Here is a 115343-nt window from a genome sequence, read left to right as displayed (position 1 = left end):
TACCGCGATAACCGCCTGAACCCGATCCACGAAGGGACCCACGGCATTCAATCGCTGGACCTGCTGGGCCGCAAACTGGCGCAGAACGGTGGTGCGGGGCTCAAGCAATTGATCCGCCTGATTGCCGACACCGCCGAACGCGCTCAAGCGCATGAATCGTTAACCGCGCTGCGTGAGCCGCTGGAGAAACTGGTGGCGCGCCTGCAAACGGTGACCATTGGCCTGCTGACGGATTTGGGGCAAGGCAAGGTTAATAGCAGCCTGGCGAACTCGGCGCTGTACCTGAAAGTGTTCGGGCACACGGTGATTGGCTGGCGCTGGCTGGAGCAGGCGATTCGCGCTGAGGAAGGGTTGGCCAAAGGGAATGCGGCGGATGTGAGCTTCTATAAAGGCAAGCTACAGGCGGCGCGGTATTTTCTGACGTGGGAAGTGCCGGGTTGTCACCATGAACTGGCGATTCTTGAGGCGCGGGATGATGTGTGCCTGACGATGCAGGATGAATGGTTCTGACACCCTCTCACTGATCGTTCCCACGCGGAGCGTGGGAACGATCGGTCAGCTGAGTTTGAAGCTACCCATCTGCCGCGCCAGATCATCGGCCAAGCGCTGCAATGTCTGACAGTCCTCACGGCAAGCCCTGACCTCCCCGGCGGTGGCACGGGCCAGATCTGAAATCCCCTGCACGTTCCGGTTGATCTCTTCCGTTACCGCCGACTGCTCTTCCGTTGCCGCCGCCACTTGATGGTTCATGTCGCTGATGCGCTCCACCTGGCCGGTAATCGCCGTCAACGACACCCCGGTGCGCTGGCTCGACTCGACGCCCGTGCCGGTCGCCGCTTGCCCGGAATGCATCGACGACACCGCGTTCTCCGCGCCTTGCTTGAGGCTGCCAATCATCTGCTGAATCTCATCGGTCGACGACTGCGTACGCCGCGCCAACGTGCGCACTTCATCCGCGACCACCGCAAACCCGCGCCCCATGTCCCCGGCCCGCGCCGCTTCGATGGCCGCGTTGAGCGCGAGCAAATTGGTTTGCTCGGAAATCCCGCGAATCACTGCCAGCACCTGATCGATGGATGCCACCTGATTGGCCAACTCGCCCACCGCGCTGGCAGCGAGGCCGATTTCATCGGACATGCTTTCAATATGCCGGATCGACCCGCCCACCACTTCCCGCGCCTGCATCGCCTCATCCCGGGCAGTTTGTGAAGCCACCGCGGCGTTGCCGGCGTTCTGGGCGATTTCCTGCACGGTCAGGCCCATTTCGTGGACGGCGGTGGCGACCATGTCGGTCATTTCCTGTTGGCGGCCAGAGCGTTCGGCGGTGTTGTCCACCACCCGCGCCACTTGGCCGACGGCCGTGCGTAAACGCTCGCTGGTGGTCAGCACTTCGCCGATCATGTCGCGCTGGCTTTCCAGGAATCGATTGAAGCCGCGAGCCAGGTCACCCAGTTCATCGGCGCGGCTGGAATCTAACCGGTGGGTCAAATCTCCACCACCGCTACCAATGGCTACCAGCGCCGCTGTTACCTGACGAATCGGCCGCACCAAGCCACGGGCCAACAACACCACCAGCATCAGGCACACCAGCGCCACCGCCAGGCCGATGCCGCTGCTCATCCACATCGCGCGGCGGGCTTCAGCGTAGATCTGCGACTGCGGCACTTCGGCCACCAGGGTCCAGCCCAGGTCCCGCAACGGCAGGCTCAATGCCAGAAAATCTTCGCCCTCGCGTATAAAACTGCTACTGCTGGCGGCTTTTTGAGCCATGACCGCTTGCGCTGCCGGGGCGCCAATCTGTTCGGCCAACGTGCGTTTGCCGCTGAACTGAGCCTCGGGGTGAACCTGGATCAAACCGTCGGAACGTACGAGATAGACCTTGCCGCGCTCACCGAAGTTGAAGTTGTGGATCAGCTCCGACAGCTCTTTCATGCTCAGGCCAAGCCCGGCAACGCCCACGACTTTGCCGGCCTGCTCGACCTTGAGGTCGATGAACAGCGCCAACTCTCCGGTCGCGGTGTCATTGTCGATATTGAGGGTGCGCGGCTGGTTGCTGTCGAGAAACGAATAGAACCAGGCGTCTTTGGGGTTGGAACGGCTGAGGGTCCGGTCCAGGCCTTTTTCATTGAAGTAGTGGTTTGAAGCCGTGCCGACGATCAGCGCGGTAAAGGCTTTGTGCTCGGCGCGGATGCCTTCCAGATACTCCACGAAGGTATCGGTCTGGGCGCTGTTTTCGCCCCCGGCCAGCCAGTCGCGCACCATGCTGTTACTGGCGATGTCCTTGGCGGCGGTGAGGGGTTGAACGAGGATTCGCTCGATGTCGTTGCGCATCGCTTCGATGCTCGACGGCAGCGCTTGTTCGACCAGATAGCGCTCGGCGAGACGGTTGACCACGAGGGTATAAATGCCAACCACGATCAGGATACTGACCAGCAGGGCGGTGCCCATGCTTAGGATCAACTGCCATTGAATACTGCGTCGCCAGAACTGCATGGAGCACCCCCAAAGAATAAGAGGCTGAAACACTGCAACAGCCGTGCCGATTGTATACAACGCAAGCGACAATTTATTCTTTGGTTGTGCGCAAAGCCGATCAGGCCTGATTGATCGTCTTGGAAATCACTTCAACCGTGGCGCTGACTTGCTCTTGGTAACGGTCGAGTTCCTGCTTGTGCTGTTTCTGCATTTCGATCTGCTGGGAGCACAGATTCATCGCGGCCAATACCAGCAAGCGGTCACCGATCAGCGTCGGGTACTTCCTTTTGGTGTCAGCCAGGGCAGCCTTCAGCATTAACGCGGCGTCCAGCAGGGTTTGCTCTTCCCCGGCCGGCGCCTTGATCGAATAGTCCTCCCCCAGGATCGAGACGACTTTTACCCCTGCGGAGCCGTGATTCATGCGCTGACCGGGCCGGCGCTGACGCGCTCAACCAGGGCCTGGATGCGTGCAGCGGTGGCACCTTGTTTCTCTTCCTGTTCCATCAGGCTCAGTTGCAGGCTTTCGTTTTCATCCTTGGCCTGGGCCAATTCTGCGCTCAGGGTCTGGTTGCTGCCGAGCAGGGTCTGGTTCTGTTGCACCAGGTCGCTGACCAGCTGTTCTAATTGGCTTAGGGATGCTTCCAACATTTTGATTTTCCGAGCATTTTCAAAGGGCGCGTACGATAAAGAAAAGTCACCACGGATGCCAGGGGTATTGGGGCGCAAAGCCTTGATTTTCCTGGCGGGCGACCGTCCTCGCGAACTTTAAAGACTGTGATTGGCGGATCTGGTTCCTGCACTTCGTCGCCGAAGCGTTTGTGCGACAAAAACGCGCAGGGCCTCAAGACTTTAGTCGTATGACCGATAAGTCATCCATACGTCAGTCTCAGCGCCGCACGAATGCGCTCTTTTCGGTAAACACCATGTCCCTTCGTAATATGAATATCGCGCCACGGGCGTTCCTCGGTTTTGCCCTGATTGGCGGCCTGATGCTGATTCTGGGTGTGTTTGCCTTGAACCAGATGAGCAAGATTCGCGGTGCGGGTGAAGACATCGCCTCCATGAGCGTGCCGAGCATCAAGAGCCTCGACGAGTTCACTCAGTTGACCCTGCGCCTGCGAGTGCTGTCCTATCGTTTGCTGGTTAACCGCGAACCTGATGTGCAGCAGAAAACTTTCGAGCTGTTTGAACTGCGTAATCAGCAGATCCGCGACGCTCAACGAGTCTACGAACCGCTGATCGACGGCCCGCAGGAACGCGCTGCTTACGATCAATACGTGCAGTTGCTGGCGCAGTATCGCCAACTCGAAGACCGGATGAAGACGCTCTCGCGCAACAACCAGGTCGACGAACTGCGCGCCATGCTCAACAGCGAATTACTCTCCAACTCCGAAGCAGTCAACTCAGCCCTCGCGAAGTTGCTTGAGATCAACACCCAACAGATAGAAGTAACCGACACGCGTGCCGGTGAGCAGTATTCGACGTCCCTCAATCTGGTGATTACGTTGCTGGTCATCGCCAGTGGCCTGACCCTTCTTTTCGCCTGGTTGCTGACCAACAGCATCACCAAGCCGATCGCCAACGCCCTGAGCGCTGCCGAAGAAATTGCCGAGGGCAACCTGACCCGCCCGATCACCGTCGATGGTGAGGACGAAGCCGGCCGCTTGCTGCTGGCCATGTCGAAGATGCAGGACAAGCTGCGCGACACCCTGCAACGGATTTCCGGTTCCGCCACGCAACTGGCGTCCGCCGCTGAAGAGCTCAACAGCGTCACCGACGAAAGCGCTCGTGGCCTGACCCAGCAGAACAACGAAATCGAACAGGCTGCCACCGCGGTCAACGAAATGACCAGCGCCGTGGAAGAAGTCGCGCGCAATGCCGTCAGCACGTCCGAAGCCTCGAAAAATGCCACCACCTCTGCCGGTGATGGCCGTGACCTGGTGCAGGAAACCGTCAGCGCCATCGAACGCATGAGCGCCGACGTGCAGAGCACCGCCACCCTGATTGGCGAACTGGCCAACGAGTCCCGTGACATCGGTAAAGTGCTGGACGTGATTCGCGGCCTGGCTGATCAGACCAACCTGCTGGCATTGAACGCAGCCATCGAAGCGGCCCGCGCCGGTGAGGCCGGTCGTGGATTTGCCGTGGTCGCGGACGAGGTTCGTGCCTTGGCGCATCGCACCCAACAGTCGACCAGCGAAATCGAACGCATGATCGGCAGCATCCAGAGCGGTACCGAGCACGCGGTGGATTCGATGCGCAACAGCACCGAGCGCGCCGAGTCGACGTTGAACATCGCTCGTGGGGCTGGCATGTCGCTGGACACTATTAATAGTGCAATCGTCGAAATCAACGAACGCAACCTGGTGATCGCCAGCGCGGCCGAAGAGCAGGCGCAAGTGGCCCGTGAAGTGGACCGCAATCTGGTGAACATTCGCGATCTGTCGGTGCAGTCGGCGACCGGGGCCAACCAGACCAGTGCCGCGAGCAATGAGTTGTCGCGATTGGCGCTGGACCTGAACAACATGGTCGGGCGGTTTAGTCTCTAACCCTGTGGCGAGGGGGCTTGCCCCCGTTGGGTCGCGCAGCGGCCCCAGAATTTCGACTGCTACGCAGCCGAACGGGGGCAAGCCCCTTCGCCACAAGGTCAAAAGCTTTTTGACAGCATCACATTTCAACAGGTTAGAATCGCTGGCACGCAGACTGCATGGTCAGTTTGCGCCCGCCTTTAGCTTTCTGGAGTACTGCCTTTGAATGCGACGACCATCAACAGCCTGTTCTTGATCGGCGCGTTGCTGGTAGGTGCAAGCATTCTGGTGAGCTCACTTTCATCGCGCCTTGGCATCCCGATTCTGGTGATCATCCTCGCGGTGGGCATGTCGGCCGGCGTCGATGGCGCCGGCATTATCTTCGATAACTACCCAACGGCTTATCTGGTCGGTAACCTCGCACTGGCAGTCATCCTGCTCGACGGCGGCTTGCGCACCCGGGTTTCCAGCTTCCGCGTGGCGTTATGGCCGGCGCTGTCGCTGGCGACGGTCGGGGTGTTGATCACCACCGGGCTGACCGGTATGGCCGCCGCGTGGCTGTTCGACCTGAACCTGATTCAAGGCCTGCTGATCGGCGCTATCGTCGGCTCCACCGACGCCGCTGCGGTATTCTCGCTGCTTGGCGGCAAAGGCTTGAACGAACGGGTGACCGCCAGCCTCGAAATCGAGTCCGGCAGCAACGACCCGATGGCGGTGTTCCTCACCGTGACCCTGATCGACATGCTCGCCAGCGGCCAGTCCGGTCTGCACTGGAGCCTGCTCGGGCACTTTTTGCGTGAGTTCGGTATCGGCGCTGTCATCGGTCTGGGCGGCGGCTGGGTCATGTTGCAACTGGTCAACCGTATCCACTTGGCCACCGGCCTGTACCCGATCCTGGTCATTGCTGGCGGATTGGTCGTGTTTGCCCTGACCAACGCCTTGCACGGCAGCGGCTTCCTGGCGGTTTACCTGTGCGGCCTGGTCATCGGCAATCGCCCTGTGCGCAGCCGCCACGGCATTTTGCACATGCTCGATGGCATGGCGTGGCTGGCACAAATCGGCATGTTCCTGGTGCTGGGGTTGCTGGTAACACCCCACGACCTGTTGCCGATTGCCCTGCCCGCCCTGGGCCTGGCGCTGTGGATGATTCTGTTTGCGCGGCCGTTGTCGGTGATCGTCGGCCTGCTGCCGTTCAAGGCATTCCATGGGCGCGAGAAGGCGTTCATTTCCTGGGTCGGGCTACGCGGCGCGGTCCCGATCATTCTGGCGGTGTTCCCGCTGATGGCCGGCCTGCCCAACGCGCAGCTCTATTTCAACCTCGCCTTCTTTATCGTGCTGGTGTCGTTGCTGGTGCAGGGCACGAGCCTGCCATGGGTGGCGAAGCTTTTGAAAGTCACCGTTCCGCCGGAGCCGGCACCGATCTCCCGCGCCGCCCTGGAAGTCCACGTCACCAGTGAGTGGGAGCTGTTCGTTTATCGCCTCGGTGCTGAGAAATGGTGCATCGGCTCACCCCTTCGCGAACTGAAAATGCCCGAAGGCACCCGCATTGCAGCCCTGTTTCGGGGCCAGCAACTCCTCCATCCGTCGGGTAGTACGGTGCTCGAAGTCGACGATTTGCTGTGCGTAATCGGCCATGAACACAACCTTCCGGCCCTCGGAAAACTCTTCAGCCAGGCACCGCAACGGGGCCTCGATTTGCGCTTCTTCGGCGACTTCGTACTCGAAGGAGACGCCCAGTTGGCCGCGGTTGCGGCGCTGTACGGGTTGAAAGTGGAAGGCATCGATCCGGACATGTCGCTCGGCCACTTCATTGCCCAGAAAGTGGGCGGTGCTCCGGTAGTCGGTGACCAGGTGGAATGGAACAACACCATTTGGACCGTCGCTGTCATGGAAGGGAACAAGATCGGTAAAGTGGGCGTCAGATTCCCCGAAGGAAGTCGCCCCGGCCCGGGACTCTTCCTCTAAACTCCACACTTCGTCTCGTTTTCGATCGGTCTCTATGTCAACCCTGCGCACGTTCATCATTACGGCCCTGCTGGGCTTGAGTCTTTCTGTCGGTACATTGCAAGCGGCCGAACCGCCGTCCAGCGAAGCCGTGCAGGCGAACCTGAACAAGATCGCCGAGCGCAAATTGCCGGAAGCCGATCAGAAAGCCCTGCAGAGCATCCTGCAAAACACGCTGACACAGCTCAACAACAAGCGTGATTACGAGCAGAAGCTGGCCGATCTCAAGCAACAACTGGCCAACGCCCCAAAGCAGAACATCGAGAATCAGCGCGAACTGGCCAAGCTCAAAGCCAGCAAAGTGCTGCCGGTGCCGCAGCGCTATGCCAAAGAGCCTATTCAGCAGCTGGAGCAAATGCTCACCGAGCGCTCCACTCAGCAAAGCGATCTGCAGAAGGCCCTCTCGGAAGCCAACAGTCTGGTGATTACCGCCCAGACCCGCCCCGAACGCGCCCAGGCGGAAATCTCCACCAGCCAGACGCGCATCCAGCAGATCAACAACATCCTCAAGATCGGCAAGGACGCCGGCAAGACCTTGACCCCTGAGCAACGCGACCTGCTCAACGCCGAGCTCGCGGCGCTGAATGCCCTGATCCCGTTGCGTCGCCAGGAACTGGCCGGCAACAATCAACTGCAGGACCTGGGCAACAGCCAGCATGACTTGCTCTCGGAAAAATCCGATCGCCTGGATCAGGAAATCCAGGAGCTGCAAACCCTGATCAACCAGAAGCGCCTGGCCCAGTCCCAGGAGACAGTGACCCAGCAGTCCATCGAAGCGCAGAAATCCGGCGGCAGCGCCCTGTTGGCTACCGAAAGCGCAGCCAACCTCAAGCTTTCCGATTACCTGCTCAAAAGTACTGACCGACTAAACGAAGTCACCCAGCAAAACCTGCAGACCAAGCAGCAACTGGACAACGTGACCCAGAGCGACTCGGCGCTGGAAGAGCAGATCAACGTGCTCAAGGGCAGCCTGCTGCTCTCCAAGATTCTCTACAAACAGAAACAGGCCCTGCCACGCCTCAAGCTCGACCGTGACCTGGCCGACCAGATCGCCGACATTCGCCTCTATCAATTCGAAGTCAGCCAGCAACGGGAACTGCTCAGCAACCCGGCGACCTACGTCGACAACCTGCTGTCGACCCAGCCTCCCGAGCAAGTCACCCCGCAATTGCGCAAGAGCCTGCTGGACCTGGCCACGACCCGCGCCGACCTGCTGGAGCGGCTGAACCGCGAACTCAGCGCGGTGCTCAATGAATCCATCACGTTGCAACTCAACCAGAAGCAACTGCTCAGCACCGCGCAAAGCCTGCGGGCGACCCTCGATGAACAGATGTTCTGGATTCCCAGCAACAAGCCGCTGGACCTGGAATGGATGCGCGCCGTGCCGGAGCGCCTGGAACGTCAGGTCACCACGCTGCCGTGGGCTTCCAGCCTGAGCGAATTAAGTGATGGCCTGACCCAACGGCCGCTGCTGTTCCTGCCCCTGGCATTGTTGATCGGTGCCCTGCTGTGGCGGCGCAAAAGCCTGTATGCCCGACTGAGCAAGGTTCACCAGGACATCGGCCACTTCAAACGCGACAGCCAGTGGCACACGCCGCAGGCAATCCTGATCAACATTCTGCTGGCGATGCCAGTGTCCCTGGGCCTTGCCTTGTGTGGCCTGGCCTTGCAAATCGACGCCCGCGGACAAAACGCGAACATGGGCGCAGCGCTGCTGCAAATGGCCCAGGCCTGGCTAGTGTTCTACACCGCCTACCGGATACTCGCGCCGGGCGGCGTGGCCGAACTGCATTTCCGCTGGGAAAAACCGCAGGTCGAATTCCTGCAGGGCTGGGTCCGTCGACTCGGTCTGGTGGTCATGGCCCTGGTCGCGGTGGTGGCGGTCGCCGAGCTGCAACCCGCCACCCTGGCCGATGACGTACTCGGCATGCCGGTGGTGCTGACCTGCTACGCGCTGATGGCCTGGCTGCTCAGTCGCCTGCTGATCAGCAGCCCGACTCACCAGAACGCTTCGTTGTTCCGCAAGGCCGTGGGGGTCATATTCACCGTCCTGCCTGTGGCGCTGTTCGTGGCGGTGTGCTTCGGCTATTACTACACCGCGCTGAAGCTCAGTGACCGGTTGATCAACACCCTTTACCTGCTGATGTTCTGGCTGGTGATCGAGGCCACCTTCGTGCGCGGCCTCAGCGTTGCCGCACGCCGCCTGGCCTACCAGCGCGCCCTGGCCAAACGCCAGGCCGCGAAAGAGGCCGGCGACGGCGAAGCGGTGATCGAAGAGCCAACGCTGGATATCGAGAAGGTCAACGAACAGTCCCTGCGCCTGATCCGCCTGGCACTGCTGGGCGGTTTCATCGCGGCGCTGTACTGGGTCTGGTCGGACCTGATCTCGGTGTTCTCGTACCTGGACAACGTCACCCTCTACGAATACACCAGCGGCACCGGCGCCAATATGAGCATGGTGCCGATCAGCATTGGCGACATGCTCGGCGCGTTGATCATCATCGGCATCACCTTCGCCCTCGCGCGCAACTTGCCGGGGTTGCTGGAAGTGTTGGTGCTGTCGAAGCTGAACCTGGCTCAGGGCAGCGCCTACGCCACCACCACCCTGCTGTCCTATGTGATCGCCGGTATCGGTTTCGTCTCGACCCTGTCGACACTCGGCGTGAGTTGGGACAAGTTGCAATGGCTGGTGGCGGCGCTGTCGGTGGGTCTCGGCTTCGGGATGCAGGAAATCTTCGCGAACTTCATCTCCGGGATCATGATCCTGTTCGAACGTCCGGTACGGATCGGCGACACCATCACCATTGGTAACCTGTCCGGTACGGTGAGCAAGATCCGCATCCGTGCCACAACCATCACCGACTTCGACCGCAAGGACATCATCGTCCCGAACAAGACGTTCATTACAGGGCAACTGATCAACTGGTCCCTGACCGACACCATCACTCGAGTGACCCTCAAGCTCGGTGTCGATTACGGCTCCGACCTGGACCTGGTCAAGGAATTGCTGCTCAAGGCTGCGCGCGATAACCCGCGAGTGCTGAAAGATCCGGAACCCCACGTGTACTTCCTGAATTTCGGCGAAAGCACCCTCGACCACGAGCTGCGCATGCATGTGCGCGACCTCGGTGACCGTAACCCGGTGCTCGACGAGGTCAACCGCTTCATCAATCGCGAGTTCAAGAAACAGCACATCAACATCTCGTTCCGGCAGATGGAGGTTTACCTCAAGAACATCCAGGGCCAGGAATACAGAATGGTGCCCGTCGATCCGGAAGCCAAAACCATCGTGCCCAAACCCGATGGCCAACCGCTGCAAGAGCCGCCAGCCGCCAAGCTCGACTAAGCGGCTTATCCCTAGCAGAATGCTCGGACATTCTGCTGGAGATGGCCCTTGAAAGCCCTCGACGAACTGACCTTCGATAATCGTTTCGCTCGCCTGGGCGATACGTTTTCCACCCACGTGCTGCCCGAGCCGATCGACAACCCGCGCCTGGTGGTGGCCAGCCCTGCCGCCATGGCGCTGCTCGATCTCGACCCTGCGGAAGCCGAAACCCCTGAGTTCGCCGAACTGTTCAGCGGCCATAAGCTCTGGGCCGACGCGGTCCCCAGGGCAATGGTCTATTCAGGACATCAGTTCGGGTCCTACAACCCACAGTTGGGCGATGGTCGCGGTCTGTTGCTGGGCGAGGTCTACAACGAGGCCGGCGAGCATTGGGACCTGCACCTCAAGGGTGCCGGCCAGACGCCCTTTTCGCGCATGGGTGACGGGCGGGCGGTGCTGCGGTCCTCGATTCGCGAATTTCTTGCCTCCGAAGCGCTGTACGCCCTGAACATCCCGACCACCCGCGCCCTCTGCGTGATCGGCTCCGACACGCCGGTGTGGCGCGAGAAGCAGGAACGCGCGGCCATGGTCCTGCGCATGGCGCCGAGCCATGTGCGCTTCGGGCATTTCGAATATTTCTACTACACCAAACGTCCCGAGAAGCAGAAAGAACTCGGCGACCACGTGCTGGCCATGCATTTCCCGGAATGCCTGGAACAGCCGGAACCGTACTTGGCGATGTTCCGCGAAATCGTCGAGCGCAACGCCGAGCTCATCGCCAAATGGCAGGCCTATGGTTTCTGCCACGGCGTGATGAACACCGACAACATGTCGATCCTCGGTATTACCTTCGACTACGGCCCGTTCGCCTTCCTAGACGACTTCGACGCTCATTTCATCTGCAACCACTCCGATGACCAGGGCCGTTACTCCTACAGCAACCAGGTACCGATCGGCCAGTGGAACCTCAGCGCCCTCGCCCAGGCCCTGACGCCGTTCATCAGCGTCGAAGCCCTGCGCGAAACCCTCGGCCTGTATTTCCCGCTGTACCAGGCCCATTACCTGGACCTGATGCGCCGCCGTCTCGGTTTCACCACGGCCGAAGACGATGACCAGAAACTGCTGGAGCACCTGCTGCAACTGATGCAGAACAGTGGCGTCGACTACAGCCTGTTTTTCCGCCGTTTGGGAGACGAATCTCCTGAACTGGCCGTCGCCCGTTTGCGCGATGACTTCGTCGATATCAAAGGCTTCGATGCCTGGGGTGAGCTCTATGTGGCCCGCGTTGCCCGCGAAGGTGAGGTTGACCAAGAGCAGCGCCGCCCCCGGATGCATGCGGTGAATCCGCTCTACATCCTGCGCAACTATCTGGCGCAGAAAGCCATCAATGCGGCAGAAAGCGGCGACTATGCAGAAGTTCGCCGCCTGCACGCGGTGCTGAGCAATCCGTTCGAGGAGCAACCGGGGATGGAGAGCTACGCCGAGCGGCCGCCGGAATGGGGCAAGCATCTGGAGATCAGTTGCTCTTCCTGAACCCGATCAGATGAAGGTCTCCACCGACACCCCGAAGCGCTCGGCCAACCAGCGGATCTGTCGCAGGTTGAGCTGACGCTTGCCGCTCAAGATCTCGGATACCACCGATTGAGTGCCAACCCCGGGCAGGTCACTCTGAGTCAGGCCGTGTTCGCGCATCATGTAGCCGAGTGCTATGGAAGAGTTAAACACAGACGACGAATATCGCACGATGCGATATTCACGAGCAGACCAATGGTCCAACCGGCGCCACCTCAGCCTAGATAGGCCGTGTCCTTCTGCACGATTGAAAATGTGAGCAGACGTCTCCACATAGAGATGATCGGCTTCTTTACAGGATCATCCGCATGACCGACCCACTTCTCATCCCCTGCCCCCACTGCAACGGCCTCAACCGCATCCCCGCCGAACGCCTCAACGACCATCCAAAATGCGGCCGCTGCAAAGCCGAAGTCCTGCTGAACAAACCCTTTGAACTGAAGCAAAGCGATTGCGCCAGCCAGGTCAAAGGTGATCTGCCGTTGCTGGTGGACGTTTGGGCGGATTGGTGTGGGCCGTGCAAGTCGTTTGCGCCGGTGTTCGAGCAGGCGGCGGTGCAATTGGCGGGCAAGTGCCGATTGGCCAAGCTGGACAGCGAGGCTAACCAGCAGTTGTCGGCGCAACTGGGGATCCGTTCGATCCCGAGTCTGATCCTGTTCAAGAACGGCCGGGAAGTGGCGCGTCAAAGCGGGGCCTTCCCGTTACCGCAGTTGATGAGCTGGTTGCGTAGCCAGGGTATCTGAAAGCACTGCATATCCAATTGTGGCAGCGAGCAGGCTCACTCCCACAGTGATTGGGCGTCATCCACGCAATCAGGCATTTTCCAGCAAGTTGTGCAGATCGACGAATTGCTGCGTCAGCTTATGACGCGGATCGAGGTGAATCAGCGGCGTGTTGGCCTGGTGGGATTCACGCATGCGCACCGAACTGCCCAGGTACACCGGTAATACCGGCAAACCTTCGGCGATCAGTTCGTCGAGGATTTGCTGGGGCAGACTGGCGCGAGCCTGGAACTGGTTGACGACAATCCCTTCGACTTCCAGGCCTTCGTTGTGGTCATCCTTCAATTCTTCGATTTCCGCCAACAGGCCGTACAGCGCCTGACGCGAAAAGCTGTCGCAATCGAAGGGAATCAGTACGCGATCAGCGGCAATCAGTGCAGATACCGCGTAAAAATTCAACGCTGGCGGTGTATCGAGGTAGATCCGGTCGTAATCGCCGCTCAGCTCTTCGAGCAATTTGCGCAGCTTATTGATCTTGTGCTTGGCCTCAAGCTTGGGCTGCAAGTCAGCCAGCTCGGCGGTGGCCGTGATGACGTGGAGGTTGTCGAACGGGGTTTCGTAGATATCGACCTGGTTTTTCTTGGAGAACGGTCCGGATGACAGGGTCTGCTTGAAAAAATCGGCAATACCCATAGGAATGTCATTACCGGTGAGTCCCGTCAGGTACTGAGTGGAGTTGGCCTGGGCATCGAGATCCACCAATAGGGTGCGATAACCCTCGCTGGCACTGACCGCCGCCAGATTGCAGGCAATGCTGGATTTGCCTACGCCACCTTTCTGATTGAACACCACGCGCCGCATGTCAAAACCTCCGTGTATCAAAGAATGATCGAGTGTAGTAGTCCACGGCGCTGCTTAGCTACCTCGCTGGCATCGGGACTACACAGTCATCGGCAATCTCTCAGTAAAAAAGCCGCTGACTCTGTCGTTGATCTCCGATTAGAGCCGACAGACAGGCTCACTACGATGTGGATAATGGCCAAGTGACAGCCGCGCACGAACCAACCGGTACATTTCATTGAGCAAAATGTAACCATCATTTGCTACACGCCCGCTGCAACGGGATAATGCGCACCACTCAGCGCTCAGCGCTCCGTAAGGTAGTTCGCGTTTTTTGCGACTCGCCGCGTCAAGGAAGCCCGCAGGGGCGGGATGAATGTCTGTGATCAATTTCAACATCGCCCAATGGCGCGCGTGGGCCCCTGGGCTCGAAAGCGTGGACGATTGGCAAGCCTGGAGCCGACAACCGGTCGTGCTTGCGAGCAGCGATGCCGCACCCGACGTCTCGTTTCTGCCGGCCATGCAGCGCCGGCGACTCAGTCGTCTGGCGCGGATGGCGTTCAGCGTTGGCTGGCCATTGGCCGATGGCCACCAGGACCTACCGTTGGTCTTTATTTCGCGCCACGGCGAAACCCCGCGCACTTTCGAGATTCTCAGCGACCTGGCTACTGATCAGCCGCTGTCGCCGACTCAATTCAGCCTGTCCGTGCACAACGCGATCATCGGCCTGTGGTCGATCCTGCGCGGCGAAACCAGCGAAATGACGGCCCTCGCGGCAGCCGGCGATGGCCTTGAACACGGCATGCTAGAGGCCGCGGCCATGCTTGCCGAAGGCGCTCCCGCGGTACTGCTGATCGTCACCGAAGAGCAACCGCCCAAGGCCTACTCGACCTGGATCGACGACGTGCCGTTCCCTTATGCGGTCGGCCTGCTGATCACCCCCGGAAACGACTGGCAGTTGTCCCTGAACAGCGCCTCGGATGAGTTGTCCAAAGCCCAATGGCCCCATGCCTTGAACCTATTGCGTACCCTGCTCGGCCAGCAGACCACCTGCCAACATGCCTGGAAAAATCGTGTATGGACCTGGCAACGCAACCTGTAACCGAAAAAAACCGCGACGCCTATTACTGGCGCCTGCTGGCTACCGCCGCAAGCTTCGCCCTGTTCGGGTTGGGCGGCCTGTGCCTGCGGCTGGTGGTTTTCCCGCTGCTCAATTGCCTGCCCGGCGATGCCCGGACACACCGGCGGCGAGCACGGCACACCGTCGCCCGCCTGTTCTGGTTTTTTGTGCGGTTCATGGCGCGTAGCGGCGTGCTGACTTACGACATCCAGGGCGCCGAAAAACTTGGTCGGCCGGGGCAAATGATCATCGCCAATCACCCGTCGCTGATCGATGTGGTGTTCCTGATCGGCCTGGTGCGCCACGCCAACTGCGTGGTCAAGAAAAGCCTCTGGGAGAACCCTTTTACCCGCGGCCCGCTACGCTGCATCGAATACATCAGCAACGACGGCAGCATGGACATGCTCGATGCCGCTGCCGACGCGCTGAAAAGCGGCCAGACCCTGATCATCTTTCCCGAAGGCACCCGCACTCAGCCCGGCCAGGCACCCGCCTTTCATCGGGGTGCTGCGGCAATCGCTCTGCGCGGTGCGAAAATCCTCACCCCCGTGATCATCAAGGTCAACCCGACCACATTGACCAAGGCCGAGCCTTGGTATCGGATCCCCAAACGCCGTGTGCACTTCAGTTTCCGTGTCGGGGCCGATATAGATCCACAAGCCTTTGCCTCGCTGGGCCCTGCTCCTCAGGCCTCGCGCAAGCTCAATGACTATTTGCATCACTACTACATTAAGGAGCTCGCCGAAGATGAGCGATCTACACCGTGAAATCAAAGAACTGATCATCGACGCCCTGGGCCTTGAAGACATCAGCGCACAAGACATCGGCGACGACCAGACGCTGTTCGGCGAAGGCTTGGGCCTGGATTCGGTAGACGCTCTGGAACTCGGCCTGGCCATCCAGAAAAAATACGGCATCAAAATCGATGCCGACGCCAAGGACACTCGCAATCACTTCAGCAACGTGGCGAGCCTTGCGGCGTTCGTCACCGCAAAACAGGCAGCTTGAGACCGGACCATGCAAACTCGTGACGACATCTTCAACACCCTGCGCGATGCTCTGGTCGAACTCTTCGAGCTGGAGCCGGAGCGTGTAAGCCTCGAATCCAACCTGTATCAGGACCTGGAAATCGACAGCATTGACGCGGTCGACCTGATCGATCACATCAAGCGCCAGACTGGCAAGAAAATCGCTGCCGAAGAGTTCAAGTCGGTGCGTACCGTCAGCGACGTGGTCGAGGCGGTCTACCGTCTGGTTCAGCCGGCCGCATGAGCCGACTGATCGGCCTCGGCCTGCTGCTGGCGGGCCTGCTGTACCCCTTCGCGGTGTATTTCGGCATGGAACATTTCGCGCCGTGGCAGTTCGGCCTGCTGCTGGGCAGCCTGTGGCTGGCCCGGGCGCTGTTCGGTACGCGCAAGCCTGGCAGTCTGTGGATGGCGATCACCGCGATTGCCTTTTGCCTGTTGCTGGCGTTGTTCGACAGCCCGCTGTTGTTGCGCTGGTACCCGGTGCTGATCAGTGCGTTCATGCTCGGCCTGTTTGGCCTGAGCTTGATCGTTGGCCCGCCGATCATCGAACGCCTGGCGCGTTTGCGCGAGCCGCAACTGCCGGCCAAGGCGATTGTTTATACCCGCAAGGTGACGATCGTCTGGTGCGTGTTTTTCTTCTGTAACGGTTTGCTCGCTGCCGCCCTGACCCTTTGGGCGCCGCTAAGTTGGTGGATGTTGTACACCGGCCTGATTTCCTACGGATTGATGGGCCTGCTGTTTGCCATTGAATGGCTTATACGACAACGGGTACGAGGCCACCCATGAATTGGATAAAACTTGAGCACCTGTTGCTCAAGGCACAACCGGAACGTGCCGTGACGGCCGAACCGACCCTGAACCACGCTCAGCTGTCCGAACAGGCTTTAAGCCTCGCCGCGGGCCTGCAAGCCCAGGGTGTGCGGCGTATTGCCGTGCACCTTGAGGACGCTGCTGACCTGGCGATTGCCCTGCTCGGTGCCTGGCGCGCCGGGGTCAGCGTGCTGCTGCCCGCAGACCTGCAAGCCCAGACTCGCCAGCGCTGGTCGACCGAAGTCGATCTGTGGCTGACCGATCAGGCCGATGACGCACACCTGAGCGACTACCGGCACCCGCCGTTGATCGCGGCTGCACTGGATCTGGATCGCTGTTCGCTGAGCCTGTGCACGTCCGGCTCCAGCGGCGAGCCCAAGCGCATCGACAAAACCCTGCGCCAACTGGCCAATGAAGTCGAAGCGCTGGAACAGCTCTGGGGTGCCGATCTTGGCGCGGCTTGCATCATCGGCAGCGTCGCCACTCAACATATCTACGGATTATTGTTTCGAGTGCTGTGGCCGCTGTGCGCCGGGCGCTCGTTTGTGCGCAAGCAACTGGCATTCCCTGAAGACCTGCAGCGCGCCAGCCGCGGACACCCGGCGTTTGCCTGGGTCGCCAGCCCGGCGCTGCTCAAGCGCATGGGCGACAACCTCGACTGGCCTGCATTAAGTGCGGTCCGCCGAGTATTTTCCTCCGGCGGTGCCTTGCCGGCCGAGGCCGCACACAGCCTTCAGCAACGCCTGCAGCAATGGCCGACGGAGATCCTCGGCAGCTCGGAAACCGGCGGTATCGCCTGGCGTCAGGGCCACGAGCTCTGGCAGGCCTTTGCTGGAATCGAGTTGAGCCAGGACAGCGACGGCGCCCTGCTCATTGCTTCGCCGTACTTGCCGCCAGGGCATATCGAACACACTGCGGATGCCGCGCGAATCGCTGCCGACGGCCGTTTCGAACTGCTCGGACGGCTGGACCGGATCGTCAAACTGGAAGAAAAACGTATCTCGCTCCCGATGCTGGAACAGGCACTGATGGCCCACGACTGGGTCGCCGAAGCGCGTCTTGGCGTGGTTCAGGAAAACCGCGCCTCATTAGGTGCGCTGCTGGTGCTGACCGAATCAGGCCTGCATGCCTTGCGCAATCAGGGTCGACGCACCCTCACGCAAGAACTGCGTCAGCATCTGCACCAGCATTGCGAAGCCCTGGCCCTGCCACGACGCTGGCGCCTGCTGCGGCAACTGCCGCTGAACGCTCAGGGCAAACTGCCCCAAGCCACCGTTGAAACCCTGCTGCTGGCGCCGCGTCCAAAGGCGCCGGAAGTGCTGGATCAGCTCGAAATCGATGGCGAATGGAACCTGCAACTGGCGGTACCACCCGACCTCGCCTACTTCAGCGGCCACTTCCCCCAGACACCGGTATTGCCCGGCGTGGTGCAAGTGGAATGGGCGTTGACGCTGGGTCAACAACTGATGAACCTGCCGGCAAAATTCGCTGGCATGGAAGTGCTGAAATTCCAGCAACTGGTACGCCCCGGCGATGAAGTCCAACTGCACCTGCGCTTCGATCCGACGCGCAGCAAGTTGTATTTCACCTATCGCAACGAGACCGCGACCTGCTCCAGTGGGCGGATCTTGCTGGAGGCGGCAGGCGATGCATAACCTCAGTGAGTGCTGCGCACTCAATCGCGAGCAGGCTCACTCCCACACTGGATCTGCGCCCTGCACGAATCCCCTGTGGGAGCGAGCCTGCTCGCGATGCAGGCACCTCGGTCTTTCAGGTGTGAGCCAACATGCATAACCCCTGCGCAATCGTCCCGGTCTACAACCACGAAACCGCCATCACCACGGTGGTTGAAGCGCTGCTCGCCAGCAACCTGCCATGCATTCTGGTGGACGATGCGAGCGATAAACCTTGTGCAAAAGTGCTCGATCAACTGGCCCTGCGCGACAAAGTGTTCCTGATCCGGCTCGGCGCCAACCAGGGCAAGGGTGGCGCTGTCATGACCGGCATGCGCGAAGCCTCGCGCCTGGGCTTCAGCCACGCCCTGCAGGTGGACGCCGACGGCCAGCATGACTTGCAAGACGTCCAGACCTTTATCGAACTGTCACGCGCCCATCCCGACGCGGTGATCTGCGGCTATCCGCGGTACGACGCCAGCGTGCCGAAAGGTCGCCTGTACGCCCGCTACCTGACTCACGTCATGGTCTGGATCAACACCCTGTCGTTGCAGATTCGCGATTCCATGTGCGGCTTCCGCGTCTATCCGTTACCACCGACCCTGGCGCTGATCGATTCGGCGAAGATCGGCAAGCGCATGGACTTCGACTCGGACATTCTGGTACGACTGGCCTGGCGCAATGTGCCCATGCAATGGCTGCAAACCAACGTCCGTTACCCGCTGGATGGCGTCTCGCATTTCCGCCTGTTCTACGACAACGTTTTGATAACGAGCATGCACACCCGGTTGTTCTTCGGCATGTTGCTGCGGGCGCCAGTGATTCTCTGGCGACGGTGGCGAGCATGAGCACTGACGCCGATAAAAAGCACTGGGCTGATCGCCAGGAGCGCGGCAGTTTCTGGCTGATGAAATTCACTGCACTCTGCGCCAAAGTGCTCGGTCGTCGACTGCTGAGCCCGCTGCTGTACGGCATCGTCCTGTATTTTTTCCTGTTCGGGCGCAGCGCCCGTCACAGCGCCTGGCAATACCAGCAGCGGCTCGCCGACTGGAGTGGTCGCAACGAATTGCGCCCGAGCCATTGGCGAGTCTTCAGCCAATTCATGGCCTTCGCCGACTCAATGCTCGACAAGCTCGACGTCTGGAACGGCAAGTTGAGCATCGAACAGATCGAAATCATCGACCCGGCCTTGCTGCGCAATCAACTGCGCGGCACCCGCGGGCAGATGCTGGTAGGCGCGCATCTGGGCAATCTCGAGGTCTGCCGTGCGCTGGCCGAGATCGGCGAAAAAGTCACGATGAACGTGCTGGTGCACACCAAGCACGCCGAGCAATTCAACCGCTTGCTCGGTGAAGCCGGCGCGACCAATTTGCGCCTGATTCAGGTCAGCGAGCTGGACCCGCTGATCATGCTGCAACTCCATGAGCGCCTGGAACGCGGCGAATGGCTGGCGATTGCCGGCGATCGCGTGCCGCTGCACGGCGGGCGCAGCGTGACGGTGGATTTCCTCGGCCATCCAGCTGCGTTCCCGCAGGGGCCCTGGTTGATGGCCGGTCTGCTGAAATGCCCGATCAACCTGATGCTATGCCTGAAGAAGCCGACGGGCGACTATCGACTGACCCTCGAACCGTTCGCCGACGCCGTGGTGTGGAAGCGCAGCGACCGCGAGCAGGTCATTCATCAGTGGGCTTCCCGCTATGCCGAACGCTTGGGTCACTATTGCCTTGAAGCGCCCCGACAATGGTTCAACTTTTACCCTTTCTGGAAGACCGATGACGACGCCAACGCTTGAGCCGGTAACCTTCGGCGAACTCCCTTTGCGCATCGAAGACGTGCTGGCCCTGGCCAACCGTCAGGTGCCGACGCAGTTGCAAAGCGACCCTGCGTACCGCGAGCGTATAGCCAAGGGCGCGCGATTCCTGGACTCCCTGCTGGACAAGGAAGGCGTGATCTACGGCGTGACCACCGGTTACGGCGATTCCTGTGTGGTCGCGGTGCCGCTGCATCACGTCGAGGCATTGCCTCGTCATTTGTACACCTTCCACGGCTGCGGCCTGGGCAAACTGCTTGATGCGCAGGCCACTCGCGCGGTGCTGGCGGCGCGTTTGCAGTCGTTGTGCCACGGCGTGTCCGGGGTGCGTGTGGAACTGCTGGAACGCCTGCAAGCCTTCCTCGAACACGACATTCTGCCGCTGATTCCGGAAGAGGGCTCGGTGGGCGCCAGCGGTGATCTGACGCCGTTGTCCTATGTCGCCGCGACGTTGTCCGGCGAGCGTGAAGTGATGTTCCGGGGTGAGCGCCGGCAAGCGGCCGACGTACACCGCGAACTGGGTTGGGAGCCGCTGGTACTGCGCCCCAAAGAAGCCCTGGCGCTGATGAACGGCACCGCTGTCATGACCGGCCTCGCGTGCCTGGCCTATGCCCGTGCCGATTACCTGCTGCAACTGGCCACGCGCATTACCGCGTTGAACGTGGTCGCCCTGCAAGGCAACCCCGAGCACTTCGACGAACGCCTGTTCGCCACCAAACCGCATCCGGGGCAAATGCAAGTCGCCGCGTGGCTGCGCAAGGATCTGGCGATCGACGCGCCGACCGCGCCGCTGCATCGTCTGCAAGACCGCTATTCCCTGCGTTGCGCACCCCACGTCCTCGGCGTATTGGCCGACAGCCTGAACTGGCTGCGCTCGTTCATCGAGATCGAGCTCAACAGCGCCAACGACAACCCGATCATCGACGCCGAAGCCGAGCGCGTGCTGCACGGCGGGCACTTCTACGGCGGCCACATTGCGTTCGCCATGGACAGTCTGAAAAACCTGGTGGCCAATGTCGCCGACCTGCTTGATCGTCAACTCGCCCTGCTGGTGGACGAGCGTTACAACCACGGTTTGCCGAGCAACCTGTCCGGCGCCAGCGCGGATCGGGCGATGCTCAACCATGGCTTCAAAGCCGTGCAGATCGGCACCAGTGCCTGGACCGCCGAAGCGCTGAAAAACACCATGCCGGCCAGCGTCTTCTCGCGCTCCACCGAATGCCACAACCAGGACAAAGTGAGCATGGGCACCATCGCCGCCCGCGATGCGATCCGTGTGCTGGAGCTGACCGAACAGGTCGCCGCCGCCACCCTGCTGGCCGCCAACCAAGGCGTCTGGCTGCGCAGCAAGGCCGAGGATGCACGACCATTGCCGCCAGCCCTGGCCGCCATGCACGAAGAGTTGGCCAAGGACTTCCCGCCAGTCATCGAAGACCGCGCGCTGGAAGGTGAACTGCGCCTGTGTCTGCACCGCATCGCCGAGCAACACTGGAGGCTGCATGCGTAGCAAGGGAGTGCTTCACACCGATACGGAAATCCTCGTGCCGTTCTTTGATGTCGACACGATGAACGTCGTCTGGCACGGCCATTACGTCAAATACCTGGAAGTCGCCCGCTGCGCACTGCTGGACAAGATCGGCCACAACTACACGGCCATGGTCGAGTCGGGTTACGCCTGGCCGGTGATCGATCTGCAATTGCGTTATGTGCGCGGCGCCGTGTTCGGCCAAAAGCTCAACGTGCGGGCCAATCTGGTGGAATGGGAGAACCGTCTGAAGATCAGCTACCTGATCAGCGATCTGCAAACCGGCGAACGCTTGACCCGCGCCAGTTCCGTGCAGGTCGCCGTGGACATGAGCAGCCGCGAAATGCAGTTGGCCTCACCCAGGGTCTTCACCGACGCCGTTGAAAGGGTGCTCGCATGAACCTGCTGAAAACCCTTTGTAGCAGCTGCCGAGCCCGCGAGGCTGCGTTCGGCGGCGAAGCCGTCGCAAAACCTGCACATGCGGTCTATCAGAAGAAACCCAGGGCGACTGCTGCGCCCGAGCGCGGACCGGCCGACGCAGGCTTCGCCAGCTGCTACAGGTTCGTGGTGGCGCTGGTATTGGCGTTGGGTTTTTCTTCGTTGGCGCAGGCTTTTGATTTGCAGCAGTTGAGCGATCAATTGGCAAAACCTGACGTGATCCACGGCAGCTTCATCCAGGAAAAGCACCTGCGTGCCCTGCCCCAGCCGCTGACCAGCAAGGGCACTTTCGTCCTCGCTAAAAACCACGGTTTGCTCTGGCTGCTGAAAAGCCCCCTGCAACAGGATTACCGCATCAGCGACAAAGGCATTGCCCGACGTGACGCCAGCGGTTGGCAGATGCTGCCGAGCAAGAGTGCCGGCGCCGAGCAGAACCGTTTGTTCCTCGCCGTCCTGCAAGGCGACAGCAGCGGGCTGCAACGGGATTTCGAGCTTTCACTGAGCGGCGATGCACAGAACTGGAAGCTGACGCTGACCCCGCGCTCCATGCTGCTCAAACAGGTGTTCACGCAGATCAACATTGCCGGCGGCGAACTGGTGCACAGCATCGAGCTGCTCGAAACCCAAGGCGACAGCACCCTCTTGCGCATGCAGGACGTCACCAGCGCCCAACCGTTGAGCGACGCGGAGCAACATGACTTTGCCGAGTGAACGGAGGCTTCCATGGTTGTTTCTGATCCTGCTGCTGGCGGTGCTTGCGCTCGCCGGCTGGCAATGGCGTGACGGCGCCCCGCTGTCGGCCAACCTGATGGAACTGGTGCCGGGCACGGCGCCAGACCCGCTGGAACTGCGCGCCGAACAGCGCATGCAAGAACCACTGAACCGCGAAATGCTGGTGCTGGTCGGTCACACCGATCGCCAGCAAGCGGTCGCGATGGCGCAGAAACTGGGTGAGCAATGGCAGGCGAGCGGCTTGTTCGAGAAGGTCCAATGGAACCTGCAAGCCGACTTGCCGGCGCTGCGCACGCAGTTGCTCAATGGCCGACTCGCGATGTTGTCAGCGGCTGACCGACAGCAACTGATCGAGCATCCCGACGCCTTTATCCAGCAGCGAGTCCAAGCGCTGTTCGACCCCTTCACCGGTTTCAGTCTGGTGCCGAGCCAGGATGACTGGCTGGGCCTGACCGGACGCATCCAGAACAGCCAGCCGCAGCGCGGTTCGGTGCAATTGGACATCGGCAGCGGTGCGCTGGTGGCCGATGCCGACGGCAAGAGTTGGGTGCTGCTGCGCTCGCGCACCACGGGCAACGCCTTCGACATGAACCTGCCGCTGCAAGTGGCCGACCTGCTCCAGCACAGCCGTGAAGAAGCCGCCCACGCCAACGTCCAATTGCTTGCCGCCAGCGGTTTGCTCTATGCGGCCAGTGGGCAAAAGCAAGCCGCCCGGGAAATGACCTGGGTCGGTGGCGGCGCCACGGCGGGCATTCTGTTGCTGTTGTTGCTGGCCTTCCGGCGCTGGCGGGTGTTGCTGGCCTTCGTCCCGGTGCTGGTCGGCATGCTCTTCGGCGCGGTGGCCTGTGTGGCGCTGTTCGGCCGGATGCATGTGATGACACTGGTGCTCGGTTCGAGCCTGATCGGCGTAGCGGTCGATTACCCGCTGCATTACCTGTCCAAGAGCTGGAGCCTGAAACCCTGGCACAGTTGGCCGGCCCTGCGCCTGACGTTGCCGGGCCTGACGCTGAGCCTGATCACCAGTTGCATCGGTTACCTGGCCCTGGCCTGGACACCGTTCCCGGCGCTGACCCAAATCGCCGTGTTCTCTGCCGCGGGTCTGCTCGGCGCTTATTTGTCCGCGGTGTGCCTGCTGCCGGCGCTGCTCAAGGGCGCAGATTTGCGTCCAGCGCAGTGGCCGCTGCGGGTAGCCGAGTATTTGCTGGGGCGGCGTGAAGCGCTGCTCAAACTCGCGAGTACGCCGGTGCTGCTGGCGCTGCTGATCGCCTTTTGTGTGGCCGGCCTGTTGCAGCTCGAGACCAAAAACGACATTCGCCAATGGGTCGGTGCGCCGCAGCAACTGACTGACGAAGCACAAACCATTGCGCGCATCACCGGCTATCAACCCACCAGCCAGTTTTTCCTGGTGCGCGCGGCCAATCAGCAGCAACTGCTGGAACGCCAAACCGCGCTGAGCGAGCGGCTGGATCAGTTGGTCAACCTGGACAAACTCCAGGGTTATCTGTCGCTCAATCAATTGGTCAGCCAACCCACCGAACAGCGCAAAGTGCGTGAAGCGCTGAACAAGTTGCCGCAGTTCTGGCAACCGCTGCTCGATGTCGGCGTGCCCGCCGAGGCGCTGCAAGCTGAGCTTACGAAATTGCAGGCGCTGCCCACCGAAGACATCGACGCGGCGCTGGTCGGTCCGTTGGCCGAGCCCTATCGCCCGCTGTGGCTGGGACCGACCGAGGACGGCGTAGCGGCGATGGTCAGTCTGCAAGGCTTGAACAACCCCTCTCTGCTGCGCGTCCAGGCGCTGGATTTGCCGGGCGTGGAACTGGTGGATCGCCTCGGTGAGTTGAACAAGGTGTTCGCCGACACCCAGATCAGTGCCGCAGAGTTGAAACTCGCTTCCTGCGTGTTGATCGTGCTGGTGCTGATCCTGCCGTTCGGTTTCGGCGGCGCCCTGCGAATCGTCGCCCTGCCGCTGTTGGCCGCACTGTGCAGCCTGGCCAGTCTCGGCTGGATGGGCCAACCGCTGACGCTGTTCAGCCTGTTCGGCCTGCTGCTGGTGACGGCCATCAGCGTCGATTACGCGATCCTCATGCGTGAACAGGTCGGCGGCGCTGCCGTGAGCCTGCTGGGCACCTTGCTGGCGGCGCTGACCACCTGGCTGTCGTTCGGTTTGCTGGCGGTGTCCAGCACGCCGGCGGTGAGCAATTTCGGTCTGTCGGTGAGCCTGGGGCTGGCATTCAGCTTCATTCTTGCGCCGTGGGCCGGACGCCAGGTTCACGTTGCCCCGGTCACGGAGTCGGCGACATGATGATCGTCGTGTTCTGGATCATGGCCCTGGCGCTGTTCGCCGTGGCCACCCGTGTCGGGCGTCACTTCGGCGTGATCCCGATTGTCAGCCAGTTGCTGCTGGCGACCTTCGGCCTGCCGCTGCTGATGTACTTCTGGATCGAGCCCCAATGGCAATTGAGCGGCGCCGCGCTGGTCGCGCCGGTCTGGCTGAAAAACCTCTACAGCCTGGGTTTTGCCTTGTTGCTGGGGCACATTCTCAGTGACGTGATTGACCTGCGACTTGACCGTCAAAGCCTGAAAATCGCCCTGCCGAGTTTTTGCATTCCATTTGCCTGCGGTCTCGCGACAGCGGTCTGGCTATTGCCGCCGCAACCCTGGATCAGTTCCCTGGCGGTCGGCCTGCTGTTCGCCATCACCGCGATTCCGGTGTTGTATCTGTACCTGCGGCACATCAAGTACCCACCTGCCGCTACCCGGCGACTGGTGCAGACCGCGATCCTCATCGACCTCACTTGCTGGACCCTGTTTGCCATCGCCCAGGGCAGCCTGCACCTGAGCAGCCTGTTACTGCCGCTGGCCGGCGCCTGCCTGCCGTTGCTGCTGCGTCTGCTGCGCTTGCGCCAGCCATTGCTGCACAGCGTGTGCTTCTTCGCGCTGCTGGTCGTGGCGGAACACTTCAAGCTCAATGCGCTGATTTTCGGCATCGGTTACCTGCTGTGGATGGCCGCGCTCAAAGTGCCGCTGGTGTTGCCGCTGCCGGTGATCTGGATGAGTCACTTGCAGACGTATATCGCGATCCCGCTGATCCTCACGTTCGGCATCGTGCAAATCAATGTCCACGCGGCCATGGCCAGCCTCGGTTGGGTACAACTGGCGGCACTGCTGCTGTTCCCGATTGCCAGTAAGCTGCTGGGCAACTGGCTGGGCCTCGGCTGGGCCGGCGCCTCGTTTGAGGGCGCCAGCCGCTGGCGCGAAAGCGTCTTGCTGAATATTCGTGGCTTGAGCGAGATCGTCTTTCTCAACCTGCTGCTGCAACAACAGCTCATCAGCCCGGCGCTGTACTTCGCGCTGATGGTGATGGGCCTGATCGCGACACTGCTGCCGGCACTCGCCGGTATGCACCGAACCCCTCTGAACATCGCCGTCCCGGCAAGGAGCTCCCGTGCCAACAGTTGAAATGGAACATCGTCAGGTCGTGGTGATCGGTGCAGGTCCATCGGGCGCCATCGCCGCCGCGCTGCTCAAGCGCAAAGGCCATGACGTATTGATGATCGAACGCCAGCATTTCCCAAGGTTTTCCATCGGTGAAAGCCTGCTGTCCCACTGCCTGGATTTCGTCGAAGAAGCGGGCATGCTCGAGGCGGTGAATGCCGCCGGATTCCAGTTGAAAAACGGTGCGGCATTCGCTTGGGGCGAGCAATACAGCGCCTTTGATTTCGGCGAGACGTTCAGCAATGGCAAGCCGACCACCTTCCAGGTCCAGCGGGCCGATTTCGACAAGCTGCTGGCCGATCAGGCCGCGCTGCAAGGGGTGGACGTTCGTTACGGCGAAGCCATCGTCAGCGTCGATTTCACCCTGGCGAAACCGCAACTGGACGTGCTTCGCGAAGACGGCAGCCAGTACCGCGTCGAAGCCGATTTCGTGCTGGATGCCAGCGGCTACGGCCGTGTGCTGCCGCGTCTGCTCGATCTTGAAGCGCCGTCGAATTTCCCGGTGCGCCAGGCCGTGTTCACCCACGTCGAAGACCACATCGACAACCCGGCCTTCGAACGGGAAAAAATCCTCATCACCACCCATCCGATCCACCGCGACATTTGGTTCTGGACCATCCCGTTCAGCGACGGTCGTTGCTCGGTGGGCGTGGTCGCGGCAGCCGAACACTTCGAAGGCCGCATGGAGAACCTGGACGATTGCCTGCGTGGGTTCATCGCTGAAACCCCAAGCCTGGCCGGTGTGCTGAACAACGCTGTGTGGGACACGCCTGCCCGAACCATCGGCGGCTACTCGGCCAACGTCAAAACCCTCCACGGGCCAGGCTTTGCCCTGCTCGGCAACGCGGCGGAATTCCTCGACCCGGTGTTCTCCTCCGGCGTGACCATCGCCATGCGCTCGGCGAGCATGGCCGCCGCGGTGCTGCATCGCCAACTGCAAGGCGAAAGTGTCGACTGGCAGACCGAGTTCGCCATCCCGCTCAAGCGCGGCGTCGACACGTTCCGTTGCTACGTCGAAGGCTGGTACGCCGGGACGTTCCAGGATGTGATTTATTTCGAGGGCGGCTCGCCGGATATTCGCCGCATGATCAGTTCGATCCTTGCTGGTTATGCCTGGGACGAACGTAATCCGTTCGTCACCGAACCCAAGCGTCGGCTGCGGATGCTCTCGGAGCTCTGTGCAAAGGACGCCACATGAGCTACTTGAGCGACACCTACGTCGAAGAGACCCGCTTCGGTTTCTGGTTCCTGCGCAGCCACACCTGGCAGCACCATGTTCTGCGAGTGGCAATCACCGATTTGCGCAGCCTGTTCAGCGAAGCACCGCCGAGCAACCCGGTGCTGCTGGATGCCGGTTGCGGTCAGGGCAAGTCGTTTCAGTACTTGCGCCAGACCTTTGCGCCCCAGCGCCTGATCGGTCTGGACGCTGACCCGCACAGCCTGAACCTGGCCGGCGAAGAAGCCGTCCGCCAAGGCATGGCGGTGGAGTTGATCGGCAGCGACTGCGCGAGCATCAACGTCCCGGACGCCAGCGTCGATTTGCTGTTCTGCCACCAGACCTTCCATCATCTGGTGCAGCAACAACAGGCACTGGCCGAGTTCTACCGCGTGCTCAAACCCGGTGGCTATCTGCTGTTCGCCGAATCCACCGAGGCTTACATTGATACCTGGGTGATCCGCTGGTTGTTCCGTCATCCGATGCACGTGCAAAAGAGCGCCGCCGGGTACCTGGACATGATTCGCCAGCAGGGTTTCGAACTCGGCTCGCAGAATGTGTCTTATCCATACTTGTGGTGGAGCCGCGCCAAGGATTTCGGGCTGTTTGAACGCTTGGGTCTGCGCCGGCCAAAGCCCTTCGGCCAACGGGAAGAAACCCTGGTCAATGTGGTCGCGCGCAAACCTCTTGAGGGTGTTGTGTGATGTTCAGTGCAACTCAAACCTGTGGGAGCGAGCCTGCTCGCGATAGCGGTGGGTCAGCCAACATAACTGTTGAATGCAGTGCCCTCATCGCGAGCAGGCTCGCTCCCACAGGGATAGCGGGCATTCTGCGATTTCTGCTGCTTGGCGCGGTCCTGTTGCTGAGTGCCTGTGCCAGCCGGGCGCCTTTGCCCGAGCAAACCCCGAACCTGTCGTTGCCGCTGCAATTGCACATCCAGCGTCTGGTGGCCGACCAACGGCAGGACTGGGTGCTGGTGATCCAGCGTGAAGGCCCTGGCATTCGCTGGTCGATGATGGACTTGCTGGGCATTCCCCAGGCACGCCAGAAACTGGTCGATGGCAAATGGCAAGCTGACGGTCTGCTGCCGCCCAATCCAGAAGCGCGAGAGCTGTTCGCTGCGCTGCTGTTTGCGCTGACCCCTAAAGATGAACTGTCGGGCAACTATCCCGCCGCGTGGCAGCATGGCTCGCAACGGTCCTTGCCAGCGCACTGGGAAGTTCGCTACTCACAACCCATGAGCTTTGAATTGAACCTGCCCAAAGGCCCGAAATATCAAGTCACGCCGCTCAGCGGGGAGACGCCATGACGGCCTACCTGAATGCCCTCGGGGTGATCTGCGCCCTGGGCCGTGACAAGTCCGAAGTCGCCCGCAACCTGTTTGCCGGTGATTGTTCGGGCATGCGTGATGAGGCTGGCTGGGTGGCAGAACGGTCGCTGCCCGTGGCCGCGGTCCAAGGCGAACTGGCGCCGATCCCGGCCGAGCTTGCGCCGCAAAACACCCGCAATAATCAATTGCTGCTGGAAGCCGCGCTGCAAATTCGCGAAGACATCGACCAGGCGATCCAGACCTACGGCCGCGACCGCATCGGTATCGTCCTGGGCACCAGCACCTCGGGCATCGACGAAGCCAGTCGCGGCCTGGCCCATTACATCCGCGAGCATCAGTTCCCGGCCAGTTACGACTATCAGCAACAGGAACTCGGCGCCCCGGCGAACTTCCTCGCCGACTGGCTGCAATTGAGCGGCCCGGCCTATGTGATTTCCACGGCCTGCACCTCCAGCGCCCGAGCGCTGATGAGTGCGCAGCGACTGCTGGACCTGGGCATTTGCGACGCGGTGCTGTGCGGCGGTGTCGACAGCCTGTGCAAGTTGACCCTCAATGGGTTCTCGGCGCTGGAAGCGGTGTCCGGGCAACGCTGCAACCCGTTTTCGGTGAACCGTAACGGCATCAACATTGGCGAAGCGGCGGTGCTGTTTTTGATGAGCAAAAATGTCGGCGACAGCCAGCCGATTGCCCTGCTCGGCAGTGGCGCCAGCTCCGATGCCCACCACATTTCCGCACCGGAGCCGACCGGCCGCGGCGCCCTGCAAGCGATGCGCAAAGCCTTGAGCCGCGCCCAACTGCAACCGCAGCAGATCGATTACCTCAACCTGCACGGCACCGCCACCCAACACAACGACGCCATGGAAAGCCTGGCGGTGGCGACGTTGTTCCCGGCGGGGGTGCCGTGTTCGTCGACCAAACCCATGACCGGCCATACCCTCGGGGCGGCCGGCGCGCTGGAAGCGGCGTTCTGCTGGTTGAGCCTGAGTGCAGGCAACCGCGAGCACGCCCTGCCGCCCCACATCTGGGACGGCCAACCGGACCCCGATTTGCCAGCCCTGAAATGGGTGACCCCGGCCGATCGCCTGACGTCCATTGCACCTCGCTATCTGATGAGCAATTCCTTTGCCTTCGGTGGTAACAACGTCAGCCTGATTATCGGAGACGCCCCATGATTGACTGGCCGATCGCCGAGCTGCTGCCGCACGCTGGCGACATGATCTTCATCGAACAGATCCTGTCGTTCGATGACGAGCAGATTTACACCCGCCTCACGGTCAAGCCCGACGGCCTGTTCAACCGCCCGGACGGCAGCCTGCCGGCCTGGGTCGGCATCGAACTGATGGCCCAGAGCGTCGCCGCCTATGCCGGTTGCCACGCGCGCCAGCGAGGCGATGCGGTGGAGCTGGGGTTTCTGCTCGGCACCCGCAAATTCGAATGCAACGTCGAGCACTTCCCCGTGGGCACCGAGCTGACGATCCACGGCATCCGCTCGCTGGAAGACGACAACGGCATGGGCGTGTTCGAATGCCACATCACCGCCCCCGGCATTCACGCTACCGCTCGTCTGAACGTGTTCCGTCCGCCTCAGGCCGCCCAATACCTTCATGAAACCCAAGGAACCCAGCCATGACTGAATCCGTACTGATCACCGGTTCCAGCCGTGGCATCGGACGCGCTATCGCTTTGCGTCTGGCCCAGGCCGGGCACGACATCGTGCTGCATTGCCGCAGCGGCCTGGCGGACGCTGAAGCGGTGAAGGCGGAAATCGAAGCCTTGGGGCGCAACGTGCGCATAGTGCAATTCGACGTGTCCGATCGCGCCAACTGCAAAGCCATTCTCGAAGCCGACGTGGAAACCCACGGCGCCTATTACGGCGTGGTGCTGAACGCCGGCCTGACGCGCGACGGCGCTTTTCCAGCCCTTTCCGAGGATGATTGGGATGTGGTGATGCGCACCAACCTCGACGGTTTCTACAACGTGCTGCACCCGGTGATGATGCCGATGATTCGCCGTCGCGCGGCCGGACGGATTGTTTGCATCACCTCGGTGTCCGGGTTGATCGGCAACCGTGGCCAGGTCAACTACAGCGCCTCCAAGGCTGGCTTGATCGGCGCGGCAAAGGCGTTGGCGATTGAATTGGGCAAGCGCAAAATTACCGTTAACTGTGTCGCACCCGGCTTGATCGACACCGCGATGCTCGATGAAAACGTGCCGGTGGAAGAAATGATGAAAATGATCCCCGCACAACGCATGGGTACACCGGAAGAGGTGGCCAGCGCGGTGAATTTCCTGATGTCGGCGGAAGCGTCGTACATCACCCGGCAGGTTCTGGCCGTCAACGGAGGCCTGTGCTGATGAAGCGCGTCGTCGTCACCGGCATGGCCGGCATCACCTCACTGGGCAGCGATTGGGCCACCATCGTCGCCAACTTCGCGGCCAACCGCAGTGGCATTCGCCGGATGGACGAGTGGGATCGCTTCACCGAACTCAACACGCGCCTGGCGGGGCCGATCGACGACTTCAAAGTGCCGAGCCACTGGACCCGCAAGCAATTGCGCAGCATGGGCCGGGTCTCGCGCCTGGCGGTCGGTGCAGCGGAACAGGCATTGGCCGATGCCGGTCTGCTGGGTGACGAATCGATCAAGGACGGGCGCATGGGCGTTTCCTGCGGCTCCTCCACCGGCAGCACCGACGAGATCAAGGCGTTCGGCAACATGCTGCTCAACTCGGTGGCCGAGGGCCTGAACGCTAACTCCTACGTGCGCATGATGCCGCACACCACGGCGGCGAACATCAGCATCTTCTTCGGCCTCACCGGTCGACTGATCCCGACCTCCAGCGCTTGCACCAGCGGCAGTCAGGGCATCGGTTATGCCTACGAGTCGGTCAAGTTTGGCCGCCTGCCATTGATGCTCGCCGGCGGTGCCGAAGAACTGTGCCCCACCGAAGCGATGGTCTTCGATGCGCTCTACGCCACCAGCCTGAAAAACGATGCGCCGCAGACGTCCCCGCGCCCCTACGACAGTGGCCGCGATGGCCTGGTGATCGGTGAAGGCAGCGGCATGCTGGTGCTTGAAGAACTCGAACACGCCTTGGCTCGCGGTGCGCACATCCACGCCGAACTCGTCGGCTTCGGCAGCAACGCCGACGGCCAGCACGCCACCCGCCCAGAGCAGGTCACCATGCGCCGGGCCATGGAGCTGGCCCTGGAAGACGCCGGGCTGCAGCCTTCCGACATCGGCTATGTGAATGGTCACGGCACCGCCACTGAACAGGGCGACATTGCCGAAACACTGGCAACAAGCACGTTGTTCGGCGAGCACATGCCGATCAGCTCGCAAAAGAGTTTCCTCGGCCACACCCTCGGAGCCTGCGGTGCGCTGGAATCCTGGTTCAGCATCGAAATGATGAACCGCGACCTGTACGTCCACACCCTCAACCTCGACGACGTCGACCCGCACTGCGGCAAACTCGATTACCTGCGCGGCGAATTCCGGCAGATGAGCAACCAATACGTGATGAACAACAACTTTGCGTTTGGCGGGGTTAATACGTCGCTGATCTTTCGGCGCTGGTCGTAACGAGGCAATGCCCGGCAGATAAATAAACGCTGCGAGCAATGAATAACCTGTGGCGAGGGAGCTTGCTCCCGCTGGACTGCGTAGCAGTCCTTTCTTTTGGGGCCGCTTCGCGACCCAGCGGGAGCAAGCTCCCTCGCCACAATAGCGCCGTCTCAAACAGGTCGGTTCGACATAGCCCCGGCCCTGTCTGTCTCTGCGATGGCTGGTTACCCAGGATCCTCAGAGTCTCACAAGCCCCTCTCGGGAAAGCAGGCAGTGTTAGCGCCCTGACGCACTAGGATGGATCGAGGTTATCCAGCACCCGATTCACCGCCAGCTCCCCCAGCATGATCGACTGCTGAATCCCCAGCAGTGTGTTGCTTTGCGACCCTTGCAGAGACCTCGCGAAATCGCTCGCCATGACGTTGGCTGATGCCAGGGATTCACAGGCGTATGCCAGCAGGGTGTAATTGTCGATATTGGGGGCGATGAGGAAGATTTTGCTTGGTGTGCGTGTTTCGGAATCCGGCGGGTTCGGAGTTGGCTTGAACATTGGGAAGGTCTTCCTGTTAGTAGTGCCGCAACCTGTCTCGCTACTAAACGGAAGGGTGGCAGCTGCGCGCAAGTTAGTAGACCGGACACCGACCCAAATCCGGCGCACCCAAGGGCGCCATGCGCACAGCTACCATCAAGTGCAGACGTATGCCTGACTGAACGACACTTGTGCATTCGTTTGGGAGGGAAAACCGGGCTACTAAACCCGATCACTGGAAATCAGTGATGCGAACGAAATTACCGATAGCCCCCAAAGCGCACAAGCCGGCGGATTCTGGAGTAGTTGTAGGCAATGCCGCAAGGCGCTGTGGCCTGTTCAAGGTTGTTCGGAAATGTCTTACACCCTTAAGCGAAGCGTCCGATATGGCATCGGTAACTGCTCCTTTTTTGGTGAACTCGCGGACGCTTTCGCGGGCAAGCCCGCTCCCACAAAGTCCAGCAGCGTGCCGAAACAGGTGTTCACACCGCTGAACCCTGTGGGAGCGGGCTTGCCCGCGATTGACTGCGAAGCAGTCACGTCTTCAACGGCTCAACCTTACGCGTCAACAACTCCACAAACGCCTTGGCCATCGGCGACTTCTGATCCTTGCGCTGTACCAGCCACACGGCCGAAACCGCCTCAGGATCGAGCAACGGCCGATAGACCACCCCATCGATGCGCATCCGCTGATAAGACGCCGGCAGCACCGAAACACCCAACCCCGCCGCCACCAGACCAATGATCGTCATCGCTTCGCCCGCCTCTTGGGCAAAGTGCGGGCTGAAACCGGCATCCCGAGCCAGGCTGAGCAATTGTGCGTACAAACCACTGCCATAACTGCGTGGGAAAAATACGAAAGGCTCGAGGGCCAGGGCCGACAGAAACAAGCCCTCTTCGCTGTCGTTCACCAATGGATGCTTGGAGCTGAGCACCGCCACCAGTGGCTCACGCATCAGTTCCACCACGTTGAGCGAGTCCGGTAACCCAAGCGGTCGCATGATTCCTACTTCGATCGACTCCTCCACCAACGCATCGGCGACCTGGGTGCTGCTCATCTCCCGCAGGTTCAGGTGCACCGCCGGGAATCGCTGACGAAATGAAAAGATCGCCTGTGGAATAGTCGAGTTGAATGGCGCCGACGAGGTGAAGCCAATTTTCAGTTCGCCCAGCTCACCCAACTGCGCCCGCCGTGCAACATCCGCCGCTTTGTCGACCTGCGCCAGCACCAGCCGCGCCTCTTCCAGAAACAACCGGCCGGCTTCACTGAGCTCCACCCGACGATTGGTACGTTCGAACAACCGCGCTCCCACTTCTTGTTCCAGCGCCTGAATCTGCTGGCTCAGCGGTGGTTGCGAGATGCCCAGCACCTGGGCGGCGCGGCCGAAGTGCAGCTCTTCGGCGACGGCGATGAAGTAGCGCAGGTGACGCAGTTCCATGAAAACTCCATTAGGTCGTTAAACCTATCAAACAGGTCGAACAATATATTGGATTGAATCATTAGGCGGCTATATGCTTTTTTCATTGCCTGACCGGCTGCTTGTCCCGAGGTCTGAAGTGAAAACTGCTGTCGCCCCACTCGCTCATGAAGTTCCGCCCGCCGCGGTGGACGATGTTATCGCCGAATTAAAGGAGATCTACATCGAAAAAGGCACGCCAATGTTCATGCGTACCGTGCTGGCGCTGTTCTGTGGCGGCTTCGCGACCTTCGCCCTGCTTTATTGCGTGCAGCCAATGATGCCGCTGCTGTCCCATGAGTACGCCATCAACGCCGCCCAGAGCAGCCTGATCCTGTCGGTCGCCACCGGCATGCTCGCCATCGGCCTGCTGATCACCGGCCCGATCTCCGATCGCATCGGGCGCAAACCGGTGATGGTCGCCGCGCTGTTCGCCGCAGCGCTCTGCACCATCGCCAGTTCAATGATGCCGAGCTGGCACGGCGTGCTGGTGATGCGGGCGCTGATTGGGTTGTCATTGAGCGGCCTGGCAGCGGTCGCCATGACTTACCTGAGTGAAGAGATCCACCCGCAGCACATTGGCCTGGCCATGGGTTTGTACATCGCCGGCAACGCGATTGGCGGGATGTGCGGACGCTTGATCACTGGCGTGTTGATCGACTTTGTCAGCTGGCACACGGCGATGCTGGTAATCGGCGGCCTGGCCCTGATCGCGGCGGCGGTGTTCTGGAAAATCCTTCCCGAGTCGCGCAACTTCCGCGCCCGCTCTTTGCACCCGCGCAGCCTGATTGACGGGTTCACTCTGCACTTTCGTGACGCCGGCCTGCCGCTGCTATTCCTTGAAGCCTTCGTGCTGATGGGCGCGTTCGTCACCCTCTTCAACTACATCGGCTATCGCCTGCTGGCCGAGCCGTACCACATGGACCAGGCCTTCGTCGGGCTGCTCTCGGTGGTGTATCTGTCGGGTATCTACAGCTCAGCGAAAATCGGCTCGTTGGCCGACCAGCTCGGCCGTCGCAAAGTGCTCTGGGCGACGATCGTACTGATGATCGCCGGCCTTGCACTGACCATGTTGACGCCGCTGCCGGTGGTGATCATCGGTATGTTGATCTTTACCTTCGGTTTCTTCGGCGCCCATTCGGTGGCGAGTAGCTGGATTGGGCGTCGGGCGATCAAAGCCAAGGGGCAGGCGTCGTCGCTGTATCTGTTCAGCTATTACGCCGGGTCGAGCATTGCCGGGACGGCGGGCGGGGTGTTCTGGCACATGGGTGGCTGGAACGGGATCGGGTTGTTCATCGGCGGGTTGCTGGTGATTGCGCTGCTGGTGGCGTTGAAACTGGCGAAGTTGCCGCCGCTCGGCGGTGTAAAGGCTTAAACACAAATATCCAGTCAACCATAAACAACTGTGGGAGCGAGCAGGCTCACTCCCACAGAAAAGCAGGGTGTTGGTTAACCCGCGACGATCACTCGTGATACTGCGCCGACAGTTCATGCACCGCGCGCAGGAAGGCGCCGGCGTGTTCCGGGTCGACTTCGGGCGTGATGCCATGGCCAAGGTTGAACACGTGGCCGCTGCCCTTGCCGTAGCTGGCGAGGATGCGGCCGACTTCGGTGCGAATGGCTTCTGGCTTGGCGTACAGCACCGTCGGGTCCATGTTGCCTTGCAGGGCGACTTTGCTGCCAACGCGATCACGGGCGCTGCCAATGTCGCAGGTCCAGTCCAGGCCCAATGCGTCAGCGCCAGCGTCAGCAATGCTTTCGAGCCACAGGCCGCCGTTCTTGGTGAACAGGATGACCGGCACTTTGCGGCCTTCGTGTTCACGGATCAGGCCCCTGACGATTTTGCGCATGTAGGCCAGGGAGAATTCCTGGTACGCCGCCGCCGAAAGGCTGCCACCCCAACTGTCGAAGATCTGCACCGCTTGCGCCCCGGCCATGATCTGGCCGTTGAGGTAGCTGGTGACCGTCTGCGCGAGCTTGTCCAGCAACAGGTGCAAGGCTTGCGGGTTGTCGTAGAGCATGGTTTTGGTCTTGCGGTAGTCTTTCGACGAGCCGCCTTCGACCATGTAGGTGGCCAGGGTCCATGGGCTGCCGGCGAAGCCGATCAGCGGCACACGGCCGTTCAGTTCGCGGCGGATGGTGCTGACCGCGTCCATGACGTAGCCGAGGTCTTTGTGCGGATCAGGAATCGGCAGCGCTTCGATGTCAGCCATCGTGCTGATGACTTTCTTGAAGCGCGGACCTTCACCGGTTTCGAAGTACAGGCCTTGGCCCATGGCATCGGGAATGGTCAGGATGTCGGAGAACAGGATCGCCGCGTCCAGTTGTGGGTAGCGGTCGAGCGGCTGCATCGTGACTTCGCAAGCGAACTCCGGGTTCATGCACAGGCTCATGAAGTCGCCGGCCTTGGCACGGCTGGCGCGGTATTCCGGCAGGTAGCGACCGGCCTGACGCATCATCCACACGGGGGTGACGTCTACGGGTTGCTTGAGCAGGGCGCGAAGGAAACGGTCGTTCTTCAGGGCAGTCATGTCGGCATCCGGAAAAAAAGTGCGGGCATTTTCTCAGAGCGCGACGCAAAAGGCACGGTTGCAGGTCAGCCTTTTGTCTATCGGGTCAATTTGTCGCGGTGGAACACTGTCTTCGCCACACCATAAAACGACTGTGGGAGTGAGCCTGCTCGCGATAGCGGAGTGTCAGTCAGTACATCTGGTGACTGATTCACCGCTATCGCGAGCAGGCTCGCTCCCACAGGGTTACTGCATTTCAGTTCAGGATCGGGGTTAAACGCCCAGATAATCCAGGATCCCTTCGGCGGCATTGCGGCCTTCGAAGATCGCCGTCACCACCAGGTCAGAACCGCGAACCATATCACCACCGGCGAAGATTTTCGGGTTGCTGGTCTGATGCTTGTACTGACCTTGCTCCGGGGCCACGACGCGGCCCTGGCTGTCGGTCTGGATGCTGTGCTGTTCGAACCACGACGCCGGGCTTGGACGGAAACCGAACGCAATGACCACGGCATCAGCCGGGATGATCTCTTCGGAACCCGGGATCGGCTCGGGGCTGCGACGGCCACGGGCGTCCGGTTCGCCGAGACGGGTCTCGACCACCTTCACGCCTTCGACACGGTCTTCACCGACGATCGCGATCGGCTGGCGGTTGTAGAGGAATTTCACGCCTTCTTCCTTGGCGTTCTTCACCTCTTTGCGCGAGCCCGGCATGTTCGCTTCGTCACGACGATAAGCGCAGGTCACCGACTTGGCGCCCTGGCGAATCGACGTACGGTTGCAGTCCATCGCCGTGTCGCCGCCACCCAGTACCACCACCTTCTTGCCTTTCATGTCGACGAAATCTTCCGGCGATTTTTCAAAGCCCAGGTTGCGGTTGACGTTGGCGATCAGGAAATCCAGCGCGTCATGCACGCCCGGCAAATCCTCACCGGCAAAGCCACCCTTCATGTAGGTGTAGGTACCCATGCCCATGAACACGGCATCGTATTCTTCGAGCAGTTGCTCGACGGTCACGTCCTTGCCCACTTCGGTGTTCAGACGGAACTCGATGCCCATGCCGGTGAAGACTTCGCGACGATTGCTCAGCACGGTCTTTTCCAGCTTGAACTCGGGGATGCCGAAGGTCAGCAAGCCGCCGATTTCCGGGTTCTTGTCGAACACCACCGGGGTCACGCCGCCGCGTACCAGCACGTCGGCACAGCCCAGGCCTGCCGGGCCTGCGCCGATCACCGCAACACGCTTGCCGGTCGGTATGACCTTGGACATGTCCGGACGCCAGCCCATGGCGAACGCGGTGTCGGTGATGTACTTCTCGACCGAACCGATGGTCACCGCGCCGAAGCCGTCGTTAAGGGTGCAGGCACCCTCGCACAGACGATCCTGCGGGCACACCCGGCCACAGACTTCCGGCAGGGTGTTGGTCTGGTGCGACAGCTCGGCGGCCTGGAGGATGTTGCCCTCGGCCACCAGCTTCAGCCAGTTCGGAATGAAGTTGTGCACCGGGCACTTCCATTCGCAATACGGGTTACCGCAACCCAGGCAGCGGTGGGCCTGATCGGCCGAGTGCTGGGGTTTGAAGGGTTCGTAGATCTCCACGAACTCTTTCTTGCGTTGACGCAACAGTTTCTTCTTCGGATCCTTGCGCCCGACATCGATGAACTGGAAGTCGTTATTCAGACGTTCAGCCATTGTTAAAACCTCATCAAACTCTTCAGGCGCATATCACTGCGGGTTGGCACGGGTGCTGGAAAGCAACGATTTCAGGTTGGCAGCCTTGGGCTTGACCAGCCAGAAACGGCGCAGATAGTCATCGAGGTTTTCAGCGAGGTTACGACCCCACTCGCTGTCGGTTTCCTCGACGTATTCGTTCAGCACGCGTTGCAGGTGGCTGCGATAGGCTTCCATCGCCTCACCGCTGATCCGCTGGATTTCCACCAGTTCGTGGTTGACCCGGTCAACGAAGGAGTTGTCCTGGTCGAGCACGTAGGCGAAACCGCCGGTCATGCCTGAGCCGAAGTTGTAACCGGTCTTGCCCAATACGCAGACGAAACCACCGGTCATGTACTCGCAGCAGTGATCGCCCGTGCCTTCCACAACCGTGTGAGCACCGGAGTTACGCACCGCGAAACGCTCGCCTGCGGTACCGGCGGCGAACAGCTTGCCGCCAGTGGCGCCGTACAGGCAGGTGTTGCCGATGATGGCACTGTCCTGAGTCTTGTAGACGCTGCCCTTGGGCGGAACGATGACCAGTTTGCCGCCGGTCATGCCTTTGCCGACGTAGTCGTTGGCGTCGCCTTCCAGGTACATGTTCAGGCCGCCAGCGTTCCACACACCGAAGCTCTGACCGGCCGTCCCTTTGAAGCGGAAGGTGATCGGCGCATTCGCCATGCCTTGGTTGCCATGCTTGCGAGCGATTTCACCGGAGATCCGCGCGCCGATCGAACGGTCGCAGTTGCAGATATCCAGCGCGAAATCGGCGCCGCTCATGTCGTTGATGGCCGAGGTGGCCATCTCGACCATTTTCTCGGCCAGCAGGCCTTTGTCGAACGGTGGGTTGCGGTCGACCTGGCAGAACTGAGGCTTGTCTGCCGGGATGTGATCGCTGCCCAGCAACGGCGTCAGGTCCAGGTGTTGCTGCTTGGCGGTCTGGCCTTCGAGGATGTCCAGCAGATCGGTACGACCGATCAGCTCTTCGAGGGAGCGCACGCCCAGCTTGGCCAGCCACTCACGGGTTTCTTCGGCGACGTAGGTGAAGAAATTCACCACCATGTCGACGGTCCCGATGTAGTGATCCTTGCGCAGCTTCTCGTTCTGAGTCGCGACGCCGGTGGCGCAGTTGTTCAGGTGACAGATGCGCAGGTATTTGCAGCCAAGGGCGATCATTGGCGCGGTGCCGAAGCCGAAGCTTTCAGCGCCGAGGATCGCTGCCTTGATCACGTCGAGGCCGGTTTTCAGGCCACCGTCGGTTTGTACCCGCACTTTGCCGCGCAGATCGTTGCCGCGCAGGGTCTGGTGGGTTTCGGCCAGGCCGAGTTCCCACGGGGCGCCCGCGTATTTGATCGAGGTCAGCGGCGATGCACCGGTACCGCCGTCGTAGCCGGAAATGGTGATCAAGTCCGCGTAGGCCTTGGCCACACCGGCAGCGATGGTGCCGACGCCCGCTTCTGCAACCAGCTTCACCGAGACCAGCGCCTTCGGGTTGACTTGTTTCAGGTCGAAAATCAGCTGCGACAAGTCTTCGATCGAGTAGATGTCGTGGTGCGGTGGAGGCGAGATCAGGGTCACGCCCGGCACTGCGTACCGCAGCTTGGCGATCAGACCGTTGACCTTGCCGCCGGGCAGCTGACCACCTTCGCCGGGCTTGGCGCCCTGAGCGACTTTGATCTGCAGCACTTCAGCGTTGACCAGGTATTCCGGGGTCACACCGAAACGACCAGTCGCGACTTGTTTGATTTTCGAGCTCTTGATGGTGCCGTAACGCGCCGGGTCTTCGCCGCCTTCGCCGGAGTTGGAACGCGCACCGAGGCGGTTCATCGCTTCGGCGAGGGCTTCGTGAGCTTCCGGCGACAAGGCGCCGAGGGAGATGCCCGCAGAGTCAAAGCGCTTGAGCACTGATTCCAGCGGTTCGATCTCGCTGATGTCCAGCGGCGTGTCCAGGGTTTTGACTTTGAACATGTCACGGATCATCGACACCGGACGGTTGTCCACCAGCGCCGTGTATTCCTTGAACTTGCTGTAGTCGCCCTGCTGCACAGCGGCTTGCAGGGTGTTGACCACGTCCGGGTTGTACGCGTGATATTCGCCACCGTGGACGAACTTCAGCAAACCACCCTGCTGGATTGGCTTGCGCGGGCTCCAGGCTTCGGCCGCCAGGGCTTTCTGCTCGGCTTCGATGTCGACGAAACGCGCACCTTTGATGCGGCTTGGCACGCCACGGAAGCTCAGCTCGCAGACTTCTTCGGACAGGCCGATGGCCTCGAACAGCTGCGCACCGCGGTACGAAGTGATGGTCGAGATACCCATCTTCGACAGGATCTTCAACAGGCCTTTGGTGATGCCTTTGCGGTAGTTCTTGAACACCTCATAGAGGTCGCCCAGCACTTCACCGGTACGGATCAGGTCGCCCAGCACTTCATAGGCCAGGAACGGATAGACCGCCGAGGCGCCGAAACCGATCAACACGGCAAAGTGGTGCGGATCGCGAGCCGTCGCGGTTTCCACGAGGATGTTAGAGTCGCAACGCAGGCCTTTTTCGGTCAGGCGATGGTGCACCGCCCCGGTGGCCAGGGAGGCGTGGATCGGCAACTTGCCCGGGGCAATGTGACGGTCACTCAGCACGACCTGGGTACGACCGGAGCGCACGGCTTCTTCAGCCTGATCAGCCACGTTGCGGATCGCCGCTTCGAGGCCGACGCTTTCGTCGTAATTGAGGTCGATGATCGTGCGCTCGAAGCCCGGACGATCGAGGTTCATCAGCGAGCGCCACTTGGCCGGGGAAATGACCGGCGAGCTGAGGATCACGCGCGAGGCGTGTTCCGGCGACTCCTGGAAGATATTGCGCTCGGCACCGAGGCAGATCTCCAGCGACATGACGATGGCTTCACGCAGCGGGTCGATCGGCGGGTTGGTGACCTGCGCGAATTGCTGGCGGAAATAGTCGTACGGCGTGCGCACGCGCTGGGACAGCACGGCCATCGGCGTATCGTCGCCCATCGAGCCGACGGCTTCGTAGCCTTGCTCGCCGAGCGGACGCAGCACCTGATCACGTTCTTCGAAAGTGACCTGGTACATCTTCATGTACTGCTTGAGCTGGTCAACGTCGTAGAACGCCGAACCGTGGTCGTTATCTTCCATGGTCGCCTGGATGCGCAGGGCATTCTTGCGCAGCCATTGCTTGTACGGATGACGGGACTTCAAGCGGTTGTCGATGGCGTCGGTGTCGAGAATCTGGCCGGTTTCGGTGTCCACGGCAAAGATCTGACCCGGGCCAACGCGGCCCTTGGCGAGCACGTCTTCAGGCTGGTAGTTCCAGACACCGATTTCCGAGGCCAGGGTGATGAAACCGTTCTTGGTGGTGACCCAACGCGCCGGACGCAGACCGTTACGGTCGAGCAGGCACACCGCGTAGCGACCGTCGGTCATGACCACGCCGGCCGGACCGTCCCACGGCTCCATGTGCATCGAGTTGTATTCGTAGAACGCACGCAGGTCCGGGTCCATGGTTTCGACGTTCTGCCACGCAGGCGGAATGATCATCCGCACGCCACGGAACAGGTCGATGCCACCGGTGACCATCAACTCGAGCATGTTGTCCATGCTGGAGGAGTCGGAACCGACACGGTTGACCAGCGGGCCGAGTTCTTCCAGGTCCATCAGGTCATTGGTGAACTTGGTGCGACGGGCCACGGCCCAGTTGCGGTTACCGGTGATGGTGTTGATCTCGCCGTTGTGCGCGAGGAAGCGGAACGGCTGGGCCAGCGGCCATTTCGGCAGGGTGTTGGTCGAGAAGCGCTGGTGGAACACGCAAATCGAGGTCTGCAGGCGCTGGTCGCTGAGGTCTGGATAGAAGGCGGTCAAATCCGCCGGCATCATCAGGCCTTTATAAATGATGGTCTTGTGCGAAAAGCTGCAGACGTAGTGATCGGCGTCGGCGGCGTTGGCCACGGACGAGCGACGACGGGAGGTGAACAGCTTGACGGCCATGTCCTGATCGCTCAGGCCATCACCGGCGATGAACACTTGTTCGATCTGCGGCAGGCGTTCAAGGGCCAGGCGACCGAGGACGCTGGTGTCGATCGGCACTTTGCGCCAGCCGACGAGGGTCAGGCCAGCAGCGAGGATCTCGCGGTTCATGTTCTCGCGAGCGGCTTCGGCTTTGACCGGGTCCTGGTTGAAGAAGACCATGCCCACTGCATATTGCTTGGGCAGTTCGACGCCGAAGGTTTCCTGGGCGATGGCTCGCAGGAACACGTCCGGCTTTTGAATCAGCAGACCGCAACCGTCACCGGTCTTGCCGTCGGCGTTGATCCCACCGCGGTGGGTCATGCAGGTCAGGGCCTCGATGGCCGTTTGCAAAAGGGTATGACTGGGCTCGCCCTGCATATGGGCTATCAGGCCGAAACCGCAGTTATCCTTGAATTCATCTGGTTGGTACAGACCTGCTTTCATAGACACTTTCTCACCAGGCTGCCTCTTGTCGAGGCAAATTTCTTTTCAATTCAACCACTTACCATCCGCGCCGAACGTACGCCAGCTTTGCGGGGGCAAAAGGGAGGTCATTGTACACACCGACACGGAGGCTCACAAATTTGACGACGAACTGTCGCAAATCTATGTCGCATTTGTGAAAGGTTTAAAGCGATATGCTGTGCTAGTCAAAACTTTTTTAATTTTGACCGCAACGACTCAAAGACTACTGTGACGCAGACACCACAAGGCACGCGGTCTGTAGAGACGGCATGCGCTTGTAGAAATTTTGAGGTGCTTGGAGAGGCGGCCTGGGTAAGGCCGCCGAATCTTCAGCGAGTTGTTGCCAGTTCCTGTTGGACGCTGGCGACAGTGCGAGGCCAAGGTTTACCAGCCTGAACCTTCGCTGGCAAGGCCTTGATAGCGGTAACGGCTGCATCGCGGTTGGCGAAGCTACCGTAGGTGATGACGTAAAGCGGCTTGCCGTTGAGGACTTTCTTGAAATAACGGTACTCGCCGCCCTGCTCCTTGACGAAGGATTGCGCGGCCGCTTCGGAACTGGTGCCGAGGATCTGCACCACGTAGTTACCCGGCGCTTGCGCTGAGTACCAGGTGCCGCCGGCAGCCTTGGCCACGGTGGCTGGTTTCTCGGCAGGCTTGGCGGCTGCGGCGGCTGGCTTGGCTGGCACTGGAGCGGGAGCCGGCTTCACGGCAGGCGCAACCGGGACTGGCTTGGCCGTCGCGACCTGAGTCGGCGCAGGCACAGGCTTGGCGGCAGGTGCCGGTGCCGGGCCAGGCTGGATGCCCGCAGGCGGCGCGGTGGTCGTCACGGTCGGCGGTGTAGCGCTCGAACCTTCGACCGGCACACCGTCATCGCCTTCGGTGATGCCACCGGCGGCTTCGGCCAGCGGACCGCGCATGACCGGCTGCGAGTTGCCGACCAGCGGCAATGGCATCGGCTGCGAGTTACCGGCGAATTCGACGGCAGGCGCGCCGCCGCTGTCAGGTTGTGGCGTGCCCTGGCCGAGCGGCAGTTGCGCCTGTTCATTGGCAGGCGCGCCGGTGGTCGGTGCCTTGCTGCGACCCGGCATCAACCAGGCGGCGGCTACCGCGACCACGACAACGGCGGATATCGCCAATACGTGTTTCTTCGGCATGTTGAACCCCATACTTGGACGCTTCACCGCTGAGCGGCTGGCAATCATGGCTTCGATCATTGCATCGCGGGCAACCTGGTTGATGGTGCCAGGCCAACCGTCGGAGCTTTCGTGAATATCAGAGATCTGATCTGCGGTGAAAAGTTCGATACCCCGGCCGGCGCCTTCGAGACGCTGTTCCAGATACTCGCGGGTTTCTTCTTCGGTGTAAGGCTGCAACTCGATGACGTGGAAACGCTCTTCCTCGAGGCTCAGCGCATCCAGTTGAGCGATCAGCGACGACTCGCCGAACAGGAACACATGCGGGCGACCTTCCGGTGCACCGGCAGCCAGGGCCAGCAAGGCTTCCAGCGCGGATTCGTCAAGCTGCTCGGCGTCATCCACCAGCAAATAGACTTCCTGCCCCGTCAACGCAAGTTGCACCACTTGGGCCAGAATCGCGCCGATCTCGGCCTGGGCGACGTTCAGCGCCTGGGCCACCTGACGCAGCACGCCGGCCGCATCACCGGCGCCACGGGCGGAAACCACCACGCTCTGCACCGACTGTTTGTTGGTGCTGGCCACCAAGGCCTGACGCAACAGCGTCTTGCCACTGCCTTGCGGGCCCGTGACGACCAGCAACAACTGACTGTAGCGTGCCAGGTGATGCAGTTGCCCCAGCACCGGTTTGCGCTGGGCCGGGAAGAATTTGAAGCCAGGCACCCGTGGAGAAAAAGGGTCATGACTCAACTGGTAATGGCCGAGGAAAGCCTCGTCGGCGTGCAAACTAGTCATCGGGATCTTATTAACCTTTAAGCTGAGCCAGAGCGCGGTAATCCGCTCCCAGCGTGGCCTGTAAAACCTCTTTCGGATAATCGTCGGTCACCACCGCTTCGCCCATGTGGCGCAGCAGCACCAGGCGCAAACGACCGTCGATCACTTTCTTGTCAATTGCCATGTGTTCGAGAAAATCGGCTTCAGTCATCTCTTCTGGCGGGATAACCGGCAGGCCGGCACGCTGGAACAGACGAATGCCGCGATCGCGTTCCTGTTCGCTGATCCAGCCCAGGCGCGTGGACATTTCCAAGGCCATTACGGTGCCAGCAGCGACCGCCTCACCATGTAGCCAGACACCATAGCCCATGTGGGTTTCGATGGCGTGGCCGAAGGTGTGACCCAGGTTGAGCGTGGCGCGAACACCGGTCTCCCGCTCGTCGGCACCGACCACCGCAGCCTTGGCCGCGCAAGAGCGCTCGATGGCGTAGGTCAGGGCGACCTGGTCCAGGGCGCGCAGGCGATCGACGTTTTCTTCGAGCCAGGTCAGAAACGGTTCGTCGCAGATCAGCCCGTATTTGATGACCTCGGCAAGCCCGGCGGAGAGTTCCCGGGCCGGCAGGGTATTGAGGGTCGCGGTATCGATCAGCACCACGTTCGGCTGATAGAAAGCGCCGACCATGTTCTTGCCCAACGGATGGTTGATCCCGGTCTTGCCGCCTACCGAGGAGTCGACTTGCGACAACAGTGTGGTCGGGATCTGGATGAAATCGACACCACGCTGATAGCAGGCGGCAGCAAAACCGGCCATGTCACCAATCACGCCACCACCGAGGGCGATGACCGTGGTACGGCGGTCGTGCCGCGCGGTCAGCAATCCGTCGAAAATCAGTTGCAGGGTTTCCCAGGTCTTGAACGCTTCACCGTCCGGCAATACCACGGAAACCACCGAGAACTGCGCGAGGCTGCGGGTCAGACGCTCGAGATAGAGCGGCGCAACGGTCTCGTTGGAGATGATCGCCACTTGCCGTCCACGGATATGCGGGGCCAGCAGCTCCAGCTGATCCAACAAACCTTCGCCAATATGAATCGGGTAGCTGCGCTCGCCTAGATCGACCTTGAGTGTCTGCATGTGTCCCCACAGTGAAGATGGAATCAGGCGTCCTGCCTTGAGTTAACGTATGTCCACAGCGTCTGCTGGTGTGACGCCGTTCGGTAGCCATCTGCCACAACCTTGAGCGGCCACGACAGGACGCCGAGGATAGCGCATTTCGCGCTGCGCTTTAACGGGGAGGTAGCTGCTGCAAGCGTTCGAGAATATCGAGCACGACCATACGCGGCGGCCGCTCATCGGTTTCCACCACCAGATCGGCAATTTCCCGATAAAGCGGATCGCGGATCGCCAGCAGATCCCGAAGGGTCTTGGCCGGATCGGCAGTACGCAACAGGGGGCGATTGCGATCGCGGGACGTGCGGCCCACTTGCTGCTCGACAGACGCATGCAGATAGACCACTCGCCCCCCGGCGTGCAGCGCCCGGCGATTGGCCTCGCGCATCACCGCGCCGCCACCGGTCGCCAGCACCACGCCGTCGCACCCGCACAGCTCGGCAATCATCGCCTGCTCGCGGTCACGAAAGCCTGGTTCGCCTTCCTTATCGAAGATCCACGGGATATTGGCGCCCGTGCGCAATTCAATTTCCTTATCGGAATCTTTGAACGGCAGGCGCAGCTCTTTGGCCAGCAACCGGCCGATGGTGCTTTTTCCAGCCCCCATCGGTCCAACAAGAATCAAATTTCGCACAGAATCAACGACTCACAGCAATCGCCTGGTTATTCATGATACGCGGTGTGAGAAACACCAACAGCTCGGATTTTTTCTCCGAAACCACGTCACGCCGGAAAAGGCGGCCAAGATACGGCACATCGCCGAGAAATGGCACCTTATCTACAACCTTGCTCTGAGTATTTGAGAAAACCCCGCCAATGACGATGGTCTCGCCGTCGTTGACCAGGACCTTGGCATTGACCTCGTTTTTCTTGATCGGCGGCACATCCTGCACCTTGTTCAGGTAGTCCGGTTCGTCCTTGGTGACCTTGACCTCCATGATGATCCGGTTGTCCGGCGTGATCTGTGGCGTCACTTCCAGAGACAGCGAGGCCTCCTTGAACGACACCGACGTTGCGCCGCTGGAGCTGGCTTCCTGATAGGGAATCTCCGTGCCCTTGAGGATTTTCGCGGTTTCCTTGTCCGAGGTGACCACCTTGGGCTGCGAAACGATTTCGCCGTTGCCGGTCTTCTCCATGGCCGTCAGCTCGAGATCCAGCAACACATTGTCGGTGATGAAGGCGATCCCGAGCCCCGAGGTATTGCCGGCGGCACCCAGGTCGACGAATGGCGAGTTGGTGCTGGTGCTGCCAGGCGTACCGATGGTCGATGAAGCATTCGCCCCACTATTACTGACACCCGAGGTGTTCCAGTTGCCCTTGTTCTGGATCGATCCGCCCCAGCGCACGCCGAGGCTTTTGTCATAGTCGACGTTGGCTTCGACGATCCGTGCTTCGATCATCACCTGACGCACCGGGATATCCAGTTGCGCGACGATACGGCGCAGTTCGTCGAGGCGGTTCTGGGTCTGGTAGGCAATGATGTTGTTGGTCCGCTCATCCACGGTGATCGAGCCCCGCTCGTCGACTTTCGACTCGACACTGGTGACCGACTGGAACAGCTTGGCGATATCGGCAGCTTTGGCGTAGTTGACTTGCAACAGCTCGCGACGCAGGGGCGCGAGGTCAGCAATCTGCTTCTGCGACTCCAGTTCCTGACGCTCGCGGGCGGCAATTTCATCGGCCGGCGCCACCAGCAAAACGTTACCGATCTTGCGTTTATCCAGGCCCTTGGTTTTCAACACCAGATCCAGCGCCTGATCCCACGGTACGTTCTGCAAGCGCAGGGTGATACCGCCCTGCACCGTGTCGCTGGCCACCAGATTGAGGTTGGTGAAATCGGCGATCAGTTGCAGCACCGAACGCACATCAATGTCCTGGAAATTCAGCGAAAGCTTTTCACCGGTGTAGGCGAAGCGTTCGGTGTTGCGTTTCTGCAAGTCATCGGCGGTCATCGGCCGGATGCTGACGGTCAGCTTGTTGTCGGTCTGGTAAGTCGAATAATCGAAGGCGCCGCTGGGTTCAATGCTGATCGTGGCCCGATCGCCCGTGGCGCTGGCGTTGACGAACTGCACCGGGGTGGCGAAATCCTTGACGTCCAGACGAACACGTAACGGTTCAGGCAATCGGGTCCTGGGGAAATCGAGAATGATCTTGCCGTCGCGCTCCTGAATGTCCGGGGCAATGGAAGGGTCCGACAGATCGATGACCACATTGCCTTCGCCCTGGGTGCCGCGCTGGAAATCCACACCCCGGATGGCCTTGCCTGCCGGCGCATAGGCTTTCGCCGGGGCTGGCGTTGCAGTCGCTGCACGCGGCGTTTTGGGCGCCGGGCTGGAGGCCGTTTTGTTGGCGCCTTGCCCGACGACCACCAACAGCGTGTTGCCTTCGACCCGTGCGTTGTAAGGCGTCAACTGGGTCAGATTGATGATCAGCCGCGCACGGTCCTTGGCTTGCACCACCGTCGCGCTGCGGGCATTTCCGCCGCCCAGTTCACGATTTTTGCTTTTCAACTGACTGACGACACCAGGCAGATCCAGCGCAATCCGTGCCGGCGATTGCGTGGTGTAACCCTGAGGCGACGGTGGCGGCCCATCGAACGACAACTTCAACTCGACGCGGTCCCCCGGCAACGCCGCAACATCCAGCGCTTCAAGGTTGGCCGCTAGTACCATCGGCGACAGCAACGCTATCCATAGCGAAGTACCGAAGGTTGAGAAAATCCTGTTCATTATTCGAGTTCCACTATGAGTGTTCTTTCAAAGGGATGGTCCGCGGCCGCTCCAGCCAGGCGCCTTCGCCGTCGGGAACGATTTCGACCACATCGACCTGCGAACCACTGATGGCGACGATCCTCCCATCGTTACGCCCCAGGTAATCGCCGACTTTCAACCGATGCACCCCGCCCGCCCCGCGCAGCAGCGCGAAGGAACCGGTCGCATTGGCGATCGTTCCGACCATTTCAAACTGCTCGATGTTGAAACCTTCGAGGTACTGCTTGACCCGATTCGGATCAGGTTTGACGTTTCGCGAGCCGTGTTTCTGGCCGGCCAGATCGACTCTGATCTGTCGGGAAAACGGGCTTCGCAGGTTGGCGGCGCTGTAGGTGAATGTTGGGTAAGACCGAAATGTCGGCGTTGGTTCAATCTTGCCGGGCGCACGCAACCGCATTTCGTTCATGTAGGCATCCAGGTCGCTGAAATCATTGTCGCCGCCGCAACCGGCCAGGCCGGCGACCAACACAACCATCGACAAGCAACGAATCGGGCTCATTTTTGCAGCCCCTTGTCGTTGTAGCGGTAGGTCTTGGCGAGGATTCTCATGCGCAACTTCGAGCCACCTTCCGGGTTGGCCGGTGCAAGGTCAAAGTCATGCAGGGTGACAATCCGGGGCAGCCCGGCGACACCGCTGACGAAGGTGGCCAGGTCATGATAGGCGCCGGTGACGGTGATCTGGATCGGTAGCTCGATGTAGAACTGCTGTGTGTTCTCCGGTAGCAGTTTGATCTCTTCGAACTCCAGGCCACTGCCCAGGCCGGTGCGAGTGATGTCCTCCAGCAGGCCGGGCACTTCGGTGTCGCTGGGCAATTGCCGCAGAAGTACGCCAAAGGAGTTCTCCATTTCCTTCATCTGCTGCGTATACAGCTCCAGATTCGCCGCCATATGGGCCTTGTTGGCGAATTGCTCCTTGAGGGCCGACTCTTCCTCGCGCTTGAGTTCGAGGTGACTCTGAAGGTCGCTGATGGAAAAACTGTAGCCCAGCGAAAGCACCAGCATCATGAGCAGGATACCCGCCAGTGCCTTGATGGCTGGCGGCCAGGAACCCATGTTATTGGTGTCCAGGTCATTGATGTCGATCTTGCGCAAGCTTTCGAACCAGTCAGACAGCCTCATTTGCCGCCCTCCGCAGCGGCGGGCTGGGTCTGACGAACGGTCAGCTGAAAGACGTTGGCCTGATCCAGCTGACCGGCGGTCATCGCCTTGACTTCCGTGAGGCTGGGCGCATCGAACCAATCGGACGCATCCAGATTGCGCATCAGGTCCGAGACACGATTGTTGGACTCGGCCGCTCCGGTGATGGACAAGGATTTGCCGGCCATGTTCACCTCAGTGAAATACACGCCGTCGGGCAGCGTCCGCGCCAGCTGATCGAAAATACGTCCGCTGATCGGCCGGTTGCCTTGCAGGTCCTGGATGATGCGCATGCGCTCGACCAGTTGCTGGCGACGCGCCTTCAAATCGCTGATCTGTTTGATCCGCTCATCAACCACGGCAATCTGTTTGCCGATGTAATCGTTTCGAGCCACTTGCCGATCGATAGCGCCACTGATGGCCTGGTTCGCGATGAGCACAGCACCCACAGCCCCTACGATCACACCGACCAGCGCCAGCAGAAAGCGTTTGCGGCGCACTTCACGCAGCTCTTCGCGCCAGGGTAAAAGATTGATCCGTGCCATCAGTCGAAACTCCTGAGGGCCAGCCCGCAGGCGATCATCAGTGCCGGCGCATCGCTGGCCAAGGCACCGGCGTTGACCTTGCTGCTCAGTGTCATGTCGGAAAAGGGGTTGGCCACTTGCGTCGGCGTACCCAATCGTTGCTCGATCAAGCGGTCCAGCCCCGGGACCGATGCGGTACCGCCAGCCAACAGAATGTGATCGACCGAGCTGTACTGACCGGAGGCGAAGAAAAACTGCAACGAACGCGACACCTGTTGCACCAGCGCATCGCGAAACGGCTGTAACACCTCAATGACGTAATCGTCCGGCAAACCACCCTGTTTCTTCGCCAGCCCCGCCTGCTCGATGGTCAGGCCATAGCGTCGCTGGATTTCTTCCGTGAGTTGACGACCGCCGAACAATTGCTCGCGGGTGTAGATGATCCGCCCCTGGTGCAGCACGCTCAGGGTGGTCATGGTGGCGCCGATATCGACCACCGCTACCGTGAAACGCTCCTGAGAGGCAGCCAGCTGTCTCGCCAGCAATCCGTAGGAACGCTCCAGCGCATAGGCCTCCACGTCGACCACGCGAGCTGTCAGGCCAGCCAGGGCCAGGGCCGCTTCCCGGACCTCGACGTTTTCCTTGCGACAGGCCGCCAGCAGCACGTTGACCCGCTCGGGGTTGCGCGCAGAAACGCCCTGGACCTCAAAGTCGATGGCCACTTCGTCCAATGGATAAGGGATGTATTGATCGGCCTCGATCTTCAGCTGGTTTTCCATTTCGTCGTCGGAAAGACCGGCGTCCATCTCGATGGTCTTGGTAATCACCGCCGAACCGGCTACGGCCACGGCGACGTTCCTGAGGTTGGTCCTGGCCTTGAGCAACACGCGGGCGAGCGCCTGCCCTACGCCTTCGAGCTCGGCGATATTTTTCTCGACCACCGCATTAGTGGGTAAAGGTTCCACCGCATAGGCCTCGACCCGATAACGGTCGCCTTGGCGGCTTAGCTCCAGAAGCTTGACCGACGTGGAGCTGATGTCGATCCCCAGAAGCGTATTGGCTTTCTTATTGAAGAGTCCTAGCACTACCAATTCCCTATGACTATCCGTGTCTTACGGACTCTGTAATATCCATTGCGTTCAAACCACCCGTCTTGACAGCAGCGCAAATCACGCTCCCGCCGGAAAAATGCTTATAATGCCCAGCGCTTTTTTCCGGTTTTTACTTCAAGTGCGGGTCGTTTCCTGTTTATCTGAACCCTGATGCCTAATTCATTCTTTGCCCTGGATGTCCAAAAGCCTTGATTCGTCTGCTGAAATTTTTCGGTTGGTCCATCGTCGCCGTTTTCTGCGGACTGCTCCTCGGTCTTAGCGGCGCCTTTCTCTACCTTAGTCCGGGATTACCATCCGTGGAGGCTCTGAGAAGCATCCAGTTGCAGATTCCTTTGCGGGTCTACAGCAGCGACAACAAGCTGATCGCAGAATTTGGCGAAATGCGCCGCACACCGATCCGGTTCGCCGACATTCCGCCCAATTTCATTAATGCGTTACTAAGTGCTGAAGACGACAACTTCGCCAATCATTACGGTGTCGATCCTGGCAGCCTGATGCGCGCGGCCACCCAGTTGATAAAAAGCGGACACATTCAGTCCGGTGGCAGCACCATCACCATGCAGGTGGCGAAGAATTTCTTCCTGACCAGCGAACGCAGCTTCTCGCGCAAAACCACTGAAATTCTCCTGGCCCTGCAGATTGAACGGCAGTTGACCAAGGACGAGATTCTCGAGTTGTACGTCAACAAGATCTATCTGGGCAACCGTGCTTATGGCATCGAGGCCGCCGCGCAGGTTTACTACGGCAAGTCGATTCGTGATGTCAGCCTGGCGCAGATGGCGATGATCGCCGGCCTGCCAAAAGCCCCTTCGCGCTTCAACCCGCTGGCCAATCCGGCCCGCAGCAAGGAGCGACGCGACTGGATCCTTGGGCGCATGTACAAGCTCGGCAAAATCACCGAAGCCGACTACACGACCGCGATCAACGAACCGCTGAACGCCAGTTATCACGTGCCGACCCCGGAAGTGAACGCACCGTACATCGCTGAAATGGCCCGCGCCGAAATGGTCGGCCGTTATGGCAGCGACGCCTATACCGAGGGTTTCCGCGTCACCACCACGGTGCCGAGCAACCTGCAGGAAATGGCCAACACCGCACTCCATGAAGGGTTGATGACCTACGACCAGCGCCATGGTTATCGCGGACCGGAGTCGCGCCTGCCGGGCAAGACTCGCGAGGCCTGGACAACCGAGCTGACCAAGCAACGCACCATCAGCAGCCTTGAGCCCGCCATCGTCACCCAGGTCGACAAGACCGGCCTGCAAGTGCTGACCCGTACCGGTGAGGAACATGTCAGCTGGGACACCATGAAATGGGCGCGGCCGTTCCTCAACACCAACAGCATGGGCGCCAACCCGAAACAGCCTTCGGACGTCGCCCAGGTCGGCGACCTGATTCGTGTGCAGCGCCAGCCAGACAACTCGCTGAAATTCAGTCAGATCCCACAGGTTCAGGGCGCCCTGGTTTCCCTCGATCCGCAGAACGGTGCAATTCGTTCCCTGGTCGGCGGCTTCGCCTTCGAACAGAGCAACTACAACCGCGCCATGCAGGCCAAGCGCCAGCCGGGCTCGAGCTTCAAGCCGTTCGTCTACAGTGCAGCGCTGGATAACGGCTACACCGCCGCCAGCCTGGTGAACGACGCACCGATCGTGTTCGTCGACGAGTACCTGGACAAAGTCTGGCGCCCAAAGAACGATACCAACACCTTCCTCGGCCCGATCCGCATGCGCGAGGCGCTCTACAAGTCGCGCAACCTGGTGTCGATCCGCTTGCTGCAAGCGCTGGGCGTTGACCGCACCATCGACTACATCAGCAAGTTCGGCTTCAACAAGCAGGACCTGCCACGCAACCTGTCCCTGGCCCTGGGCACCGCGACGCTGACGCCAATGGAAATCGCTACCGGCTGGAGCACTTTCGCCAACGGCGGCTACAAGATCACCCCCTACATCATCGACAAGATCGAAAGCCGCAATGGCGACACGCTGTTCGTCGCCAACCCGCCGAGCGTCCCCAAAGGCAACGTCGTCACCGACGGTATCGCTGCCCCTGTCGCGGCCAACGCCTTCACCGTCAGCGCCACCCCCGGCGAAGCGCTGACCGCACAGCCAGCACCACAAACGCCGGCCGTGGCCGAGCGCATCGTCGATGGCCGCACCACTTACATCCTCAACAGCATGCTCGAGGACGTCATCAAACTCGGCACCGGCCGCCGCGCCCTGGCCTTGGGCCGTAGCGACATTGCGGGCAAGACCGGTACCACCAACGAGTCCAAGGATGCCTGGTTCTCCGGGTACAACGCCGATTATGTGACCACGGTCTGGACCGGTTTCGACCAGCCTGAAAGCCTGGGTCGCAAGGAGTTCGGCGGTACCGTCGCCCTGCCGATCTGGATGAGCTACATGGGCGCCGCACTCAAAGACCTGCCGCCCCACACGCAGCCGGAGCCGGAAGGCATCCTCAGTCTGCGAGTCGACCCGATCAGCGGCCGTGCAGCCAGCCCAGGCACGCCAGGCGCCTACTTCGAGCTGTTCAAGGCCGAAGACACGCCACCGTCGGCAAACGAGCTGGGCAACGGCATTGCGCCGGGAAGCCCACTGCCAGCGGATGAAGCGGCGCCGATCGATTTGTTCTGATCGCCTGGAGCTGCAAAAAGCCCCGACTTCGAAAGAAGAGCGGGGCTGATCGTTCCCACGCTCTGCGTGGGAATGCCTCAAGGGACGCTCTGCGTTCCAGCTCTGGAAAGGGACGCGGAGCGTCCCGGGCTGCATCCCACGCAGAGCGTGGGAACGATCGGCGACCCTCAGACATAAAAAAGCCCCGACTCGCAAGAGCCGGGGCTTTGGGTTGAAGCGCTACAACGACTTAGCCGTTGAACACGTCATCCACGCTTTTCAGCGGGTAGTTCTTCGGATACGGCAGGGTCGCTACGCCGGTCTCGATTGCAGCCTTGGCCACGGCATCGGAGATCACGGTGATCAGGCGGGCATCCATTGGTTTCGGAATGATGTACTCACGACCGAATTCCAGCTTGATGCCGCCGTAGGCGTCGCACACTTCCTGTGGAACCGGCAGTTTGGCCAGTTCACGAAGGGCGTTGGCCGCAGCCACTTTCATTTCTTCGTTGATGCGCTTGGCGCGAACGTCCAGGGCACCACGGAAGATGAACGGGAAGCCCAGCACGTTGTTGACCTGGTTCGGGTAGTCCGAACGGCCGGTGGCCATGATCACATCGTCACGGGTGGCGTGAGCCAGTTCCGGGGCGATTTCCGGATCAGGGTTGGAGCACGCGAACACGATCGGGTTGGCCGCCATGGACTTCAGGCCTTCAGCGCTCAGCAGGTTCGGGCCGGACAGGCCCACGAACACGTCCGCGCCTTTCAGGGCATCGGCCAGCGTGCGTTTTTCAGTCGAGTGAGCGAAAACAGCCTTGTACTGGTTCAGGTCGTCACGGCCGGAGTGGATCACGCCGGTACGGTCAACCATGAAGATGTTTTCGATGTTGGCACCCATGCTCACCAGCAGTTTCATGCAGGAGATGGCGGCAGCACCGGCGCCCAGGCAGACGATCTTGGCGTCGGCGAGGGTTTTGCCAGCGATTTCCAGGGCGTTGATCATGCCGGCCGCAGTAACGATCGCGGTGCCGTGCTGGTCATCGTGGAATACCGGAATGTCGCACTGCTCGATCAGAGCACGTTCGATCTCAAAGCACTCAGGTGCCTTGATGTCTTCCAGATTGATGCCACCGAAGGTGATGGAGATACGCTTGACGGTGTCGATGAAGGCTTGCGGGCTTTCGGAGTCGACTTCGATGTCGAAAACGTCGATGCCGGCGAAGCGCTTGAACAGCACGCCTTTACCTTCCATGACTGGCTTGGAAGCCAATGGGCCAAGGTTACCCAGGCCGAGAATTGCGGTGCCATCGGAAATGACTGCAACCAGGTTGCCTTTGCCGGTGTATTTGTAGGCCAGTTCAGGATCGCGGGCGATTTCGCGTACTGGTTCGGCTACGCCGGGGCTGTAGGCCAGCGACAGGTCGCGGGCGGTAGCGGTGGCCTTGGTGAGCTCGACACTCAGCTTCCCTGGACGGGGATGGGCGTGATATTCGAGAGCGGCAGTTTTCAGATCAGACATAGGGGCATTCCGCTTTTTACTGTTGGACAGACGGACCGCCGAGGATACTCGCCTCGCAAAGTCCTCACAAGACTGACCAGTCACCCCTGTCAAGCGCCCGGCCCTACGACTTTGGACCAAGAGCCGCGGAACACAAGGGATTGACTGTTCACAATCGACAGAAAAAATGTCTACAATTTTTTATCACTGCGCCAGCTGAAGCATCGCCGGGTCGGTCAAGGGCAAAAGCCAGCGCGCCTGCCCTTCTTTCAGTCCGCCACGCCGCGAGCGATCCAGCACCCAACCACGGGCCTCGATCTGCCTGCCCTTCAGCCGCTCGAGATTCGCCACATCGAACTGCCCCAGCAAATTGGGTGCAACGCGCAATACAACCGAATCCTGCAACTCGATCCAAATCCCGCCGCGATTGCGCTGAACCTTGCTCACACGGCCGCTGAGCACCGCGAATCCGGACGTGTTGATCTGCTCCGCTTTCAGCACAGGGGATTGACGCCACAACCCGAGTCCGGCCCGACGGGCACTGTGTTCCGCCGCTTGCTGGCAGTCGACCAGATCGACATTCGGCGCGACCGCCACCAGGAAACCGAGCCCTTCAGCAAGCATCTGCGCTTCAAGGTTGGCGCCATCGGCACCGTAGACATGGGCCAAGGTTCGGCCGTAATGGTCTTTGCTTTCTTTACCGGGCAGCAAACCGACCCGCCCATCATTGGCAGCCACCAGCGCTTCCAGGCGTTGGCGTGCCGCCACGGCGAACGGCTCGTCGGAACGGCCTTTCTTGCCCAGCTCCGGCGTATTCAAACCGATCATGCGCACGCTGCGGCCATCGCTCAGGCGCAGCGTGTCACCATCCACCACCCGCTGCACCACAACGGATGACAGCCCGCTCGGCGCCGGGCAGAAGGCCTGGGCACCGGAAAGCCAAATCGCAGACACAAAAAAGGCGCCCGCGAGGGACGCCTTTTTCATCAGCAAGGTAAAGCCCATGGGGCTTTGCAACCTTACTCTGCTGCAGCAGCAGGTTTCTTGCCGAAAGCACCGAAACGGTCTGCGAAGCGCTGTACACGGCCGCCAGTATCCAGAGTCTTCTGCTTACCGGTGTAGAACGGGTGGCACTCGTTGCATACGTCAGTACCCAGTGGCTTGCACAGGTTCGAACGAGTTTCGAACTTGTTGCCGCAGCTGCAAGTTACTTCGATGGTTTCGTACGCTGGATGGATATCGGCTTTCATGGTGTATTCCTCAGGCTAGTGTGCCGCCACTCAACACTATTGTTGAATACCGCACATAATTAGGCCGCGGATTCTACCAGACCTTCGCGATCACGCAAGCTGTCCCTTACACCGACCGTCTGCTAGGCTCGCGCCCCAAATGCTGATCATCTGCACGCAGACCTGTGGGAGCGGGCTTGCTCGCGAAAGCGTCCTGACAGTCAATGAAGATGCCGACTTTATAGGCCTCTTCGCGGGCAAGCCCGCTCCCACAGGGATTGCGCTCAGCCTTTCTTACTGCCCGCCCAGAGAGAATCCCCCGCGTGCCCGACGCCATTTTGCGCCTCGCCCTGCCTTCGCCGCTGCGCCGTCTGTTCGATTACCGTGCCCCGGCCGGAGTCCTGCGTGCCCAGTTGCAACCTGGCATGCGCCTGCGGGTGCCGTTCGGCCGACGGGAGATGATCGGGATTCTGGTGGAGGTCACCGACACCAGTGAAGTGCCGGTAGAAAAGCTCAAGCCGGCCCTGGCCCTGCTCGATGCCACACCGCCCCTGCCGCCAGCGCTGTTCAAGCTGTGCCTGTGGACGTCTCAGTATTACCAGCACAGCCTCGGCGACACTTTGAGCTGGGCGCTGCCGGTGTTGCTGCGTCAGGGTGAACTGGCCGAAGCACGGCAGGAACGCTTCTGGTCCGCCGCACCCGGCGCCAGCCTCGATGATCCGCGCATCGCTCGCGCCCCGCGTCAACGTGAGGCCCTGGCGACCCTGGCCCAGCATCCCCACGGTGTCGCCCATCAGTTGTTGAGCAAACTGATGTTGAGCAAGGACAGCCTGGATTTGCTGCTGGCCAAGGATCTGGTGCAAGTCGAAATCCGCAAGCACGCCCCCGACGCCCGCCACGAACACTGGCTGGCGCAGCCGGAACTGCCGCTCAACCCGGAGCAACGTGCGGCCTATGAGGCGATTCGCGCAGGCTTCGACAGTTATCACGCATTCCTGCTGGCCGGCGTCACCGGCAGCGGCAAGACCGAAGTCTATTTGCAGTTGATCCGCGAAACCCTCGAGGCCGGTAAACAAGCGCTGGTACTGATCCCGGAAATCAACCTCGGCCCGCAGACCCTGGCGCGCTTCGAGCAGCGTTTCAATGCGCGCATCGCGCTGATCCACTCGGCGGTCAATGACCGCGAGCGCCTCGAAGCCTGGCTCGCCGCCCGGGACGGTGACGCCGACATCATTATCGGCACCCGCTCGGCGCTGTTCACGCCGATGAAGAACCCCGGCCTGATCATCATCGATGAAGAGCACGACGGTTCCTATAAACAGCAGGAAGGCCTGCGCTATCACGCCCGCGACCTGGCATTGGTGCGCGCACGCCAGGAAAACATCCCGATTGTCCTCGGCTCCGCCACGCCTTCGCTGGAAAGCCTGCACAACGCCTACACCGGTCGATACGGGCTCTTACGCCTGAATGAGCGCGCCGGCGGCGCCAAGCAGCCGCGATTCCTGCGCCTGGACGTGAAAAGTCGTCCACTGGACAGCGGCATTTCCGGGCCGATGCAGCAGGCCATCGGCCAGACGCTGGCCGCCGGACAACAAGTGTTGGTGTTCCTCAACCGTCGCGGTTTTGCCCCGACCTTGCTCTGTCACGACTGTGGCTGGATGTCCGAGTGTCAGCGCTGCGATGCGCGCATGACCGTGCACCAGCGCTCCGGCGAACTGCGCTGCCACCATTGCGGCTACGTCGAACGCGTTCCTCGGCATTGCCCGAAATGCGGCAAGGTCGATTTGCGACCAGTCGGCGCCGGCACCGAACGCGCCGAAGAACGGTTGGGGATTTTGTTTCCGGACGTCCCGGTGCTGCGGGTCGACCGCGATAGCACTTCGCGTAAAGACGCGATGAATCAGCTGTTCACGACCATTCAGAAAGGCCAGCCGTGCATTTTGGTCGGCACGCAAATGCTTGCCAAAGGGCACCACTTTCCACGGGTGACGCTGGTATCGATTCTCGATGCCGACGGCGGGCTGTTCTCCGGCGACTTCCGCGCCAGCGAGCGCATGGCGCAGTTGATCGTCCAGGTGGCCGGGCGTGCGGGCCGGGCTGAAGAGCCGGGCAAAGTGATTATCCAGACGCACCTGGCCGACCATCCGCTGCTGGTGCAACTGACCGAACAGGGCTATTTCGCCTTTGCCGAACAGGCGTTGAGCGAACGCCGCTCCGCAGGGCTTCCGCCGTTTGCGCATCTCGCACTGCTGCGGGCCGAAGCGCATAAACCGGGGCAGGCCGAAGGCTTCCTCGATGAAGCGTGCAGCGAGGCCGAGCGTTTGCTGGCCGAGCAGAATCTGACCGGGATTGAGTTGCTGGGGCCAGTGCCGGCACCGATGGAGCGCCGGGCCGGGCGTTATCGCGCGCAGTTGTTGCTGCAAGCCACGGCCAGGGCGCCGCTGCATCGATTGCTGAGCAGTTGGTTGCTGGTGTTGGAGCAGATGCCGAGTGGGCGGGCGGTGCGCTGGTCGCTGGATGTGGATCCGGTCGATTTGTATTGAATTCAAGATCGCTATCGCGGGCAAGCCCGGCTCCCACAGGGATCTGCGTTGTTCACTTGCTCTACGTCATACCACTTACCCTGTGGGAGCGGGCTTGCCCGCGATAGCGGTCGATTTGTCACCACATATCCATAACCTGCCCGCTATAGTTGGCAAGCCCGTCTTCGCAACGGATAATGCCCAGTTTTTCCACTAGCGCATCCAGGCGCCGCCGCGCTTGCGGTCGAAAGAGAACACCATGAAAGACACCATTCGCCAGCTGATCCAACAAGCCATCACCCAACTCGTCAACGAAGGTGTGTTGCCTGAAGGCCTGTCGCCGGCGATCCAGGTGGAAAACTCCCGCGACAAGACTCACGGCGATTTCGCCAGCAACATCGCCATGATGCTGGCCAAGCCTGCGGGCATGAAGCCGCGCGACCTGGCCGAGAAAATCATCGCCGCGCTGCCGACTGACGAAAATGTCACCAAGACCGAAATCGCCGGTCCCGGTTTCCTGAACTTCTTCCAGAACACCCAGGCCCTGGCCACTCGCCTGGACGCCGCCCTGGCCGATGCCCTTATCGGCGTGCGCAAGGCGGGTCCGGTGCAGCGCACTGTCGTCGACCTGTCGGCACCGAACCTGGCCAAAGAGATGCACGTCGGCCACTTGCGCTCGACCATCATCGGCGACGGCGTGGCGCGGGTCCTGGAATTCCTCGGCGACGAAGTGATCCGTCAGAACCACGTTGGCGACTGGGGCACCCAGTTCGGCATGCTGATGGCGTATCTGCAGGAAAACCCGATCACCAGCGACGAGCTGTCGGACCTGGAAAACTTCTACCGCGCCGCCAAGCAACGCTTCGACGAATCCGAAGAATTCGCCGATCGCGCCCGTGGCCTGGTGGTCAAGCTGCAAGCCGGCGACCCGGACTGCCTGGCGCTGTGGACCAAGTTCAAAGACATCTCGCTGTCGCACTGCCAGAAAATCTACGAACTGCTGAACGTCAAACTGACCATGGCTGACGTGATGGGCGAAAGCGCCTACAACGACGACCTGATCAACGTAGTCAACGACCTCAAGGCCGCCGGCCTGCTGGTCGAAAGCAACGGCGCCCAGTGCGTGTTCCTCGACGAGTTCAAGAACGCCGACGGCGACCCGCTGCCGGTGATCATCGTCAAGGCTGACGGCGGTTACCTCTACGCCACCACCGACCTGGCGGCCGTGCGTTACCGCAGCGGTGTGCTGAAGGCCGATCGTGCGCTGTACTTCGTCGACCAGCGCCAGGCCCTGCACTTCCAGCAAGTGTTCCAGGTCGCGCGCCTGGCCGGCTTCGTGACGCACCCGATGGAAATGGAACACATGGGCTTCGGCACCATGAACGGCGCCGATGGCCGTCCGTTCAAGACCCGTGACGGCGGCACCGTGAAGCTGATCGACCTGCTGACCGAAGCCCAGGAGCGTGCCTACAACCTGGTGAAAGAAAAGAACCCGGAACTTGCCGAAGACGAACTGCGCAACATCGCCAAGGTCGTGGGCATTGGCGCGGTGAAATACGCCGACCTGTCCAAGCATCGCACCAGCGACTACAGCTTCAACTTCGACCTGATGCTGAACTTCGAAGGCAACACCGCACCGTACCTGCTGTACGCCTACACCCGCGTGGCCGGCGTGTTCCGCAAACTCGGCAAGGACTTCAGCGAAGTCGAAGGCCAGATCGTCCTCGAAGCCCCGCACGAACACGAACTGGCGGCGAAGCTCGCGCAGTTCGGCGAAGTGCTGAACAACGTGTCCGACAAAGGCACGCCGCACATCTTGTGCACCTACCTGTACGATGTCGCCGGCCTGTTCTCCAGTTTCTACGAGAACTGCCCGATCCTCAGCGCCGAGACCCCGGCACAAATGCAGAGCCGCCTGCGCCTCGCCGCGCTGACCGGTCGCACTCTCAAGCAAGGCCTGGAACTCTTGGGTCTGGAAACTCTGGAGCGTATGTAAGTTGGCTGCCAAGAAAAAACCAGCACCCAAGCGTGGCGCCAGCCGTTACCAAGCTCCTGCAAAGCAACCGATCCCGGGTTGGCTGTGGATGGCCATCGGCCTGACGGTCGGCGCTTTTCTGGTGTTCCTGATGAAACTGGAACCGGGCAAGGGTAGCGAGAGCGTCAAGCGCGAGAAGGTCGAGCAGCAGAAAGCCAAGATCGCCGAGGCCAACAAGACCCCGCCGAGCCCGACGCAACCGGTGAAGCCGAAGTACGACTTCTACACGTTGCTGCCGGAATCGGAAGTCATCGTGCCGCCGGATGCCGTGCCGGAGAAAACCCTGCCGACGCCGCAAGTGCCGGCCATTCCGACGACACCGGTTACGCCCGAGCAAGCGGCGAAGATCGATACCGCACGGGCTCAGGCCGCCCTGGCCGGGATTACCCCGCCGCCAGCGCCACCGGTGTCCAAAGCGGCGCCGGTGACCAAGTTCTTCCTGCAGGCCGGTTCGTTCCGCAAGGAAGCTGATGCGGACAAGGTTCGGGCCCAAATCATCCTGCTCGGTCAGGCGGTAGCGGTTGAATCCGGCACCGTGAAGGACGAAACCTGGTATCGGGTGCTGGTTGGTCCGTTCAGTAATCGCGAACAACTGACCACCGCCCAGAAACAACTGGCCGGCAGCGGATTCAGCAACCTGTTGTTACAACAACGCCAAAGCCGCTAACCCTTCATGATCGCTCCCACACGCAGCAAAGGAATGCAGCCCGGGACGCTCCGCGTCCTTTCCAGAGCTGGAACGCGGAGCGTCCCTTGAGGCATTCCCACGCAGAGCGTGGGAACGATCAATAAACAGCCTGCTTTTGTGGCGAGGGAGCTTGCTCCCGCTGGAGTGCGCAGCACTCCCAAATCCGGCCACCGCGATCCGTCAGACGGACCGCGGAGGCTGGGTTTACGACTGCTTCGCAGCCGAGCGGGAGCAAGCTCCCTCGCCACAGGAACTCACCCGTCCCCTTCTTTGCCACTGACACACCGCTCGTCCCCTCTCCCTTCCTGCAGTTGAAATCCTCTCCACCACCCCCATATGAGTTGGCATAAGGCATTTTCGCCCCGCTGCGTGGAGACTCTCCCTTGACCACCATCGTTTCAGTTCGCCGCCACGGCAAAGTCGTCATGGGCGGCGACGGCCAGGTTTCTCTGGGCAATACCGTGATGAAAGGCAACGCGAAGAAAGTTCGCCGCCTGTACCACGGCCAGGTGATCGCCGGTTTTGCCGGGGCCACCGCTGACGCCTTCACCCTCTTCGAGCGCTTCGAAGGCCAGCTTGAGAAACATCAGGGCCACCTGGTTCGCGCCGCTGTCGAACTCGCCAAAGAATGGCGCACTGACCGCTCCCTCAGCCGCCTCGAGGCCATGCTCGCGGTCGCGAACAAAGACGCTTCTCTGATCATCACCGGCAACGGCGACGTGGTCGAACCTGAAGAAGGTCTGATCGCCATGGGTTCCGGTGGCGGTTACGCCCAGGCTGCCGCCAGCGCGCTGCTGAAGAAAACCGACTTGTCAGCCCGGGAAATCGTCGAAACCGCCCTCGGCATCGCCGGCGACATCTGTGTATTCACCAACCACACCTTCACCATTGAGGAGCAGGACCTCGCTGAGTAAGCCTGTCTTGGCCACCACGCCACGGCTCACTTTTACCTGAGGACCGCCAATTACTATGTCCATGACTCCCCGTGAAATCGTCCACGAACTCAATCGCCATATCATCGGCCAGGACGATGCCAAGCGCGCCGTCGCCATCGCGCTGCGTAACCGCTGGCGCCGGATGCAGCTGCCTGAAGAGCTGCGCGTTGAAGTCACACCAAAAAACATCCTGATGATCGGCCCGACCGGTGTCGGTAAAACCGAGATTGCCCGTCGTCTGGCGAAACTGGCCAACGCGCCGTTCATCAAGGTCGAAGCGACCAAGTTCACCGAAGTCGGCTATGTCGGCCGCGACGTTGAATCGATCATTCGCGACCTGGCCGACGCGGCGATCAAGCTGCTGCGCGAACAGGAAATGACCAAGGTTCGCCACCGCGCCGAAGACGCCGCCGAAGATCGCATCCTCGACGCCCTGCTGCCACCGGCACGCATGGGTTTCAGCAACGAAGACGCCGGATCGTCCGCTGACTCCAACACCCGCCAACTGTTCCGCAAGCGCCTGCGCGAAGGTCAGCTGGATGACAAAGAGATCGAAATCGAAGTCGCCGAAGTGACCGGTGTCGATATTTCCGCGCCACCGGGCATGGAAGAGATGACCAACCAGTTGCAGAGCCTGTTCGCCAATATGGGCAAGGGCAAACGCAAGAGCCGCAAGATCAAGGTCAAGGAAGCGCTGAAACTGGTGCGCGACGAAGAAGCCGGTCGCCTGGTCAACGAAGAAGAGTTGAAGGCCAAGGCACTGGAAGCGGTCGAGCAACACGGCATCGTGTTCATCGACGAAATCGACAAAGTCGCCAAGCGCGGCAACTCCGGTGGCGTCGACGTCTCCCGTGAAGGCGTACAGCGCGACTTGCTGCCACTGATCGAAGGCTGCACCGTCAACACCAAACTGGGCATGGTCAAGACCGACCACATCCTGTTCATCGCGTCCGGTGCGTTCCACCTGAGCAAGCCGAGCGATCTGGTGCCAGAGCTGCAAGGTCGTCTGCCGATTCGTGTCGAACTCAAGGCGCTGACGCCTGAAGATTTCGAACGCATTCTCAGCGAGCCGCACGCGTCGCTCACCGAGCAGTATTGCGCCCTGCTGAAAACCGAAGGCCTGGTGATCGAGTTCCAGCCGGACGGCATCAAGCGCATCGCCGAGATCGCCTGGCAGGTCAACGAGAAGACCGAGAACATCGGCGCCCGTCGCCTGCACACGCTGCTGGAACGCCTGCTTGAGGAGGTGTCGTTCAGCGCCGGCGATCTGGCCAGCGCCCACGACGAAAAGCCGATCATGATCGACGCCGAATACGTCAACAGCCACTTGGGCGAATTGGCGCAGAACGAAGACCTGTCCCGTTATATCCTGTAGGTCACATTCTGTGTGAGCGGGCTTCTGTGGCGAGGGAGCTTGCTCCCGCTGGGTCGCGAAGCGGCCCCAAAATCGGCGAATGCGGTTTATCAGCAAGACCCCATTCGCCGGATTTACGACTGCTGCGCAGCCGAGCGGGAGCAAGCTCCCTCGCCACAGGATCACCCGCCGACACAGGGCCTCCATTAAGACGGACGACCGGCCCCATGACGACCCAACTCCCCACCGACATCAAACTGCACAAAGCCTCGAAAACCCTGTCGCTGAAATATGCGTCCGGCGAGGAACATCACCTGCCCGCCGAGTTCCTGCGCGTGCACTCTCCTTCCGCCGAGGTCCAGGGCCACGGCAAACCTATCCTGCAATTTGGCAAGATCGGCGTAGGCCTGACCAAGGTCGAACCGGCCGGTCAGTACGCACTGAAATTGACCTTCGACGACGGCCACGACAGCGGCCTGTTCACTTGGGAATATCTGTACCAGCTGGGCGTGCGCCAAGAGGATCTCTGGAACGATTATCTTGCCGAACTCAAAGCCGCCGGAAAGACCCGCGACCCGAACGAATCCATCGTCAAGCTGATGCTCTAACTCGGGCCTCTCGCTCATTAGAAGGCATTTTCTAATTCCATCTGTTTGAATGCTCCGCGTTTGGGCCAACGATTGGCCTGCTTGCGAAAAAAATTAAACTCGGGTAACCAATGGTGCTGGCAAGGTACCTGCAGTGCTCTCTGAACTAAAAAGCAGCGATGCAGAATTAACGGTCACCCGAGCAGTAGTACCTGGCACTGGCTGTGGACTGCACAGCTGGACCCAGGTACTCGTCTCAGGACAATGGAGCGTCGTAGATGAGTAACAAGAATAACGATGACCTGAAACTTCAGGCCTCGGAAAATACCTTGGGGCTGAATCCCGTCGTTGGACTGCGTAGAAAAGATCTGTTGGGCTCTGCCCGTATGGTGCTGACCCAGGCCATCAAACAACCGATTCATAGTGCAAAGCATGTCGCTCATTTCGGTATCGAACTGAAGAACGTGCTGTTCGGCAAATCTGCGCTGCAACCGACAAGCGATGACCGTCGCTTCCACGACCCGGCCTGGAGTCAGAACCCGCTCTACAAACGTTATTTGCAAACTTACCTGGCGTGGCGCAAGGAACTCCACGACTGGATCGGCGAAAGCAATCTCTCGCCCAAGGACGTCGCACGCGGGCATTTCGTGATCAACCTCATGACCGAAGCCATGGCCCCGACCAACAGTGCGGCCAACCCGGCGGCGGTCAAACGCTTCTTCGAAACCGGCGGTAAAAGCCTGCTCGACGGCCTCTCCCATCTGGCCAAGGACCTGGTGCACAACGGCGGCATGCCGAGCCAGGTCAACATGGGCGCGTTCGAGGTCGGCAAGAGCCTGGGCGTCACCGAAGGCGCGGTGGTGTTTCGCAATGACGTGCTGGAACTGATCCAGTACCGGCCGACCACCGAACAGGTGCACGAGCGCCCACTGCTGGTGGTACCACCGCAGATCAACAAGTTCTATGTTTTCGATCTGAGTCCGGACAAGAGCCTGGCGCGCTTCTGCCTGCGCAACAACATGCAGACGTTCATCGTCAGCTGGCGCAACCCGACCAAGGAGCAGCGTGAGTGGGGCCTGTCGACCTACATCGAAGCGCTCAAGGAAGCCGTCGACGTGGTCACCGCGATCACCGGCAGCAAAGACATCAACATGCTCGGCGCCTGCTCCGGCGGTATCACCTGCACCGCCTTGCTGGGCCACTACGCCGCACTCGGCGAGAAAAAGGTCAACGCCCTGACGCTGCTGGTCAGCGTGCTGGACACCACCCTGGACAGCGACGTGGCACTGTTCGTCGACGAGCAGACCCTCGAATCCGCCAAGCGCCACTCCTACCAGGCCGGCGTACTGGAAGGCCGCGACATGGCGAAAGTTTTCGCCTGGATGCGCCCCAACGACCTGATCTGGAACTATTGGGTCAACAACTACCTGCTGGGCAACGAGCCGCCGGTGTTCGACATCCTGTTCTGGAACAACGACACCACACGGTTGCCCGCTGCGTTCCACGGCGACCTGATCGAGATGTTCAAGACCAACCCACTGATCCGTCCTGATGCACTGGAAGTGTGCGGTACGCCGATCAATCTGAAGCAGGTCACTGCCGACATCTACTCCCTGGCCGGAACCAACGACCACATCACTCCGTGGAAGTCCTGCTACAAGTCGGCACAACTGTTCGGTGGCAAGGTTGAGTTCGTGCTGTCCAGCAGCGGGCATATCCAGAGCATTCTGAACCCGCCGGGCAATCCGAAATCGCGCTACATGACCAGCTCCGAAATGCCGGTCAAGGCCGAGGAGTGGCAAGAAAATTCCACCAAGCACACCGATTCCTGGTGGTTGCACTGGCAGGCATGGCAAGCCGAGCGTTCGGGCGAGCTGAAAAAGTCCCCGACCAAACTGGGCAACAAGGCTTATCCAGCAGGTGAAGCTGCACCAGGCACGTATGTGCATGAGCGGTAACTGACACACCTCGCGCCCCTGTGGGAGCGGGCTTGCTCGCGAAAGCGATTGATCATTCAACAGTGATGTCGACTGACCTGACGCATTCGCGAGCAAGCCTGCTCCCACAGGGGATCGGGGGTGAAATTGAGAGAGTGACCCCACAGGGCTTGAAGCATGCCGCAACCGTTCATATTTCGTACCGTCGACCTGGATGGCCAGACCCTCCGCACGGCGGTACGCCCCGGCAAGCCTCACTTGACGCCCTTGCTGATTTTCAACGGCATCGGCGCCAACCTGGAGCTGGTGTTTCCGTTCGTCGCGGCGTTGGACCCGGACCTTGAGGTCATCGCCTTCGACGTTCCTGGTGTCGGCGGTTCGTCGACGCCAAGGCAACCGTATCGCTTTCCGGGCCTGGCAAAACTCACGGCGCGGATGCTCGACTATCTCGACTACGGGCAAGTCAACGTGATTGGCGTGTCGTGGGGTGGCGCCCTGGCGCAGCAGTTCGCCTACGACTATCCCGAGCGCTGCAAGAAACTCGTTCTGGCGGCCACGGCGGCTGGCACGGTGATGGTGCCGGGCAAGCCTAAAGTCCTGTGGATGATGGCCAGCCCACGACGCTATATCCAGCCATCCCACGTGATTCGCATTGCGCCGATGATCTATGGCGGTGCGTTCCGTCGTGATCCGACCCTGGCCGCCAGCCATGCCGCCAAGGTCCGCTCGGCAGGCAAGCTCGGTTACTACTGGCAGCTGTTCGCCGGCCTCGGCTGGACCAGCATTCACTGGCTGCACAAGATCCACCAGCCAACCCTGATACTGGCCGGTGACGACGATCCGCTGATCCCGTTGGTCAACATGCGCTTACTGGCCTGGCGGATTCCCAACGCCCAGTTGCACATCATCGATGACGGGCATCTGTTCCTGATTACCCGGGCCGAAGCAGTGGCACCGATCATCATGAAGTTTCTCCAGGAAGAACGTCAGCGTGCCGTGATGCATCCGCATCCGGCGCCATTGGGCGGCTAATCGGCCCTGGCTTTTGTTACAAAAAGGGGTCGGGAAGACGCAGCGCCGCGCAACAATCCGCAACAGCGTCTATGGTGTTCTGGTTCGGTGTATCTGTATTTGGCCTGAAGACGAAGGAGTGTTGATTCATGCGCGAAAAGCCAGCGAGGGAATTTCTATCCACTCCCGCCGCGTTCATTAATGCGCAAAGTGCAATTACCGGTCTGCGTGGTCGGGATCTGTTTTCGACCCTGCGCAGCGTTGCCGCCCATGGATTGCGCAACCCGGTGCACACCGCCCGACACGCCTTGAAGCTAGGCGGTCAACTGGGCCGAATCCTGCTGGGTGAAACCTTGTACCCGACCAATCCGCAGGACAATCGCTTTGCCGACCCGGCGTGGAGCCTCAATCCTTTTTATCGCCGTAGCTTGCAGGCCTACCTGAGCTGGCAGAAGCAGGTCAAACAGTGGATCGACGAGAGCAACATGACCCCGGACGATCGCGCCCGCGCGCACTTCGCGTTCGCCTTGCTCAACGACGCCATGGCACCGTCCAACAGCCTGCTTAATCCAATGGCGATCAAGGAGATCTTCAACTCCGGCGGCAACAGCCTGGTGCGAGGCATCAGCCACCTGGTCGATGATTTATTGCACAACGACGGCCTGCCCAGACAAGTCACCAAGCAAGCTTTCGAAGTCGGCAAAACAGTCGCTACCACTACGGGCTCCGTGGTGTTTCGCAATGAGCTGCTGGAGTTGATCCAGTACAAGCCCATGAGCGAAAAGCAGTATTCCAAACCGCTGCTGGTGGTGCCGCCACAGATCAACAAGTACTACATTTTCGACCTGAGCCCGCACAACAGCTTCGTCCAGTTCGCCCTGAAGAACGGCCTGCAAACCTTCATGATCAGCTGGCGCAATCCGGATGTGCGTCATCGCGAATGGGGGCTGTCCACGTACGTCGAAGCCGTCGAAGAAGCGATGAATGTGTGCCGGGCGATCACTGGCGCCCGCGAGGTCAACCTGATGGGCGCCTGCGCGGGCGGGCTGACCATTGCCGCCCTGCAAGGCCATTTGCAGGCCAAGCGACAACTTCGGCGGGTGTCCAGCGCGACCTATCTCGTGAGCCTGCTCGACAGCCAGATGGACTCGCCTGCGACCCTCTTCGCCGACGAACAGACGCTTGAAGCGGCCAAGCGTCGCTCCTATCAGAAAGGCGTGCTGGACGGCCGCGACATGGCCAAGGTCTTCGCCTGGATGCGCCCCAACGATTTGATCTGGAGCTATTTCGTTAACAACTACCTGTTGGGCAAAGAACCTCCGGCGTTCGACATCCTCTACTGGAACAACGACAACACACGTTTGCCGGCAGCCTTGCACGGCGACTTGCTGGACTTCTTCAAACACAACCCGCTGAGTCATCCGGGTGGTCTGGAAGTGTGCGGCACGCCGATCGATTTGCAGAAAGTCACCGTCGACAGTTTCAGCGTCGCCGGCATCAACGACCACATCACCCCGTGGGATGCGGTGTATCGCTCGACCCTGCTGCTGGGTGGCGAACGGCGCTTCGTGTTGTCCAACAGCGGGCATGTGCAGAGCATTCTCAACCCACCCTCAAACCCGAAAGCCCACTTCGTCGAGAGCACGAAGCTGAGCACTGACCCACGGGCCTGGTATTACGACGCCAAGCAAGTCGATGGCAGTTGGTGGACCCAATGGCTGGGCTGGATTCAAGAACGTTCAGGTGCGCAAAAAGAGACACGCATGGTGCTTGGCAACCAGAACTATCCACCGATGGAGGCAGCACCCGGTACTTACGTGCGTGTGCGCTGACGTTCAACGAACCATTAAGAAGACTGGATGAAAACCCGCGACCGGATTCTCGAATGTGCTTTGCAGTTGTTCAATCACAAGGGCGAGCCGAACGTTTCCACCATGGAAGTGGCCAACGAAATGGGCATCAGCCCGGGCAACCTCTACTACCACTTTCACGGCAAGGAGCCGTTGATTCTCGGACTGTTCGAGCGCTTCCAGGCCGAACTGGCGCCCCTGCTCGATCCCCCGGCCGATGTGGAGCTGGCACCGGAAGATTACTGGTTGTTCCTGCACCTGATCGTCGAACGCCTGGCCCATTACCGGTTTCTGTTCCAGGACCTGTCGAACCTCGCCGGGCGCTTGCCGAAACTGGCCAAGGGCATACGCAACCTGCTCAATGCGCTGAAGCGCACACTGGCTTCGTTGCTCGCTCGATTGAAGGCTCAGGGGCAATTGGTCAGCGATACCCAGGCGTTGGGGCAGTTGGTGGAACAGATCACCATGACGCTGCTGTTCTCGCTGGACTATCAGCGGATTCTTGATCGCGAGGGCGAGGTGAGATTGGTGGTGTACCAGATCATGATGCTGGTGGCGCCGCATCTGTTGCCGCCGATCAAGGTCGCGACGGAGCAGATGGCCCTTCAATACCTCGAAGAACACGAGTAACCCTGTGGTGTTCATTAATCTGTGCACAAAAAAACGCCCGACCTTTGCAGGCCGGGCGTTTTCTTGAGCCCTGGAATCAGGACTGACTGGTTGGCGTCGAAGGAACTGGCGCGACAGTCGGGGTTGCAGCAGGGGTCGGCGCAGTTGCGGAGTTCGATGCACTGACCGGGGCCGGGGTTGCCGGTTTGGCGGCAGCCGCTGCTGGTTTTGGTGCAGCCGCTTTCGGCGCTGCCGGCTTTTTCACCGCTGGCTTCTTCGCTGCGGCAGGTTTGGCCGCTGGCTTGGTAGCGGGTTTGGCCGCTGCAGTTTTGGCAGCCGGTTTAGCGGCTGGTTTTGCTGCTGCCTTGGCCGCTGCAGGTTTCGCTGCGGCAGTTTTGGCCGCTGGTTTGGCAGCCGGTTTAGCGGCAGCTTTGGCCAGTGGTTTGGCAGCGGACTTGGCTGCAGGTTTGGCCGCCGCGGTTTTCGCCGCAACAGGCGCTACCTTGGCACCGGTGAGTTTTTCGATTTGCTTGGTCAGGGTATCGACCTTGCTGTGCAGTGCCTTGACTTCATTGCGGCTCGGTACACCCAGGCGCGAAATGGCGCTGTTCAGACGCTTGTCGAAAGCCCCTTCCAGCTCATCCCACTTGCCCAGTGCGCGATCTTTCACACCGCTGATGCGCGACTTGGCCGACGTAGCAGAGTCCTTGGCAGCATCGACTTTTTTGCCGACAGCGCTCTTGGTGAGCTTCTCGGCTTTCTCGCCGTCTTTAACCAATGCATCGAAGAGCTTGCTGCCGTCAGTGTCGATCTTCGAGTACACGCCTAAACCAGCCAGCCAGATTTTGCGGGAGTAGTCTTCGACTTTCCCAATCCACGAGCTGCCTTCTTTTTCGGTGTTCTTTTTACCAGCCATCCCGTTCTCCTTAAGATTTACGCGCGACGCGTTCGAGCAATGCCGTCAGCTCATCGAGCTTGGCAGAGAGTGTCTCAACGTCATGTTTAGACGGAATGCCGATACGATTCAAGGTACTTGCGACACGCGAGTCAAAAGCCTTCTCGACCTTGTCGAGTTGAAGTTCGACCTTGCCTTTGAAAGTGCTCACTTCACTCTTGGCTTCATCGATCTCGGCATTGGCCGCTTCAAGCTTCTCGGCAACTACTTTTTTGCCTTTCTTTTCAACAGTTTGACCAGCCTTTACCAACTCTTGAAAGTACTCGCTGCCCTCTTGGCCGACCTTGGTGTAGGCACCCAGGCCTGCCAGCCAGATCTTGCGGGCATAAGATTTAACGTCGCTCAGAGCAGTCGTCGAAGCGTCGATTTTTTTCTTCAAAATAACTTTGGCCATGGTGCACCTCACGCGCAGAAGGTTTGAGGAACTGCCCGCGAAAGCGTCGGGCTCAGGCACAAAGTAGTGAGAATAATTAGAAACGGCACCCTAACAACTGACACAAACCCTTGGGCACACCACAAAACAAATGTGGGAGTGAGCCTGCTCGCGATAGCGGTCTATCAGTCGAAATCAATGTTGATTGACAGACCGCTATCGCGAGCAGGCTCACTCCTACAGGAGAAGGGATTTCAATCGGGGATCACGCCAACGCTTTATCCAGCGCCTTTTCGATTTCCGATTTGATGGTGCCGCTCATGGCTGACATCAACAGACCCAGTTCGACATCGACCTTGATCGAGTCCTCGCCCACATACACCGCGCCTTTCACACCGGAACGCTTGAGGTTCAGGGTGTCGCCGGACCATTGCGGCTCCAGGCCATATTGATCGGACAGTTTCTGCGCCAACAGATCAGCCTTCTCGCGGGCCGCTTCCTTACCCAGGCCATGGGCACGCTCAACACTAATACGGGCCATCGAATGACTCCTGCTTTATGAATACTTTCCTGAAGCATCTTGACCGCTACTGCGGCAAAACGTCCCGGCGGTTAGCTATCTTACCTGCAGCCTTGCCAAGACAAAGCAGGCCACCAGGATTAGAATGTCCCGCATTCTCTTTTGGTGACAGCGATATGACTGATCAGCGCAAAGGCAGCGATGCCGAACCCACCACTCACTTCGGCTTCAAAAACGTTCCGGAAAGCCAGAAAGCGGAAAAAGTCGCTGAGGTATTCCACTCGGTAGCCGCCAAGTACGACTTGATGAACGACCTCCTGTCTGGCGGCATGCACCGTCTGTGGAAGCGTTTCGCGATCGAGCTGTCGGGCGTTCGCACCGGTAACCGCGTGCTGGACATCGCCGGCGGCACGGGCGACCTGACCAAGAAGTTCTCGCACCTCGTTGGCCCGACCGGCCAGGTCGTGTTGGCCGACATCAACGAATCCATGCTCAAGGTCGGTCGTGACCGCCTGCTGGACCTGGGTGTGGCCGGCAACGTCGAATTCGTCCAGGCCGACGCTGAAAAGCTGCCGTTCCCGGACAACCATTTCGACTGCGTGACCATCGCTTTCGGCCTGCGCAACGTTACCCATAAAGAAGACGCCCTGCGCTCGATGCTGCGCGTGCTGAAACCGGGCGGCCGTTTGCTGGTGCTGGAATTCTCCAAACCGACCAACGCGCTGATGTCCAAAGCCTACGACGCCTACTCGTTCGCCTTCATGCCGCTGATGGGCAAGCTGATCACCAACGACTCGGAAAGCTATCGCTATCTGGCCGAATCGATCCGCATGCACCCGAATCAGGAAACCCTGAAATCGATGATGGTCGAAGCCGGTTTCGACCGCGTGACCTACCACAACATGACCGCAGGCATCGTCGCCCTGCACCGTGGCATCAAGCCCTGATGTTGCTGGCCGGCCTGCTCGCCAGCGTTGAACTCGGTCTGAACCGGGTGCTGCGTCTCGACAGCACGGCGTTGCCGCGGCTGGCGCATTTGAGTGGCAAGGTGATTGCCGTCGACTGCCGCAGCCCGGCACTGCAACTGTTCATCCTGCCCAGCGACGAAGGCCTGATGCTGGCTTCCCAGTGGGAAACCGGCGCCGACTGCACCTTGCGCGCACCGGCCTCCAGCCTGTTGAAACTGGCCATGAGCAAGGACAAGACTTCGATCCTGCATGCTCCTGAAGTCGAACTCGATGGCGACAGCGGCGTGCTGCTGGAACTGGCGGCGATCCTTCAGGACCTTGAACTGGACTGGGAGTACGAACTCTCGCGCTGGCTGGGGCCTGTCGCCACGCAACTGCTCGGCGGTCACCTGCGCAGTCGCGCACGCTGGTATCAGCAAGGGTTCGCCAGCCTCAATCAGAACCTTGGCGAATACCTGGCCGAAGAATCGCGCACCCTCGTCGGTCAGCGCGAAGCCGAAGCCCGTTTCAGTGAACTGGACCAGATCAAACTCGATCTGGAACGTCTCGAGGCGCGTTTCGAGCGCCTCTCCCGATCCCTCGACCCAAGCGATAACGCATGAAGCTGCTTGCCGTCCGCCGTTTGTTGCGCATCCAGCGCGTTGTGATTCGCTACCGCCTCGATGACCTGTTGTTCGCCCTGCCACTGCCGTGGTTTCTGTTGGCGTTGCGCTACGCCTTGCCGTGGCGCTGGTTCCCGCGCAAGACGCTGGACCTGAGCCGCGGCGCACGATTGCGTCTGGCGTTGCAGGACCTGGGACCGATTTTCATCAAGTTCGGGCAAATCCTGTCCACCCGCCGCGACTTGCTGCCGGAAGACATCGCCGATGAGCTGATGAAACTGCAGGACCGCGTACCGCCGTTCGACTCGCAAGTGTCGGTCAGGCTGATCGAAGAACAGCTCGGCAAAAAGATCAGCGAAGTCTTCAGCCGCTTCGACGTCGAACCGCTGGCCTCGGCGTCGGTGGCGCAAGTGCATGCCGCGCAGCTGAAAACCGGTGAAGAAGTGGTGGTCAAGGTGATCCGCCCGGGCCTCAAACCGATCATTGCGCAGGATCTGGCGTGGCTGTTCATCCTCGCCCGCGCCGCCGAAAAACTCTCGGCCGACGCGCGCCTGCTGCACCCGGTGGACGTGGTCCAGGACTACGAAAAAACCATCTACGACGAACTCGACCTGTTGCGTGAAGCGGCCAACGCCAGCCAGTTGCGGCGTAACTTCGACGGCTCGGAGCTGCTCTACGTGCCGCAAGTCTATTGGGACTGGTGCCGGCCGAAAGTGCTGGTGATGGAGCGCATCTACGGCATCCAGGTCACTGACCTCGCGACCCTCGCCGACCAGCGCACCGACATGAAAATGCTCGCCGAACGCGGCGTTGAGATCTTCTTCACCCAGGTGTTCCGCGACAGCTTTTTCCACGCCGACATGCACCCCGGCAACATCTTCGTCAGCACCGTGAACCCGTGGAGCCCGCAGTACATTGCGATCGACTGCGGCATCGTCGGCAGCCTGACCCCGGAAGACCAGGACTATCTGGCGCGCAACCTGTTCGCGTTCTTCAAGCGTGATTACCGTCGTGTGGCGCAGTTGCACATCGATTCGGGGTGGGTGCCGGCGGAAACCAAACTCAACGAATTCGAGGCGGCGATCCGCACCGTGTGCGAGCCGATCTTCGAAAAACCGTTAAAGGATATTTCTTTCGGCCAGGTGCTGATGCGCCTGTTCCAGACCGCCCGACGCTTCAACATGGAAGTGCAGCCGCAGCTCGTGTTGCTGCAAAAAACCCTGTTGAACATCGAAGGCCTGGGCCGTCAGTTGTACCCGGACCTCGATTTGTGGAACACCGCCCAGCCGTTCCTCGAACGCTGGATGCGTGAGCGCGTCAGCCCCAAAGCCTTGATCGGCAACGTGCAGAGCCAGTTCGAACAACTGCCGCACCTGGCCAACATGGCCCGCGACCTGCTCGAACGCATGTCCCAGCCCCACGCCTACGACCCGCCGCCTCCGTGGCACCGGCGCAAGGACGATTGGCTACTGCGACTGCTCGGCTGTGCGCACCTGGCCGGCGGCACCATACTCGCTGCCGGCGGGCCGCTGAACGAACTGGGGCATTGGCCGGCCGGGATCATGGTGGCGGTCGGTTTGTATCTGGTCGTTCGTCGATAGCCAGCGCCCCCACACGCTGGCACACTGTTTCAACGCTTGGGTTCTACTCATGAAGTGTGGAACCGCTGTCGGAGTCGAAGATGAAAAACTGGCTGGACGAGATCAAGTGGGACGCCGACGGCCTGGTGCCGGCGATTGCCCAGGATCACAAGACCGGGCGCGTCCTGATGATGGCCTGGATGAACCGTGAAGCGCTGGAACTGACCGCTGCCGAGAACCGCGCCATTTACTGGTCACGTTCCCGTGGCAAGCTGTGGCGCAAGGGCGAAGAGTCCGGCCACGTGCAAATCCTGCATGAGATGCGCCTGGACTGTGACGCCGACGTGATCATCCTGATGGTCGAGCAGATCGGCGACATCGCTTGCCATACCGGTCGTCAGAGCTGCTTCTACCGCGTCTTCGAGAACGGCGACTGGAAAACCGTCGACCCGGTGCTCAAAGACCCGCACGCCATCTACTGCGCAGGACACACCCATGAGTGACACGTTGACCCGTCTGGCCCAGGTGCTGGAAGAGCGCAAAGGCGCCGCCGCCGACAGCTCGTATGTCGCCAGCCTTTACCACAAGGGCTTGAACAAGATTCTGGAAAAAGTCGGCGAAGAGTCGGTCGAAACCATCATTGCCGCCAAGGATGCCGCCATCAGCGGTGACTGCAGCGATGTGATCTACGAAACCGCCGATTTGTGGTTCCACAGCATGGTCATGCTCGCCCAACTGGGACAGCATCCTCAGGCTGTGCTCGATGAACTGGACCGTCGTTTCGGTCTGTCCGGACACGTCGAGAAAGCCTCGCGTCCGTCCGCCTGAACAACTATTAGAGAGGAGCAGCGACATGGGCATTTTTGACTGGAAACACTGGATCGTCATCCTGGTTGTTGTCGTGCTGGTGTTCGGCACCAAGAAACTGAAAAACCTCGGCACTGATGTGGGCGAGTCGATCAAGGGCTTCAAAAAAGCCATGAGCGATGAAGACAAACCAGCCGATCCGACAGTGACACCGGCCCAACCGGTTCCACCCGCGCAGCCACAGACCACTCAGTCCGTGAACCAGCCGCACACCATCGACGTGCAGGCGCAAAAAGTCGAAGAGCCGATCCGCAAAGACGTGTGAGCACTGACTAATGTTTGGTATCAGCTTCTCTGAACTGCTGCTCGTCGGCCTCGTGGCCCTGCTGGTGCTGGGTCCCGAGCGTTTGCCGGGTGCTGCGCGCACCGCTGGCCTGTGGGTCGGCCGTCTGAAGCGCAGCTTCAACGCGATCAAACAGGAAGTTGAACGTGAAATCGGTGCCGACGAGATTCGTCGGCAGCTGCACAACGAGCACATTCTGTCGCTGGAGCAGGAGGCGCGGAAGATCTTCACGCCGACTCAGCAGGAGGCCACGCCGGTTCAGCCGGTTGAGCCTGTGGCGGAGCAGACGATTCATGCTCCGGCCGCTGCCGAACCTGCACCTGTTGTAGCAGCCGCTGAACCGGCGCCCGTTGTTGCAACCACCCCGGCTGAACCTGTTGCTCCTGCCGCCGCGCCGACAACGCCGGCTCCTCACGACACCACTTTGCCGCCGCGAGTCTCATGAGCGATCTCCCCGAAAATGACCAGCACATGCCGCTGGTTTCGCACCTCACCGAGTTGCGTACCCGCCTGCTGCGCTGTGTAGCGGCGATCTTCATCATCTTCGCCGGGTTGTTTGCCTTCACCCAGCAGATCTACACCTTCGTCTCCACACCACTGCGGCAATACCTGCCTGTGGGCGCGACGATGATCGCCACCGATGTGTCGTCGCCGTTCCTGACGCCGCTGAAGCTGACGATGATGGTCTCGCTGTTCCTGGCGATCCCGGTGATCCTGCATCAGATCTGGGGCTTTATCGCGCCAGGCCTGTACAAGCATGAGAAGCGCATTGCGGTGCCGCTGCTGGTGTCCAGCATCATGCTGTTCTACACCGGCATGGCGTTCGCCTATTACCTGGTGTTCCCGCTGATCTTCAAATTCTTCGCCGCCGCCACCCCGGCCGGCGTGGAAATGATGACCGACATCAGCAGCTACCTCGACTTCGTCATGACGCTGTTCTTCGCCTTCGGCGTAGCGTTCGAAATTCCGGTGGCCGTGGTGCTGCTGGTGTGGATCGGCGTGGTCAACGTCGCTTACCTGAGGAAAATCCGCCCGTACGTGATCATCGGCTGCTTCGTGGTCGGCATGATCCTGACGCCACCGGACATCTTCTCGCAGACCCTGTTGGCCGTACCGATGTGGCTGCTGTTTGAAATCGGCATTCTGTTCGGCGGCCTGATCAGCAAGCGCGGCGAGCACCCTGACGACCAACCGGCCGACGACCCCAACGACCAGCCGCCAGCGACTCAACCGTGAACCTGCTGCTGCTCGAAGAGGCCGACTTCATTGCGGCCGACCGGGCGATCCTGCGTGATCGCCGGTTGACGCACATGCAGGAAGTCCACCGTTCGGTTGTCGGCGATAGCCTGCGGGTGGGGCGTATCGGCGGGCTGATGGGCTCGGCCGAACTGCTGCGCCTGGACGCCGATGAAGCCGAACTGCGCGTCACACTCGACCAGCCTCCACCGGCCAAGCTGCCACTGACCCTGGTGCTGGCCCTGCCACGGCCGAAAATGCTGCGTAGGGTGTTCCAGACCGTGGCGGCCATGGGTGTGCCACGAATCATTCTGGTGAACAGCTATCGCGTCGAGAAGAGCTTCTGGCAAACGCCGTTCCTGGAGCCCGAGGCGATTCGCGAGCAGTTGATCCTTGGCCTTGAGCAGGCCCGGGACAGCGTGCTGCCGCAGATTGTCATCGAGAAACGCTTCAAGCCGTTCGTCGAGGACCGTCTGCCGGCGATTACCGAGGGCACCCTCGGCCTCGTCGGCCACCCCGGCAATTACCCGCCCTGCCCTCGTGGCCTGGACGAAGCGGTAACCCTGGCCATTGGCCCCGAAGGTGGCTGGATTCCTTACGAAATCGAGCTGCTCGGCAAGTCCGGCCTGCATCCGGTGCAACTCGGCGACCGCATCCTGCGGGTCGAAACCGCCATCACCGCGCTGCTCGCCCGCCTTTTCTAAGGTCAAACACCCTACCTGTGGCGAGGGAGCTTGCTCCCGCTTGGGCGCGAAGCGGCCACCGTTTTTCTCCATAAGAACTCATCCACCGGTTTCACGACGGCTTCGCCGCCGAGCGGGAGCAAGCTCCCTCGCCACAGGTGATTTTGCCTGCCCGTATATGGGTAGCACCTACAGATTCCCGGCTGCCAGCCGACACAGTTCCCATAAAACCAACAAATGGTTCGAGGGAGTTGCAGCATGTACCGATGGCTAGCCGAGAAACTGGGGAACGTCAGCGTCAATCGCAAACTGAGTGTCGGCTTCGGTCTGGTGCTGCTGCTTACCTTGTTGATCACCTTCACCGGTTGGACCGGCCTGAGCGGCGTGATGAGTCGCGGTGACAAGCTGGGGTTTATTGCCAGCCTCAATGACCTGACCAAAGACCTGCGCCTGGCCCGTCTGGATTACGAAATGCGTCGCGGCGACCAAGGCCCCGGGGCGGTCAACGAGCTGCTCGGCCAACTCGATACCGGCTTGAAAACCGCGCGCACGCTGATCGAACAACCGGCCGACGCGGCCATGATCGACCAGCAACTGGCCGCCGTCAGTGAGTACAAACAAGCCTTCACCGCCATGACCCAGGCTGGCGCCCACCGCGAAGACGCCCGCAGCAAACTCGGCGCCACTGCCGACAACGCCGTGGCCCGTGTCGCCGAGGTCGAAAAATCCATGCTGCAAGGTGACAGCGTCGCCGATTTCAACAGCGTGATCGATCTGAGCAAACTGATCCAGCAAGCGCGTTTCCAGGTGCGCGGTTACACCTACAGCGGCAAGACCGAGGCCGAGCAACCGGCGCTGGACGCCATCGACAACGCGCTGAAGAACCTCGAAAGCCTGCCCTCCAAACTGCCGGAACAGCACATCGCCAACCTGCAGCAGGCCACTGACTCGCTCAAGGCCTATCGCGCCGCCGTCAGCCAGTTCCGAGACTCTCAGGTAGCCAGCGCTGCCGCGCTTAAGCGCATGGCCGTGCAAGGCGATCTCCTGCTCGATGTCAGCAAAAAACTCACCGCGTCGCAAACCATCGTCCGCGACACCGACGCCGCGCACGCCAAAAACCTGTTGCTACTGGCCACTGTCCTGGCGCTGGCCTTCGGCATGCTTGCCGCGTGGGCCATCACCCGCCAGATCGTGATTCCCCTTAGCCAGACCCTCAAGGTGGCAGAGCGTGTTGCTGCCGGCGACCTGACCCAAAACCTGATCTCTGAGCGTCAGGATGAACTCGGCCAGCTACAGCGCTCCATGCAGAGCATGACCCTGGGCCTGCGCGAATTGATCGGTGGCATCGGTGACGGCGTCACGCAAATCGCCAACGCTGCCGAAGAACTGTCGGCAGTCACCGAGCAGACCCGCGCTGGCGTCAACAGCCAGAAGGTCGAGACCGATCAGGTGGCCACTGCCATGAACGAAATGACCGCCACCGTGCAGGAAGTTGCGCGTAACGCCGAAGAAGCGTCCGAAGCGGCCGTCGCCGCTGACCAGCAGGCCCGCGAAGGTGACAAAGTGGTCGGCGAAGCCATCGCCCAGATCGAGCGCCTGGCCACGGAAGTCGGCCACTCCACCGAAGCCATGGGGCATCTCAAACGCGAAAGCGACAAGATCGGCAGCGTGCTCGACGTGATCAAATCCGTGGCTCAGCAAACCAACCTGCTGGCCCTCAACGCCGCTATCGAGGCCGCCCGTGCCGGTGAAGCCGGACGTGGGTTTGCGGTGGTCGCCGACGAAGTCCGCAGCCTGGCCCAGCGTACGCAGAAATCCACCGAAGAAATTGAAGAGCTGATCGTCGGCCTGCAAACCGGTACCCAGCAAGTCGCGACCATCATGGACAACAGCCGCAGCCTGACCGACAGCAGCGTCGAACTGACCCGCCGCGCCGGTGGCTCGCTGGAAAGCATCACACGCACCGTGTCGGCGATTCAGTCGATGAACCAGCAGATCGCCGCCGCGGCCGAGCAGCAGAGTGCCGTGGCCGAAGAGATCAACCGCAGCGTGCTGAACGTGCGCGACGTGTCCGAGCAGACCTCGGCAGCCAGTGAAGAGACCGCGGCGTCCAGCGTTGAACTGGCACGGTTGGGGACGCATCTGCAGATGCTGGTGGGCAGGTTCAAGGTTTGAGGTGATGTGAATGCCTCGGTTCGCACAGGACCGAGGTGAGACCTTCGCGAGCAAGCCCGCTCCCACAGGGGATATGTGTCGATCACAAAGCCAATGTGGGAGCGGGCTTGCTCGCGAAAGCGATCGAACAGGCACTGAGGTCAGAGAACCTGGCGCAAGAACGCCTGCGCCCGCGGATCCTTCGGTGCATCGAAGAATTCGGCCATTGGGCTTCTTTCTGTTTCATGGGTTTAGCAAAATCCGAAAGTTATGTCGCCAGGAAGACCGTCATCGCCAGCAGGCTGGCTCCCACACTGGATCCGTGGCGTACACAAATCCCCTGTGGGAGCCAGCCTGCTGGCGATGGGAGCGACGCGGTCGAACCGATCGAGCCTTATTCCATGTCCTTGAAGGATTTGCTGCCTGATGCCGCTCATCAGCGCAAAAAAAACCCCGCTTTCGCGGGGTTTTTTATCAGGCCAACTGAGGCTGCACACTCAGCGGCTTGAGCGGCAACAGCGGCGCATGGGGATCGGCTTTCACCGATTTACGCCACGCTTGCAGCCACTCGGGGTGGGCTTCGTTCCAGACCTGCTCATGCAGGCGACCCAGCGCTACCGGGTCACTGAGCAGTTGCACCCGCTCATCGTTGCTCAGACCCTCTGGCCCGACTTTCAGCGCATGACGCACCCGTTCGATCCGCAGCCACTCGATCGGCTCGGCCTCACGGTGGCGTGAAGTCGCCAGCGAGCATGCCAAGGCATTCTGCTGTGGATCGACCACTGCCCGGACGAAGCCGTCGTTCAGCGCATGCCAACGGTTTTCGTGGGTGTACTGGTCGGTCGCCACCAACGCCTGTGGCGGATTGTATTCCTCAGGGATCAGGAACAGGCTTTCGTCACGGGACTTGAGGCCCAGGCCGACTCGACTGGAGATCACCGACACCGGAATCGATAGCATCAACGAACCGACGATCGGCACCAGCCACCAGAGGAAGCTCGGGTTCAGCCAGATCACCAGCAGGGCCCAGAAGAAGCCCAGCAAGGTTTGCGGACCGTGGCGCTTGACCGCTTCGCTCCACGGCGTGGAGTCGTCGTCACGTTGCGGCGAGTTCCAGGTCGCGGCCCAGCCGAGAAACGCGGCGAGCACGAAGCGGGTGTGGAAAATCATCCGTACCGGCGCCAGCAGCATGGAGAACAGCATCTCCAGCAGCATCGACATCGTTACCTTGAACTTGCCACCGAACTCTTTCGCGCCCTTGGCCCAAATCAGGATGATGCTCAACAACTTCGGCAGGAACAGCAGCACGACGGTGGTCGAGAACAGCGCGATCGCCTTGTCCGGGTGCCATTGTGGCCACAACGGATAGAGCTGACGTGGCTCCAGGAAGTACTGCGGCTCCATCAGCGTGTTGGTCGCCAGCAGCGCCGTCGACAGCACGAGGAAGAAGAACCACAACGGTGCCGACAGGTAAGACATCACACCCGTCAGGAACACCGCACGGTGCACCGGGTGCATGCCTTTTACCAGGAACAGCCGGAAGTTCATCAGGTTGCCGTGACACCAGCGACGGTCACGCTTGAGTTCGTCCAGCAGGTTTGGCGGCAATTCTTCGTAGCTGCCCGGCAAGTCGTAGGCAATCCACACACCCCAGCCGGCACGGCGCATCAGCGCCGCTTCAACGAAGTCGTGGGACAGAATTGCACCGGCAAACGCGCCTTTACCGGGCAACGGCGCCAGGGCGCAGTGCTCGATGAACGGCTTCATGCGGATGATCGCGTTGTGGCCCCAGTAGTGGGATTCGCCCAACTGCCAGAAGTGCAGACCGGCGGTAAACAGCGGACCGTACACCCGGGTAGCGAACTGCTGCATGCGGGCATACAGCGTATCCATGCCCGATGCGCGCGGTGCGGTCTGGATGATCCCGGCGTCCGGAGTGGCTTCCATCAAGCGCACCAGACTGGTCAGGCAATCGCCGCTCATCACGGAGTCGGCGTCGAGCACCACCATGTACTTGTAATCACCGCCCCAACGACGGCAGAAGTCGTCGAGGTTACCGCTCTTACGCTTGACGCGACGGCGACGGCGGCGATAGAAAATCTTGCCGAAGCCCTTGGCTTCGCGGCAGACGTCCAGCCAGGCTTGTTGCTCGGCGACGCAGATATCGGCGTCGTTACTGTCGCTGAGGACAAAGAAGTCGAAGCGATCCAGGTCACCCGTGGCCGCGACCGACTCGAAGGTCGCCCGCAGACCGGCAAACACTCGCGGCACGTCTTCGTTGCAGATCGGCATCACCAAAGCGGTGCGCGCGCTCTTGGGGATCGGCTCGTTACCGGCGCTTTTACCGGATATGCGGTATTTGTCATGGCCGGTGAGCAACTCGAGGAAGCCCATCAGCGCGGTCCAGAAACCGGCCGATACCCAGCAGAACAGAATCCCGAACAAAATCAGGATGCTGGTTTGCAGCGCATACGGCAGCACTTGCGTAGCCGTTTGCGACAACGGTTGATGCAGCACTTCGTTCAGGTCGACGAACGACCAGCCCTGGTACGGCATGATGCCTTTCATGTACCAGCCGGCAACGATGGTCTGGCCGAGCATCAGTACCAACAGAATGTAGCGACGGATCGAACCGACGGTGCGCCAGCGAGCCGCCGGCAGCACATTTTCATCCTTGGGCGGGGCCGGCGGATTGGTGCGACCGGTCAGACGACGCCAGCCACGCACCAGAATATTGGTGCGCCACGGCTCCGGCACGACTTTGGTCCGACGAATCGGCGGGGTCGCCCGCAGGCAAACCCGGCCGCTGGCGTCGAGCATCAGCATTTCAGCGTCGGCCAGTTCTTCGGCAGTGTTCAGGGTCAGGCGACGACCCACCGAAGCTTGAGCAGCCTCGGTCGGCGCGTCGAATGTCGAGGACGAAAGGCGCTCATGCAATTCGCTGAAAGACTGGCAACCCGCGAGTTCCGCGCGCTGCTGGTCGGTCATCGGCAGATGCGCCAGATACTCGGCAAGAGTCTCTGGCTGTACTTGAGAATTACTCATCGGCAGGCAACTGATAGCTCCAGGTCTCGGTCAGGACTTCTTCAGTCGGTACCGATTCCGGTGTGGCTGGGACCGCTTCGGCAGCGACTGGCTGCTTGGCGTCTTTGTTGTCCGTGTCCTTGGAATCTGCGACTGGCTTGGCTTCGGCCGGCTTGGCTTCAACCTGCTTGGCCTCGGCTTGCTTGGTTTCCTTCGCTTCCTTGGCCAGCTTCTCCTGCTGCCGAGCGGCGATCTTGTCAGCCTTGGCGACGGAAGAGTTGGAGGCTGGCGACGATGTCTTGGCCAGGTCGGCAGTCACGGCGTTCTTGACCAGTGCAGCACGCATCTCGGTAGGCTTGCTCGGGTCCTTGATTTTCATCCGCAGCGTCAGGCGCCAGCCCTTGGTTTCAGGGTTGTAACGTACGCTGTTCTCGACCAGCTCGGCATTTTCGCCAACGCTGACCTGGCTACGAACTTCCGTAGCTTCCGGCAATACCGCAAGGGACGGGCCTTCGAAGTCCACCAGATAAGCCACGCTGCCGTCCGGCTGACGAATCAGGTTGGACTGTTTCACGTCACCCGTGGAACGCAGGGTCTGTTGAACCCAGGCGCTGTCCGGTGCGTGAAGCGCGGCTTCGTCGATGGTCCAGTGCATGCGATAAGCGACTTCCAGCGGCTGGCCTGGTTCAGGCAGTTTTTCCGGGCTCCAGAACGCAACGATATTGTCGTTGGTTTCGTCGGCAGTCGGAATCTCTACCAGATCGACGGAGCCCTTGCCCCAATCGCCTTTTGGTTCGATCCAGGCACTTGGGCGCTTGTCATAGCGGTCGTCGAGGTCTTCGTAGTGGCTGAAGTCACGACCACGTTGCAGCAGGCCGAAACCACGCGGGTTCTCGATCGAGAAGTTGCTCACCGACAAGTGTTTCGGATTGTTCAGTGGACGCCAGATCCACTCGCCGTTGCCGGCATGGATCGACAGACCGCTGGAGTCGTGCAGTTCGCGACGGTAGTTCAGCACTTTCGACGGCTGATTGGCGCCGAACAGGAACATGCTGGTCAGCGGCGCAACGCCAAGCTTGGTGACCTTGTCACGCAGGAACATCTTGGCCTTGACGTCGACAACGGTGTCGCTGCCCGGACGCAGGGTCAAGCGATAGGCACCGGTAGCGCGAGGCGAATCCAGCAGCGCGAAGATCACCAGGTGCTTGTCACCCGGTTTTGGCTGTTGAATCCAGAACTCGGTGAAACGCGGGAATTCTTCGCCGGACGGCAAAGCGGTATCGATGGCCATGCCGCGAGCGGACAAGCCATAGGTGTGACCCTTGCCGACAACGCGGAAGTAACTCGCGCCGAGCATGGTCATGATTTCGTCTTGCTTGTCAGCCTTGTTGATCGGGTACAGCACACGGAAACCGGCATAACCCAGTTGTTCGGTGGCTTTAGGATCGAACTTCACATCGCCGAAATCGAAACGACTTGGGTCGTATTTGATCTCTTCGACGGTGTTGGCTGTGATTTCGTTGATTTTCACCGGCGTATCGAAATGCATACCCTGGTGATAGAACGACAGCTTGAACGGAGTCTTCTGATCGGCCCACTCGGCTTTTTCAGTCAGGAAGCGGATTTTTTGATAGTCCGCGAATTTCATCTCGCGGAACTCGTTCGGCAGGTTACTGCGCGGAGCTTCGTATTTCTGCCCGGCCAGCTCTTTTGCCTTGACCGATACATCATCCAGATTGAATGCCCAAAGCTGACCGGCGCTGAGCAGGCAGAGCAGTGCAGAGCCCGCTACCAGAGCGCTTCGTAACCGTTTGGCAGACAATTTTGCATTACAGGGACTAACAATCACGAGCAACCCTCGCCGAAAACAGATCAAAAAACCAACGGCCAGTTAAAGTGCCAGTGGGGAATGCGGCATGGAAAAACCGACCCTACAGACCACTCTTGCCAAGTTGGCGAGCATTGTTCCGACTCCTATGGGGCTAAATGATTCCCCAAGAGGTTCAGGACAAGTCTCTACCTAAGTCAAAATGGACCAACGAACGCTGATCCCCGTAGCGCGCGATTATCTAGTAGGCCGCGTTACAACGCATCAGGGGTAACAAAGTATTTATCGCGAAAAACGCCTGTTTATAGTCGAAATGCCCTTAAAAACATGTTTCAAGCGCTTTCAGGTCTGTAACAGGAAGGTTACCGGGCCGTCATTGACCAAGTGCACCTGCATATCCGCGCCGAATCTACCTGATGCCACAGTGCCATGCACCTGTTTCGCTTTGCCTAATAGATAGTCGAAAAGCTCCTCGCCCAAGGCCGGAGGGGCAGCGGTCGAAAAACTCGGACGCAACCCGTTCCTGGTATCGGCGGCCAGGGTGAACTGTGAGACCAGCAGCAACCCACCGCCTACATCCGCCAGGGACAGATTCATCTTGCCCTCGGCGTCACTGAACACACGATAGTTAAGCAGTTTCTGCAAAAGTTTGTCGGCGCTCGCCCGAGTATCCTCGGGCTCAATCGCCACCAGTACCAGCAATCCTTGATCGACGGCACCCACCACCTCCCCCGCTACCTCGACTCGTGCGCCACGCACACGCTGCAGCAGGCCCTTCATGCTTCTTCAGGGGCCAGGTCGAGCATACGATGGGCCATCAGATCGGCGGCGCGAACCAGTGCGTCAGTAATGCCAGGTTCGGAGGCGGCATGGCCGGCGTCACGGATCACCTGCAATTCACTGTTCGGCCAGTTCTGATGCAGTTCCCAGGCATTGTCCAGCGGGCAGATCACGTCGTAGCGACCGTGGACGATCACGCCAGGCAAATGGGCGATCTTGCCCATGTCGCGAATCAGCTGGTTGGGCTCAAGGAATGCATTGTTGGTGAAGTAGTGACATTCGATACGGGCAATCGACAACGCGCGCTGTGGCTCGGAGAAACGATCGACCACCATCGGGTTCGGGCGCAGAGTGGCGGTCCGGCCTTCCCAGGTAGACCAGGCCTTGGCTGCATGCATCTGGGCGATCTGGTCGTTGCCGATCAGGCGCTTATGGAAAGCCGAGAGCAAGTCTTCGCGCTCGTCCAGCGGAATTGGCGCGATGTAGTCCTGCCAGTAATCGGGGAACAGACGACTGGCGCCACACTGGTAGAACCACTCGATTTCCTGCGGGCGGCAGAGAAAAATCCCGCGCAGAATCAGACCGTGCACACGCTCTGGATGGGTTTGCGCGTAGGCAAGTGCCAGGGTCGAGCCCCACGAACCGCCGAACAACACCCATTTATCGATGCCCAGGTGCTGGCGAATTCGCTCAAGGTCGGCGACCAGATCCCAGGTGGTGTTGTTTTCCAGGCTGGCGTGGGGCGTGGAACGACCGCAACCGCGCTGGTCGAAGGTCACAATACGATACAGGTTTGGATCGAAATACCGACGGCTCTGGGCATCACACCCGGCGCCGGGGCCGCCGTGGATGAACACAACCGGCAAACCTTCCGGCGAACCGCTTTCGTCGACATACAGCGTGTGGGTTTCATCGACGGCCAGATCGTGCCGGGCGTGGGGTTTGATCTGCGGGTACAAAGTCTGCATTGCGCGCTCCGTAAGGGGTCGAGGTCATCCCTGGGGGGACTTCTATTATTCTGCCGTCCGGCATCATAAACCCGAATTACGCTAATGAGCATGCCCTGCAGAGTCAGAGTTTTTCAGCCGGTTTTTTCAGACAAATAGCTGAGCAGCGTTTCGTAGAGTGCATCGACCTCGGCGACCTGCCCCCGAGCCCGCAAACAGCCGTGGACCAAGCCCTCACCGTAACAAAGCGTCGCAGCCACGCCCGCTGCGTTCAATCGCTCGGCGTAGAGCACGCCGTCATCGCGCAACGGGTCGAATTGCGCCACGGCGATCAAGGCCGGCGGTAGCCCAGTGAAATCCTCGGCGAGCAACGGCATCGCATAGGCACTTGGCTGGCCGGTGCCGCGCAAATACAGGGCGTGATAACAATCCAGGTCGCTGCTGCTGAGCAAGGGAGCATCGGTGCATTCACTGCGCGACGGCAATCGGTGATCGCCGCCCAACCCCGGATAAATCAGCACCTGCGCCGCCGGCAATGGCTCGCCCGCATCGCGCAGCGCCAGGCACAACGCCGCTGCAAGGTTGCCACCGGCGCTGTCCCCGGCCACCAGCGTTCGCTCGGGATCGAGGCGGAATGGCCCGGTTCGTAGCGCGCGCCAGACACCCAGACAATCCTCGAACGCCGCCGGAAACGGATATTCCGGCGCCAACCGATAATCGACGGCAATCACCAGCACGCCGAGCGTCGACGCCAGTTCGGCGCAGATGAAGTCGTGGGAGTCCAGGTCCCCCACCACCCAACCGCCGCCGTGCAGATAAACGATGCACGGGCAACCGCCGGTCGGTGGCGAAACCGGCGGCTGATAGGACCGCACCGGCACGCCGGCCAATTCGAAATCCACCACATAAAGCCCGGCGGGTCGCGACGGAGTGAACGCCCGGCACATGTCGCTGTAGGCCCGGCGCAAACCGTTGAGGCTGCTGTCGGTACTGTTGAAGCTGACGGTTTTCTCGACGAAAGCTGTCATCTGTGCAGAAAGCGGGTAAGGAGCCATGAGTCAGGTGCCGGTCAGTTCAGCGGTTTGGGATTGGAACTCAGTTCTGTGGCGAGGGAGCTTGCTCCCGCTGGATGCGCAGCAGCCCCCAAACCATTCAACCGAGTTTTATCAGATACACCCGACCAGCCGGGTTTACGACGGCTTCGCCGCCGAGCGGGAGCAAGCTCCCTCGCCACAGACAGCGTACATGCCGAGAATTGGTGATCAGTTTTTCAAACTGGCCTGAACCGTCGCCACGCCATCCTTGCCATCGAAGCTGCTGACACCGGCGAGCCAACGCTGCAGATCCTCGGGATGATCACGCAGCCATTGCTTGGCAACATCCTGAGGCGTCTTGCGCTCCATGATCGGCACCATCAACTGGCTTTCCTGGGCGGCGGTGAAGGTCAGGTTTTCCAGCAGGCGATTCACGTTCGGGCAGCGCTGGGCGTAGTCCGGGGCGGTCACGGTGGAGACAGTGGCGGCGCCCTCGTTCGGGCCGTAAACGTCTTCACTGCCGGTCAGGTAGGCGACCTTCATGTTGATGTTCATCGGGTGCGGGGTCCAGCCAACGAACACCACGAATTCCTTGCGATTCACCGCCCGCTGAACAGCGGCCAGCATGCCGGCCTCGCCTGACTCGATCAGCTTGAAATCCTTCAAGCCAAATTGATTGGTCTCGATCATGGTCTTGATGGTGGTATTGGCGCCGCTGCCCGGCTCGATGCCGTAGATCTTGCCGCCGAGCTGATCCTTGAATCTGGCGATATCGGCGAAGGTTTTCAGCCCCGCTTCGGCGACGTACTCAGGTACTGCGAGCGTTGCCTGGGCGTCGGCCAGGCTCGGTTTGTCCATGACTTTCACTTGATTGGCAGCGAGGAACGGCGCGATGTTTTTGTCCATCGCCGGTTTCCAGTAACCGAGGTAGATGTCCAGGCGCTTGTCGCGGATGCCGGCGAAGATGATTTGCTGCACGGCGCTGGTTTGCTTGCTTTCGTAGCCCAGGCCATTGAGCAGTACGTCAGCTACGCCGCTGGTGGCGATCACGTCGGTCCAGTTGACCACGCCCATGCGCACGGCCTTGCAGGAAGCGTCGTCACTGGCCAGGACGCTGGTGCTCAGCACAGCCGTGCCGCAGAGGATTGAGAGACAGCGGGTAAACAGTCTTTTCATTGGGAGGATCTCGTGCGGCAGCGGATTATTGTCGGGCCGGTGTCTTTGTGCACCGTGGGCCAAACATTACGCAGCGTCGAGAGGGCAAAAGCGAACTGTGGCGACCGTGTTTTGCACGGTGGCGACTGTTCGAGTCGATCGTTCCCACGCTCTGCGTGGGAATGCAGCCCGTGACGCTCCGCGTCACTGGACGCGGAGCGTCCCTTGAGGCATTCCCACGCGGGAGCGTGGGAACGATCAGTCAGCGATCAGTCATCCGTAATGCTTTTCGCCCCAGGCCAGCAGCCCTTGCAGCAATTCCTTGAGCACCACCTGCGTCGGTGCCGCCAGGTCCGGGCGATAGCGGAACGGCTCGAACTCTTCCATGTACGTGCACTGGCCCAACTCCAGTTGCACCGCATGGATGTTCTCGGCGGGATTGCCGTAATGCCGGGTGATGTGGCCGCCCTTGAAGCGACCGTTCAGCACATGGCTGTAATCGCCGTGGCGTGCGCAGATGGCTTCCAGCTGAGAGGCCAACTGTGGATCGCAACTGGCGCCGTTGAAGGTGCCGAGGTTGAAGTCCGGCAGCTTGCCATCGAACAGGTGCGGGATGATCGAGCGGATCGAGTGCGCATCGAACAAAAGTGCGTAGCCGAACTCGGCTTTCAGCCGCGCCAGCTCGTTCTGCAAGGTGCTGTGATACGGCGTCCAGATCTGCTCCAGATAAGTCGCGCGCTCTGCGGCCGATGGCTCATGCCCTTCACGGAACAACGCAATGCCATCGAACAGCGTCGCCGGGAACAGACCGGTGGTCGCGCCGGCATACAACGGCTTGTCGTCAGACGGTCGATTCAGGTCAATGACAAAACGCGAGTACTCGGCGGCCAAGGTGCTGGCGCCCAGCTCGGCAGCAAACTCGTAAAGCTGCGGAATATGCCAGTCAGTGTCCGGCAGGCTTTTCGCGTCGGGGATCAACCCGGCTTCGACCGTCGGGGTCAGGCGCAGGCCGGCGTGGGGCATGCTGATCAGCAGCGGTACACGACCTTGTTTGAAGTTCAGGACCTTATCCACAACTGTTCTCCTAAATGCTCACTTCAACGCCGTGACGCACGACGCGTTTTTCCAGGTCACCGCCCAGCCAGTACGACAGGTCGGCCGGACGATCGATTTGCCAAGCGACGAAATCCGCACACTTGCCGACTTCCAGCGAACCGTGGGTTTCAGCCATGCCCAGCGCGGTGGCGGCGTGAATCGTTGCCCCGGCCAAGGCTTCCTCCGGGGTCATGCGGAAACAGGTGCACGCCATGTTCAGCATCAAACGCAACGACAGTGCCGGCGAGGTGCCGGGGTTGAGGTCGCTGGCGATGGCGATTTTCACGCCGTGCTTGCGCAGCGCCTCCATCGGCGGCAATTGGGTTTCCCGCAGGAAGTAAAAGGCGCCGGGCAGCAACACCGCGACGGTGCCGGACTTGGCCATGGCGATGGCGTCGTCTTCGGTCATGAATTCCAGGTGATCGGCCGATAGTGCGTGGTAACGCGCAGCCAGACTCGAGCCATGCAACGACGACAACTGTTCGGCGTGCAGTTTCACCGGCAAACCGAGCTGCTGCGCGGTGATGAACACCCGCTCGACCTGCGCCGGCGAAAACGCCAGGTATTCGCAGAACGCGTCCACCGCATCCACCAGCCCTTCGGCGGCCAGGGCCGGGAGCATCTCGGCGCAGATGTGATCGATGTAGTCGTCGGCACGGTCCGCGTATTCCGGCGGCAAGGCGTGAGCGGCCAGGCAGGTGCTGCGCACGCTGACCGGGAGCTCGGCGCCGAGACGGCGGATGACCCGCAGGATCTTGCGTTCGCTGGCCAGGTCCAGGCCGTAGCCGGATTTCATTTCGACCGTAGTCACGCCGTCGCGCATCAGGCTCTTCAGACGCTTGGCGGCGCTGGCGAACAGTTCATCTTCAGTGGCCGCACGAGTGGCGCGCACGGTGCTGGCGATGCCACCACCGGCCGCGGCGATTTCTGCATAGCTGACGCCTTGCAGACGTTGTTCGAATTCACCGCTGCGATTACCGCCGAACACCGTGTGGGTGTGGCAGTCGATCAGGCCCGGCGTCACCCAGGCCCCTTTAAGATCATTGACTGCCGGGTACTCGCCCGCCGGCAGTTCGGCACGCGGGCCGATCCACTCAATGTGCGCTCCTGACGTCACGATGGCCGCATCCTCGATGATCGAGTAGACGCCTTGCGCCATGGTTGCGACGTGGCAGTGTTGCCAGAGAGTTTTCATCCCGAGTTCCTCGTCTTTGATCGTTCCCACGCTCCGCGTGGGAATGCCTCTAGGGACGCTCTGCGTCCAGTGACGCGGAGCGTCACGGGCTGCATTCCCACGCAGAGCGTGGGAACGATCGGTGGGTGGGGGGTTAGAGGCTAGGCAACAACTTCGCCGATACCAGCTCATTCAGGCAACGGGTAGCCAGCAGTTCAGTCGCCGCATTGATGTCCGGTGCGAAGAAGCGGTCTTTCTCATAGAAAGGCACTTCGGCACGCAGTATCCCGCGGGCTTTTTCGAGTTTTGGCGAGGTCTTCAGACCTTCACGCAAATCCAGGCCCTGGCAGGCCGCCAACCATTCCACCGCGAGAACCCCACGAGTGTTTTCGGCCATTTCCCACAGGCGCTTGCCGGCAGCCGGCGCCATGGACACGTGGTCTTCCTGGTTCGCGGAAGTCGGCAGGCTGTCCACCGAATGCGGATGGGACAGTGCCTTGTTCTCACTGGCCAGTGCCGCAGCAGTCACCTGGGCAATCATGAAGCCGGAGTTCACGCCGCCATTGGCCACCAGGAACGGCGGCAGTTGCGACATGTGCTTGTCCATCATCAGCGAGATACGACGTTCGCTCAGGGAACCGATTTCGGCGATAGCCAAGGCCATGTTGTCAGCAGCCATGGCGACCGGTTCAGCGTGGAAGTTACCGCCGGAAATCACGTCGCCTTCAGCGGCGAAGACCAGCGGGTTGTCCGAAACGGCGTTGGCTTCGATGGCGAGCACTTCGGCGGCCTGACGGAACTGGGTCAGGCAGGCGCCCATGACTTGCGGCTGGCAGCGCAGGGAGTACGGGTCCTGGACCTTGTCGCAGTTCTGGTGCGAGTCGGACACTTCACTGCGCTCGCCCAGCAGATCGCGGTAAGCGGCAGCGGCGTCGATCTGGCCTTTCTGGCCACGGGCGGCGTGGATGCGGGCGTCGAACGGCGAGCGCGAGCCCAGCACGGCTTCAACGGTCAGGGCGCCCAGCGCCACAGCACCAGCGAACAAGTCTTCACCTTCGAACAGACCACGCAACGCATAAGCGGTGGACACCTGAGTACCGTTGAGCAGCGCCAGACCTTCTTTTGCGGCCAGGGTCAGCGGGGTCAAACCGGCCACTTTCAGTGCTTCGGTGGCTTCCATCCACTCGCCTTTGTAGCGAGCCTTGCCTTCGCCCAGCAGCACCAGCGACATGTGGGCCAAAGGCGCCAGGTCGCCGGAGGCACCGACCGAACCTTTCAATGGAATGTGCGGATAAACCTCGGCGTTGATCAGGGCGATCAACGCGTCGATCACGACGCGACGAATGCCGGAGAAACCACGGCTCAGGCTGTTGACCTTGAGCACCATGACCAAGCGAACCAGCGCGTCGCTGATCGGCTCGCCGACACCGGCGGCGTGGGACAGCACCAGCGAGCGCTGCAGGTTTTCCAGGTCTTCGCTGGCGATGCGGGTCGAAGCCAGCAGGCCGAAACCGGTGTTGATGCCGTAAGCGGTGCGGTTCTCGGCGAGGATCTGTTCCACGCAGGCAACGCTGGCTTCGATCTGCGCCGAGGCACTGTTGTCGAGGGTGATTTTGACCGGTTGCTGATAGATATCACGCAGTTGGGCAAGGCTCAGTTGGCCGGGAATCAAATTAAGCGCAGTCACATCATTCTCCTTTTGAGAGTCTTTTATTAACTCACCAGACGCTCCGGAAATGTCCGTTGTCCGTCGCGTCTCGCCTTTTGGGGAGCCGCGCCTTGGCACGCTGGTGTGGTGGGAATCAGTTCAGGTTCGGTAATACCTTGCTCAGCAAAATCGGGTCTTTCAAAACGGCGGCGGCACTGGCGATGTCCGGTGCCAGCCAGCGGTCCTGATCGTAGGCCGGGACCCGCTCGCGCAGCACACGCCAGGCGGCACCAGTGCCGACGCCAAAGCGTTGCTCTTTCAAGAACTCAAACGCCTGAGCCGCCAACAGGTACTCGATGGCGAGGATCTGCGTGCAGTTTTCCAACGCGCGGTGCAGCTTCAGCGCGGCGTTGGTGCCCAGGCTCAGATGGTCTTCCTGCAAACCCGAGGTGACGTAGTTGTCGAGCACCGCCGGTTGCGCCAATTGGCGGTTTTCCGCACACAGCGAAGCGGCGACGTACTGGACGATCATCATTCCGGAGTTCACTCCCGGATTCGCCACCAAAAAGGCTGGCAGACCGCTGACATGCGGATTGATCAAGCGGTCCAGGCGACGTTCGGCGATGGACCCGATTTCGGCCATGGCGATTGCCAACAAGTCAGCGGCCAACGCGACCGATTGACCGTGCGGGTTGGCTTGGGACATCACCCGGAAGTCGTCCGGCGTGCCCAGCAACATCGGGTTGTCGGTGACCGAGTTGAGTTCGGTTTCGATCTGCTTTCTGGCGTGCTCAAGCTGATCGCGAGCGGCACCGTGAACTTGCGGAATCGAACGGATGCTCAGCGCATCCTGGGTACGAATGCCTTTGCTGCTGGCAATCACTTCACTGCCATCGAGCAGCGCCCGCAGGTTGATGCCGACTTGCTGCATGCCCGGGTGAGGCTTGAGCGCGATGATCTCGGCATCGAACGCGGCAATCTGGCCGCGCTGGGCTTCAAAGCTCATGGCACCGATCACGTCGGCCCATTGCAGCAGACGCATCGCGTCCGCCAGCGCCAGGCAGCTGAGGCCGGTCATGCACGGCGTGCCATTGACCAGGCACAGGCCATCTTTGGCGCCCAGTTGAACCGGTTGCAGACCTTCTTCGGCCAGGGCCTGCTGCGCGGAAACGATCTGACCGCGATAGCTGACATTGCCGACACCCAGCAGCGCGATGCTGATGTGGGCCATGTGGGTCAGGTAACCCACCGAACCCTGGGACGGCACTTGCGGGGTGATGCCGCGATTGAGCAGCGCCAACAGGGCTTCGACCACCCGGCGATGAATGCCGGATTTGCCGTGGCTGTAGTTGCGAATGGCGGCACAGATGATTGCGCGGGTCTGTTCGTCGGCCAAGGGTGCGCCGACGCCACAGGCATGACTGAGCAGGGTATTGCGTGACAATTGGCTGAGTTGTTCGTCCTTGAGCGAGACGTTGCACAACGCGCCGAGGCCGGTGTTGACGCCATAGGCGCGCTCGCCGCTGACGACGATGCGCTGGACGATGGCCTGGGCATTTTCGATCCGCGCCCAGACCTGGGGTGACAGCTCAAGCTGTGCGCCATGGCGAGCGACGGCAACCACATCCTGCCAACGCAACGGGGCGTCGGCGATAACGATTTTTTCAGCCTGGGACATCTTCAACCTCTTGAACTTGATCGTTCCCATGCTCTGCGTGGGAATGCCGCCTGGGACGCTCCGCGTCCCGTTGTCAGCGCAAGGCTCAAGCCCTGCGCATGTGTGACGCGGAGCGTCACGGGATGCATTCCCACGCAGAGCGTGGGAACGATCGGCCTTTAAACCACCGCAGCCCGCCGCTGTACGAACCGGTCCACATACTCATCCGCCGGCGAATGCAGGATCTCTCTTGGCGTGCCCACCTGGATCAGGCGGCCATCCTTGAGAATCGCAATGCGGTTGCCGATGCGCACAGCCTCGTCGAGGTCGTGGGTGATGAAGACGATGGTCTTGTGCAGGGTCTTTTGCAGCTCCAGCAACTGGTCCTGCATTTCCGCGCGAATCAGCGGGTCGAGGGCACTGAAAGCTTCGTCCATCAGGATGATGTCGGTGTCCGCCGCCAAGGCGCGAGCCAGGCCCACACGCTGGCGCATACCACCGGAAAGTTGATGCGGGTATTTGTTTTCGTAGCCCTTGAGGCCCACGGTGTTGATCCAGTGCAACGCGCGCTCGGCGCACATCTGCTTGCTCTCGCCACGCACTTTCAGGCCGTAGGCGACGTTATCCAGCACGGTCTTGTGCGGCAGCAGGCCGAAGCTCTGGAACACCATGCTGATCTTGTGCCGGCGAAATTCGCGCAGGGCTTCCATGTCGTATTGCAGGATGTCCACGCCGTCCACCAGGATCGCGCCGCTGGTCGGGTCGATCAGGCGATTGAAGTGGCGCACCAAGGTCGACTTGCCGGAACCCGACAGGCCCATGATCACGAAGATCTCGCCGGTGCCGATGCTCAGGGACAAATCGTTCACGCCGACCACGCAGCCGGTTTCGGCCAGTACCTGGTCTTTGGTCTTGCCCTGGCCAATCATGGCCAGCGCATCCTTGGAACGGTTGCCGAAAATCTTGAAGACGTTTTTGACTTCGATCTTGCTGATGGCTGCGTTGTTCATTTGCTCACCTCATGCCGTGGCCGACCATACGCCTGAGTAATGCGGTCGATGACCACTGCCAGAATCACGATCGCCAGACCGGCCTCAAGACCACGTCCGACGTTGAGGGTCTGAATCCCCACCAACACGTCTTCGCCCAAGCCACGGGCACCGATCATCGAGGCAATCACTACCATCGACAGGGCCATCATGGTGGTCTGGTTGATCCCGGCCATGATGCTCGGCAGGGCCAGCGGCAGTTGCACGCCAAACAGTTGCTGCCAGCGGTTGGCACCGAAGGCGTTGATCGCTTCCATCACTTCGCCGTCGACCTGGCGAATACCCAGATCAGTCAGGCGGATCAGCGGCGGCGCGGCGTAGATCACCGTGGCGAAAATCGCCGGGACCTTGCCCAGGCCGAACAGCATCAGCACCGGGATCAGGTACACGAAACTCGGCATGGTCTGCATGATGTCCAGCAGCGGCATCAGCACCGAACGCAGGCGATTGCTGCGCGCCGAGAGAATGCCCAGCGGAATGCCGATCAATACCGAAATGACCGTCGCTACCATCATCAGCGCCAGGGTTTGCATCAGCTTGTCCCAGAGGCCGACCGCGCCCACCAGGAACAATAAGCCAACGATCACGGCGGTGGTCACGACTTTGCGGGTCGCGTGCCAGGCAACGCCCGCCACGATCGCCAGCATCAGCCACCAAGGCGCCGCACGCAGCAGCCCTTCAAGATTGACGATGGCCCACAACAGGGTGTCGGAGATGCTGCGGAACACATCGCCGTAGTTGGTGACCAGCGAATCGACCCAACTGTTGACCCAGTCGGCGATGGAAAAGGTAAAGCTTTCGGGAAACATAAGAGACTCTCAATCAAGGGGTTGCGATCAAGCATCCGACTGCCGCTGCCGACAGTCGGAGACACTCGACCTACAAGGCCGCGTCGATCTTTTTGGCTGCGTCTTCGCTCACCCATGCGTGCCAGACTTCAGGATGTTCCTTGAGGAAGATTTTCGCCAGTTTTGGTGACTCGATCCGCTCTTTGGCCATGCGCCCGAGGTTCTGGTTCAGCAGGTCGATTGGCAGGTTGACCTTTTCCAGCACAGCCACCAGTTCCGGGGCTTGCTCGTGGAAGGTCTTGGACAGGCCGACCTTGATGGTCACGCTCTTGTCCACGCCTGGTTTCTCTTCGAGTTTGACCAGATCAACCTGGCCCATCAGCGGGGTTGGCGACCAGTAGTAGAACAGGATCGGCTCGCCACGCTTGTAGCTCGACAGCACCGCGGCATCCAGTGCCGGACCGGTGCCCGGGCGGAAGTTGGTGTAGGTGCTTTCCAGGCCATAGCTTTTGAGCATTTCGCTGTTGTCCAGCTCACAGGTCCAGCCGGCCGGGCAGTTGTAGAAACGGCCCTTGGATGGCTCTTCCTGATCCTTGAACACGGCAGCGTATTTGCCCAGATCGGCGATCGCTTTCAGGTCCGGGGCTTTAGGCTCCAGCTTGCGCTTGGCATCGCCTTCGATCACGTAACGCGGCACGTACCAGCCTTCGATCGCACCAACCACCGGAGCGCCGACACCGACGACCTTGCCGGCCTTCTCGGCCTTGTTCCAGACCTCGCTACGACCGACCCACTCTTCGGCAAACACTTGAATGTCGTTGCTGCTCAGGGCGTTTTCCATGGTGATGGAGTTGCCTGGCAGGCTGTCGACCTTGCAGTCGTAACCTTTCTCCAGCACGACTTGCATCACGTCGGTCAGCAGCATGCCGCTTTCCCAGTTCAGGCCGGCGAATTTCACCGGTTTGCCCGACTCGCACCATCCCGCCGCCTGAGTGGCTCCGGCGCCGGCCAGCAGGCCCATGGAAAGTAATGTGGTCAGCAGGGTCTTGTTCGATTTCATTGTGTGACGCTCCTAATCATGAGTTGGCTTACGGCAGTCAAGAGGCATCCAGCCCTGTCCACGTCCAATCAGGCCCGCGCCGCAGCGCGACTGGCCCCGCTTGTTATAGGTGCTGCATCGCTGTCCTGCTCGACTGGCAGGATCAGGTGATCGGGTACCGCGCTGTGCCATTTTTTCGCGCAGACGTAATACAGGCCGGCGGGAAGCACCAGACCGATGATCCAGGAAATATCCACACCACCCAGAACCTCCACCAGCGGACCGGTATAGAACTTGGTAGAGATGAACGGCAGTTGCACCAGCACACCGAAGACATAGACGCTGATACCGAGGGGGTTCCAACGGCCGTAGCGACCGTTCGGATCGGCCAGGGCCGGCACGTCATAGCGCTCGCGAGTGATGCAGTAGTAGTCCACCAGGTTGATCGCGCTCCATGGCGTGAAAAAGGCCAGCAAGAACAGGATGAAGGACTTGAACGCACCGAGGAACGAGTGCTGACCGAGCAACGCGATCAGGGTCGCCGTACCGACGATGACCAGCACGAAGACCAGACGCTGCAAGCGCGTTACTTTCAGATCACCACGGAAACCGCTGATGACCGTCGCAATGCACATGAAGCTGCCGTAGGAGTTCAGTGTGGAAATGGTGACCTTGCCGAACGCGATGCTGAAATACAGCAGCGCAGCAGTGGCACCGCTACCGCTCAAACCAACGATGTAGGCCACTTCGTGACCGGCGAATTGCCCGTTGGCCATGGCCGCGGCAAACACGCCGAGGATCATCGCCACCTGTGCACCGATAACCGAACCCGCGCCAGCGGCGAAAAAGGTTTTCACCGAAGACGTGCTGCTCGGCAGGTAGCGTGAATAGTCCGCCACGTAAGGACCGAAGGCGATCTGCCAGGACGCCGCGAGCGACACCGCGAGCAGGAAGCTGGTCCAGCTGAAATGGCGGATTTGCAGGAGTGCGCCAACGTCCGTCTGGCTCATCAGACGACTGAACAGGTAAACGAAGGCAATCACACCAATGACGCTGGCGACACGGCCAATCCAATGGATCACCCGATAACCGAGCACCGTGACCAGCACGATGACACTGGCGAAGATGAGGATCCCGACGCTGTCGCTGACGCCAAACAACTGGCCCAGCGCCTGGCCGGAAAGCACGGTGCCCGTTGCGGTGAAACCCAGGTACATCAGACACACCAGCACGATCGGGATGGCCGCGCCATACACGCCGAATTGCACCCGGCTGGAGATCATCTGCGGCAGGCCAAGCTTGGGCCCTTGTGCCGCATGCAGCGCCATTACGCCACCGCCGAGCACTTGACCGATCAACAAACCGATCAACGACCAGAACACATCACCGCCCAGCACCACGGCCAGGGCCCCGGTGACAATTGCGGTGATTTGCAGGTTGGCACCCATCCACAGGGTGAACTGGCTCAACAGACGACCGTGTCTCTCCGCTTCCGGGATGTAGTCGATCGAACGTTTCTCGATCAACGGTTTACTGCCTGCACGATCGCTGTTAACAGCCATGATTCAACCTCTGTGGATTGTTTTAATTGTTCTATCCGGTTTACCTGGACCCTGTGGGAGCGGGCTTGCCCGCGATGACGTCGGCACCTTCAACATCAATTCCAGCATTGCCGCCGCTATCGCTGGCAAGCCAGCTCCCACAGGGATTTGCGTTATTTGCCGGTGATCATCGGCAGGTTCAGGCCCTGCTCCTTGGCGCAGTCGATAGCGATCTGGTAACCCGCATCGGCGTGACGCATGACACCGGTCGCCGGGTCGTTGTGCAGCACGCGAGCGATACGCTCGGCCGCTTCGTCAGTACCGTCGCAGACAATCACCATGCCCGAGTGCTGGGAGAAGCCCATGCCGACGCCGCCGCCGTGGTGCAGGGAAACCCAGGTCGCGCCGCTCGCGGTGTTGAGCAGAGCGTTGAGCAGTGGCCAGTCGGACACGGCGTCGGAACCGTCCTGCATCGATTCGGTTTCGCGGTTCGGGCTGGCAACAGAGCCGGAGTCCAGGTGGTCGCGACCGATCACGATTGGCGCCGACAATTCACCGCTGCGAACCATTTCGTTGAACGCCAGACCGAGCTTGGCGCGCAGGCCCAGGCCAACCCAGCAGATGCGTGCCGGCAGACCCTGGAAGCTGATGCGCTCGCGCGCCATGTCCAGCCAGTTGTGCAGGTGGGCGTCGTCCGGGATCAGTTCTTTGACCTTGGCGTCGGTTTTGTAGATGTCTTCGGCATTGCCCGACAGCGCAGCCCAGCGGAACGGACCGATGCCGCGGCAGAACAGTGGACGGATGTAAGCCGGTACGAAACCCGGGAAGTCGAATGCGTTCTCGACGCCTTCTTCCTGGGCCATCTGACGGATGTTGTTGCCGTAGTCGAAGGTCGGAATACCCATTTTCTGGAATTCGAGCATCGCTTTAACGTGCACGGCCATGGACTGCTTGGCGGCTTTGACGACAGCAGCCGGCTCGGTCTTGGCGCGAGCGCGATACTCTTCCCAGGTCCAGCCGGCGGGCAGGTAACCGTTGAGCGGGTCGTGGGCGCTGGTCTGGTCGGTGACCATGTCCGGGCGCACGCCACGCTTGACCAGTTCCGGCAGGATTTCCGCCGCGTTGCCCAGCAGGGCGATGGAAATCGCTTTGCCTTCCTTGGTGTATTTGTCGATGCGGGCCAGCGCGTCGTCGAGGTCGGTGGCTTGCTCATCGACGTAACGGCTGTTCAGGCGGAAATCGATGCTGACCTGTTGGCATTCGATGTTCAGCGAGCAAGCCCCGGCCAGGGTTGCAGCCAGTGGCTGAGCGCCGCCCATGCCGCCGAGGCCTGCGGTCAGGACCCAACGACCTTTGAGGTCATCGTTGTAGTGTTGGCGACCGGCTTCGACGAAGGTTTCGTAAGTGCCCTGGACGATGCCCTGGCTGCCGATGTAGATCCAGCTGCCGGCAGTCATCTGGCCGTACATGGCCAGGCCTTTGGCGTCGAGTTCGTTGAAGTGTTCCCAGCTCGCCCAGTGTGGCACCAGGTTGGAGTTAGCGATCAGTACGCGCGGGGCGTTGCTGTGGGTCTTGAACACGCCGACCGGCTTGCCGGATTGCACCAGCAGGGTCTCGTCGTCATTCAGGTTGGTCAGGCTTTCGACGATCTTGTCGTAGCATTCCCAGTTACGCGCCGCACGACCGATGCCGCCGTAAACCACCAGTTCTTTAGGGTTCTCGGCGACTTCCGGGTCGAGGTTGTTCATCAGCATGCGCAGCGGCGCTTCAGTCAGCCAGCTTTTGGCGGTCAGCTTGTTACCGCGTGCGGCACGGATTTCAACGTCACGATACTTCGTAGGTTTCTGGGTATTGTCAGTCACGAAAAAGACTCCTCAGCGATCAATCCAAACCAACCCTGGCGGTGGGTAAGCCAGCCTGTGCGCGTCAACGCGACACAAGCGAATCAGTGGACGTTGCGAGGAGCCTCGATCGACTCATACGCATACGTCTTTACTTGTACATACAAGCATATGCAATCAAGCGGCCAACTTGCTGGATGGGTGTTCAAGAAAAGTTTTGAAAATGGCTGGAGAGCGCCTGAATCAAGGGTTCTGGCGAAGATGAAATTTTTCGGGAGGGTTTTACGAGGAGGATTACAGCTGTTACTTGAGCGGGGTTTTGCGCCACGCTGGGGCGTTCGGTAACAAGTTGGTGCGCAGTTTCGAATCAGATGATCGTTCCCACGCTCTGCGTGGTAACGCCGCCATGGACGCTCCGCGTCCGCTGTTGCGACGGTGACGCGGAGCGTCACGGGATGCATTCCCACGCGGGAGCATGGGAACGATCAGTGGTGGTATTGGATCAGCGTGCAGTCAGCTCGATCACACAGCACTGGCCCTTGATGGAGATATCCAGCAGTCCGACATTACCGACGAGTTGCAGGCAATCATGGCGACCCAGTTGTGCGTCGCTGTTACCGACCTTCACTTCAAGCTCATCGGTGACACTGAACACAAGCACGGTGCCGGCCGAACTGAAAAACCGCTGCTCGCCGTCCAGCCACTGCAACCGTGCGCTATAACGCTGCGGTGCATAAATCAGGTTGAAGTCGCGGATCGGCCCACCAAGCAATGTGCAGGAAACCTGGCTCTCGCCGCTGAAAGCAAACGGGTCCAGCGGTAACAATGGCCGAGTGTCCTGACCATCAATCCGCAAGGTCATGCCGTCGCCTTGCAATACGGTGATCACTCGCTCATAGCCGGCGAATGTCGAGAAGCCGCCCGACTCGCCGATGTCGGCAATCGACAGGCGCCAGCCGAAACCCTCAAGGCCGGCACCTCCATCACGGGTGATTTCTTCAGTGCTGCCGCCGCCGTTTTTCCACGGCATGCGCGGGTAATCTTTTGCGCGTAGAACCTTTACTTGATTCATTTATGAAACCGACCTTCCAGACGATGACGGGAACCAGGGTGGATCAATCGGGCGGCGGTCACTGGCTGACGGCCGGACCAGGTGCGGCGACGAATCAGCAGGCACGGCTCGCCCTTTTCAATCTGCAGCAACTTGCATTCGGACGGCTCGGCGAGAATCGCTTCGACCACATGCTCGCCTTCGGTCAGCGGCGCGACCTGGTTCAGATAGGCGTAAGGCGTTTGCAGGGTGAAGTCTTGCTTGAGGTACTCCGGCGCCACCAGTGCGTTGACGAAACGGTCTTCGATTTGCACCGGGATATCGTTTTCGAAATGCACGATCAGCGAGTGAAAGACTTTCTGCCCTTCACGCATGTCCAGGGCCAGTGCGCGCTCGGAACCGGCGGCCTCTTCCTCGAGGGTGATGACCTTGCAGGTGTGGCGATGGCCACGGGAGGCGATTTCGTCGGCGATGTTGTGGACTTCAAACAACGCGGACTGGCTTTTCGGTTCGGCGACGAACGTGCCGACACCCTGCATGCGCACCAGCAGACCATCGGCGGTCATCTCGCGCAGGGCGCGGTTGATGGTCATACGGCTGAAACCCAGCTGGCTGACCAGCTCGCTTTCCGACGGAACGCGGTAGTGCGGCGGCCAGTTTCCACTGTCGATCTGCTGGGTGATCATCTGTTTGACGCGGGCGTACAAGGGCGCCGGACTGTCGCCCAGATTGGCGCTCAGATTGGCATTCGGCGGCAATGTGGCAGAGGGAGTCGGCACGGTTAATCCTTGTTCATCTGTTAGAGGTTGCTAGCTTGCCGGAGTTTACCGAGCAGGCAAACGTCTGTATATGTATATACAAATAACACACGATGGGGTGCTGAACCATGTCCGCCTTCTTTGCCGAACGCGCGCTGCTGCCTAGTGGATGGGCCAACAATGTACGTCTTGAGGTCAGCGCCGATGGCGTGTTGACCCATATCCAGGCCGATTCCAACGCAGATGGCGCCGAACGGCTTAGCGGTCCGCTGCTGCCGGGTATGCCGAATCTACACTCCCACGCCTTCCAGCGCGCCATGGCCGGGCTGGCGGAAGTGGCGGGTAATCCGAATGACAGTTTCTGGACCTGGCGCGACTTGATGTATCGCCTCGTCGGAAAAATCAGCCCGGATCAACTCGGCGTCATCGCCCGCCAGCTGTACATCGAAATGCTCAAGGCCGGTTACACCTCGGTCGCGGAATTTCATTACGTACACCACGACACCAACGGCCAGCCTTACGCGGACCCGGCCGAACTGGCGCTGCGCATCAGCCACGCCGCCAGCTCCGCCGGGATTGGCCTGACGCTGCTGCCGGTGCTCTACAGCCATTCCGGTTTCGGCGGGCAGGCCCCGAACGAAGGCCAGCGCCGCTTTATCAACAGCACCGAAAACTACCTCAAGCTTCAGTCGCGCTTGCAGCCGATCCTGGCGCAGCAACCGGCGCAGTCGCTGGGATTGTGTTTCCACTCGTTGCGCGCGGTAACACCGCAGCAGATCAGCGAAGTATTGGCGGCCAGCGACAAGCAGTGCCCGGTACACATTCACATTGCCGAACAGCAGAAGGAAGTCGATGACTGCCTGAGCTGGAGCGGCCGCCGTCCGCTGCAATGGCTGTACGAAAACACTGAAGTCGATCAGCGCTGGTGCCTGGTTCACGCCACCCACGCCAACCCGGAAGAAGTCACGCTGATGGCCAAGAGTCGCGCCATCGCCGGCTTGTGCCTGACGACCGAAGCCAACCTCGGCGACGGGATTTTCCCGGCGGTGGATTTCCTCGCTCAGGGCGGGCGCATGGGCATCGGTTCCGACAGCCATGTGTCATTGAGCGTGGTGGAAGAATTGCGTTGGCTGGAATACGGCCAGCGTCTGCGCGACCAACGACGTAACCGTTTGTATGGCGCGGATCAGCCGATGGTTGGCCGCACGCTGTACGACGCGGCACTGGATGGCGGCGCTCAGGCGCTGGGTCAGCCGATTGGTGCGCTCGAAGTTGGCAAACGTGCGGATTGGCTGGTGCTGGACGGCAACGATCCGTACCTGGCGACGGCCAGCGGCGACGGGATTCTCAATCGTTGGTTGTTCGCCGGTGGCGATCGCCAGGTGCGGGATGTGCTGGTCAATGGCCAGTGGGTTGTGCGCGATGGGCGGCATGCTGGCGAAGAAGAAAGTAACCGCGCCTTCACCCAAGTCCTGCGCGATTTGTTGGGTTAACCCCCCCGCCGATCGTTCCCACGCTCTGCGTGGGAATGCAGCCCGGGACGCTCCGCGTCCCAACAGCAGACGCAGAGCGTCCATTGAGGCATTCCCACGCGGAGCGTGGGAACGATCAGTAGCGCAGTGATCAGTTCGACGTCTTGGCCATCTGCGTATCTGTCGCGCGCCAGATCAGCCGTGTGGTGTCGTAACCTTGCTGACGCGCCTTGCTCAGCAGTTCCTCACGCACCACGCCATTGACCGTCGGGGTCCGTGACAGCAGCCACAGATACTTGCGGCTCGGGTCGCCAACAATGGCGGTCTTGTAGTCATCGCTGACGTACAACACCCAGTACTCGCCCTTCGCCACACCCGGAATCAGCCGCGAAAACCAGGTATCGAACTCGACCCACAGCTTGTCGGTCTTGCCCGGTTCCTGTGGCCAGGCCACGCCTTTGGCCTCTTCCCATTGCCAGTCCGCTGTCAGGCAGCGATTGAGCACCAATACCTTGCCGTCGGGCTTGAGCGTGTAATGGGCTTCGGATTGCGCGCAGTTGCGCTGGAAATACATCGGCAGACGAGCCAACTCGTACCAGGTCCCTTGGTACTTCTTGAGATTGACGCTATTGGCAGTTTTCGGTGCCAATGGATCTACGCCAGAGGTGGCGCAGCCGGCCAAAAACAAGCCGGCTAAAAGGACTATCAGTAACCGCTTCATTGTTTTTCTCCCGTGGGCGTATAACCCCGGTTTACTTCAGGCCTTGGCCGGAAAACATCAGCACTTTGTCACCGGCGTACTGCACGCTGATAAAGCTGTTCTTGTCACCCCAGGTGCAACTGGACATGCCGAGCGCGCCGGAGCAATCGGCGGGTTTGCCCAGCAAGTTTTCTACTTCGGCCTTGGGCATGCCTGACGACAGCTTCGAGTAGTTTTCCTGATTAACCTTGCTGCAAGCGGCCAACAACACGCAGAACGAAAGCAGGGCAATAGAGCGCAGCGACATGGTGTAGCTCCTGGGGCAAAGGGGATGGCATGGCTGCCAAGCTGAAGCTTAGAAGAGAAAACCCCAATCTGGTTCCCTGGCCTCCCGCCTATTTATTTGGCCGTTCGTCTGCCTTATTTGGAAAATCTGCAACTTTACTTTCGCTATCGGGTATTTCGTCGGTTTTCGCAAAAACCGCCTAATCTTTGGCGCCGGCCAGTCGACATAAAAGCAGCGCAACGCCCACGACTGTGGCAAATTGACGCCCCTTTGTTGACCAGCCCCTCCGCGGTAGTTCATTTAATGACCAGAAACATGAAGTTCAGCCACAAGATCTTGTTGGCTGCCGCCCTCGTGGTGGCCGTTGCATTCGCTTGTTTCATCCTTTTCAACGACTACCGCCAGCGGCAAACCCTGCGCAGCAGTACCGAATCCTCGATGCAGGAACTCGGCAGCCTGACCACCAGCAACATCCAGACCTGGCTGGAAAGCCGCATTCAATTGCTGCAATCACTGTCCCAGCAGGTCGCCGTGGACGGTAGCGCTGCGGCCAGCCTCAAGCGCGCCATCGACTTGCCGGCCTACACCACTAACTTTCAACTGAGCTATTTCGGTGGCACTGACGGTGTGATGTTCTCGGTCCCGGCCGGCAATCGTGCCGCTGATTACGATCCCCGTGCCCGTGGCTGGTACAAGGCGGCGAACACTGCGCAACAGACCATCGTCACCGAACCTTATATCGCTGCTTCGTCGGGCAAACTGGTGATCACCGTCGCCACACCGGTGAAACATCAGAATCAAATGATCGGCGTCGCCGGCGCAGACATCGACCTGTCCAGCGTCAGCGCGATCATCAACTCGCTGAACTTCGGCGGCCACGGCCATGCGTTCATCGTCAGCGCCGACGGCAAGATCCTGATTCATCCAGACAGCAAACTGGTGCTCAAGAGCCTGGCCGACGCCTACCCGAACGGTGCGCCGAAAGTCAGCCCGGGCATGAAAGAAGTCGAGATCGACGGCAAGACCCAATTCATCTCCTTTACCCACGTCAACGGTGTGCCCTCGGCAGACTGGTACGTGGCGCTGGTGCTGGATCAGGACACCGCGTTCTCGATGCTCAGCGAGTTCCGCACCTCGGCGATCATCGCCATGGTCATTGCCGTGGTGATCATCATCGCGTTGCTGGGCATGCTGATCAGCTTCCTGATGCAGCCACTGCTGACCATGGGCCGCGCCATGCATGACATCGCCGAAGGCGAAGGTGACCTGACCAAACGCCTGACCATCCACGGCCAGGACGAGTTCGGTGCGCTGGGCACCTCGTTCAACCGTTTTGTGGAGCGGATTCATACGTCGATTCGCGAAGTGTCCTCGGCCACCGGCCAGGTCAACGAAGTCGCCTTGCGTGTGGTGGCGGCGTCGAATTCGTCGATGTTCAACTCCGACCAGCAAGCCTCGCGCACCAGCAGCGTAGCCGCCGCCATCAACGAACTGGGTGCTGCCGCCCAGGAAATCGCCCAGAACGCCGCCCTCGCCTCTCAGCATTCGAGCGATGCTCGCGCATTGGCCGAGGACGGTCAGCAAGTCGTGGATAAAACCATCGCGGCGATGCAGCAGCTCTCGGCGAAGATCAGCGATTCGTGCGGCAACATCGAAACGCTCAACAGCAATACCGTGAACATCGGGCAGATTCTGGAAGTGATCACCAGCATCTCCCAGCAAACCAACCTGCTGGCACTCAACGCCGCCATCGAAGCGGCCCGGGCCGGTGAAGCCGGTCGCGGTTTTGCCGTGGTCGCGGACGAGGTGCGCAACCTCGCGCACCGAACCCAGGATTCGGCGCAGCAAGTGCAGAAGATGATCGAGGAACTGCAAGTCGGCGCCCGGGAGGCCGTGATCACCATGACCGACAGCCAGCGCCAGAGCGAAAGCAGCGTCGGCATCGCCAATCAAGCGGGCGAACGTCTGGGTAGCGTGACCCAGCGCATCGGTGAGATCGACGGGATGAACCAGTCGGTGGCCACTGCGACAGAAGAGCAGACGGCGGTGGTGGAGTCGATCAACGTCGACATTACCGAGATCAACACGCTGAACCAGGAAGGCGTGGAGAATTTGCAGTCGACGTTGCGTGCGTGTTCAGACCTTGAACAGCAGGCGGCGCGGTTGAAGCAGTTGGTGGGTAGTTTCAGGATTTAACTGCCAGTCACTGATCGTTCCCACGCTCTGCGTGGGAATGCCTCAACGGACGCTCTGCGTTCGGCTCTGGAAGGGACGCGGAGCGGCCCGGGCTGCATTCCCACGCGGAGCGTGGGAACGATCAATGTGGGAGCCAGCCTGCTGGCGATAGCGGCATCAGCTACAGCAGAAAACTAAAAGCGAGAACCAGGCCCCGAAAGAAACGCCAACTCCTCAGCCGTAGATTCCCGGCCCAACACCGCATTGCGATGCGGAAACCGTCCAAAACGCGCAATGATCTTCTGATGCCGCTCGGCATAATCCAGGTTGTCCGCAAACACCGCCCGATCCGCCTCGGGTTGCTGTTCAACCAGATCGATAAACCGCGAAACCGCTTCGTTCTGCACCGCCAGATTCTCGCAATGCTCGAACACCAGGTAGATGAACACTCGCTGGATCGGCCGCAACTGCCGATCGAAATCCGCAGCAATGCCTTGCGCCACCAGTGCCTGAGCCCTGAGATCGCCTGAAAAGGATTTGGGAGTGTCGCGATAGATCATGCGCGGCAGTTGATCGAGCAACAGCACCAGGGCCAGCCAACCTTCGGGGCATTGCGCCCATTCGGTCAATCCGCCGGCCAGTGCCTGCTCGACTTGGTCCCCGAAACGCGTGCGCGCTTCGAGGTCCTGGCTGTCACGCTTGCCAAACCATAACTTGCCCTTCTCAGCCGCTATTTCGTTGGGTGATTCGAAAGATCCAAACCACCATTCGAGCAACGGCTGCCAGGGCGCGGTCATGTTTATTCCTTGTGGTAAGCCGTGACGCGCTCGACTTCTTCTTTCGAGCCGAGGAACACGGCGACACGCTGGTGCAAGCCGTCAGGCTTGATGTCGAGGATGCGCTGATGGCCATCGGTGGAAGCGCCGCCAGCCTGTTCAACCAGGAACGACATCGGGTTGGCTTCGTACATCAGACGCAGTTTGCCCGGCTTGGATGGCTCGCGGCTGTCGCGTGGGTACATGAACAAGCCACCACGGGTCAGGATGCGGTGCACGTCCGCGACCATCGCGGCGACCCAACGCATGTTGTAGTTCTTTTTCAACGGGCCTTCTTCGCCCGCCAGCAATTCGCTGACGTAGCGTTGTACCGGCGCTTCCCAGTGACGCTGGTTGGAGGCGTTGATCGCGAATTCCTGAGTGGACTCCGGGATCTTGATGTCTTCATGAGTCAGCACGAAGCTGCCCATTTCGCGGTCCAGGGTGAAGCCTTTTACGCCGTCGCCCAAGGTCAGGATCAACATGGTCTGTGGACCGTAGATCGCGTAACCGGCAGCCACTTGCTCAGTGCCTGGCTGCAGGAAAGCCTTTTCATTCAAGGGCTCGTTTTGGCTCAGGTATTCGTTCGGGCAACGCAGCACCGAGAAGATCGTACCGACCGGTGCGTTGATATCGATGTTCGACGAGCCGTCCAGTGGGTCGAAAACCAGCAAGTACGCGCCTTTCGGGTATTTGCCCGGAATCTGGTAGGCGTTGTCCATTTCTTCGGACGCCATGCCGGCCAGGTGACCGCCCCATTCGTTGGCTTCGAGCAGGATCTCGTTGGAGATCACGTCGAGTTTCTTCTGCACTTCACCTTGGACGTTTTCAGTGCCCATGCTGCCCAGAACACCGCCGAGGGCGCCTTTGGACACGGCGTGGTTGATCTCTTTGCAAGCACGCGCCACCACTTCGATCAGGAAACGCAGATCGGCAGGGGTGTTATTGCTACGGGTCTGCTCAATCAAATAGCGACTCAGGGTAACGCGGGACATGGAAGGCTCCGGTGGAATGGGGGGCTAAAAACCCGCGCAGTTTAACGCGAGTCAGGGCGCATTTCCTCCTATCAGACGTGTTACACCCAATAGAGTTCATGCGCCCGGTTTAGCGTAGTTGGAATCCAGGTTCTTTTCCGACCGATAAACCGTCTTCGCGAGCAGGCTCGCTCCCACAGGGTCCGCATTCCACTGTGGGAGCGAGCCTGCTCGCGATTGGGTGCGCAGCACCCGCCTTCAAGGCTTGACCGGCGGCTTGCGCAACAGACTGAACGCCATCGCGCCCAGAAACAAAACACTGAGCAACAACACCGCCCACAGCCCGAACTTCTTCCAGTTGGTGTCCGTCGTCGCCGTCGTTGTCACGGTCGATGCCGGCGTGGCCACCAGCCCGCCGTCCACCGTAGCCTTGCCCAACGTCGCCAACTTTGCAGCGCTGTAATCCGGAATCAACGTCGACAGCGGCAGGCTCGCCGCCTTCACCGTGGCACTTCCCAGCGCGAGCGTATAAGGCCCTGCCCCGCGCGCCAGGAACACCAGATGAATGGAGCGCACGGCGAATCGCACCGTTGGGGCCTCGGCACCCAGACCGCCGCCGCGCTCGTCCACCGTCAGCTTCAACTGCTGTACGGTTTGCCCCGGCAGCTGCAATTCGTTCTGCACCACATCCTGGCCATTCTGGGTCAGGCGGTACAGCAAACCGCTGCTCAACGGCTGCCACGGCAGGCTGCTTTCCCGACGACCGGACAAGGTCACGGGCGCCAAACTGTTGGGCTGACTCAATTCGACCTGCAAGCGCTCGACATTCAGTCCCATCGGTAATTGCCAGGTGTATTCACCCGCCTTGACGCTGCTGCCGGCCAGCGGCTGCGACCAGACAAGCGGTAGCGGCAGGCTGCGGGTCTTGGCGCTTTGCAGTTGCGCCGAGGTCAATGTCGGGGCCGATTGCGGCGTGTTCCACAGCAAGCGCAGATAACGGGCCGATTGACCCGGCAGCGCGACTTCATGCTGCTCGACCTGTTCGTCGGCAAACGTCAGGCGCGCCACCTGACCTTCACCCCACGATTGCCAGTGCTGCAGGTCGTCGCTCGCTTCGATGGTGAAACGCTGGAAGCCATCGCGTTCGCTGGTCCAGTCGAGGATCAACTGTTGCAACGGTGCTTTGATGCTGCTGGCGTCGAGCAACCAGCCGCGCAGCACTTCTTCGCCCGCCTCCAGTTGACTGGATGGCTGCACTTCGACCAGCGTGCCGTTGGCGCTCGATTGCACCCGCACGCTCGGTGCACGCTCAGTGGAGTCCGCCGAGTTGTATAGCGGGAACCATTTCACATCCGTCAGGGTACGGTTGTCGCTGGTCTGCGCCGGCGCACGCGCCAAGGAATACGCCTGGGCCTCACCGGCGGCATTGAACACGCGCACATCGCTGAGATCGGTTTGCCGCGCATTCAATTGCACGCTCAACGGCAATTCGAGGCGATACCACGGACCTTCACCGCTGACCGACAACGGCACCTGCGTGGCGAAGTCCGCCAGTTTTTCCTGGGCACTGGCCGACAACGCCACACCCAGGGCAACAGCGCCCAACCAGACCCGGTTCAGCTTCTGACTCAAGACGACACTCCTTCGGTTTGCGGGGCCGGTTTTTCAGCCTCCGGCTCAGCATCAAAGCGCTTGGGCGGCAACGGGGCGAAATAGCCCACCACCAACAGCAATACGCCAACGCCGATAAACGAGACGATCCGGGCGAGTCCGCCGCGGTTACTCAATTCGACAAAGAACAGTTTGGCCACCACCACACCAATCAGCGCCGCACCAATCAGCCAGACTTCGCGGCGATGACGCAAATGACCGCCGATCATCAGACTCAGGGCCATCAAGGTCCAGACGATGGACAGGCCGGCCTGCACCAGCATGGATTCGAGCAATAGATCCAACTCGAACGGCACGCCGCCCCAATGGTGAGCCGTGCGCATTACCAGCGCCGTGAAGAACACAAACAGCGAGGCGCCAGCGATCAGTTGCGTGGCGTGTTCGGCATAGTCCTTGCGGATCGCCAGTTGTGTCATGGCGCTGCGGGACCATACGTAGACGCCGAACAGCGCAAACAGCAGACCCAACTCCAGCGGGTTGATCAGCGGCACGTAAGGCAACGGCTCGGCGGTGCCATCGCTAACGATGTTCGCCAGCCAAAACCAGCCGAGCATCAGCAACGTCAACGGTGCTGCCGCGTACACGCGGTATTCGCGCGAATAAGCCGACACCGGCCATGGCCAGGCACGGGGTGCGGCCATCAGTACCAGATACAGGCTCGGCAGGATCGCCCAACCCAACCAGCGCCAGGCGTTGTACTGCTCGGACAACAGCAACAGGCCGTAACGCAGCTCCAGGGCCAACACACCGATCAACAGCCAGCAGCCGAGTACGTGCGCGGTACTGAGCGCGCGCGCCGGCAACATCGGCGCCAGACGCCGCAGGGAGATGAAGTGCACGACGAACACGGCCGCCCATACCAGCCAACCAACATTGGCCGCTGGGTGATAACGCGAGTGCCACGCAGCCAGCAACACCAAACCGGACGCAAGCATCAGCAAGGTGCAGAGCAAGCCCAGCGACGACCATTTCAAACGCAACGCCAAGACTGTCCACAGAGCCACACTCGCTGCCGCAACCACCAGCAACAACGTCGCTTGCAGGTTCAAAGGTGCGAAGCGCAGCACCTCGCTGACCCACGCCAGCGCCCACCAAGCCGCGCCCCACACCAGCAGCACTTCGGACAAGCGCTGCAAGCTCAGCACATCGAAGGCCGAAGCATGGTCGCCGAGCTGCAAGCGCCAGGCGCCCACCATCGCAGCCAAACCCAACACCAGCGGCGTCCAGAAACCGCTATGAGCCAGAGGTTTCAATCCTTCGCTCGCCAGCGGTCCAAGCAAATCCGGCCCGGCCAGCAGGAACGCCGCGCCACCGATCACTTGCAACAGCAAACCGAAGACAAAACTCACGCGCTGTTTGAGGTACAGGCTGAGCCAGATGATGAACAAACCGCTGGCCGCCCATACCGCACTCGCTGTTTGCCAAGGCAGGACGAACAGCACCGCCAGATTGATCAACACCAGACCGGCCAGCAGCACCACCGACAAGCCGCGCAGCAAGCGCACGTCGCTTCGGACCATCTCATCGCGCGCCGCCAGCAACATGCCAGCGATCAGCGCCAGGCCGATCAACGACGCACTCAACAAACCGCTCCAACCCGCGTTGAATACAGCGCCGGACTCACCGCTCGAACCTTGCAGCCGCAGCAGGAACAACGCACCGCCGAGCAACTGCACGGCGAATGCGGTGAACAGGAAGGTGCGCGATTGCAGACGCAAGCCAACGAACAACGTCGCCAACCCCGCCAGTGCCCAACTGATCGCCGTGCCGTGAGTGAAGAAAAACAACGGCGCCAGCAGATAAAGAAAGGTCAAACCGAGGCAGGCCAATACCGGCAGCCCTTTACGCTCCCAGTCCGACGCCTGCTCGGGCAAGGCTTTGCGCAACTGGTAGAAGCTGAACAACAACGCTACGCCGAGCATCAATGCACCGAGCGGCGCACCGTCGAGCAGACTACTTTCGCCGATTCGCAATTCACTGAGGAAGGCCAGGGCCGAGCCCAGTTGCAGCAGCAAGGCAAAGGCTCGGGCCAGCGGTCGTTGCTGACGCAGGCCCAGCCAGAAGATGCCGGCGCCTTCGACGGCCCAGGCAGCAGCGGTCCAGCGCGCATCGAGCCCCAAGGGAATCGCCAGGCTGGCGAAGATCACCCCCAGCGCCAGGCAGGTTTCCGCCAGCAGCAACGCGCGTCCGCCCATCAGCAGCCGCGCCAGGCCCATGTAAATCATGCCCAACGCCAACGCGCTGAAGGCTGCGGCGAACTCCAGGTGATGGACCAACGCGAACTGCAAGCCGAAGCCCACCAACGGAGGACCGAACAGCATCGTGCCGTCGACGTAATCGCCCTTGCGCGCCGACCAGTGCAGCAGCGCTTCACGGCTGTCGTCCTCTGGCGCATCGCTCATTTCCAGCAACTTGCGCCGGGCGAACAGCAGACCGATGGCCAGGTACATCAGGAAGAACACAATCAGGAACGGCTCAGTGCTCCACAACAATTCCGGCGTGTAGGAACGCAGGCCCCAGGCGAAACCGATGCCGAATGTGCCGACGAAGCCGATCAGGTTGAGCAGCCGCCAGGCCTTGAACCAGGCGATGGCGAGGATGCCGGCGTTGAGCAAGGCGAAGTAGCTGAACAGCGCGACATGATTGCCGGCACCGGTGGAGGTCAGGATCGGCGCCGCAAAACCCCCGAGTGCCGCAGCGGCAGCCAGGCCCAAGGCATCCTGGGTGATGGCGAGAATCGCCGAGAACACCGTCACCGCGACCAGCAGACCCAACGCCGCCGTAGGATCGAGCAGCGGATGCAGGCGCATCGCAGCAAACACGGTCAGGTACAACACCGCGATCCCGGTGCCTTGCAGCATCAACGCGTAATGGTTGTTGCGCGTTCTAAGCCACCAGCCCAGCCCCAGAAGCCCCAATGCCGCCGCCACAACACCGGCATAACGCAACTCGATCGGCACCACCATGCCTTCGGTGGCGTAACGCAACAGGAAGGCCAGGCCGAGAAACAACAGCACCACACCGACCCGCAGCACCGTGTTGCCGCCGAACAGCCAGTTGCGGGCGCCACTGATGGCGCGATCGATGAAGTTCGGGCCACGCGGGATGGCGGGTTGTTGCGGCTCGCGGGCGACCGGCTGGGGTTTCCAGGCATCGACGGGCACTGGACGGCTCGCTTCAGCGGCGACCACGGTGATCGGTTCGAGTTCGGGGGGGAGCTCCCAGATCAGCTCCGGGGCTTCGACAGGGATTTCGTCGAGCGTAAATTCAGGAGCCGGCTCGGGCTCGTGGGTTTCCGGCGTCTTGACGCCTGACACTTCCAGCAGTGACAACCGTTGCTGCACTGCATTCAGCGCAATCTGAGCCTGATCGAGTAGCTTGCGTTGCTCGGCAGCCTGAGAACTCAGGCGGCCAATGCGAATGGCCTGGCCAATACCCAGCCCGAGCAGCGCGCCCAGCAGCGCATCGCTGAACGACTCGTCGAGTACCCAGCCCAGCACCAGCCCAATCAGCATGAACATCCATTGCATGGTCAATATCCCTAAGCGGCCCCGCTGCGGGGCGAATCCGGGTAAAGCGGCATCTGGCTGAGTTTAGTGTGAAACCACACAAACCTGTGGGAGCGAGCCTGCTCGCGATGAGGCCTGACATTCAGCATTGATGTTGAATGTCAGTCCGCTTTCGCGAGCAGGCTCGCTCCCACAATGGATCGCGATGCATACCGCCCGGTGTAACCGGCGCTTAGTATATCGATCAGGCCCAACAACCGTCGGGCCTTGCTCGCAATTATTGCTAAAAGTTACTCCAAAGCTTTCCAGATATCCGTGGCGTACTCGCGAATGGTCCGGTCGGACGAGAACCAGCCCATCCTGGAGGTGTTCAACACCGCCGAACGCCACCATTCCTTCGAATCGTGCCAATGGGCTTCTACCCGCATCTGCGCTTCCCAGTAAGAGTCGAAATCGGCGCAGACCAGGAAGCGATCGTAGTCGATCAGCGAATCGATCAATCCTGTGTAACGGGAAGGATCATCCGGCGAGAACACCCCGCCGCGTATCGCTTGCAGCACATCATTGAGCCGATGGGAGGCCGCAATATCCGGCGTCGCGTTGAACTCATGGTTCTGCTTGCGCGCTTCAACCTGCTGGGCGCTGAGGCCGAAGATGAACATGTGTTCAACGCCGATGCGTTCGCACATTTCCACGTTCGCCCCGTCCAGGGTGCCGATGGTCAGCGCGCC

Annotated in this window: 97 protein-coding genes and 5 pseudogenes (2 of these 102 cut by a window edge); 53 read left to right on the top strand and 49 right to left on the bottom strand. The window is 60.6% G+C overall.

Annotated features, from left to right (window positions below):
* Positions 1–510: the end of an acyl-CoA dehydrogenase gene (locus BLW70_RS07405; RefSeq protein WP_074873007.1), read on the top strand. Its footprint begins 1293 nt before the window's first position; only the last 510 of its 1803 coding nucleotides appear in the window; its start codon lies off the left edge, out of view; the stop codon is at positions 508–510.
* Between the two features lie 45 nt (positions 511–555).
* On the opposite strand, the gene BLW70_RS31430 is transcribed toward BLW70_RS07405, so the two are convergent.
* The 4 genes and pseudogenes from BLW70_RS31430 to BLW70_RS07390 all read right to left on the bottom strand — a co-directional run bounded on the left by BLW70_RS31430 (position 556) and on the right by BLW70_RS07390 (position 3123).
* Positions 556–1287, bottom strand: a complete 732-nt coding sequence (locus BLW70_RS31430) for a methyl-accepting chemotaxis protein (protein WP_404942673.1) — start codon at positions 1285–1287, stop codon at positions 556–558.
* Positions 1288–1422: 135 nt separating this feature from the next.
* Positions 1423–2448 (bottom strand): annotated as a pseudogene (locus BLW70_RS31425) (HAMP domain-containing protein); the annotation flags it as partial.
* 145 nt (positions 2449–2593) lie between these two features.
* A complete protein-coding gene (locus tag BLW70_RS07395; protein WP_074873001.1) occupies positions 2594–2896 on the bottom strand; it encodes a cell division protein ZapA in 303 nt (100 codons plus the stop codon).
* Positions 2893–3123 (bottom strand): hypothetical protein, encoded by a 231-nt coding sequence (locus BLW70_RS07390; RefSeq protein WP_074872998.1) that lies wholly within the window; start codon positions 3121–3123, stop codon positions 2893–2895. The genes BLW70_RS07395 and BLW70_RS07390 overlap by 4 nt, the downstream gene beginning before the upstream one ends.
* 209 nt (positions 3124–3332) lie before the next feature.
* Here BLW70_RS07390 and BLW70_RS31660 point away from each other — a divergent pair.
* The 5 genes and pseudogenes from BLW70_RS31660 to selO form a co-directional block, all read left to right on the top strand.
* Positions 3333–3857, top strand: a pseudogene (locus BLW70_RS31660) (MCP four helix bundle domain-containing protein); the annotation flags it as partial.
* 114 nt (positions 3858–3971) lie between these two features.
* A pseudogene (locus BLW70_RS31655) lies at positions 3972–4889 on the top strand (methyl-accepting chemotaxis protein); the annotation flags it as partial.
* A 336-nt stretch (positions 4890–5225) separates the two neighbouring features.
* Positions 5226–6968 (top strand): potassium/proton antiporter, encoded by a 1743-nt coding sequence (locus BLW70_RS07380; RefSeq protein ID WP_074872993.1) that lies wholly within the window; start codon positions 5226–5228, stop codon positions 6966–6968.
* A gap of 34 nt (positions 6969–7002) precedes the next feature.
* Positions 7003–10353 carry a mechanosensitive channel MscK gene (mscK, locus tag BLW70_RS07375; protein ID WP_074872990.1) on the top strand — a complete coding sequence of 1117 codons (3351 nt, stop codon included), beginning with the start codon at positions 7003–7005 and terminating at the stop codon, positions 10351–10353.
* Positions 10354–10401: 48 nt separating this feature from the next.
* The gene (selO, locus tag BLW70_RS07370) at positions 10402–11865 is read left to right on the top strand and encodes a protein adenylyltransferase SelO (RefSeq protein ID WP_074872987.1); all 1464 of its coding nucleotides are present in this window, start codon (positions 10402–10404) and stop codon (positions 11863–11865) included.
* A 6-nt stretch (positions 11866–11871) separates the two neighbouring features.
* On the opposite strand, the pseudogene BLW70_RS07365 reads toward selO, so the two are convergent.
* Positions 11872–12036 (bottom strand): annotated as a pseudogene (locus tag BLW70_RS07365) (helix-turn-helix domain-containing protein); the annotation flags it as partial.
* 176 nt (positions 12037–12212) lie between these two features.
* Here BLW70_RS07365 and trxC point away from each other — a divergent pair.
* Positions 12213–12647: a thioredoxin TrxC gene (gene trxC / locus BLW70_RS07360; protein WP_074872984.1), complete on the top strand. Its 435-nt coding sequence runs from the start codon at positions 12213–12215 to the stop codon at positions 12645–12647.
* 69 nt (positions 12648–12716) lie between these two features.
* On the opposite strand, the gene BLW70_RS07355 is transcribed toward trxC, so the two are convergent.
* Positions 12717–13487, bottom strand: a complete 771-nt coding sequence (locus BLW70_RS07355; protein ID WP_074872981.1) for a ParA family protein — start codon at positions 13485–13487, stop codon at positions 12717–12719.
* A gap of 355 nt (positions 13488–13842) precedes the next feature.
* On the opposite strand from BLW70_RS07355, the gene BLW70_RS07350 reads away from it, so the two are divergent.
* The 20 genes from BLW70_RS07350 (at position 13843) to BLW70_RS07255 (ending at position 32224) form a co-directional block, all read left to right on the top strand.
* Complete coding sequence (locus BLW70_RS07350; RefSeq protein WP_074872978.1) at positions 13843–14568, top strand: beta-ketoacyl synthase chain length factor; 726 nt, start codon at positions 13843–13845, stop codon at positions 14566–14568.
* The gene (locus tag BLW70_RS07345) at positions 14544–15353 is read left to right on the top strand and encodes a lysophospholipid acyltransferase family protein (protein ID WP_074872976.1); all 810 of its coding nucleotides are present in this window, start codon (positions 14544–14546) and stop codon (positions 15351–15353) included. The genes BLW70_RS07350 and BLW70_RS07345 overlap by 25 nt, the downstream gene beginning before the upstream one ends.
* Positions 15334–15594 (top strand): phosphopantetheine-binding protein, encoded by a 261-nt coding sequence (locus BLW70_RS07340; protein WP_008149626.1) that lies wholly within the window; start codon positions 15334–15336, stop codon positions 15592–15594. Before BLW70_RS07345 ends, BLW70_RS07340 begins: the two co-directional genes overlap by 20 nt.
* 9 nt (positions 15595–15603) lie before the next feature.
* Positions 15604–15858 carry an acyl carrier protein gene (locus BLW70_RS07335; protein WP_028622164.1) on the top strand — a complete coding sequence of 85 codons (255 nt, stop codon included), beginning with the start codon at positions 15604–15606 and terminating at the stop codon, positions 15856–15858.
* The gene (locus tag BLW70_RS07330) at positions 15855–16400 is read left to right on the top strand and encodes a COG4648 family protein (RefSeq protein ID WP_074872973.1); all 546 of its coding nucleotides are present in this window, start codon (positions 15855–15857) and stop codon (positions 16398–16400) included. Before BLW70_RS07335 ends, BLW70_RS07330 begins: the two co-directional genes overlap by 4 nt.
* Positions 16397–18079, top strand: coding sequence for an acyl-CoA synthetase family protein (locus BLW70_RS07325; RefSeq protein WP_074872971.1), 1683 nt, complete (start codon positions 16397–16399; stop codon positions 18077–18079). The genes BLW70_RS07330 and BLW70_RS07325 overlap by 4 nt, the downstream gene beginning before the upstream one ends.
* 131 nt (positions 18080–18210) lie before the next feature.
* The gene (locus BLW70_RS07320; protein ID WP_074872968.1) at positions 18211–18945 is read left to right on the top strand and encodes a glycosyltransferase family 2 protein; all 735 of its coding nucleotides are present in this window, start codon (positions 18211–18213) and stop codon (positions 18943–18945) included.
* Positions 18942–19889 carry an LpxL/LpxP family acyltransferase gene (locus tag BLW70_RS07315; protein ID WP_074872966.1) on the top strand — a complete coding sequence of 316 codons (948 nt, stop codon included), beginning with the start codon at positions 18942–18944 and terminating at the stop codon, positions 19887–19889. The genes BLW70_RS07320 and BLW70_RS07315 overlap by 4 nt, the downstream gene beginning before the upstream one ends.
* Positions 19870–21414 (top strand): HAL/PAL/TAL family ammonia-lyase, encoded by a 1545-nt coding sequence (locus BLW70_RS07310; RefSeq protein WP_074872963.1) that lies wholly within the window; start codon positions 19870–19872, stop codon positions 21412–21414. The genes BLW70_RS07315 and BLW70_RS07310 overlap by 20 nt, the downstream gene beginning before the upstream one ends.
* Positions 21407–21832 (top strand): acyl-CoA thioesterase, encoded by a 426-nt coding sequence (locus BLW70_RS07305; protein ID WP_074872960.1) that lies wholly within the window; start codon positions 21407–21409, stop codon positions 21830–21832. Before BLW70_RS07310 ends, BLW70_RS07305 begins: the two co-directional genes overlap by 8 nt.
* Positions 21829–22581 (top strand): outer membrane lipoprotein carrier protein LolA, encoded by a 753-nt coding sequence (locus tag BLW70_RS07300; protein ID WP_235864988.1) that lies wholly within the window; start codon positions 21829–21831, stop codon positions 22579–22581. Before BLW70_RS07305 ends, BLW70_RS07300 begins: the two co-directional genes overlap by 4 nt.
* A complete protein-coding gene (locus BLW70_RS07295) occupies positions 22565–24904 on the top strand; it encodes an MMPL family transporter (protein ID WP_074872956.1) in 2340 nt (779 codons plus the stop codon). Before BLW70_RS07300 ends, BLW70_RS07295 begins: the two co-directional genes overlap by 17 nt.
* A complete protein-coding gene (locus BLW70_RS07290) occupies positions 24904–26061 on the top strand; it encodes a cation:proton antiporter (protein ID WP_074880456.1) in 1158 nt (385 codons plus the stop codon). The genes BLW70_RS07295 and BLW70_RS07290 overlap by 1 nt, the downstream gene beginning before the upstream one ends.
* Positions 26048–27295 (top strand): NAD(P)/FAD-dependent oxidoreductase, encoded by a 1248-nt coding sequence (locus tag BLW70_RS07285; RefSeq protein WP_074872953.1) that lies wholly within the window; start codon positions 26048–26050, stop codon positions 27293–27295. The genes BLW70_RS07290 and BLW70_RS07285 overlap by 14 nt, the downstream gene beginning before the upstream one ends.
* Positions 27292–28017 carry a class I SAM-dependent methyltransferase gene (locus tag BLW70_RS07280; RefSeq protein ID WP_074872948.1) on the top strand — a complete coding sequence of 242 codons (726 nt, stop codon included), beginning with the start codon at positions 27292–27294 and terminating at the stop codon, positions 28015–28017. Before BLW70_RS07285 ends, BLW70_RS07280 begins: the two co-directional genes overlap by 4 nt.
* The gene (locus tag BLW70_RS07275) at positions 28017–28622 is read left to right on the top strand and encodes a hypothetical protein (protein WP_074872945.1); all 606 of its coding nucleotides are present in this window, start codon (positions 28017–28019) and stop codon (positions 28620–28622) included. The genes BLW70_RS07280 and BLW70_RS07275 overlap by 1 nt, the downstream gene beginning before the upstream one ends.
* Positions 28619–29815: a beta-ketoacyl-[acyl-carrier-protein] synthase family protein gene (locus tag BLW70_RS07270; RefSeq protein WP_074872942.1), complete on the top strand. Its 1197-nt coding sequence runs from the start codon at positions 28619–28621 to the stop codon at positions 29813–29815. The genes BLW70_RS07275 and BLW70_RS07270 overlap by 4 nt, the downstream gene beginning before the upstream one ends.
* The gene (locus BLW70_RS07265) at positions 29812–30273 is read left to right on the top strand and encodes a hotdog family protein (RefSeq protein ID WP_074872940.1); all 462 of its coding nucleotides are present in this window, start codon (positions 29812–29814) and stop codon (positions 30271–30273) included. The genes BLW70_RS07270 and BLW70_RS07265 overlap by 4 nt, the downstream gene beginning before the upstream one ends.
* Positions 30270–30998, top strand: a complete 729-nt coding sequence (gene fabG / locus BLW70_RS07260; RefSeq protein WP_074872936.1) for a 3-oxoacyl-ACP reductase FabG — start codon at positions 30270–30272, stop codon at positions 30996–30998. Before BLW70_RS07265 ends, fabG begins: the two co-directional genes overlap by 4 nt.
* Positions 30998–32224: a beta-ketoacyl-ACP synthase gene (locus BLW70_RS07255; RefSeq protein WP_074872933.1), complete on the top strand. Its 1227-nt coding sequence runs from the start codon at positions 30998–31000 to the stop codon at positions 32222–32224. Before fabG ends, BLW70_RS07255 begins: the two co-directional genes overlap by 1 nt.
* 274 nt (positions 32225–32498) lie before the next feature.
* Here the strand turns inward: BLW70_RS07255 and BLW70_RS07250 are convergent, their stop codons facing one another.
* Positions 32499–32756 carry a DUF6124 family protein gene (locus BLW70_RS07250; RefSeq protein ID WP_074872930.1) on the bottom strand — a complete coding sequence of 86 codons (258 nt, stop codon included), beginning with the start codon at positions 32754–32756 and terminating at the stop codon, positions 32499–32501.
* 515 nt (positions 32757–33271) lie between these two features.
* Positions 33272–34174, bottom strand: coding sequence for a LysR family transcriptional regulator (locus BLW70_RS07245; protein WP_074872929.1), 903 nt, complete (start codon positions 34172–34174; stop codon positions 33272–33274).
* A gap of 166 nt (positions 34175–34340) precedes the next feature.
* On the opposite strand from BLW70_RS07245, the gene BLW70_RS07240 reads away from it, so the two are divergent.
* Entirely contained in the window at positions 34341–35567 is a 1227-nt protein-coding gene (locus BLW70_RS07240) for an MFS transporter (protein ID WP_413037960.1), read from the top strand.
* 88 nt (positions 35568–35655) lie between these two features.
* On the opposite strand, the gene hemE is transcribed toward BLW70_RS07240, so the two are convergent.
* From hemE to BLW70_RS07180, 11 genes are all read right to left on the bottom strand, one after another.
* Positions 35656–36723, bottom strand: coding sequence for a uroporphyrinogen decarboxylase (gene hemE, locus BLW70_RS07235; RefSeq protein ID WP_074872923.1), 1068 nt, complete (start codon positions 36721–36723; stop codon positions 35656–35658).
* 252 nt (positions 36724–36975) lie between these two features.
* Entirely contained in the window at positions 36976–38394 is a 1419-nt protein-coding gene (locus BLW70_RS07230; RefSeq protein WP_008149580.1) for an FAD-dependent oxidoreductase, read from the bottom strand.
* A gap of 33 nt (positions 38395–38427) precedes the next feature.
* Positions 38428–42873, bottom strand: coding sequence for a glutamate synthase large subunit (gene gltB, locus BLW70_RS07225; RefSeq protein WP_074872920.1), 4446 nt, complete (start codon positions 42871–42873; stop codon positions 38428–38430).
* A gap of 350 nt (positions 42874–43223) precedes the next feature.
* Positions 43224–44822: an AAA family ATPase gene (locus BLW70_RS07215; RefSeq protein ID WP_074872917.1), complete on the bottom strand. Its 1599-nt coding sequence runs from the start codon at positions 44820–44822 to the stop codon at positions 43224–43226.
* A gap of 10 nt (positions 44823–44832) precedes the next feature.
* Complete coding sequence (aroB, locus tag BLW70_RS07210; protein ID WP_074872914.1) at positions 44833–45933, bottom strand: 3-dehydroquinate synthase; 1101 nt, start codon at positions 45931–45933, stop codon at positions 44833–44835.
* 151 nt (positions 45934–46084) lie between these two features.
* Entirely contained in the window at positions 46085–46603 is a 519-nt protein-coding gene (gene aroK / locus BLW70_RS07205) for a shikimate kinase AroK (protein ID WP_010464421.1), read from the bottom strand.
* Positions 46604–46607: 4 nt separating this feature from the next.
* Entirely contained in the window at positions 46608–48698 is a 2091-nt protein-coding gene (gene pilQ / locus BLW70_RS07200; RefSeq protein WP_074872911.1) for a type IV pilus secretin PilQ, read from the bottom strand.
* Between the two features lie 13 nt (positions 48699–48711).
* Positions 48712–49239, bottom strand: coding sequence for a pilus assembly protein PilP (locus tag BLW70_RS07195; protein WP_074872908.1), 528 nt, complete (start codon positions 49237–49239; stop codon positions 48712–48714).
* Positions 49236–49859: a type 4a pilus biogenesis protein PilO gene (gene pilO, locus BLW70_RS07190; protein WP_074872905.1), complete on the bottom strand. Its 624-nt coding sequence runs from the start codon at positions 49857–49859 to the stop codon at positions 49236–49238. The genes BLW70_RS07195 and pilO overlap by 4 nt, the downstream gene beginning before the upstream one ends.
* Positions 49856–50422, bottom strand: coding sequence for a PilN domain-containing protein (locus tag BLW70_RS07185; RefSeq protein WP_074872902.1), 567 nt, complete (start codon positions 50420–50422; stop codon positions 49856–49858). The genes pilO and BLW70_RS07185 overlap by 4 nt, the downstream gene beginning before the upstream one ends.
* Positions 50422–51486 carry a pilus assembly protein PilM gene (locus BLW70_RS07180; protein ID WP_074872899.1) on the bottom strand — a complete coding sequence of 355 codons (1065 nt, stop codon included), beginning with the start codon at positions 51484–51486 and terminating at the stop codon, positions 50422–50424. The genes BLW70_RS07185 and BLW70_RS07180 overlap by 1 nt, the downstream gene beginning before the upstream one ends.
* 218 nt (positions 51487–51704) lie before the next feature.
* On the opposite strand from BLW70_RS07180, the gene BLW70_RS07175 reads away from it, so the two are divergent.
* Entirely contained in the window at positions 51705–54146 is a 2442-nt protein-coding gene (locus tag BLW70_RS07175) for a penicillin-binding protein 1A (RefSeq protein ID WP_371916910.1), read from the top strand.
* Positions 54147–54375: 229 nt separating this feature from the next.
* Here the strand turns inward: BLW70_RS07175 and BLW70_RS07170 are convergent, their stop codons facing one another.
* From BLW70_RS07170 to rpmE, 3 genes are all read right to left on the bottom strand, one after another.
* Entirely contained in the window at positions 54376–55644 is a 1269-nt protein-coding gene (locus BLW70_RS07170) for a malic enzyme-like NAD(P)-binding protein (protein WP_008149557.1), read from the bottom strand.
* A 183-nt stretch (positions 55645–55827) separates the two neighbouring features.
* Positions 55828–56628: a thermonuclease family protein gene (locus BLW70_RS07165; protein WP_074872893.1), complete on the bottom strand. Its 801-nt coding sequence runs from the start codon at positions 56626–56628 to the stop codon at positions 55828–55830.
* Positions 56629–56642: 14 nt separating this feature from the next.
* The gene (gene rpmE / locus BLW70_RS07160; protein WP_008149553.1) at positions 56643–56873 is read right to left on the bottom strand and encodes a 50S ribosomal protein L31; all 231 of its coding nucleotides are present in this window, start codon (positions 56871–56873) and stop codon (positions 56643–56645) included.
* 302 nt (positions 56874–57175) lie between these two features.
* Between rpmE and BLW70_RS07155 the strand changes: the two genes are divergently transcribed.
* From BLW70_RS07155 to BLW70_RS07110, 10 genes are all read left to right on the top strand, one after another.
* Complete coding sequence (locus BLW70_RS07155) at positions 57176–59395, top strand: primosomal protein N' (RefSeq protein WP_074872891.1); 2220 nt, start codon at positions 57176–57178, stop codon at positions 59393–59395.
* Positions 59396–59633: 238 nt separating this feature from the next.
* Positions 59634–61370, top strand: a complete 1737-nt coding sequence (gene argS / locus BLW70_RS07150; RefSeq protein ID WP_074872889.1) for an arginine--tRNA ligase — start codon at positions 59634–59636, stop codon at positions 61368–61370.
* A 1-nt stretch (position 61371) separates the two neighbouring features.
* Positions 61372–62076 carry an SPOR domain-containing protein gene (locus BLW70_RS07145; RefSeq protein WP_074872886.1) on the top strand — a complete coding sequence of 235 codons (705 nt, stop codon included), beginning with the start codon at positions 61372–61374 and terminating at the stop codon, positions 62074–62076.
* A gap of 404 nt (positions 62077–62480) precedes the next feature.
* Positions 62481–63011, top strand: a complete 531-nt coding sequence (gene hslV, locus BLW70_RS07140; protein WP_007899242.1) for an ATP-dependent protease subunit HslV — start codon at positions 62481–62483, stop codon at positions 63009–63011.
* Positions 63012–63066: 55 nt separating this feature from the next.
* Positions 63067–64407: an ATP-dependent protease ATPase subunit HslU gene (gene hslU, locus BLW70_RS07135; RefSeq protein WP_074872883.1), complete on the top strand. Its 1341-nt coding sequence runs from the start codon at positions 63067–63069 to the stop codon at positions 64405–64407.
* A gap of 206 nt (positions 64408–64613) precedes the next feature.
* The gene (locus tag BLW70_RS07130; RefSeq protein WP_033055352.1) at positions 64614–64994 is read left to right on the top strand and encodes a gamma-butyrobetaine hydroxylase family protein; all 381 of its coding nucleotides are present in this window, start codon (positions 64614–64616) and stop codon (positions 64992–64994) included.
* Positions 64995–65251: 257 nt separating this feature from the next.
* Positions 65252–66931: a class II poly(R)-hydroxyalkanoic acid synthase gene (phaC, locus tag BLW70_RS07125; protein ID WP_074872880.1), complete on the top strand. Its 1680-nt coding sequence runs from the start codon at positions 65252–65254 to the stop codon at positions 66929–66931.
* Between the two features lie 156 nt (positions 66932–67087).
* Positions 67088–67942: a poly(3-hydroxyalkanoate) depolymerase gene (gene phaZ / locus BLW70_RS07120; protein WP_074872878.1), complete on the top strand. Its 855-nt coding sequence runs from the start codon at positions 67088–67090 to the stop codon at positions 67940–67942.
* A 128-nt stretch (positions 67943–68070) separates the two neighbouring features.
* Positions 68071–69753, top strand: coding sequence for a class II poly(R)-hydroxyalkanoic acid synthase (phaC, locus tag BLW70_RS07115; RefSeq protein WP_074872874.1), 1683 nt, complete (start codon positions 68071–68073; stop codon positions 69751–69753).
* Between the two features lie 27 nt (positions 69754–69780).
* Positions 69781–70401 (top strand): TetR/AcrR family transcriptional regulator, encoded by a 621-nt coding sequence (locus BLW70_RS07110; protein WP_008149531.1) that lies wholly within the window; start codon positions 69781–69783, stop codon positions 70399–70401.
* Between the two features lie 76 nt (positions 70402–70477).
* On the opposite strand, the gene BLW70_RS07105 is transcribed toward BLW70_RS07110, so the two are convergent.
* The 3 genes from BLW70_RS07105 to BLW70_RS07095 form a co-directional block, all read right to left on the bottom strand.
* Positions 70478–71296 carry a phasin family protein gene (locus tag BLW70_RS07105; RefSeq protein ID WP_074872871.1) on the bottom strand — a complete coding sequence of 273 codons (819 nt, stop codon included), beginning with the start codon at positions 71294–71296 and terminating at the stop codon, positions 70478–70480.
* Positions 71297–71306: 10 nt separating this feature from the next.
* Positions 71307–71729 (bottom strand): phasin family protein, encoded by a 423-nt coding sequence (locus tag BLW70_RS07100; RefSeq protein WP_074872868.1) that lies wholly within the window; start codon positions 71727–71729, stop codon positions 71307–71309.
* A gap of 244 nt (positions 71730–71973) precedes the next feature.
* On the bottom strand, positions 71974–72249 hold the full coding sequence (locus tag BLW70_RS07095) for a polyhydroxyalkanoic acid system family protein (RefSeq protein WP_074872865.1): 276 nt from the start codon (positions 72247–72249) through the stop codon (positions 71974–71976).
* A 155-nt stretch (positions 72250–72404) separates the two neighbouring features.
* On the opposite strand from BLW70_RS07095, the gene ubiE reads away from it, so the two are divergent.
* The 11 genes and pseudogenes from ubiE (at position 72405) to BLW70_RS31415 (ending at position 80622) form a co-directional block, all read left to right on the top strand.
* Positions 72405–73175 (top strand): bifunctional demethylmenaquinone methyltransferase/2-methoxy-6-polyprenyl-1,4-benzoquinol methylase UbiE, encoded by a 771-nt coding sequence (gene ubiE / locus BLW70_RS07090; protein ID WP_007948968.1) that lies wholly within the window; start codon positions 72405–72407, stop codon positions 73173–73175.
* Positions 73175–73798, top strand: a complete 624-nt coding sequence (locus tag BLW70_RS07085; RefSeq protein ID WP_074872862.1) for a ubiquinone biosynthesis accessory factor UbiJ — start codon at positions 73175–73177, stop codon at positions 73796–73798. Before ubiE ends, BLW70_RS07085 begins: the two co-directional genes overlap by 1 nt.
* Positions 73795–75399 (top strand): ubiquinone biosynthesis regulatory protein kinase UbiB, encoded by a 1605-nt coding sequence (gene ubiB / locus BLW70_RS07080; protein WP_074872859.1) that lies wholly within the window; start codon positions 73795–73797, stop codon positions 75397–75399. The genes BLW70_RS07085 and ubiB overlap by 4 nt, the downstream gene beginning before the upstream one ends.
* A gap of 80 nt (positions 75400–75479) precedes the next feature.
* Positions 75480–75881: a phosphoribosyl-AMP cyclohydrolase gene (gene hisI / locus BLW70_RS07075; RefSeq protein ID WP_074872856.1), complete on the top strand. Its 402-nt coding sequence runs from the start codon at positions 75480–75482 to the stop codon at positions 75879–75881.
* Positions 75874–76206 (top strand): phosphoribosyl-ATP diphosphatase, encoded by a 333-nt coding sequence (locus BLW70_RS07070; RefSeq protein ID WP_003220849.1) that lies wholly within the window; start codon positions 75874–75876, stop codon positions 76204–76206. Before hisI ends, BLW70_RS07070 begins: the two co-directional genes overlap by 8 nt.
* Before the next feature lie 25 nt (positions 76207–76231).
* Complete coding sequence (locus BLW70_RS07065) at positions 76232–76510, top strand: twin-arginine translocase TatA/TatE family subunit (RefSeq protein ID WP_074872853.1); 279 nt, start codon at positions 76232–76234, stop codon at positions 76508–76510.
* A gap of 10 nt (positions 76511–76520) precedes the next feature.
* Positions 76521–76973 carry a Sec-independent protein translocase protein TatB gene (gene tatB / locus BLW70_RS07060; protein ID WP_074872851.1) on the top strand — a complete coding sequence of 151 codons (453 nt, stop codon included), beginning with the start codon at positions 76521–76523 and terminating at the stop codon, positions 76971–76973.
* Positions 76970–77764 carry a twin-arginine translocase subunit TatC gene (gene tatC / locus BLW70_RS07055; RefSeq protein WP_074872848.1) on the top strand — a complete coding sequence of 265 codons (795 nt, stop codon included), beginning with the start codon at positions 76970–76972 and terminating at the stop codon, positions 77762–77764. Before tatB ends, tatC begins: the two co-directional genes overlap by 4 nt.
* Entirely contained in the window at positions 77761–78468 is a 708-nt protein-coding gene (locus tag BLW70_RS07050) for a 16S rRNA (uracil(1498)-N(3))-methyltransferase (RefSeq protein WP_074872845.1), read from the top strand. Before tatC ends, BLW70_RS07050 begins: the two co-directional genes overlap by 4 nt.
* 216 nt (positions 78469–78684) lie before the next feature.
* Positions 78685–79764 (top strand): annotated as a pseudogene (locus BLW70_RS31420) (methyl-accepting chemotaxis protein); the annotation flags it as partial.
* Entirely contained in the window at positions 79750–80622 is an 873-nt protein-coding gene (locus BLW70_RS31415; RefSeq protein WP_413037959.1) for a methyl-accepting chemotaxis protein, read from the top strand. The pseudogene BLW70_RS31420 and the gene BLW70_RS31415, both read left to right, overlap by 15 nt.
* Positions 80623–81075: 453 nt before the next feature.
* Here BLW70_RS31415 and mdoH read toward each other — a convergent pair whose 3' ends face one another.
* The 17 genes from mdoH to hutC all read right to left on the bottom strand — a co-directional run bounded on the left by mdoH (position 81076) and on the right by hutC (position 102938).
* Positions 81076–83646, bottom strand: coding sequence for a glucans biosynthesis glucosyltransferase MdoH (mdoH, locus tag BLW70_RS07040; RefSeq protein ID WP_074872838.1), 2571 nt, complete (start codon positions 83644–83646; stop codon positions 81076–81078).
* On the bottom strand, positions 83639–85474 hold the full coding sequence (locus tag BLW70_RS07035; RefSeq protein WP_074872835.1) for a glucan biosynthesis protein G: 1836 nt from the start codon (positions 85472–85474) through the stop codon (positions 83639–83641). Before BLW70_RS07035 ends, mdoH begins: the two co-directional genes overlap by 8 nt.
* A gap of 321 nt (positions 85475–85795) precedes the next feature.
* Positions 85796–86233, bottom strand: coding sequence for a D-aminoacyl-tRNA deacylase (dtd, locus tag BLW70_RS07030; protein WP_074872833.1), 438 nt, complete (start codon positions 86231–86233; stop codon positions 85796–85798).
* Positions 86230–87201 carry a prolyl aminopeptidase gene (gene pip / locus BLW70_RS07025; RefSeq protein WP_074872830.1) on the bottom strand — a complete coding sequence of 324 codons (972 nt, stop codon included), beginning with the start codon at positions 87199–87201 and terminating at the stop codon, positions 86230–86232. The genes dtd and pip overlap by 4 nt, the downstream gene beginning before the upstream one ends.
* Positions 87202–87314: 113 nt before the next feature.
* Positions 87315–88235, bottom strand: a complete 921-nt coding sequence (locus tag BLW70_RS07020; protein WP_074872827.1) for an alpha/beta hydrolase — start codon at positions 88233–88235, stop codon at positions 87315–87317.
* Between the two features lie 207 nt (positions 88236–88442).
* Complete coding sequence (locus tag BLW70_RS07010; protein WP_074872821.1) at positions 88443–89390, bottom strand: choline ABC transporter substrate-binding protein; 948 nt, start codon at positions 89388–89390, stop codon at positions 88443–88445.
* Positions 89391–89642: 252 nt separating this feature from the next.
* Positions 89643–90443 (bottom strand): N-formylglutamate deformylase, encoded by an 801-nt coding sequence (hutG, locus tag BLW70_RS07005; protein WP_074872819.1) that lies wholly within the window; start codon positions 90441–90443, stop codon positions 89643–89645.
* A gap of 10 nt (positions 90444–90453) precedes the next feature.
* Positions 90454–91659 carry an imidazolonepropionase gene (gene hutI / locus BLW70_RS07000; protein ID WP_074872816.1) on the bottom strand — a complete coding sequence of 402 codons (1206 nt, stop codon included), beginning with the start codon at positions 91657–91659 and terminating at the stop codon, positions 90454–90456.
* Positions 91660–91792: 133 nt separating this feature from the next.
* Positions 91793–93325 (bottom strand): histidine ammonia-lyase, encoded by a 1533-nt coding sequence (hutH, locus tag BLW70_RS06995; protein ID WP_074872813.1) that lies wholly within the window; start codon positions 93323–93325, stop codon positions 91793–91795.
* 115 nt (positions 93326–93440) lie between these two features.
* A complete protein-coding gene (gene hutH, locus BLW70_RS06990; protein WP_074872810.1) occupies positions 93441–94964 on the bottom strand; it encodes a histidine ammonia-lyase in 1524 nt (507 codons plus the stop codon).
* Between the two features lie 158 nt (positions 94965–95122).
* On the bottom strand, positions 95123–95953 hold the full coding sequence (locus tag BLW70_RS06985; protein ID WP_074872806.1) for a quaternary amine ABC transporter ATP-binding protein: 831 nt from the start codon (positions 95951–95953) through the stop codon (positions 95123–95125).
* Positions 95950–96801 carry an ABC transporter permease gene (locus BLW70_RS06980; RefSeq protein ID WP_074872803.1) on the bottom strand — a complete coding sequence of 284 codons (852 nt, stop codon included), beginning with the start codon at positions 96799–96801 and terminating at the stop codon, positions 95950–95952. The genes BLW70_RS06985 and BLW70_RS06980 overlap by 4 nt, the downstream gene beginning before the upstream one ends.
* A 70-nt stretch (positions 96802–96871) precedes the next feature.
* The gene (locus BLW70_RS06975) at positions 96872–97840 is read right to left on the bottom strand and encodes an ABC transporter substrate-binding protein (protein WP_074872800.1); all 969 of its coding nucleotides are present in this window, start codon (positions 97838–97840) and stop codon (positions 96872–96874) included.
* A gap of 68 nt (positions 97841–97908) precedes the next feature.
* Positions 97909–99381 carry a purine-cytosine permease family protein gene (locus BLW70_RS06970; RefSeq protein WP_074872797.1) on the bottom strand — a complete coding sequence of 491 codons (1473 nt, stop codon included), beginning with the start codon at positions 99379–99381 and terminating at the stop codon, positions 97909–97911.
* A gap of 152 nt (positions 99382–99533) precedes the next feature.
* Positions 99534–101222 (bottom strand): urocanate hydratase, encoded by a 1689-nt coding sequence (gene hutU, locus BLW70_RS06965; protein WP_074872794.1) that lies wholly within the window; start codon positions 101220–101222, stop codon positions 99534–99536.
* Positions 101223–101703: 481 nt separating this feature from the next.
* Positions 101704–102273: a HutD/Ves family protein gene (locus BLW70_RS06960; protein ID WP_074872792.1), complete on the bottom strand. Its 570-nt coding sequence runs from the start codon at positions 102271–102273 to the stop codon at positions 101704–101706.
* Complete coding sequence (gene hutC, locus BLW70_RS06955; protein WP_232252242.1) at positions 102270–102938, bottom strand: histidine utilization repressor; 669 nt, start codon at positions 102936–102938, stop codon at positions 102270–102272. Before hutC ends, BLW70_RS06960 begins: the two co-directional genes overlap by 4 nt.
* 200 nt (positions 102939–103138) lie before the next feature.
* Between hutC and BLW70_RS06950 the strand changes: the two genes are divergently transcribed.
* Complete coding sequence (locus tag BLW70_RS06950) at positions 103139–104503, top strand: formimidoylglutamate deiminase (protein ID WP_074872786.1); 1365 nt, start codon at positions 103139–103141, stop codon at positions 104501–104503.
* Positions 104504–104633: 130 nt separating this feature from the next.
* On the opposite strand, the gene BLW70_RS06945 is transcribed toward BLW70_RS06950, so the two are convergent.
* Positions 104634–105203 carry a lipocalin family protein gene (locus tag BLW70_RS06945; RefSeq protein ID WP_074872782.1) on the bottom strand — a complete coding sequence of 190 codons (570 nt, stop codon included), beginning with the start codon at positions 105201–105203 and terminating at the stop codon, positions 104634–104636.
* A gap of 31 nt (positions 105204–105234) precedes the next feature.
* A complete protein-coding gene (locus BLW70_RS06940) occupies positions 105235–105489 on the bottom strand; it encodes a hypothetical protein (RefSeq protein ID WP_074872779.1) in 255 nt (84 codons plus the stop codon).
* A gap of 29 nt (positions 105490–105518) precedes the next feature.
* Here BLW70_RS06940 and BLW70_RS30665 point away from each other — a divergent pair, with 29 nt between their 5' ends.
* Together BLW70_RS30665 and BLW70_RS06935 are read left to right on the top strand one after the other, a co-directional pair.
* Positions 105519–105671, top strand: coding sequence for a hypothetical protein (locus BLW70_RS30665; protein ID WP_159439158.1), 153 nt, complete (start codon positions 105519–105521; stop codon positions 105669–105671).
* A gap of 100 nt (positions 105672–105771) precedes the next feature.
* A complete protein-coding gene (locus BLW70_RS06935; RefSeq protein ID WP_158242618.1) occupies positions 105772–107664 on the top strand; it encodes a methyl-accepting chemotaxis protein in 1893 nt (630 codons plus the stop codon).
* A 173-nt stretch (positions 107665–107837) separates the two neighbouring features.
* Here the strand turns inward: BLW70_RS06935 and BLW70_RS06930 are convergent, their stop codons facing one another.
* The 5 genes from BLW70_RS06930 to BLW70_RS06910 form a co-directional block, all read right to left on the bottom strand.
* The gene (locus BLW70_RS06930; RefSeq protein WP_074872773.1) at positions 107838–108440 is read right to left on the bottom strand and encodes a DUF924 family protein; all 603 of its coding nucleotides are present in this window, start codon (positions 108438–108440) and stop codon (positions 107838–107840) included.
* 2 nt (positions 108441–108442) lie between these two features.
* Positions 108443–109453 carry a class 1 fructose-bisphosphatase gene (locus tag BLW70_RS06925; RefSeq protein ID WP_074872770.1) on the bottom strand — a complete coding sequence of 337 codons (1011 nt, stop codon included), beginning with the start codon at positions 109451–109453 and terminating at the stop codon, positions 108443–108445.
* 237 nt (positions 109454–109690) lie between these two features.
* The gene (locus tag BLW70_RS06920; protein ID WP_074872767.1) at positions 109691–111064 is read right to left on the bottom strand and encodes a DUF3999 domain-containing protein; all 1374 of its coding nucleotides are present in this window, start codon (positions 111062–111064) and stop codon (positions 109691–109693) included.
* On the bottom strand, positions 111061–114633 hold the full coding sequence (locus BLW70_RS06915) for a DUF2339 domain-containing protein (protein WP_074872765.1): 3573 nt from the start codon (positions 114631–114633) through the stop codon (positions 111061–111063). The genes BLW70_RS06920 and BLW70_RS06915 overlap by 4 nt, the downstream gene beginning before the upstream one ends.
* Positions 114634–114902: 269 nt before the next feature.
* Positions 114903–115343: the end of a glycogen/starch/alpha-glucan phosphorylase gene (locus BLW70_RS06910; protein ID WP_074872762.1), read on the bottom strand. It continues 2010 nt past the right edge of the window; 441 of the gene's 2451 nt are visible here — the last part of the coding sequence; the start codon falls outside the window, past its right edge; it ends in the stop codon at positions 114903–114905.

The sequence above is a fragment of the Pseudomonas frederiksbergensis genome (genome assembly GCF_900105495.1).
Lineage (GTDB): Bacteria > Pseudomonadota > Gammaproteobacteria > Pseudomonadales > Pseudomonadaceae > Aquipseudomonas > Aquipseudomonas frederiksbergensis.
Note: the sequence above shows the minus strand (reverse complement) of the source record. Positions and strands in the feature narration are given on the sequence as shown.

Excerpts from the sequence above, each read along its gene's own strand:
- BLW70_RS31430 (WP_404942673.1), bottom strand. The coding sequence starts at position 1,287 with ATGGTCGCCACCGCCGTCCACGAAATGGGCCTGACCGTGCAGGAAATC.
- BLW70_RS07395 (WP_074873001.1), bottom strand. The coding sequence starts at position 2,896 with ATGAATCACGGCTCCGCAGGGGTAAAAGTCGTCTCGATCCTGGGGGAG.
- BLW70_RS07390 (WP_074872998.1), bottom strand. The coding sequence starts at position 3,123 with ATGTTGGAAGCATCCCTAAGCCAATTAGAACAGCTGGTCAGCGACCTG.
- mscK (WP_074872990.1), top strand. The coding sequence starts at position 7,003 with ATGTCAACCCTGCGCACGTTCATCATTACGGCCCTGCTGGGCTTGAGT.
- trxC (WP_074872984.1), top strand. The coding sequence starts at position 12,213 with ATGACCGACCCACTTCTCATCCCCTGCCCCCACTGCAACGGCCTCAAC.
- BLW70_RS07355 (WP_074872981.1), bottom strand. The coding sequence starts at position 13,487 with ATGCGGCGCGTGGTGTTCAATCAGAAAGGTGGCGTAGGCAAATCCAGC.
- BLW70_RS07350 (WP_074872978.1), top strand. The coding sequence starts at position 13,843 with ATGTCTGTGATCAATTTCAACATCGCCCAATGGCGCGCGTGGGCCCCT.
- BLW70_RS07345 (WP_074872976.1), top strand. The coding sequence starts at position 14,544 with ATGGACCTGGCAACGCAACCTGTAACCGAAAAAAACCGCGACGCCTAT.
- BLW70_RS07340 (WP_008149626.1), top strand. The coding sequence starts at position 15,334 with ATGAGCGATCTACACCGTGAAATCAAAGAACTGATCATCGACGCCCTG.
- BLW70_RS07335 (WP_028622164.1), top strand. The coding sequence starts at position 15,604 with ATGCAAACTCGTGACGACATCTTCAACACCCTGCGCGATGCTCTGGTC.
- BLW70_RS07330 (WP_074872973.1), top strand. The coding sequence starts at position 15,855 with ATGAGCCGACTGATCGGCCTCGGCCTGCTGCTGGCGGGCCTGCTGTAC.
- BLW70_RS07325 (WP_074872971.1), top strand. The coding sequence starts at position 16,397 with ATGAATTGGATAAAACTTGAGCACCTGTTGCTCAAGGCACAACCGGAA.
- BLW70_RS07320 (WP_074872968.1), top strand. The coding sequence starts at position 18,211 with ATGCATAACCCCTGCGCAATCGTCCCGGTCTACAACCACGAAACCGCC.
- BLW70_RS07315 (WP_074872966.1), top strand. The coding sequence starts at position 18,942 with ATGAGCACTGACGCCGATAAAAAGCACTGGGCTGATCGCCAGGAGCGC.
- BLW70_RS07310 (WP_074872963.1), top strand. The coding sequence starts at position 19,870 with ATGACGACGCCAACGCTTGAGCCGGTAACCTTCGGCGAACTCCCTTTG.
- BLW70_RS07305 (WP_074872960.1), top strand. The coding sequence starts at position 21,407 with ATGCGTAGCAAGGGAGTGCTTCACACCGATACGGAAATCCTCGTGCCG.
- BLW70_RS07300 (WP_235864988.1), top strand. The coding sequence starts at position 21,829 with ATGAACCTGCTGAAAACCCTTTGTAGCAGCTGCCGAGCCCGCGAGGCT.
- BLW70_RS07295 (WP_074872956.1), top strand. The coding sequence starts at position 22,565 with ATGACTTTGCCGAGTGAACGGAGGCTTCCATGGTTGTTTCTGATCCTG.
- BLW70_RS07290 (WP_074880456.1), top strand. The coding sequence starts at position 24,904 with ATGATCGTCGTGTTCTGGATCATGGCCCTGGCGCTGTTCGCCGTGGCC.
- BLW70_RS07280 (WP_074872948.1), top strand. The coding sequence starts at position 27,292 with ATGAGCTACTTGAGCGACACCTACGTCGAAGAGACCCGCTTCGGTTTC.
- BLW70_RS07275 (WP_074872945.1), top strand. The coding sequence starts at position 28,017 with ATGTTCAGTGCAACTCAAACCTGTGGGAGCGAGCCTGCTCGCGATAGC.
- BLW70_RS07270 (WP_074872942.1), top strand. The coding sequence starts at position 28,619 with ATGACGGCCTACCTGAATGCCCTCGGGGTGATCTGCGCCCTGGGCCGT.
- BLW70_RS07265 (WP_074872940.1), top strand. The coding sequence starts at position 29,812 with ATGATTGACTGGCCGATCGCCGAGCTGCTGCCGCACGCTGGCGACATG.
- fabG (WP_074872936.1), top strand. The coding sequence starts at position 30,270 with ATGACTGAATCCGTACTGATCACCGGTTCCAGCCGTGGCATCGGACGC.
- BLW70_RS07255 (WP_074872933.1), top strand. The coding sequence starts at position 30,998 with ATGAAGCGCGTCGTCGTCACCGGCATGGCCGGCATCACCTCACTGGGC.
- BLW70_RS07250 (WP_074872930.1), bottom strand. The coding sequence starts at position 32,756 with ATGTTCAAGCCAACTCCGAACCCGCCGGATTCCGAAACACGCACACCA.
- BLW70_RS07245 (WP_074872929.1), bottom strand. The coding sequence starts at position 34,174 with ATGGAACTGCGTCACCTGCGCTACTTCATCGCCGTCGCCGAAGAGCTG.
- hemE (WP_074872923.1), bottom strand. The coding sequence starts at position 36,723 with ATGACTGCCCTGAAGAACGACCGTTTCCTTCGCGCCCTGCTCAAGCAA.
- BLW70_RS07230 (WP_008149580.1), bottom strand. The coding sequence starts at position 38,394 with ATGGCTGAACGTCTGAATAACGACTTCCAGTTCATCGATGTCGGGCGC.
- gltB (WP_074872920.1), bottom strand. The coding sequence starts at position 42,873 with ATGAAAGCAGGTCTGTACCAACCAGATGAATTCAAGGATAACTGCGGT.
- BLW70_RS07215 (WP_074872917.1), bottom strand. The coding sequence starts at position 44,822 with ATGACTAGTTTGCACGCCGACGAGGCTTTCCTCGGCCATTACCAGTTG.
- aroB (WP_074872914.1), bottom strand. The coding sequence starts at position 45,933 with ATGCAGACACTCAAGGTCGATCTAGGCGAGCGCAGCTACCCGATTCAT.
- pilQ (WP_074872911.1), bottom strand. The coding sequence starts at position 48,698 with ATGAACAGGATTTTCTCAACCTTCGGTACTTCGCTATGGATAGCGTTG.
- BLW70_RS07195 (WP_074872908.1), bottom strand. The coding sequence starts at position 49,239 with ATGAGCCCGATTCGTTGCTTGTCGATGGTTGTGTTGGTCGCCGGCCTG.
- pilO (WP_074872905.1), bottom strand. The coding sequence starts at position 49,859 with ATGAGGCTGTCTGACTGGTTCGAAAGCTTGCGCAAGATCGACATCAAT.
- BLW70_RS07185 (WP_074872902.1), bottom strand. The coding sequence starts at position 50,422 with ATGGCACGGATCAATCTTTTACCCTGGCGCGAAGAGCTGCGTGAAGTG.
- BLW70_RS07170 (WP_008149557.1), bottom strand. The coding sequence starts at position 55,644 with ATGTCTGATCTGAAAACTGCCGCTCTCGAATATCACGCCCATCCCCGT.
- BLW70_RS07165 (WP_074872893.1), bottom strand. The coding sequence starts at position 56,628 with ATGGGCTTTACCTTGCTGATGAAAAAGGCGTCCCTCGCGGGCGCCTTT.
- rpmE (WP_008149553.1), bottom strand. The coding sequence starts at position 56,873 with ATGAAAGCCGATATCCATCCAGCGTACGAAACCATCGAAGTAACTTGC.
- argS (WP_074872889.1), top strand. The coding sequence starts at position 59,634 with ATGAAAGACACCATTCGCCAGCTGATCCAACAAGCCATCACCCAACTC.
- hslU (WP_074872883.1), top strand. The coding sequence starts at position 63,067 with ATGTCCATGACTCCCCGTGAAATCGTCCACGAACTCAATCGCCATATC.
- BLW70_RS07130 (WP_033055352.1), top strand. The coding sequence starts at position 64,614 with ATGACGACCCAACTCCCCACCGACATCAAACTGCACAAAGCCTCGAAA.
- phaC (WP_074872880.1), top strand. The coding sequence starts at position 65,252 with ATGAGTAACAAGAATAACGATGACCTGAAACTTCAGGCCTCGGAAAAT.
- phaZ (WP_074872878.1), top strand. The coding sequence starts at position 67,088 with ATGCCGCAACCGTTCATATTTCGTACCGTCGACCTGGATGGCCAGACC.
- phaC (WP_074872874.1), top strand. The coding sequence starts at position 68,071 with ATGCGCGAAAAGCCAGCGAGGGAATTTCTATCCACTCCCGCCGCGTTC.
- BLW70_RS07110 (WP_008149531.1), top strand. The coding sequence starts at position 69,781 with ATGAAAACCCGCGACCGGATTCTCGAATGTGCTTTGCAGTTGTTCAAT.
- BLW70_RS07105 (WP_074872871.1), bottom strand. The coding sequence starts at position 71,296 with ATGGCTGGTAAAAAGAACACCGAAAAAGAAGGCAGCTCGTGGATTGGG.
- BLW70_RS07100 (WP_074872868.1), bottom strand. The coding sequence starts at position 71,729 with ATGGCCAAAGTTATTTTGAAGAAAAAAATCGACGCTTCGACGACTGCT.
- BLW70_RS07095 (WP_074872865.1), bottom strand. The coding sequence starts at position 72,249 with ATGGCCCGTATTAGTGTTGAGCGTGCCCATGGCCTGGGTAAGGAAGCG.
- ubiE (WP_007948968.1), top strand. The coding sequence starts at position 72,405 with ATGACTGATCAGCGCAAAGGCAGCGATGCCGAACCCACCACTCACTTC.
- BLW70_RS07085 (WP_074872862.1), top strand. The coding sequence starts at position 73,175 with ATGTTGCTGGCCGGCCTGCTCGCCAGCGTTGAACTCGGTCTGAACCGG.
- ubiB (WP_074872859.1), top strand. The coding sequence starts at position 73,795 with ATGAAGCTGCTTGCCGTCCGCCGTTTGTTGCGCATCCAGCGCGTTGTG.
- hisI (WP_074872856.1), top strand. The coding sequence starts at position 75,480 with ATGAAAAACTGGCTGGACGAGATCAAGTGGGACGCCGACGGCCTGGTG.
- BLW70_RS07070 (WP_003220849.1), top strand. The coding sequence starts at position 75,874 with ATGAGTGACACGTTGACCCGTCTGGCCCAGGTGCTGGAAGAGCGCAAA.
- BLW70_RS07065 (WP_074872853.1), top strand. The coding sequence starts at position 76,232 with ATGGGCATTTTTGACTGGAAACACTGGATCGTCATCCTGGTTGTTGTC.
- tatB (WP_074872851.1), top strand. The coding sequence starts at position 76,521 with ATGTTTGGTATCAGCTTCTCTGAACTGCTGCTCGTCGGCCTCGTGGCC.
- tatC (WP_074872848.1), top strand. The coding sequence starts at position 76,970 with ATGAGCGATCTCCCCGAAAATGACCAGCACATGCCGCTGGTTTCGCAC.
- BLW70_RS31415 (WP_413037959.1), top strand. The coding sequence starts at position 79,750 with ATGCAGAGCATGACCCTGGGCCTGCGCGAATTGATCGGTGGCATCGGT.
- mdoH (WP_074872838.1), bottom strand. The coding sequence starts at position 83,646 with ATGAGTAATTCTCAAGTACAGCCAGAGACTCTTGCCGAGTATCTGGCG.
- dtd (WP_074872833.1), bottom strand. The coding sequence starts at position 86,233 with ATGAAGGGCCTGCTGCAGCGTGTGCGTGGCGCACGAGTCGAGGTAGCG.
- pip (WP_074872830.1), bottom strand. The coding sequence starts at position 87,201 with ATGCAGACTTTGTACCCGCAGATCAAACCCCACGCCCGGCACGATCTG.
- BLW70_RS07020 (WP_074872827.1), bottom strand. The coding sequence starts at position 88,235 with ATGGCTCCTTACCCGCTTTCTGCACAGATGACAGCTTTCGTCGAGAAA.
- BLW70_RS07010 (WP_074872821.1), bottom strand. The coding sequence starts at position 89,390 with ATGAAAAGACTGTTTACCCGCTGTCTCTCAATCCTCTGCGGCACGGCT.
- hutI (WP_074872816.1), bottom strand. The coding sequence starts at position 91,659 with ATGAAAACTCTCTGGCAACACTGCCACGTCGCAACCATGGCGCAAGGC.
- hutH (WP_074872810.1), bottom strand. The coding sequence starts at position 94,964 with ATGTCCCAGGCTGAAAAAATCGTTATCGCCGACGCCCCGTTGCGTTGG.
- BLW70_RS06985 (WP_074872806.1), bottom strand. The coding sequence starts at position 95,953 with ATGAACAACGCAGCCATCAGCAAGATCGAAGTCAAAAACGTCTTCAAG.
- BLW70_RS06980 (WP_074872803.1), bottom strand. The coding sequence starts at position 96,801 with ATGTTTCCCGAAAGCTTTACCTTTTCCATCGCCGACTGGGTCAACAGT.
- BLW70_RS06975 (WP_074872800.1), bottom strand. The coding sequence starts at position 97,840 with ATGAAATCGAACAAGACCCTGCTGACCACATTACTTTCCATGGGCCTG.
- BLW70_RS06970 (WP_074872797.1), bottom strand. The coding sequence starts at position 99,381 with ATGGCTGTTAACAGCGATCGTGCAGGCAGTAAACCGTTGATCGAGAAA.
- BLW70_RS06960 (WP_074872792.1), bottom strand. The coding sequence starts at position 102,273 with ATGAATCAAGTAAAGGTTCTACGCGCAAAAGATTACCCGCGCATGCCG.
- hutC (WP_232252242.1), bottom strand. The coding sequence starts at position 102,938 with ATGATCACCCAGCAGATCGACAGTGGAAACTGGCCGCCGCACTACCGC.
- BLW70_RS06950 (WP_074872786.1), top strand. The coding sequence starts at position 103,139 with ATGTCCGCCTTCTTTGCCGAACGCGCGCTGCTGCCTAGTGGATGGGCC.
- BLW70_RS06945 (WP_074872782.1), bottom strand. The coding sequence starts at position 105,203 with ATGAAGCGGTTACTGATAGTCCTTTTAGCCGGCTTGTTTTTGGCCGGC.
- BLW70_RS06940 (WP_074872779.1), bottom strand. The coding sequence starts at position 105,489 with ATGTCGCTGCGCTCTATTGCCCTGCTTTCGTTCTGCGTGTTGTTGGCC.
- BLW70_RS30665 (WP_159439158.1), top strand. The coding sequence starts at position 105,519 with ATGGCTGCCAAGCTGAAGCTTAGAAGAGAAAACCCCAATCTGGTTCCC.
- BLW70_RS06935 (WP_158242618.1), top strand. The coding sequence starts at position 105,772 with ATGACCAGAAACATGAAGTTCAGCCACAAGATCTTGTTGGCTGCCGCC.
- BLW70_RS06930 (WP_074872773.1), bottom strand. The coding sequence starts at position 108,440 with ATGACCGCGCCCTGGCAGCCGTTGCTCGAATGGTGGTTTGGATCTTTC.
- BLW70_RS06925 (WP_074872770.1), bottom strand. The coding sequence starts at position 109,453 with ATGTCCCGCGTTACCCTGAGTCGCTATTTGATTGAGCAGACCCGTAGC.
- BLW70_RS06915 (WP_074872765.1), bottom strand. The coding sequence starts at position 114,633 with ATGCAATGGATGTTCATGCTGATTGGGCTGGTGCTGGGCTGGGTACTC.